Annotated in this window: 117 protein-coding genes and 1 tRNA gene (1 of these 118 only partly in view); 49 read left to right on the plus strand and 69 right to left on the minus strand. The window is 66.7% G+C overall.

Features of this window, described 5'->3' with window-relative positions; all coding sequences use genetic code 11:
• Positions 1-53: 53 nt before the first annotated feature.
• From ACSC1S_RS13910 to ACSC1S_RS13925, 4 genes are all read right to left on the minus strand, one after another.
• Complete coding sequence (locus tag ACSC1S_RS13910; protein ID WP_435364846.1) at positions 54-1,130, minus strand: aminopeptidase; 1,077 nt, start codon at positions 1,128-1,130, stop codon at positions 54-56.
• A 75-nt stretch (positions 1,131-1,205) separates the two neighbouring features.
• Positions 1,206-1,793, minus strand: a complete 588-nt coding sequence (locus tag ACSC1S_RS13915) for a COG4315 family predicted lipoprotein (protein WP_435364847.1) — start codon at positions 1,791-1,793, stop codon at positions 1,206-1,208.
• A gap of 92 nt (positions 1,794-1,885) precedes the next feature.
• Entirely contained in the window at positions 1,886-2,188 is a 303-nt protein-coding gene (locus tag ACSC1S_RS13920; protein ID WP_435319443.1) for a DUF8036 family membrane protein, read from the minus strand.
• 54 nt (positions 2,189-2,242) lie between these two features.
• A complete protein-coding gene (locus ACSC1S_RS13925) occupies positions 2,243-2,530 on the minus strand; it encodes a winged helix-turn-helix domain-containing protein (protein ID WP_261652438.1) in 288 nt (95 codons plus the stop codon).
• A 277-nt stretch (positions 2,531-2,807) separates the two neighbouring features.
• Between ACSC1S_RS13925 and ACSC1S_RS13930 the strand changes: the two genes are divergently transcribed.
• Together ACSC1S_RS13930 and ACSC1S_RS13935 are read left to right on the plus strand one after the other, a co-directional pair.
• A complete protein-coding gene (locus ACSC1S_RS13930) occupies positions 2,808-3,191 on the plus strand; it encodes a DUF7522 family protein (RefSeq protein WP_261652439.1) in 384 nt (127 codons plus the stop codon).
• A gap of 56 nt (positions 3,192-3,247) precedes the next feature.
• Complete coding sequence (locus ACSC1S_RS13935; RefSeq protein WP_435364848.1) at positions 3,248-3,778, plus strand: DUF5813 family protein; 531 nt, start codon at positions 3,248-3,250, stop codon at positions 3,776-3,778.
• 51 nt (positions 3,779-3,829) lie between these two features.
• Here ACSC1S_RS13935 and ACSC1S_RS13940 read toward each other — a convergent pair whose 3' ends face one another.
• Entirely contained in the window at positions 3,830-4,063 is a 234-nt protein-coding gene (locus tag ACSC1S_RS13940) for an Lrp/AsnC family transcriptional regulator (RefSeq protein WP_435364849.1), read from the minus strand.
• Between the two features lie 2 nt (positions 4,064-4,065).
• Positions 4,066-4,752 (minus strand): potassium channel family protein, encoded by a 687-nt coding sequence (locus tag ACSC1S_RS13945; RefSeq protein ID WP_435319446.1) that lies wholly within the window; start codon positions 4,750-4,752, stop codon positions 4,066-4,068.
• A 98-nt stretch (positions 4,753-4,850) separates the two neighbouring features.
• On the opposite strand from ACSC1S_RS13945, the gene ACSC1S_RS13950 reads away from it, so the two are divergent.
• Positions 4,851-5,081 carry an Lrp/AsnC family transcriptional regulator gene (locus ACSC1S_RS13950; protein WP_435319447.1) on the plus strand — a complete coding sequence of 77 codons (231 nt, stop codon included), beginning with the start codon at positions 4,851-4,853 and terminating at the stop codon, positions 5,079-5,081.
• A gap of 8 nt (positions 5,082-5,089) precedes the next feature.
• Here the strand turns inward: ACSC1S_RS13950 and pdhA are convergent, their stop codons facing one another.
• Positions 5,090-6,139, minus strand: a complete 1,050-nt coding sequence (pdhA, locus tag ACSC1S_RS13955) for a pyruvate dehydrogenase (acetyl-transferring) E1 component subunit alpha (protein WP_435364850.1) — start codon at positions 6,137-6,139, stop codon at positions 5,090-5,092.
• Between the two features lie 71 nt (positions 6,140-6,210).
• On the opposite strand from pdhA, the gene ACSC1S_RS13960 reads away from it, so the two are divergent.
• Together ACSC1S_RS13960 and ACSC1S_RS13965 are read left to right on the plus strand one after the other, a co-directional pair.
• Positions 6,211-6,531 carry a DUF7991 family protein gene (locus ACSC1S_RS13960; protein ID WP_435364851.1) on the plus strand — a complete coding sequence of 107 codons (321 nt, stop codon included), beginning with the start codon at positions 6,211-6,213 and terminating at the stop codon, positions 6,529-6,531.
• Positions 6,532-6,600: 69 nt separating this feature from the next.
• The gene (locus tag ACSC1S_RS13965) at positions 6,601-7,377 is read left to right on the plus strand and encodes a class I SAM-dependent methyltransferase (protein WP_435364852.1); all 777 of its coding nucleotides are present in this window, start codon (positions 6,601-6,603) and stop codon (positions 7,375-7,377) included.
• 22 nt (positions 7,378-7,399) lie between these two features.
• On the opposite strand, the gene tmk is transcribed toward ACSC1S_RS13965, so the two are convergent.
• Positions 7,400-7,987, minus strand: coding sequence for a dTMP kinase (gene tmk / locus ACSC1S_RS13970; RefSeq protein WP_435364853.1), 588 nt, complete (start codon positions 7,985-7,987; stop codon positions 7,400-7,402).
• 565 nt (positions 7,988-8,552) lie between these two features.
• Between tmk and ACSC1S_RS13975 the strand changes: the two genes are divergently transcribed.
• From ACSC1S_RS13975 to ACSC1S_RS14005, 7 genes are all read left to right on the plus strand, one after another.
• Positions 8,553-9,467 (plus strand): complex I NDUFA9 subunit family protein, encoded by a 915-nt coding sequence (locus ACSC1S_RS13975; RefSeq protein WP_435364854.1) that lies wholly within the window; start codon positions 8,553-8,555, stop codon positions 9,465-9,467.
• 172 nt (positions 9,468-9,639) lie between these two features.
• The gene (locus tag ACSC1S_RS13980; RefSeq protein WP_261652449.1) at positions 9,640-10,812 is read left to right on the plus strand and encodes a tubulin/FtsZ family protein; all 1,173 of its coding nucleotides are present in this window, start codon (positions 9,640-9,642) and stop codon (positions 10,810-10,812) included.
• On the plus strand, positions 10,790-11,605 hold the full coding sequence (locus ACSC1S_RS13985) for a hypothetical protein (RefSeq protein ID WP_435319453.1): 816 nt from the start codon (positions 10,790-10,792) through the stop codon (positions 11,603-11,605). The genes ACSC1S_RS13980 and ACSC1S_RS13985 overlap by 23 nt, the downstream gene beginning before the upstream one ends.
• Positions 11,606-11,611: 6 nt before the next feature.
• On the plus strand, positions 11,612-12,229 hold the full coding sequence (gene cofC, locus ACSC1S_RS13990; protein WP_435364855.1) for a 2-phospho-L-lactate guanylyltransferase: 618 nt from the start codon (positions 11,612-11,614) through the stop codon (positions 12,227-12,229).
• A 227-nt stretch (positions 12,230-12,456) separates the two neighbouring features.
• A complete protein-coding gene (cofG, locus tag ACSC1S_RS13995) occupies positions 12,457-13,599 on the plus strand; it encodes a 7,8-didemethyl-8-hydroxy-5-deazariboflavin synthase subunit CofG (RefSeq protein ID WP_435364856.1) in 1,143 nt (380 codons plus the stop codon).
• Between the two features lie 101 nt (positions 13,600-13,700).
• Entirely contained in the window at positions 13,701-13,970 is a 270-nt protein-coding gene (locus ACSC1S_RS14000; RefSeq protein WP_435319456.1) for a hypothetical protein, read from the plus strand.
• Positions 13,971-14,022: 52 nt separating this feature from the next.
• Entirely contained in the window at positions 14,023-14,169 is a 147-nt protein-coding gene (locus ACSC1S_RS14005) for a DUF7557 family protein (RefSeq protein WP_261652454.1), read from the plus strand.
• Between the two features lie 16 nt (positions 14,170-14,185).
• On the opposite strand, the gene ACSC1S_RS14010 is transcribed toward ACSC1S_RS14005, so the two are convergent.
• From ACSC1S_RS14010 to ACSC1S_RS14025, 4 genes are all read right to left on the minus strand, one after another.
• A complete protein-coding gene (locus ACSC1S_RS14010) occupies positions 14,186-14,581 on the minus strand; it encodes a DUF2267 domain-containing protein (RefSeq protein ID WP_435364857.1) in 396 nt (131 codons plus the stop codon).
• A gap of 63 nt (positions 14,582-14,644) precedes the next feature.
• A complete protein-coding gene (locus tag ACSC1S_RS14015) occupies positions 14,645-14,932 on the minus strand; it encodes a hypothetical protein (protein ID WP_435364858.1) in 288 nt (95 codons plus the stop codon).
• 30 nt (positions 14,933-14,962) lie between these two features.
• A complete protein-coding gene (cofH, locus tag ACSC1S_RS14020; RefSeq protein WP_435364859.1) occupies positions 14,963-16,369 on the minus strand; it encodes a 7,8-didemethyl-8-hydroxy-5-deazariboflavin synthase subunit CofH in 1,407 nt (468 codons plus the stop codon).
• A gap of 83 nt (positions 16,370-16,452) precedes the next feature.
• The gene (locus ACSC1S_RS14025) at positions 16,453-17,091 is read right to left on the minus strand and encodes a helix-turn-helix domain-containing protein (protein ID WP_435364860.1); all 639 of its coding nucleotides are present in this window, start codon (positions 17,089-17,091) and stop codon (positions 16,453-16,455) included.
• A 224-nt stretch (positions 17,092-17,315) separates the two neighbouring features.
• Between ACSC1S_RS14025 and ACSC1S_RS14030 the strand changes: the two genes are divergently transcribed.
• The 5 genes from ACSC1S_RS14030 to ACSC1S_RS14050 all read left to right on the plus strand — a co-directional run bounded on the left by ACSC1S_RS14030 (position 17,316) and on the right by ACSC1S_RS14050 (position 24,360).
• Entirely contained in the window at positions 17,316-18,335 is a 1,020-nt protein-coding gene (locus tag ACSC1S_RS14030) for a phosphoribosylaminoimidazolesuccinocarboxamide synthase (protein WP_435364861.1), read from the plus strand.
• A gap of 64 nt (positions 18,336-18,399) precedes the next feature.
• Complete coding sequence (locus ACSC1S_RS14035) at positions 18,400-20,034, plus strand: pentapeptide repeat-containing protein (RefSeq protein WP_435364862.1); 1,635 nt, start codon at positions 18,400-18,402, stop codon at positions 20,032-20,034.
• A 350-nt stretch (positions 20,035-20,384) separates the two neighbouring features.
• Complete coding sequence (locus ACSC1S_RS14040; protein WP_435364863.1) at positions 20,385-22,217, plus strand: PAS domain S-box protein; 1,833 nt, start codon at positions 20,385-20,387, stop codon at positions 22,215-22,217.
• A gap of 53 nt (positions 22,218-22,270) precedes the next feature.
• Complete coding sequence (locus ACSC1S_RS14045; protein ID WP_435364864.1) at positions 22,271-24,124, plus strand: DEAD/DEAH box helicase family protein; 1,854 nt, start codon at positions 22,271-22,273, stop codon at positions 24,122-24,124.
• Between the two features lie 50 nt (positions 24,125-24,174).
• The gene (locus ACSC1S_RS14050) at positions 24,175-24,360 is read left to right on the plus strand and encodes a DUF7576 family protein (RefSeq protein ID WP_369684426.1); all 186 of its coding nucleotides are present in this window, start codon (positions 24,175-24,177) and stop codon (positions 24,358-24,360) included.
• A gap of 38 nt (positions 24,361-24,398) precedes the next feature.
• Here ACSC1S_RS14050 and ACSC1S_RS14055 read toward each other — a convergent pair whose 3' ends face one another.
• From ACSC1S_RS14055 to ACSC1S_RS14085, 7 genes are all read right to left on the minus strand, one after another.
• A complete protein-coding gene (locus ACSC1S_RS14055) occupies positions 24,399-25,034 on the minus strand; it encodes a molybdenum cofactor guanylyltransferase (RefSeq protein ID WP_435364865.1) in 636 nt (211 codons plus the stop codon).
• Positions 25,031-25,171 carry a hypothetical protein gene (locus tag ACSC1S_RS14060; protein WP_261652465.1) on the minus strand — a complete coding sequence of 47 codons (141 nt, stop codon included), beginning with the start codon at positions 25,169-25,171 and terminating at the stop codon, positions 25,031-25,033. The genes ACSC1S_RS14055 and ACSC1S_RS14060 overlap by 4 nt, the downstream gene beginning before the upstream one ends.
• Positions 25,171-26,514 (minus strand): MFS transporter, encoded by a 1,344-nt coding sequence (locus ACSC1S_RS14065; RefSeq protein ID WP_435364866.1) that lies wholly within the window; start codon positions 26,512-26,514, stop codon positions 25,171-25,173. The genes ACSC1S_RS14060 and ACSC1S_RS14065 overlap by 1 nt, the downstream gene beginning before the upstream one ends.
• Positions 26,511-28,613: an assimilatory nitrate reductase NasA gene (nasA, locus tag ACSC1S_RS14070; protein WP_435364867.1), complete on the minus strand. Its 2,103-nt coding sequence runs from the start codon at positions 28,611-28,613 to the stop codon at positions 26,511-26,513. The genes ACSC1S_RS14065 and nasA overlap by 4 nt, the downstream gene beginning before the upstream one ends.
• Positions 28,614-28,656: 43 nt before the next feature.
• Entirely contained in the window at positions 28,657-30,429 is a 1,773-nt protein-coding gene (locus tag ACSC1S_RS14075; protein WP_435364868.1) for a nitrite/sulfite reductase, read from the minus strand.
• Positions 30,430-30,703: 274 nt separating this feature from the next.
• Positions 30,704-31,672 carry a formyltetrahydrofolate deformylase gene (locus ACSC1S_RS14080; RefSeq protein ID WP_435319469.1) on the minus strand — a complete coding sequence of 323 codons (969 nt, stop codon included), beginning with the start codon at positions 31,670-31,672 and terminating at the stop codon, positions 30,704-30,706.
• A 98-nt stretch (positions 31,673-31,770) separates the two neighbouring features.
• Positions 31,771-32,388 carry an SOUL family heme-binding protein gene (locus tag ACSC1S_RS14085; RefSeq protein WP_435364869.1) on the minus strand — a complete coding sequence of 206 codons (618 nt, stop codon included), beginning with the start codon at positions 32,386-32,388 and terminating at the stop codon, positions 31,771-31,773.
• 132 nt (positions 32,389-32,520) lie between these two features.
• On the opposite strand from ACSC1S_RS14085, the gene purS reads away from it, so the two are divergent.
• The 3 genes from purS to ACSC1S_RS14100 all read left to right on the plus strand — a co-directional run bounded on the left by purS (position 32,521) and on the right by ACSC1S_RS14100 (position 36,732).
• Positions 32,521-32,775, plus strand: a complete 255-nt coding sequence (purS, locus tag ACSC1S_RS14090; protein WP_435319472.1) for a phosphoribosylformylglycinamidine synthase subunit PurS — start codon at positions 32,521-32,523, stop codon at positions 32,773-32,775.
• Positions 32,772-33,461, plus strand: a complete 690-nt coding sequence (gene purQ, locus ACSC1S_RS14095) for a phosphoribosylformylglycinamidine synthase I (RefSeq protein WP_435364870.1) — start codon at positions 32,772-32,774, stop codon at positions 33,459-33,461. Before purS ends, purQ begins: the two co-directional genes overlap by 4 nt.
• 151 nt (positions 33,462-33,612) lie before the next feature.
• Positions 33,613-36,732 carry a PAS domain S-box protein gene (locus ACSC1S_RS14100; RefSeq protein ID WP_435364871.1) on the plus strand — a complete coding sequence of 1,040 codons (3,120 nt, stop codon included), beginning with the start codon at positions 33,613-33,615 and terminating at the stop codon, positions 36,730-36,732.
• Between the two features lie 24 nt (positions 36,733-36,756).
• Here ACSC1S_RS14100 and ACSC1S_RS14105 read toward each other — a convergent pair whose 3' ends face one another.
• Both ACSC1S_RS14105 and ACSC1S_RS14110 read right to left on the minus strand, forming a co-directional pair.
• Positions 36,757-37,833, minus strand: coding sequence for an archaeosine biosynthesis radical SAM protein RaSEA (locus tag ACSC1S_RS14105; protein WP_435319475.1), 1,077 nt, complete (start codon positions 37,831-37,833; stop codon positions 36,757-36,759).
• A gap of 64 nt (positions 37,834-37,897) precedes the next feature.
• A complete protein-coding gene (locus ACSC1S_RS14110; protein ID WP_435319476.1) occupies positions 37,898-38,125 on the minus strand; it encodes a hypothetical protein in 228 nt (75 codons plus the stop codon).
• A gap of 123 nt (positions 38,126-38,248) precedes the next feature.
• Between ACSC1S_RS14110 and ACSC1S_RS14115 the strand changes: the two genes are divergently transcribed.
• Positions 38,249-40,198: a hypothetical protein gene (locus ACSC1S_RS14115; RefSeq protein WP_435364872.1), complete on the plus strand. Its 1,950-nt coding sequence runs from the start codon at positions 38,249-38,251 to the stop codon at positions 40,196-40,198.
• Positions 40,199-40,259: 61 nt separating this feature from the next.
• Positions 40,260-42,041: a sensor histidine kinase gene (locus ACSC1S_RS14120; RefSeq protein ID WP_435364873.1), complete on the plus strand. Its 1,782-nt coding sequence runs from the start codon at positions 40,260-40,262 to the stop codon at positions 42,039-42,041.
• Here the strand turns inward: ACSC1S_RS14120 and ACSC1S_RS14125 are convergent.
• Both ACSC1S_RS14125 and ACSC1S_RS14130 read right to left on the minus strand, forming a co-directional pair.
• Positions 42,038-42,313, minus strand: a complete 276-nt coding sequence (locus tag ACSC1S_RS14125; protein ID WP_435319479.1) for a DUF7521 family protein — start codon at positions 42,311-42,313, stop codon at positions 42,038-42,040. The two genes, ACSC1S_RS14120 and ACSC1S_RS14125, sit on opposite strands and share 4 nt — an antisense overlap.
• On the minus strand, positions 42,310-42,681 hold the full coding sequence (locus tag ACSC1S_RS14130; RefSeq protein WP_435320266.1) for a helix-turn-helix domain-containing protein: 372 nt from the start codon (positions 42,679-42,681) through the stop codon (positions 42,310-42,312). The genes ACSC1S_RS14125 and ACSC1S_RS14130 overlap by 4 nt, the downstream gene beginning before the upstream one ends.
• A gap of 101 nt (positions 42,682-42,782) precedes the next feature.
• Here ACSC1S_RS14130 and ACSC1S_RS14135 point away from each other — a divergent pair, with 101 nt between their 5' ends.
• Positions 42,783-43,304, plus strand: coding sequence for a GNAT family N-acetyltransferase (locus ACSC1S_RS14135; protein WP_435364874.1), 522 nt, complete (start codon positions 42,783-42,785; stop codon positions 43,302-43,304).
• 1 nt (position 43,305) lies between these two features.
• On the opposite strand, the gene ACSC1S_RS14140 is transcribed toward ACSC1S_RS14135, so the two are convergent.
• Positions 43,306-43,692, minus strand: coding sequence for a VanZ family protein (locus tag ACSC1S_RS14140; RefSeq protein ID WP_435364875.1), 387 nt, complete (start codon positions 43,690-43,692; stop codon positions 43,306-43,308).
• Between the two features lie 85 nt (positions 43,693-43,777).
• Between ACSC1S_RS14140 and ACSC1S_RS14145 the strand changes: the two genes are divergently transcribed.
• The 5 genes from ACSC1S_RS14145 (at position 43,778) to ACSC1S_RS14165 (ending at position 50,538) form a co-directional block, all read left to right on the plus strand.
• Positions 43,778-44,176 (plus strand): hypothetical protein, encoded by a 399-nt coding sequence (locus ACSC1S_RS14145; RefSeq protein ID WP_435364876.1) that lies wholly within the window; start codon positions 43,778-43,780, stop codon positions 44,174-44,176.
• Between the two features lie 71 nt (positions 44,177-44,247).
• On the plus strand, positions 44,248-46,179 hold the full coding sequence (locus ACSC1S_RS14150; RefSeq protein ID WP_435364877.1) for an aldehyde ferredoxin oxidoreductase family protein: 1,932 nt from the start codon (positions 44,248-44,250) through the stop codon (positions 46,177-46,179).
• A gap of 248 nt (positions 46,180-46,427) precedes the next feature.
• On the plus strand, positions 46,428-48,083 hold the full coding sequence (locus ACSC1S_RS14155) for a vanadium-dependent haloperoxidase (protein WP_435364878.1): 1,656 nt from the start codon (positions 46,428-46,430) through the stop codon (positions 48,081-48,083).
• A gap of 165 nt (positions 48,084-48,248) precedes the next feature.
• Positions 48,249-50,051, plus strand: a complete 1,803-nt coding sequence (locus ACSC1S_RS14160; RefSeq protein ID WP_435364879.1) for a vanadium-dependent haloperoxidase — start codon at positions 48,249-48,251, stop codon at positions 50,049-50,051.
• 79 nt (positions 50,052-50,130) lie between these two features.
• Positions 50,131-50,538: a GIY-YIG nuclease family protein gene (locus tag ACSC1S_RS14165; RefSeq protein ID WP_435364880.1), complete on the plus strand. Its 408-nt coding sequence runs from the start codon at positions 50,131-50,133 to the stop codon at positions 50,536-50,538.
• On the opposite strand, the gene ACSC1S_RS14170 is transcribed toward ACSC1S_RS14165, so the two are convergent.
• The 3 genes from ACSC1S_RS14170 to ACSC1S_RS14180 are packed head-to-tail and all read right to left on the minus strand — an operon-like array spanning position 50,520 to position 51,485.
• On the minus strand, positions 50,520-50,948 hold the full coding sequence (locus ACSC1S_RS14170; protein WP_435319487.1) for a DUF8048 family protein: 429 nt from the start codon (positions 50,946-50,948) through the stop codon (positions 50,520-50,522). The genes ACSC1S_RS14165 and ACSC1S_RS14170 overlap by 19 nt on opposite strands.
• Position 50,949: 1 nt before the next feature.
• Positions 50,950-51,207: a MoaD-like domain-containing protein gene (locus ACSC1S_RS14175; protein ID WP_435319488.1), complete on the minus strand. Its 258-nt coding sequence runs from the start codon at positions 51,205-51,207 to the stop codon at positions 50,950-50,952.
• Positions 51,204-51,485: a ubiquitin-like small modifier protein 1 gene (locus ACSC1S_RS14180; RefSeq protein WP_435319489.1), complete on the minus strand. Its 282-nt coding sequence runs from the start codon at positions 51,483-51,485 to the stop codon at positions 51,204-51,206. Before ACSC1S_RS14180 ends, ACSC1S_RS14175 begins: the two co-directional genes overlap by 4 nt.
• A gap of 123 nt (positions 51,486-51,608) precedes the next feature.
• Here ACSC1S_RS14180 and ACSC1S_RS14185 point away from each other — a divergent pair, with 123 nt between their 5' ends.
• Positions 51,609-51,785: a riboflavin synthase family protein gene (locus ACSC1S_RS14185; protein WP_435364881.1), complete on the plus strand. Its 177-nt coding sequence runs from the start codon at positions 51,609-51,611 to the stop codon at positions 51,783-51,785.
• A gap of 1 nt (position 51,786) precedes the next feature.
• The gene (locus ACSC1S_RS14190) at positions 51,787-52,518 is read left to right on the plus strand and encodes a GTP cyclohydrolase IIa (RefSeq protein WP_435364882.1); all 732 of its coding nucleotides are present in this window, start codon (positions 51,787-51,789) and stop codon (positions 52,516-52,518) included.
• Positions 52,519-52,525: 7 nt separating this feature from the next.
• On the opposite strand, the gene ACSC1S_RS14195 is transcribed toward ACSC1S_RS14190, so the two are convergent.
• Genes ACSC1S_RS14195 through arcS form a run of 3 tightly spaced genes read right to left on the minus strand, consistent with a single transcriptional unit; the run spans position 52,526 to position 55,537 of the window.
• The gene (locus ACSC1S_RS14195; RefSeq protein ID WP_435364883.1) at positions 52,526-52,912 is read right to left on the minus strand and encodes a DUF7971 family protein; all 387 of its coding nucleotides are present in this window, start codon (positions 52,910-52,912) and stop codon (positions 52,526-52,528) included.
• 40 nt (positions 52,913-52,952) lie between these two features.
• Entirely contained in the window at positions 52,953-53,741 is a 789-nt protein-coding gene (locus tag ACSC1S_RS14200) for a hypothetical protein (RefSeq protein ID WP_435364884.1), read from the minus strand.
• A gap of 44 nt (positions 53,742-53,785) precedes the next feature.
• The gene (arcS, locus tag ACSC1S_RS14205; protein WP_435364885.1) at positions 53,786-55,537 is read right to left on the minus strand and encodes an archaeosine synthase subunit alpha; all 1,752 of its coding nucleotides are present in this window, start codon (positions 55,535-55,537) and stop codon (positions 53,786-53,788) included.
• A 308-nt stretch (positions 55,538-55,845) separates the two neighbouring features.
• Between arcS and ACSC1S_RS14210 the strand changes: the two genes are divergently transcribed.
• Positions 55,846-56,325, plus strand: coding sequence for a hypothetical protein (locus ACSC1S_RS14210; RefSeq protein WP_435364886.1), 480 nt, complete (start codon positions 55,846-55,848; stop codon positions 56,323-56,325).
• Positions 56,326-56,332: 7 nt separating this feature from the next.
• Here ACSC1S_RS14210 and tgtA read toward each other — a convergent pair whose 3' ends face one another.
• The 5 genes from tgtA to ACSC1S_RS14235 form a co-directional block, all read right to left on the minus strand.
• Complete coding sequence (gene tgtA, locus ACSC1S_RS14215; protein WP_435364887.1) at positions 56,333-57,817, minus strand: tRNA guanosine(15) transglycosylase TgtA; 1,485 nt, start codon at positions 57,815-57,817, stop codon at positions 56,333-56,335.
• Between the two features lie 76 nt (positions 57,818-57,893).
• Positions 57,894-58,085: a hypothetical protein gene (locus ACSC1S_RS14220; RefSeq protein WP_435364888.1), complete on the minus strand. Its 192-nt coding sequence runs from the start codon at positions 58,083-58,085 to the stop codon at positions 57,894-57,896.
• Between the two features lie 204 nt (positions 58,086-58,289).
• The gene (locus ACSC1S_RS14225; protein ID WP_435364889.1) at positions 58,290-58,877 is read right to left on the minus strand and encodes an NUDIX hydrolase; all 588 of its coding nucleotides are present in this window, start codon (positions 58,875-58,877) and stop codon (positions 58,290-58,292) included.
• A gap of 36 nt (positions 58,878-58,913) precedes the next feature.
• Positions 58,914-59,069 (minus strand): C2H2-type zinc finger protein, encoded by a 156-nt coding sequence (locus ACSC1S_RS14230; RefSeq protein WP_435364890.1) that lies wholly within the window; start codon positions 59,067-59,069, stop codon positions 58,914-58,916.
• Positions 59,070-59,093: 24 nt separating this feature from the next.
• Positions 59,094-59,987: an alpha/beta fold hydrolase gene (locus tag ACSC1S_RS14235; protein ID WP_435364891.1), complete on the minus strand. Its 894-nt coding sequence runs from the start codon at positions 59,985-59,987 to the stop codon at positions 59,094-59,096.
• A 113-nt stretch (positions 59,988-60,100) separates the two neighbouring features.
• Between ACSC1S_RS14235 and ACSC1S_RS14240 the strand changes: the two genes are divergently transcribed.
• A complete protein-coding gene (locus ACSC1S_RS14240; RefSeq protein WP_435364892.1) occupies positions 60,101-60,412 on the plus strand; it encodes a hypothetical protein in 312 nt (103 codons plus the stop codon).
• Between the two features lie 25 nt (positions 60,413-60,437).
• On the opposite strand, the gene ACSC1S_RS14245 is transcribed toward ACSC1S_RS14240, so the two are convergent.
• The gene (locus ACSC1S_RS14245; RefSeq protein ID WP_435319502.1) at positions 60,438-61,235 is read right to left on the minus strand and encodes an ABC transporter permease; all 798 of its coding nucleotides are present in this window, start codon (positions 61,233-61,235) and stop codon (positions 60,438-60,440) included.
• The gene (locus tag ACSC1S_RS14250) at positions 61,232-62,158 is read right to left on the minus strand and encodes an ABC transporter ATP-binding protein (RefSeq protein WP_435319503.1); all 927 of its coding nucleotides are present in this window, start codon (positions 62,156-62,158) and stop codon (positions 61,232-61,234) included. The genes ACSC1S_RS14245 and ACSC1S_RS14250 overlap by 4 nt, the downstream gene beginning before the upstream one ends.
• A gap of 206 nt (positions 62,159-62,364) precedes the next feature.
• On the opposite strand from ACSC1S_RS14250, the gene ACSC1S_RS14255 reads away from it, so the two are divergent.
• The gene (locus ACSC1S_RS14255) at positions 62,365-64,167 is read left to right on the plus strand and encodes a histidine kinase N-terminal 7TM domain-containing protein (RefSeq protein WP_435364893.1); all 1,803 of its coding nucleotides are present in this window, start codon (positions 62,365-62,367) and stop codon (positions 64,165-64,167) included.
• Here the strand turns inward: ACSC1S_RS14255 and ACSC1S_RS14260 are convergent.
• Complete coding sequence (locus ACSC1S_RS14260; RefSeq protein ID WP_435364894.1) at positions 64,160-64,297, minus strand: hypothetical protein; 138 nt, start codon at positions 64,295-64,297, stop codon at positions 64,160-64,162. The two genes, ACSC1S_RS14255 and ACSC1S_RS14260, sit on opposite strands and share 8 nt — an antisense overlap.
• 265 nt (positions 64,298-64,562) lie before the next feature.
• Between ACSC1S_RS14260 and ACSC1S_RS14265 the strand changes: the two genes are divergently transcribed.
• Positions 64,563-65,225, plus strand: a complete 663-nt coding sequence (locus tag ACSC1S_RS14265) for a hypothetical protein (RefSeq protein ID WP_435364895.1) — start codon at positions 64,563-64,565, stop codon at positions 65,223-65,225.
• 134 nt (positions 65,226-65,359) lie between these two features.
• The gene (locus ACSC1S_RS14270; RefSeq protein ID WP_435364896.1) at positions 65,360-66,064 is read left to right on the plus strand and encodes a hypothetical protein; all 705 of its coding nucleotides are present in this window, start codon (positions 65,360-65,362) and stop codon (positions 66,062-66,064) included.
• A gap of 212 nt (positions 66,065-66,276) precedes the next feature.
• On the opposite strand, the gene ACSC1S_RS14275 is transcribed toward ACSC1S_RS14270, so the two are convergent.
• From ACSC1S_RS14275 to ACSC1S_RS14285, 3 genes are all read right to left on the minus strand, one after another.
• On the minus strand, positions 66,277-66,792 hold the full coding sequence (locus ACSC1S_RS14275; protein ID WP_435364897.1) for a P-loop nucleotide/nucleoside kinase family protein: 516 nt from the start codon (positions 66,790-66,792) through the stop codon (positions 66,277-66,279).
• A gap of 126 nt (positions 66,793-66,918) precedes the next feature.
• Positions 66,919-67,863 carry a CPBP family intramembrane glutamic endopeptidase gene (locus ACSC1S_RS14280; RefSeq protein WP_435364898.1) on the minus strand — a complete coding sequence of 315 codons (945 nt, stop codon included), beginning with the start codon at positions 67,861-67,863 and terminating at the stop codon, positions 66,919-66,921.
• Positions 67,864-67,923: 60 nt separating this feature from the next.
• Positions 67,924-68,655, minus strand: coding sequence for a profilin-fold protein (locus ACSC1S_RS14285; RefSeq protein ID WP_435364899.1), 732 nt, complete (start codon positions 68,653-68,655; stop codon positions 67,924-67,926).
• 297 nt (positions 68,656-68,952) lie between these two features.
• Here ACSC1S_RS14285 and ACSC1S_RS14290 point away from each other — a divergent pair, with 297 nt between their 5' ends.
• The gene (locus ACSC1S_RS14290) at positions 68,953-69,759 is read left to right on the plus strand and encodes a hypothetical protein (protein ID WP_435364900.1); all 807 of its coding nucleotides are present in this window, start codon (positions 68,953-68,955) and stop codon (positions 69,757-69,759) included.
• Positions 69,760-69,833: 74 nt separating this feature from the next.
• Here ACSC1S_RS14290 and ACSC1S_RS14295 read toward each other — a convergent pair.
• The 4 genes from ACSC1S_RS14295 to ACSC1S_RS14310 form a co-directional block, all read right to left on the minus strand.
• Positions 69,834-69,906: transfer RNA gene (locus ACSC1S_RS14295), tRNA-Pro, on the minus strand.
• Positions 69,907-69,972: 66 nt separating this feature from the next.
• Positions 69,973-70,866, minus strand: a complete 894-nt coding sequence (locus ACSC1S_RS14300; RefSeq protein WP_435364901.1) for a hypothetical protein — start codon at positions 70,864-70,866, stop codon at positions 69,973-69,975.
• Between the two features lie 50 nt (positions 70,867-70,916).
• A complete protein-coding gene (gene trmY / locus ACSC1S_RS14305; protein WP_435364902.1) occupies positions 70,917-71,513 on the minus strand; it encodes a tRNA (pseudouridine(54)-N(1))-methyltransferase TrmY in 597 nt (198 codons plus the stop codon).
• Positions 71,514-71,588: 75 nt separating this feature from the next.
• Positions 71,589-72,350 carry a hypothetical protein gene (locus tag ACSC1S_RS14310; protein ID WP_435364903.1) on the minus strand — a complete coding sequence of 254 codons (762 nt, stop codon included), beginning with the start codon at positions 72,348-72,350 and terminating at the stop codon, positions 71,589-71,591.
• Positions 72,351-72,557: 207 nt separating this feature from the next.
• Here ACSC1S_RS14310 and ACSC1S_RS14315 point away from each other — a divergent pair, with 207 nt between their 5' ends.
• From ACSC1S_RS14315 to rnhB, 3 genes are all read left to right on the plus strand, one after another.
• Positions 72,558-73,322 carry a hypothetical protein gene (locus tag ACSC1S_RS14315; protein WP_435364904.1) on the plus strand — a complete coding sequence of 255 codons (765 nt, stop codon included), beginning with the start codon at positions 72,558-72,560 and terminating at the stop codon, positions 73,320-73,322.
• A complete protein-coding gene (locus ACSC1S_RS14320) occupies positions 73,322-74,638 on the plus strand; it encodes a tRNA pseudouridine(54/55) synthase Pus10 (protein ID WP_435364905.1) in 1,317 nt (438 codons plus the stop codon). Before ACSC1S_RS14315 ends, ACSC1S_RS14320 begins: the two co-directional genes overlap by 1 nt.
• Before the next feature lie 297 nt (positions 74,639-74,935).
• On the plus strand, positions 74,936-75,577 hold the full coding sequence (rnhB, locus tag ACSC1S_RS14325) for a ribonuclease HII (protein WP_435319516.1): 642 nt from the start codon (positions 74,936-74,938) through the stop codon (positions 75,575-75,577).
• A gap of 176 nt (positions 75,578-75,753) precedes the next feature.
• Here rnhB and ACSC1S_RS14330 read toward each other — a convergent pair whose 3' ends face one another.
• Both ACSC1S_RS14330 and secF read right to left on the minus strand, forming a co-directional pair.
• Positions 75,754-77,307, minus strand: coding sequence for a preprotein translocase subunit SecD (locus ACSC1S_RS14330; RefSeq protein WP_435364906.1), 1,554 nt, complete (start codon positions 77,305-77,307; stop codon positions 75,754-75,756).
• Positions 77,304-78,209, minus strand: coding sequence for a protein translocase subunit SecF (gene secF, locus ACSC1S_RS14335; protein WP_435364907.1), 906 nt, complete (start codon positions 78,207-78,209; stop codon positions 77,304-77,306). Before secF ends, ACSC1S_RS14330 begins: the two co-directional genes overlap by 4 nt.
• A 112-nt stretch (positions 78,210-78,321) precedes the next feature.
• On the opposite strand from secF, the gene ACSC1S_RS14340 reads away from it, so the two are divergent.
• Complete coding sequence (locus ACSC1S_RS14340) at positions 78,322-78,639, plus strand: DUF7968 family protein (RefSeq protein ID WP_435364908.1); 318 nt, start codon at positions 78,322-78,324, stop codon at positions 78,637-78,639.
• 18 nt (positions 78,640-78,657) lie between these two features.
• On the opposite strand, the gene ACSC1S_RS14345 is transcribed toward ACSC1S_RS14340, so the two are convergent.
• Both ACSC1S_RS14345 and ACSC1S_RS14350 read right to left on the minus strand, forming a co-directional pair.
• A complete protein-coding gene (locus tag ACSC1S_RS14345; protein WP_435364909.1) occupies positions 78,658-79,131 on the minus strand; it encodes a DUF5812 family protein in 474 nt (157 codons plus the stop codon).
• A 16-nt stretch (positions 79,132-79,147) separates the two neighbouring features.
• Positions 79,148-79,702, minus strand: a complete 555-nt coding sequence (locus tag ACSC1S_RS14350) for a DUF8056 family protein (protein WP_435319522.1) — start codon at positions 79,700-79,702, stop codon at positions 79,148-79,150.
• 119 nt (positions 79,703-79,821) lie between these two features.
• On the opposite strand from ACSC1S_RS14350, the gene ACSC1S_RS14355 reads away from it, so the two are divergent.
• From ACSC1S_RS14355 to ACSC1S_RS14365, 3 genes are all read left to right on the plus strand, one after another.
• Positions 79,822-81,114 carry a phosphoglucose isomerase-related protein gene (locus tag ACSC1S_RS14355; RefSeq protein ID WP_435364910.1) on the plus strand — a complete coding sequence of 431 codons (1,293 nt, stop codon included), beginning with the start codon at positions 79,822-79,824 and terminating at the stop codon, positions 81,112-81,114.
• Positions 81,115-81,202: 88 nt separating this feature from the next.
• Positions 81,203-82,033 carry a CPBP family intramembrane glutamic endopeptidase gene (locus tag ACSC1S_RS14360; RefSeq protein WP_435364911.1) on the plus strand — a complete coding sequence of 277 codons (831 nt, stop codon included), beginning with the start codon at positions 81,203-81,205 and terminating at the stop codon, positions 82,031-82,033.
• Between the two features lie 66 nt (positions 82,034-82,099).
• The gene (locus ACSC1S_RS14365; RefSeq protein WP_435364912.1) at positions 82,100-82,237 is read left to right on the plus strand and encodes a CopG family transcriptional regulator; all 138 of its coding nucleotides are present in this window, start codon (positions 82,100-82,102) and stop codon (positions 82,235-82,237) included.
• A gap of 12 nt (positions 82,238-82,249) precedes the next feature.
• Here ACSC1S_RS14365 and ACSC1S_RS14370 read toward each other — a convergent pair whose 3' ends face one another.
• Both ACSC1S_RS14370 and ACSC1S_RS14375 read right to left on the minus strand, forming a co-directional pair.
• A complete protein-coding gene (locus ACSC1S_RS14370) occupies positions 82,250-82,711 on the minus strand; it encodes an NOB1 family endonuclease (RefSeq protein WP_435319526.1) in 462 nt (153 codons plus the stop codon).
• Positions 82,712-82,957: a PRC-barrel domain-containing protein gene (locus ACSC1S_RS14375; protein ID WP_435319527.1), complete on the minus strand. Its 246-nt coding sequence runs from the start codon at positions 82,955-82,957 to the stop codon at positions 82,712-82,714.
• Between the two features lie 186 nt (positions 82,958-83,143).
• Between ACSC1S_RS14375 and infB the strand changes: the two genes are divergently transcribed.
• Positions 83,144-84,955 carry a translation initiation factor IF-2 gene (gene infB / locus ACSC1S_RS14380; RefSeq protein ID WP_435364913.1) on the plus strand — a complete coding sequence of 604 codons (1,812 nt, stop codon included), beginning with the start codon at positions 83,144-83,146 and terminating at the stop codon, positions 84,953-84,955.
• Positions 84,956-85,248: 293 nt separating this feature from the next.
• Here infB and ACSC1S_RS14385 read toward each other — a convergent pair whose 3' ends face one another.
• The 9 genes from ACSC1S_RS14385 to ACSC1S_RS14425 all read right to left on the minus strand — a co-directional run bounded on the left by ACSC1S_RS14385 (position 85,249) and on the right by ACSC1S_RS14425 (position 96,946).
• Positions 85,249-87,588, minus strand: coding sequence for a CPBP family intramembrane glutamic endopeptidase (locus ACSC1S_RS14385; protein WP_435364914.1), 2,340 nt, complete (start codon positions 87,586-87,588; stop codon positions 85,249-85,251).
• Positions 87,589-87,631: 43 nt separating this feature from the next.
• Positions 87,632-88,393 carry an ABC transporter ATP-binding protein gene (locus ACSC1S_RS14390; protein ID WP_435319530.1) on the minus strand — a complete coding sequence of 254 codons (762 nt, stop codon included), beginning with the start codon at positions 88,391-88,393 and terminating at the stop codon, positions 87,632-87,634.
• A 138-nt stretch (positions 88,394-88,531) separates the two neighbouring features.
• Complete coding sequence (locus ACSC1S_RS14395) at positions 88,532-88,927, minus strand: DUF5811 family protein (protein WP_435364915.1); 396 nt, start codon at positions 88,925-88,927, stop codon at positions 88,532-88,534.
• Between the two features lie 64 nt (positions 88,928-88,991).
• Positions 88,992-89,465: a pyruvoyl-dependent arginine decarboxylase gene (locus tag ACSC1S_RS14400; protein ID WP_435364916.1), complete on the minus strand. Its 474-nt coding sequence runs from the start codon at positions 89,463-89,465 to the stop codon at positions 88,992-88,994.
• 75 nt (positions 89,466-89,540) lie between these two features.
• Entirely contained in the window at positions 89,541-90,782 is a 1,242-nt protein-coding gene (pan2, locus tag ACSC1S_RS14405; protein WP_435364917.1) for a proteasome-activating nucleotidase Pan2, read from the minus strand.
• Between the two features lie 1,248 nt (positions 90,783-92,030).
• A complete protein-coding gene (locus tag ACSC1S_RS14410; protein WP_435364918.1) occupies positions 92,031-92,678 on the minus strand; it encodes a hypothetical protein in 648 nt (215 codons plus the stop codon).
• A gap of 704 nt (positions 92,679-93,382) precedes the next feature.
• The gene (locus ACSC1S_RS14415; protein ID WP_435364919.1) at positions 93,383-94,540 is read right to left on the minus strand and encodes a hypothetical protein; all 1,158 of its coding nucleotides are present in this window, start codon (positions 94,538-94,540) and stop codon (positions 93,383-93,385) included.
• Between the two features lie 143 nt (positions 94,541-94,683).
• Positions 94,684-96,477 carry an oligoendopeptidase F gene (gene pepF / locus ACSC1S_RS14420; RefSeq protein ID WP_435364920.1) on the minus strand — a complete coding sequence of 598 codons (1,794 nt, stop codon included), beginning with the start codon at positions 96,475-96,477 and terminating at the stop codon, positions 94,684-94,686.
• A gap of 283 nt (positions 96,478-96,760) precedes the next feature.
• Positions 96,761-96,946: an FmdB family zinc ribbon protein gene (locus ACSC1S_RS14425; protein WP_435319536.1), complete on the minus strand. Its 186-nt coding sequence runs from the start codon at positions 96,944-96,946 to the stop codon at positions 96,761-96,763.
• Between the two features lie 233 nt (positions 96,947-97,179).
• Here ACSC1S_RS14425 and ACSC1S_RS14430 point away from each other — a divergent pair, with 233 nt between their 5' ends.
• Together ACSC1S_RS14430 and ACSC1S_RS14435 are read left to right on the plus strand one after the other, a co-directional pair.
• On the plus strand, positions 97,180-98,484 hold the full coding sequence (locus tag ACSC1S_RS14430) for a M28 family peptidase (RefSeq protein ID WP_435364921.1): 1,305 nt from the start codon (positions 97,180-97,182) through the stop codon (positions 98,482-98,484).
• A 252-nt stretch (positions 98,485-98,736) separates the two neighbouring features.
• Positions 98,737-99,834 (plus strand): spondin domain-containing protein, encoded by a 1,098-nt coding sequence (locus ACSC1S_RS14435; RefSeq protein ID WP_435364922.1) that lies wholly within the window; start codon positions 98,737-98,739, stop codon positions 99,832-99,834.
• A gap of 168 nt (positions 99,835-100,002) precedes the next feature.
• On the opposite strand, the gene truA is transcribed toward ACSC1S_RS14435, so the two are convergent.
• From truA to ACSC1S_RS14450, 3 genes are all read right to left on the minus strand, one after another.
• Positions 100,003-100,830 (minus strand): tRNA pseudouridine(38-40) synthase TruA, encoded by an 828-nt coding sequence (gene truA, locus ACSC1S_RS14440; RefSeq protein ID WP_435364923.1) that lies wholly within the window; start codon positions 100,828-100,830, stop codon positions 100,003-100,005.
• Between the two features lie 65 nt (positions 100,831-100,895).
• Positions 100,896-101,402 (minus strand): DUF7965 family protein, encoded by a 507-nt coding sequence (locus tag ACSC1S_RS14445; protein ID WP_435364924.1) that lies wholly within the window; start codon positions 101,400-101,402, stop codon positions 100,896-100,898.
• Positions 101,395-101,841: a hypothetical protein gene (locus ACSC1S_RS14450; protein WP_435364925.1), complete on the minus strand. Its 447-nt coding sequence runs from the start codon at positions 101,839-101,841 to the stop codon at positions 101,395-101,397. Before ACSC1S_RS14450 ends, ACSC1S_RS14445 begins: the two co-directional genes overlap by 8 nt.
• 93 nt (positions 101,842-101,934) lie before the next feature.
• Between ACSC1S_RS14450 and ACSC1S_RS14455 the strand changes: the two genes are divergently transcribed.
• Positions 101,935-102,357 (plus strand): hypothetical protein, encoded by a 423-nt coding sequence (locus ACSC1S_RS14455; protein ID WP_435364926.1) that lies wholly within the window; start codon positions 101,935-101,937, stop codon positions 102,355-102,357.
• 281 nt (positions 102,358-102,638) lie between these two features.
• On the opposite strand, the gene hisS is transcribed toward ACSC1S_RS14455, so the two are convergent.
• Entirely contained in the window at positions 102,639-103,955 is a 1,317-nt protein-coding gene (gene hisS, locus ACSC1S_RS14460) for a histidine--tRNA ligase (protein ID WP_435364927.1), read from the minus strand.
• Between the two features lie 103 nt (positions 103,956-104,058).
• Here hisS and ACSC1S_RS14465 point away from each other — a divergent pair, with 103 nt between their 5' ends.
• Complete coding sequence (locus ACSC1S_RS14465; protein ID WP_435364928.1) at positions 104,059-105,108, plus strand: sensor histidine kinase; 1,050 nt, start codon at positions 104,059-104,061, stop codon at positions 105,106-105,108.
• A 324-nt stretch (positions 105,109-105,432) separates the two neighbouring features.
• Here ACSC1S_RS14465 and ACSC1S_RS14470 read toward each other — a convergent pair whose 3' ends face one another.
• From ACSC1S_RS14470 to ACSC1S_RS14485, 4 genes are all read right to left on the minus strand, one after another.
• Entirely contained in the window at positions 105,433-106,023 is a 591-nt protein-coding gene (locus ACSC1S_RS14470) for a DUF7411 family protein (RefSeq protein WP_435364929.1), read from the minus strand.
• Positions 106,023-106,379 (minus strand): DNA-binding protein, encoded by a 357-nt coding sequence (locus ACSC1S_RS14475; RefSeq protein WP_435364930.1) that lies wholly within the window; start codon positions 106,377-106,379, stop codon positions 106,023-106,025. Before ACSC1S_RS14475 ends, ACSC1S_RS14470 begins: the two co-directional genes overlap by 1 nt.
• 90 nt (positions 106,380-106,469) lie before the next feature.
• Entirely contained in the window at positions 106,470-106,925 is a 456-nt protein-coding gene (locus ACSC1S_RS14480) for a 30S ribosomal protein S19e (RefSeq protein ID WP_435364931.1), read from the minus strand.
• A gap of 40 nt (positions 106,926-106,965) precedes the next feature.
• Positions 106,966-107,997: a lysylphosphatidylglycerol synthase transmembrane domain-containing protein gene (locus ACSC1S_RS14485; RefSeq protein WP_435364932.1), complete on the minus strand. Its 1,032-nt coding sequence runs from the start codon at positions 107,995-107,997 to the stop codon at positions 106,966-106,968.
• A gap of 114 nt (positions 107,998-108,111) precedes the next feature.
• Between ACSC1S_RS14485 and thiL the strand changes: the two genes are divergently transcribed.
• Positions 108,112-108,993 carry a thiamine-phosphate kinase gene (thiL, locus tag ACSC1S_RS14490; RefSeq protein ID WP_435364933.1) on the plus strand — a complete coding sequence of 294 codons (882 nt, stop codon included), beginning with the start codon at positions 108,112-108,114 and terminating at the stop codon, positions 108,991-108,993.
• Positions 108,994-109,318: 325 nt separating this feature from the next.
• On the opposite strand, the gene ACSC1S_RS14495 is transcribed toward thiL, so the two are convergent.
• Positions 109,319-110,311, minus strand: partial view of a site-2 protease family protein gene (locus tag ACSC1S_RS14495; protein WP_261648504.1) — the 3' portion only. Its footprint extends 138 nt past the window's final position; the window shows 993 of its 1,131 coding nt (coding positions 139-1,131); its start codon lies off the right edge, out of view; it ends in the stop codon at positions 109,319-109,321.

Here is a 110,311-nt window from a genome sequence, read left to right on the forward strand (position 1 = left end):
CTCCGAACCTCGCTACTGCTCGCGGCTACGCCGCTCGCAATCGGAGACGCTCCCTACTCCTCGAACACGAACGTCCCGTCCCGCTGTACCACCTGACCATCCACCTCGATGGTGGCGTCCTCGCTCACGTCGACGAGCATGTCCTGGTGGATGGCAGATTCGTTGCGCTCGCCGTCCTCGCTCACCGTGTCTGCGTAGGCGTTCCCGAGCGCGAGGTGGATGGTGTCGCCCATCTTCTCGTCGAACAGCATGTTGGCCGTGAAGCGGTCGATACCGCGGTTCATGCCGATGCCGAGTTCGCCGACCCGGCGGGCGCCCTCGTCGGTGTCGAGTAGTTCACCGAGCCGGGTCTCGTGTTTCTTCGCCTCGAAATTGACGACTTCGCCGTCCTCGAACGTCAGCCGGGTGCCGGTTACCTCTCGCCCCCGCACGATGACAGGCTTGTCGAAGACGACCGTGCCTTCGACGGAGTCCGGGACGGGGGCGGTGTACACCTCGCCTCCGGGAAGGTTGACTTCGCCCGCGTCGTTCTTGACGGGGTTGTCGTCGATGTGCATGCGGACGTCGGTGTCACCGGCGCGGATACATACCTCCTCGCCAGCCTCGAGAATCCGGACCAGTTGCTGTTGGTGCTCGCGCTGGGCGGCCCAGTCACGGTTGATAGCGTTCCAGACGAAGTCCTCGTAGGCTGCCGTACTCATCTCGGCCTGTTGGGCGTTAGCCGGCGTGGGGAACTGCGTGAAGACCCAGCGCGTCTCCGACTGGGCCTCCTGAATGGGCTGGTGTGCCTTGCCGAAAGCGGTGCCTGTCTCAGCCGGGACATCACTGGTCCGGTAGGCGTTGTGGGTCGCCTTGATGTCGATGATGACATCGGCGGCCTCGACGAAGGCGAGGACGTGTTCCGGGGTGTCGAGGGCGTCGGGGTCAACCGCCCGCAGGTACGCCCGGTGTGCTCGCCCGTCGAGCCAGGTCGTTGCCGGACGCGCTCCGCGCTCGCCGAGTACCTCGTGGAGCGCGACGACGAGGTCACGGCCGGCCTGCTGGCTCCGGATGATGACGTGGTCGCCGGCCTCGATTCCGGTCGAGTGCTCGGCGATTATCTCGGCGTGTTGCCGGATGCGGGGGTCCATAGCCGTGGTTCGAGGGAATGTGAGAAAAAAGTACGTGGGGGCTGGAACCCACGTCTCGGGGAGTCGCCAGCGGACTCAGTAGTACGGGTCGGTCGTCGTTTCCTCGCCGCCGCCCTCGGTTGGCGTCGCCGTGTCGGTATCGGACCCACGAACCACCGTCCCATCCGGCCGGAGCACCCACCACACGTCGTTTGCGCCCTGGCCGTTCGCGTCACCGGGGGAGCTGTCGCTGGCGAAGTAGTACAGTGGCCAGCCGGCGGCGGCGACCTGCGTGGCCCCGTCTTCACGCTCGAACGTGGTGAGTTCGGCGGTCACGCCATCGCCAGCCGAGGCCATTCCATCGACGGTCAGGGGTGGCCAGGCGCTGGCGCAGCCGTCGCTGCAGGTACTGGAACCGCTGCCCTGCGTGTCCGAGTCGAACATGTAGAGCGTCCTCCCGTCGGGACCGACGAGGATGTCGCCGAGGTCGGGGTGGGTGGCGACCTGGACCGTCGGGCCCATCGACTGGGTCTCTGTCGCGGTATCGGTCGGCGTCGCGGTGTCGGTCGCGGTCGGCGTGTCGGTGTCCGTCGCGTCGCCGGCATCGCCACCGTCGCCGAGACAGCCGGCGAGCGCCAGGGTGGTTCCGGTGGCGGCGAGCAGGGACCGTCGTGTGTAAGCCATACCTGTTGTGTGGTGCAGTACGGAAAAGAGGTTTTCCGAACTGCGTCCAAAATTCGTCCCCAATCGCCGGACGTCAACGGGACGATTTTGGGTCAACGAAGCGTGAGGTGTGCCATGAACGCGAGCGCGACGAGTTCGAGCCCACAGAGCAGGGTCACGCCGACCTGCACGTCGGTGCCGGCAGCCTCGAACCACCCGATGAAGGCGGGGTGGAGCAGATAGAAGTAGAGCCAGAGCGCGTTCTCGACGAGGAGGAACGCAGCGAACACGAGCAGGCCGAGCGTGTGGCGCGCACCGTGGCTGCGGTAGTTGCCCAGCCAGACCCACCCCAGGGCCAGCAAGAGCACAGCGTTCACGCCCGCGGCGATGCGGGCAGCCTCAAGCCACAGGGTCATCGTCCCTCCGTTGCATCGCGTCGAGTATAGGTGCTGTCCAAAATTCGTCCACAATCATGGGTCCTCCGTGTCCACGACCGCGAGTATCTCTTCGACCACGTCCCAGTTCGACCGGAGCTGGTCGGTGAGCAGGTACACCGCCGCGTAGTCGTCGTCGGTGCGCCGGAGCACGTTGTTCTCCAGCAGTATCTCCGTGTGGTGGCGGATGGTGGTGTAGTCGAGGTCGAGTTCGGTCGCGAGTTCGTTGGCGTTCCGTGGGCGCTGCTCGATGGCGCGGAGTATCCGGACCCGCGTCGCGGCTCCCCGCGAACTCGCCAGCAGGTGCCAGAGAACGCCTTCCATTCGACTCACCTACCCGGAGGGTGGTGAAAAAACTACGCGATACCGCCCACAGAAAGCGACTACCCGGGCATGGCAGCACGGTAGTCGCCGGTGACCAACACGATCAGATGTCATGACAGACAGTCGTCCTGGTCGATGGCCCCCGCGTACGCAGGAACCATTCGGGTTTTATACATGTATCTGCTGTAAGTATGCTGGTTCGTGACAAATCTTGATAACAATCGACGTCCCTGACACACAACATCGCTCTTATGAGCATGGATGGAGGAATAGGACCATGGCGACCCTGTTGACCGAACGTGACGAGGACAGACTGGTAAGCGCGTGTCGAACGACCGTAGGCGACAGCCTCCGTTCCATCACGTACTTCACCCGTGACGACTTCGAGCAGCTCTACCTGCGAAGCGACCTGGAGCGAGACGCCGACCTCTCGACGTTCGTCGGCCACGAGTGGCGGGAGTTCAAGACCACACAGGCCGCCTACGAGACATCCGAGCTGGGCGAGTACGAGTACACGATCCGGAAGTTCGAGAACGGCTTCCTCGTCCGGACCACCACCGACAGTGGTGGCGTGTTCGTCACGACCGACGGCCTGACCCTGTCGAACTTCGATGAACTGGCGATGGCCGTCAAGGGCGTCCTCGCGGACCGCGAGAACTGAGGTCACGAGGGGCGAGAGCGCAACGCCCTTGCCAGCTGGCACCCTAGCGGCGGCGCATGAGCGAGATACCCGCCCCAGTCGACCAGGCGTTCGCGCGCCACGACGCGTTCACCCCCACGGAGTCGGGCTACATCCTCGATACGACCGTGTTCGAGGCTGTCGTGACGGCCAGTAGCGCCGAGGGCAAGCGCGACGGCGAGTTCGCCGTCACCGTGCGCCTCCCGACACTCGACGCCGCAGTCACTGGCGAGACAGTCCACGAGGTCGTCGAAGACGGCTGGTTCGAGACACTCGAACTTCGCCTCGAAGACACGTTCGACGTCGCCACCACGAACACCCACGAGCCCCCGAGCGTCACGCGAACCGACGACGAAGTCGTCGTGGAACTCTCCTATATCGCATGGACCGCCAGCGAGGGCGTCGAAGACGCGAAGACGCTCGTCGAGTTCGTCGAGGGGACCTACGCCCAGGGTATCGTCCCGGGCTACGAGTACGGTGGTGCGGCCGCTGAACTGATGCAGTCGGCCGTGCAGAACAGTGAAGACGCCGTAAACGGCGGCGGGTCGAGCGGCGGACCACCGCTGTAGGGTGGTGACCGTCGCGACGCGGATCGCCAGCCGACGAGCCGAGCCCGCCGGTCAGTCCATCGCGATGTACGTCTGTGTGTCCTCGACGCCGCGGATGCCCTGTATCTGCGAGGCGGCGATGTCCTTGACCTCGCCGGGCGTCTCGACGTGGACCTTCGCGATGACGTCGACGTCGCCGGCGACGATGTACGCGGACTCGACGCCGTCGATGTCTTCGATGCTGTCTCTGAGCCGGTCCGCCTCGCCCGTGTTCGCCTTTATCATGATGTATGCTGTGACTGCCATGGTTAGACTCCTCCTGCGGGTGCCGCACGACTCGTGTCACCCACGATGAGCTGCCGGACGTCGCCGAGCACGTCGAAATCCGCGAGGACGACGACGCGGTCCCCGAGTTCGAGCGACTCGTCCGGGTCGGGGATGGTCATCGAGTGGCCCTGCTTGCCGAAGGCGATCATGGTCGCCGTCTTCGGGAGTTCCACCTCGGCGATGGAGTACCCCTTCATCGGGGATTCCTCCGTGACGCTGAGTTCGACCAGCTGGAGGTGCTGGGCGATGTCCGCGATGGCACGGATGTCACCCCCCAGAAGGGCGTTCTTCGCCCCGATTGCCCCCAGCCGCTCGGGGTAGACGACCTCGTCCACCGCGTCTGCGTACTTCCGGTAGATGTCCTCGCGGTAGTCCTCGTCGATGCGCATGACCGTCCGAGCCCCGTGGTGGTCGGCGATCATGCACGCCGCGAAGTTCGTGTTGAGGTCCCCTGTGAGTGCGCCGACCGCGTCGGCGTCTGCGACCCCCGCCTCGTTGAGGATGTCCTCACGTGACCCGTCGCCCTCGACGACCGTGAAGTCCTGGTCGCGAGCACGCTTGACCTTCCGCTCGTCGGTCTCGATGAGCGTCACCTCGTGTCCCTCGTCCCGAAGAACACGAGCCGTGCGGAGTCCGACTCGACCTGCGCCAATGATAACGAACCGCATATCACTGTGTACGCTCACCCCCCTTGAATAACTTACCCCGGTGCCCTCCCCCGAACAGGGCAAAGGTTTTTGCTATGACAGAGACTACCACAGCACGAATGGTTCACGCGTTCATCATGGTCAAGACGGCGGCAGGAAAGTCCGAAGAACTCCTCGACTCGATCCGTGGCCTCGACCCGGTCAGCGAGGCCCACATCGTCGCCGGGAACTACGACATCATCACCGAGGTCGAGACCGAAGAGGTGTACGACGTCTTGCACACTGTTGTCGGCAAGTTACAGAAGTTAGACGGTATCGCCGACACCAAGACGTACATCTGCCTGCAGTAGCGGGCCAGCTAATGTTCTAGTTCCTGCACGTCGTGTTCGGCTGCGAACGACCGTAACCAGTCGCGCTGTTTCTCCAGTTTCTTCGGCATCTCGGCGTACACCGAATCGAACACCTCGTCCGGGTCCGCGGGCTCGCCAGATTCGGCACGCTCGACCGCGTCGGTCAGTTCCTCGTCGGCCTCCTCGTGGATGGTCTCGACGTAGTCGTCGGTGATGATGCCCTGCTCGCGGAGGTACTCCTCGTAGCGCTCCAGCGGGTCACGGGTCCGCCACTCGGGCAAGTCTTCGTCCTCGTCCTCGCGGTAGCGCGAGGGGTCGTCACTCGTGGTGTGCGCGCCCTGCCGGTAGGTCATGCTCTCGACGAGCACCGGCTTCCCGTCTCGTGCTGACTCGAGCGCACTCTGGACGAACTCTCGGACCGCCAGCGGGTCGTTCCCGTCGACCTGGCCGCCCTTGAAGCCGTACGCCTCGGCACGGTCGGCGATGGACGCCGCGGCGGTCTGCTTGCGACGGGGCAGCGAGATGGCCCAGTTGTTGTTCTCACAGAAGAATACCGTCGGCGTCTCGAACACGCCGGCGAAGTTGAGCCCCTCGTGGAAGTCGCCCTCGGACGTCGCGCCGTCGCCGAAGTAACAGAGGACCGCGCCGTCGTCGTCTTCGTAGTTCATCGCCATGCCCGCCCCGGTCGCGTGGGGAATCTGGGTGGCGATGGGGACCGCCTGCGGGAAGTTCGGGACGTCGTGGTCAGAGGTGTACTCGGGCTGGCCACGACGGAACCGCAGGATGTCGCTCATGGGGACGCCGCGGGCGATCTGCATCCCGTTCGACCGGTACGTCGGGAACAGCCAGTCCTCGGCCGCCATCGCGTGGGCGGCACCGACCTGTGAGGCCTCCTGGCCCTTGTACGGCGGGTAGCCACTCATCCACCCGCGGCGCTGGAGCGCCAGTGCTCGCTCGTCGAAGCGGCGGGCACGAACCATGTCGCGGTAGAGCGCGCGGGCCTCGTCGGGCGAGAATGGTGTGTCCGAGAGGTCGCGTTCTCCGATGACTCGATGCATGTGCTGTGCAAAACTTGCCCACTTGAAAGCCGTTCCGATACGTCAAAGGCCGTCCGTTTCCTAGGGACGGTATGGTCTCACTCGTGGGCATCATCGGCCTCGCGGTGCTCGTGGTCGTCAACACGGCCATCGCGGCCGTCTCGACGCGGTTCTTCCGCCAGCGACTCGACACCGACTGGGGTCCAATCGTCTACGTCGCCCTCATCACGCCCGTCCTGCTGTTCGCCACCACGCTGCTCATCTCCGGCGTGTTGCAACTCGGCGCGAACCTCGGCTCGCCACAGCTCGCCCTGCTCGTGGCGATTGCACTTCCACTCGTCCTCGGCGTCACTGTAGACTTCTTCTGGATGCCGGCCCCGGACGAGATGGAGTTGCCCGAGACGATGCGCTAGGTGGGACGGATAGCGGCCAGTATTCCCGACAGCAGACCTGTTTATACACCGACCTGTGAACGGTCGAACATGGAGGACGTCAACCCCCGCATCGCGGGGCATTACGACGAACTCGCGGAGCTGTGGGACGACATCGTCTCGTCACCGTCCAGAGAACGGCTGCTGTGGGAGACCTTCGAGGGACTCCTCCCCGACCTCGAGGGCAAGCGCGTGCTCGACGCTGGCTGTGGCTCCGGGTTCTACGCCGCCCGGTACGTCGAACGGGGTGCCGAGGTGACCGGCATCGACGTCAGCGCGGACATGCTCGAACGGGCGCGGGAGCAGGTCCCAGACGCCGAGTTCGTGCAGGCGGACCTCACGCAGCCCCTCGACTTCCTCGACGACGACAGCATCGACGTGATCTGCTGCCAGCACGCGTTCTCACACCTCGAAGACCTGTCTGTTCCCCTCTCGGAGTTCGCCCGGGTGCTCGTCGACGGTGGTGTCCTCGTGGTCTCGACGCACAACCCGGTCCACGACTACGTGGTCGTGCGCGAGGGCGAGTACCCGACTGAGACGATGCCCGGCGACATGGAGGCGACCGTCGAGACCGAATCGGCGACACCCGTCTACGACGAGACCGAGCGCTACGACATCGTCTGGAATTCAGGGCCGGATAGCAACCGGGCCACGTACTACCGGCGGTCCATCGAAGGGCTGTTCTCGCCAGTTCTCGACGCTGGCTTCGAGATTCGAGACGTGGTCGAACCGACGCCCGACGAGGCGTTCACTCGTGAGTATCCCGAGATAGCGGCCGGATTCAAGCAGGACGCGGCGAAGTCGGTCTGTCTGAAGGCGGTTCGGTAGCAGGGCACCGGTGAAGGCGGCGCTACTCTTCTTCTAGAATCGCTTCGAAGACCTCTTCGACCGATTCCAGCACCTCCTCGGGCGAGCGCGTCGCGTCGATCTGCACGAACCGCTCGGGCTGGAACTCCATGAGCCGCTCGTAGTTCTGCTGGACCTTCGTCAGGTACTTCGACTGCTCGAACTTGTTGGTCGCGCCGGAGCGCTGCATGGCGGTGTGGGGGTCGACGTCGAGGTAGATGGTCACGTCGGGTTCGATGGTGAACGGCTGGTGGACGCCGCGGATGTACTCCATCGGGCGCTTGATCTCCCCGTCGAGGGTCGCGCCCTGGTAGGCGTAGCGTGAATCGGAGTAGCGGTCGGAGATGACGAGGTCGCCGTCGGCGAGTGCGGGCCGGACGACCCGCGAGAGGTGGTCGGCGTGGTCGGCGATGAACAGGAAGAGTTCGGCGAGCGGGTCGGCGTCGTCGTCCTGGATGGCGCGGTTGACCGACTCGCCGTACCACGAGTTGGTCGGTTCGCGCGTGAACGTGGCGTCGGGGTAGGTGTCGTGGAGCGCCTCCCAGACGGTCGTCTTGCCGCTCCCGTCGAGTCCCTCCAGCGTGACGAGCATACCCACGGCTTTCGACGGAGGGGGTTTCTGTCTGTCGTCTCTGTGTCGGGAGAGAGTCGGGACTGCAGGACCGTCCGAGGCGGGTGTGAATAGTGAGCAGACAGGAGTGAATGGCGAGCAGACGGAACTGGCGCGGAGCCGACGCGAGGCTGTCCCGTGCAACCGCTGGACCTCGCGTGGTGGGTCGTCAGGGCATGGCGACTGTGGCCGCCCGCTGGTATTTGAATGCTCGTGGCTGTGAGAGTCGTCTCGGCCGTCGGTCCTGTCTGACTGTCGATTACCGTGGTCCTCGACTTCGACAGGCAGTTCACTCGCGCTGGTGGCTGTGACCGCACCCGCCCCGCACAACACCGCACCACGCCCTCCCCAGCCGACTCCCTCCGTTTCGTTCCGTTTCACTTCACTCCACTTCGGTCGTCCCTCGCACGGCTTCGGTTCGCGGCTTCGCTGGCGCGAAGCACACTCACCAGCGCGCGCCCGGTGATTGGTTCGATTCCGTCGCTTACCTCACTCCCCACCCCCGTTTGGGGATGCCTTTATCCGAATCCCGAACTATCTATCAAATATGAAAGTAATCGTCGCTGGTGGGACCGGCTTCATCGGGCAACGCCTCTGCGAAGAACTCCTCGACCGCGGCCACGAGGTGACAGCACTGGCCCGGCACCCCGACAGCGCCGACCTGCCGAACACGGTGAACACGGTCATGGGCGACGTGAGCGCCTACGAGTCCATGGTAGACGCTTTCGAGGGCCAGGACGTGGCAGTCAACCTGGTCGCGCTGTCACCGCTGTTCAAGCCGAAGGGGAACGCGAGTCACGACTCGGTCCACCGACAGGGAACTGAGAACGTCGTGCGCGCCTGCGAGGAGCACGACGTCGGGAAGCTCGTCCAGATGTCGGCGCTCGGTGCGGACCCGAACGGGACGACCGCGTACATCCGCGCGAAGGGGCAGGCCGAGGAGATCGTCACGGCCTCGGACCTCGACTACGTCATCTTCCGGCCGTCGGTCGTCTTCGGCGAGGGTGGCGAGTTCGTCTCGTTCACCAAGAAGCTCTCGACCCCGGTCGTCACGGGGCTCCCTGGCGGCGGGAAGACGCGCTTCCAGCCCATCTGGGTGGGTGACCTCGTGCCGCTGCTGGCCGACGCTGTCGAGGACGAGAAACACGTCGGGCAGACCTACGAAATCGGTGGGCCCGAGGTGGTGACGCTGGCCGAGGTGACCGAGTTCGCCTACGAGGCCGCGGGGAAGTCCATCACCATCCTCCCCATCCCGATGGCGTTGGCGAAGCTCGGCCTGACCGTCGCGGGACCGATCCCGTTCATCCCCTTCGGTCCCGACCAGGCTCGTTCTCTGAAGATGGACAACACTGTGACGGACAACGATGTGACCGCGTTCGGTGTCGACCCAGCCGAGTTGACAACCCTGCAGTCGTACCTCGGACTGACACAGACCGCCGATGCACCGACCTCACACGCTTAAATAGAGTGACGAAATGTCACTGAAGAAAGGATTACGTTTCACCGACCATTTTCGGCGATAGAAGCGACCTCTCCCGTTTTTTCAGGCAGTCCTGACACCTGTTAGAGAATCAGACCATCCAAAGGCTTATATCGATAATCCCATTCTTCACATCCAACGGAGACCCCCTTCCATGAAACTGGCGATGATAGGATTCGGTCAGGCCGGTGGGAAAATAGTCGACAGGTTCGTCGAGTACGACGAACGGACCCAGAGTGGCATCATCCGTGCTGCTATCGCTGTCAACACAGCGAGAGCCGACCTGATGGGCCTTGACAACATCCCGGACGAGAATCGTGTGCTCATCGGTCAGTCCCGCGTCAAAGGGCACGGCGTGGGCGCTGACAACGAACTCGGCGCGGAAGTCGCCGAGGAGGACATCGACGAGGTACAGGGAGCAATCGACTCCATCCCGACCCACGAGGTCGACGCGTTCCTCGTCGTCTCAGGCATGGGTGGTGGCACCGGCAGTGGTGGCGCACCCGTCCTCGCAAAGCATCTCAAACGCATCTACACCATCCCCGTCTACGGGCTGGGCGTCCTGCCCGGCTCCGACGAGGGTGGGATCTACACCCTCAACGCGGCACGGTCCTTCCAGACCTTCGTCCGCGAGGTGGACAACCTGCTCGTCTTCGACAACGACGCCTGGCGCAAGGCCGGGGAGTCCGTCGAGGGCGGCTACGACGAGATCAACGAGGAGATCGTCCGCCGCTTCGGCGTCCTCTTCGGTGCCGGTGAGATCGGCGCTGGCGACGAGGTCGGTGAGAGCGTCGTCGACTCCTCCGAGATCATCAACACCCTCGCGGGTGGTGGCGTCTCGACCGTCGGCTACGCGACCGAGGAGGTCGAGATGGAGGACGACGGCGGCCTCCTCTCGCGCTTCACCGGCGGCGACGACGACCAGGTCGACACCGCACACACGACCAACCGCATCACGTCGCTCGTGCGCAAGGCTGCGCTCGGCCGACTCACGCTCCCCTGCGAGATCGAGGGCGCGGAACGTGCACTCCTCGTGATGGCAGGCCCGACGAAGCACCTCAACCGCAAAGGCATAGAGCGCGGGCGGAAGTGGCTCGAGGAGCAGACCGGGTCGATGGAGGTTCGCGGTGGGGACTACCCGCTCAACGAACCCCAGGTCGCGGCCTGCATACTCCTGTCAGGCGTGAACAACGTCCCGCGTATCAAGGAGCTGCAGCAGGTCGCAATCGAGGCACAGGACAACATCGACTCCATCCGTGAGGAAAGCGAAGAGAACTTACAGAACCTAGTCGAAGATGACGAGGATGAACTCGAGCCACTCTTCTAAGTGGGCAACGCTTGCGGTCGTGGCCATCCTCGCGCTCGCCGCGGTCGGGACAGCCACGGCTGTCCAGGTCACGAGCGACGACGTGTCCTCGGAAGCGCAGGTCGGCGAGGACTACACCGCGACGGTGACACTCGGGGAGCTGTACCAGAACCCCGACTACACGTCGTGGACGCTCCGCGGTGAGACCGAGTTGACCGACGTCACGTGGACGGTGACGACCACGGACACCGACACCGGGAACCAGATCGACCGACAGTCCTTCGACGGGCAGTCGTTCAACTACTCGAACATCGACGCCGAGGCGAACGACGCCAACCAGATCACCATCGAGGTGACCGGGACCGTCCCCGAGGTCGAGAACTTCACCTACGCCGAAGAGGAGACCTTCGTCGTGGCATCGCTCACCCAGGTCCGCGACGGTGGTACCTCGAACGACATCGCGACGCGTGAGGCACACCACTACACCGAGGACAGCCGGGCCGCACGCCAGGCCATCGCCGATGCCGAGGCTGCCATCGACGAGGCAGCGGCGGCCGGTGGCGACACCTCGACCGCCGAATCCTCGGTCGAGTCGGCCATCTCGGCGTACGAGGGCGAGAACTTCGAGAACGCACAGACGCTCGCCGAGCGCGCACAGAACGAGGCAGATAGCGCCGAGCAGTCGGCCGCGTCAGCCCAGCAGCGCAACCAGCTGCTCCTCTACGGTGGTGCCGCCATCCTGGTGCTCCTCCTCGTCGGCGGGGGCATCTACTGGTACCGGCAGCAACAGGACGACTACAGCCGCCTGGGCTGAGTCACCATGCGACTTCTCGTTCCGTTCGCGCCCGACCAGCCGAAGACTCGTCTCTCGCCAGTGCTCACTCCCGAGGAGCGCGCCGACTTCGCACAGGTGATGTGCGAGGACGTCCTCGCGGCTGTCCGCGCGGTCGGCCACGAACCGGAGTTGCTGTCGACGGAACCGCTCGACATCGACGCGCCCGTTACCGTCGACGACCGGCCGCTCACCGACGCGGTCAACGCAGTTCTCGCCGCGACCAGGGAACCGGTCGCGGTCGTGATGGCCGACCTCGCGCTTGCCACGCCCGAGAGCCTCGACCGACTTCTCACCATGGAGGGCGACGTGGTGCTCGCGCCGGGGCGCGGTGGTGGCACGAACGCGTTCGTCGCCAGACACCCCGAGTTCCGGGTCGACTACCACGGCGCGTCCTACCTCGACCATCGGGCGGCCGCCACGTCGGTCGGTGCCGACGTTGCTGTCGTCGACTCGCATCGCCTCGCGACCGACGTGGACGAACCCGCGGACCTCGTCGAGGTACTGATTCACGACGACGGCCGCTGTCGGCCCTGGCTCCGCGAGCACGGGTTTCGAATCGAGCGTGGGAACGGCCGGGTGAACGTGACCCGAGTCGACGGCTGAAACCGAGCGAACCCCTTTACGTGGGCTGGTCGTCGGGTGTAGTACACGAGGCCTCGTGTAGGGATAATCCACCAATCCTCCCTTTTGGCTTTCTCTCCCCGCGGTGCGGGAGGGATTGCTGTCGGTCAGTTCCGTATCGGCCGAACACATCGGTCGGTCATCGCTGCCCACGCTGACAGGAATCCCTATGAGACACGCTTTTCTCGGTCGAACACGCACGCCCAGTCGTGATACAGGGCGCTGACGAGTACGACATCGACATCACCTTCGACGACGCCGACGTAACGGAGCTGCTCTCGGTCACGCCCGACGACGTCGAGCCCGCAGAGGAACTCACCTTCGCTCGCAACGTCTTCTTGCCCCTGACGACCGCCTGCCGGTACACCTGTACCTACTGCACGTTCTTCGACCCGCCCGGGCAGGCGACGCTCATGGACGACGACGACGTGAACGCGACACTCGAGACGGGTGCCGACGCCGGTTGCACCGAGGCGCTGTTCACCTTCGGCGACGACCCGGACGACCGCTACGAGGAGATTCACGCGCAACTGGACGCCTGGGGATACGACTCCATCCACGACTACCTTCGAGCCGTCTGCAAGCACACGCTGGAGCGAGGCGTGTTACCCCACTCGAACCCCGGCGACCAGACCCGCGAGCAGATGGCGCTCGTCGCGCCCTACAACGCGAGCATGGGCGTGATGCTGGAGACGACCGCCGACGTGTCGGCGCACGCAGGCCCGCGGGTGAAGTCGCCGGGCCAGCGCATCAACACGCTCCGGAACGCGGGCGAACTGCAGGTCCCGTTCACCACGGGCATCCTCGTCGGCATCGGCGAGGACTGGCAGGACCGGGCGGAGAGCTTGCTCGCCATCCGCGACCTGCACGAGCGCTACGGCCACATCCAGGAGGTCATCGTCCAGAACGTCGTCCCGAACGAGCGCTCGCGGTTCGAGCAACCCGACGTCGAGACCATGCGCCGGGTGGTCGCGATGGCCCGGTACGCCCTGCCCGAGGAGGTGTCGGTGCAGGTGCCGCCGAACCTCTCGCCCACCCGCGAGCTACTGGACTGCGGCGTCGACGACCTCGGCGGGGTCTCGCCCGTGACGGACGACTACATCAACCCGGACTACGAGTGGCCGGCACTGCGCGAACTGCGCGACATCGCCGACGAGGCCGGGGTTCCCCTGCGCGAGCGCCTGCCGGTGTACGAACGGTACCTGCCGGCCGAGCTTCGGTCTCCGGACTTCGACGGCGAGCCTGCGCCCGGCGACGGCTGGCTCTCCGAGCCCATCCGCGAGGCGCTGACCGGTGACACGCCCGCGGGCCGACGCTACCGACGCGTGTTGCGCGGCGAGACGACGGTCTGACGGCGACGTCGCGCAGTGGGGCGGTGGGCTGGCAGTCTATCGAGTGGTCAGTAGTACTCCTAGTCGGATTCATGTCTGATGGTCCCGTATGTCGAGGTGGGATGGGAGAGAGTATCACGACGAACGTCCCGAGCGAGAAAGCGATTCTGAGCGCGCTGGACGCCGTCTCGTCGATGCACGTCGCAGAACTGCGATACGCACTCGGTGGCGACCCCGGTCCAGTCGGCTACCAGTGCACACACCTCGAACGCGCCGGGTACATCCGGTCGCGGGACGGGGAGACCTACAGCATCACGAGCACCGGCGAACAGCGCTTGCGCGTCCTGCTCCGGGAACGGGAACCGATGCAGGTACACGACACCGGTCGCTGATAATCATCCCGTCGTTTCTTGCGTGCTGCCGACGTAGCTGTGCATGGGTATCATGCCACACGATATAACCATCTCCGACGACCTGAAGGCACGCCTCGACACGCACCTCGAAGAGGACGAGACCCACGAGGAACTCATCGAGGAACTGCTCAACATCTACGAGAGCACACGGTTCGTGCAGGAAGGGTATTCGGAGTAAGCGCGGCCACCCGGGTTCAGGCGCTCGGCGGCTCCGGTTCGACGAACTCGAACAGCGTGTCGTAGTCGTCGGGGAGCTGCCCGCGAACCTGGTCGAGTTCGCCCGGTGCGACGGTCTCGGCGACCAGAGCGATTATCTGCTGGGCGTGGTAGATCGCGTCCGGCCGGTCGGTGTGGCTCCGCCGGGCCACACGGTCGGCGAACTCGTCGAAGTCGAAGCGCTGGCCCGACTCCGCGGTCGTGAGGAACCGGTCTATCTCCATCGGGAGCGACGCCGCGAGGTCCTTGGCCTCGCCAGCTTGCAGTCGCTCACCGAGGGTGCTGAGGGTCGCACGACTCGCCCGGAGTGCTTCCCCTTCGTCCGGGAGACTGAGACGATGCTGGACCTGACCGACGAACTCGCTGAAGTTCATACTCACGTCGAGATTGCCCGGCTGACCGTAAGAGGGAATCCTTGATTTCGCCCGCGAGACGCCTCAGCTGTCGGAGACCGGCCTGACGACCCAGTGGTTCCCGCCCTGTTTCGCGAGCACCGACGGCTCGCGCATCCGCACGACGTAGCCCGTCGGGTTCTGCTGGACCTCGTGGGCGGCGCGGACGCTCCCGAGGTCGCCGAGCAACTGGGCAGAGGGCGGCTTCTGGGCCGCGGCGCAGTCGTAGATGGTGAGCAGCCCGCGCCCGCCCTCGCGCTCGTAGACGACGATGTGGGCGTGCTGTGGCAGTCGCCACTGGTCGTCGGCGTCGGCCGGCGCGAGCGTGTTCATGCATCCGGGTACGGCGACCCGCGGCAAAAGTCAGTCGTCTGCGCTCGCCACGTCGCCCGTCGTCTCGGGCACCTCGCCGGGGTCGAGCAGCGGCGTCCCGTCCGCCTTCGGCCCGAGTTCGGGACCGAACGGGCCGTCACCCTCGATTATGCGCCGGTGCTCGTAGTCGGTCGAGCGCTCGACCGGGACGCGCCCGATGGCCCGGACCATCTCGACGTACTGGTCGAACGTCCGGAACTCGCCGTACTGGCCGCCAGCGCGCTTGGTTATCTCCTCGGAGAGGATGGTACCCATGAAGTCGTCGGCACCGCAGTTGAGCATCTTCATGCCGTGCTCGTCGCCGTACTTCACCCACGAGGACTGGACGTGCTCGATGTTGTCGAGGAAGAGCCGACCGACCGCGATCATGAGTTCGTCCTCGGCCCGGCTCGCGCCCTCGGTCACCACGCCGTGTTCGAACAGTGGCGTGTTCTCGTGGACGAACGAGAGCGGGACGAACTCCGTGATGGCCCCGTCGACGCGCTCCTGGAGGTCACGGAGTTCCTTCAGGTGCATGACGCGGTGGGCCGCGTTGTCGACGTGCCCGTACATGATGGTCGCGGTGAGGCCGAGGCCGACGTTGGCGGCGGCCTCCATCGCCTCGAGCCAGTCGTCGGTGCCGATCTTGCCCGGGCAGATGACCTCGCGCACCTCGTCGACGAGTATCTCGGCGGCGGTGCCCGGAACCGAGTCCAGCCCGGCGTCCTTGAGTTTCTGATACACGTCCTCGTAGCTCCAGTCGGTGCCGCGCTTTGCGTGGTACGCCTCCTCCGGGGTAATCGAGTGCAGGTGCACGTCGTCGACGGACATGGCCTGTATCTGCTCGACGTAGGTCCCGGGGTCGGTGGCGTAGCGCTCGGGCGGCTTGTAGTTCGTCTCCTTCCAATCCGAGTCCCGCAGAATCTCGTGGTGTTCGTCGTCGAGTGCGAACCCCGGATGGAGACCCGAGACGGAGGTTATCTCGTAGACACCGCGTTCGACCGCGTCCGCGACGATACGCCGGGATTCCTCGGGGGTCTTCGTGAACCCGTCGTGCTCGCCGTCGTAGTCCTCCTCGAAGGTGTGCGCCGTGTTCTTGAAATTACAGAAGAGGCAGCCCGTGTTACACGCCGTGGTGACGTTGTTGTTCAGGTTCGCGACGAAGGTGACCTCGTCACCGACGACGTCCTGGCGGCGCTCGTCGGCCGCCTGCAGCACCTTCTCCTTGCGGACGAGGTCGAAACCGTCGACGTCGGTCCCGGTCGTGATGAGTTCGATACCGTCTGCGACAGTGAGCCGCTCGCCGTCACGGGCCTTCGCGAGCGCGTTCTCGAACGACTGATCGGTCTCGGGAACGTGTGCGAAGTCGAACCCGTCCGACGGCAGGTCGGCCGCAGCGGTGTCGAACGTATCGGTCATTATCTCTTACCGTCCCGTTCAAAGCGTAAAAACGTCGCGGGAGCGACGGCATCTCGCCGGTATCACTACCGACTCGACGAGCCTCAGAGGTCCAGGCCGGTATCCTTGACCAGCGTTTTGACACCGCGCCGGAGCCGCTGGGAGGCGGCCGAATCACTGATTCCCACCTGTTCACCCAGTTCACCCAGTGTGGTGTGCCGTGGCACGTCCCAGTACCCTTCCCTGAACGCCAGGGCGATCATCTCGCGTTGCTCGTCTGTGAGCAGTGGTTCCCCCGTCGCCGACGCGGGGTTGAAGATTCGCCGAAGTTCGATCTGGACACCACGCGCCTCGCAGTCCTCTCGGAACTGTGTGAGGTTCTCGCGCTCGGCGAACAGCAGTCGGAACGTCCACTCGTCGGCGTTTCCGACCGCCCGCAACACGTCGCCCTCGTTCTTCATGAGCGGCTGGATTACGCCGTTGACATCCGGGCTCCAGACGATTTCGAACAACGACCGGTCGTCGGTCTCGGTGAGGGACCGAACCGATTTGGTCAGGGTGTCGTCTGCGAGCGCCTGCTGGAGCCTCGCCTCGTCCGCCCCCGACATCCAGAACAACGGCATGATGCCCGTCTCCATCGGGACCAGTCGTTCGAGTTCGACCTCGATGTCGGGGAACGCGTCGAACAGCCGCCCGAGGGCGAACTGGGTTGCAGGAATCGAGATGTCGACGATGATTGTCATGGTTCCCTCGTGTCGCGCGGAATCGCCGGCCACAGGCCGTTCCCCGCTCTATACCTCCAGATACGTCACCGGACGAGATATAGGTAATCGTCGCGATATGTATTCGCGCCGGACCGCTTTGCGGTGGCACCGGCCGGGGCCGCCTCACGAGCACGGAATGAAACCTTCTTGGTGGCGCACTTCGCGCGTTCCCACATGAGCACTCGCGAGCGGGGGTGTCCCCCGTGACGTCCGTCAAGGAGTTCCGCATCGAGGAACCGGCGTCGGCCGACGAACTCGGACTCGGCGCGTTCGTCTTCACCGACGACTACTCCGTGTTCGACTGGGGCAAGATGCCCGACCAGATTCCCAGCAAGGGTGCGTCGCTCTGTTCGATGGGCGCGTACAACTTCGAACTGCTGGAAGACGAGGGCGTCCCCACCCACTACCGCGGCGTCGTCGAGGACGGCGAGGTCGTCCCGCTCCGGGAGGCCTCGCATCCGCCGTGGGAGATGGCCATCGACCTCACGCAGGTCCCCGACCTCCCCCACGAGGGTCGGGACTACGACTACGACGCGTTCCACGCCGAGGCCGGCCAGAACTACCTCGTCCCCCTCGAGATCGTCTTCCGGAACCGCGTCCCCGTCGGCTCCAGCCTGCGCAGCCGGACCGACCCGGCCGACCACGGCCTCGACTTCGAGTCCTGGCCCGACGAAGTCGTCGACCTCGACGAGCCCATCGTCGAGTTCTCCACCAAGTACGAGGAGTCCGACCGCTATCTCAGCCGGGAAGAAGCCGACGACATCGCGGGCATCGCCCACATCGACGACCTCGAAGCTGTCGCGCGCGAGGTGAACCGTATCGTCACCGAGCAGGCTGCCGCGGGCGGGCTGACCCACGAGGACGGCAAGATAGAGTGCCTCTACTTCGACGGCGAGATTCGCGTCGCCGACGTGGTCGGCACCTTCGACGAGAACCGCTTCAGCTACGAGGGCACCCAGATATCCAAGGAGGTCATCCGGCAGTACCACAAGCGCACCCAGCCCGAATGGGTCGAGGCTGTGGGTGCAGCGAAGGAGCAGGCCAAGGCCGAGAACATCGCGGACTGGCGGGAACTGTGTGAGGTCCAGCCCGACCACCTCGACGAGGACGTGCTGCAGGTCGCCAGCGACATGTACACCGCCGGGGCGAACGCCTACACTGGGCTGGAACTGTTCGACGCGCCGCCCATCGACTCGGCCATCGGGGCCGTTCGGCGGCTCTGAGCGCGGCGCTGGACCGGTAACTCGTCCAACCAGTTTGAATACGTTCTCCTTCGTTGGTCGAGCCATGTCCCCCACTGGCGGCAGTTGTGAGTTCGTCATCGATTCCTCAGACAGCGACATGTGGAACGCAGAGACGAAGCAAGACTGCTACATCGGGGATGCACTCCTCGCAGACGACGGCCGATGGCACTGCCCACACGACGCTGCCGACGGCGAATACCTGTGTCTCTTTCACCTCCCGGTCGACCGGAAGGACGACGACGCCGTGGTCGATGCGTTCGTTCGCTCTATCGAAAACGGTCCGACTCCCCGCGAGACGGCCGACGACGGAACCCGGGTGCATCAGTTCGCCGGGGCGATTTTCGGGACGTTCGAGTTGTGCGACCACGCGGGCGAACTCGAATCGGACGCAGAGATACTGCTCTCGCACGCCGAGTTCCACGGGCCGGTCGACCTCTCGGGACGCTCGCTCTCCGTCCCGTTCCTGTCGTTTCGTGGGGCGACCTTTCGGGGCGCGTGTTCGTTCGAGCGCAGTACGTTCGACACATCCACGAACTTTTCAGACGCCGTGTTCGAGGTGGCGGCCGGCTTCGAAGGGGCCCGGTTCGAGGACGACGTGTACTTCACCGACGCCGACTTTCGGGACGAAGCCACCTTCGACGCAGCCACGTTCGAGGGAGAGACGCACTTCGCCGAGACGAGCGTCGAAGCCGCGGCCACGTTCAGGAACGCGACGTTTCGGGGCCGGGCGAAGTGTAGCTGGGCGGAGTTCGGAGGGCCCGCCCGGTTCTCCAGCACCGTGTTCGAGGGAGAGAACACCTTCATGGGTGTGACGTTCGGAGCGAAGGCCGACTTCAAGCGAGCTACGTTCCGCGACGGTGCTCACTTCAGGCAGGCGACGTTCGCCGAGACGGGTGATTTCAGCCTCGCAACACTGGCGAGCGACTCCTTCTTCTACGCCGCGACGTTCGACGGTGTGGCCCGGTTTCAGGTGACGCGATTCGAGGGACGGGCCGTGTTTCGAGACGCGACGTTCGCCGACGAAGCCGATTTCGAGAAAGCCCGGTTCGGACTACGGCCCGAGTTCGACGACGCCGGCTTCCAGGGAGTCGCCTCTTTCACCAGCGCGTCCCTCCCCGAGGGGTCGTTCACCGACGCGCAGGCTGGCGGTGTGTGCTTCGAACAGGCGAATCTGCAGGCAGCGGACTTCGATGGGGCAGACCTCACGTATGCGAACTTCGAACGGGCCAGACTGTCGAGCGCGAACCTGTCCGGTGCGAACCTGAGCGGGTCCGCACTCGCCGGAACCCGAATCGACGGTGTCGTCGTCGATACCGAGACCGTATTCGACAGACACCAGACGAACCGCTGTCTCTACGACCCGGACTCGGAGTACCGGTACGAGCGAGACGGTGAAACAGACGCAGAGCGCCTCAGGAAAGCGATGGACGCGTACGAGGCGTTGGGCCGAATCGCTGGAGAGAACGCCCTCCCGTCGAAACAGGCCGCGTTCCACAGCCAGCGACGGCGAATGCACCGGGTACGGCTCCGACGCGAAGAGTCGTTTCCCCGCCTCGGGTTCCGGCGTGCGCAGCTTGCACACCTGATTCCCGGCACCGAGACGGACGTGACGCGTGTCCTGTTCCTGCTCGCGGGGACGACTGCCTGGGTCGTGCTTCTCCATCTGTTGGTCGGGTGAGCAGCTGCTGGGCCGTCCAGCAAGCGGCCCGCTACCCATATCCGAACTCGGGAGACGCTCACGCGCTGGCCAGCCCGATGATGAGCGCGAGCACGACCAAGCCGACGAACAGGAAGACGAGCGCGACGAACAGCAGGCGGCCGACTCGCGGGAAGCCATCGAGGTCGAAGGCCATGGGAGGCTTTTTCGAGTCCAAATACCCCCTCTGTACTGATAGGTAAACGATTGCTGCGTCGTCGACCCCTCTCCTTCACACCGGGTTCGACCACAGGTGCGACGGCTGCCAGTTGTCACTTGAACAAGACCAACCGCGCGACTTACCCGCGAAGGTGCCGTACATCCCACCTGAGATGAGTATCGAAGGCAGGACAGACCGGGAGGACGGCGAGACCATCGACGTCCTGCTCGTCGCAGTCGAGTCCAGCACTCGTAGCCTGCTCACCGAGTCCCTCGAACGCGGCTGTGAGTCGGCGGTCGTCCAGTCGGTCGCCACCCACGAGGCCGCGTTCGACGCACTGGAAACTGACGGGGCAGGTGTGGACTGTATCGTCACGGCGTTCTCCGCGCCGGACGCAGGGGACCTCTCGTTCCTCCGCGAGTTCCGCCGGCGGGAGTTGCCCACCCCGTTCATCGTGTTCTCCGACGACGGGATCGACCAACACGTCGCCGACGCCTTCGCCTCGGGCGTCACGCACTACGTCCAGTGGAACGGGAGCGAATCCCTCGTACTGCTGGCGAAGCAGATAGAGCGGGCCGTCGAGGAGAACAGTCAGCACAGACTGGTCGCTCGCCAGCTGGACGCACTCGACAACGTCAACACGGGCATCAGCATCGTCGACGCCGGGGGGCACTACATCTACGTCAACCACTACTACGCGGAGATGTACGGCTACGAACCGTCGGAACTCCTTGGCACCGCCTGGACCGTCCTCGAACGAGACGGAACGGACCCCGAGTACGCGGACATCCTGTCTGCGGTCCCCCGCGAGGGCGAGTGGACGGGCGAACTCACCCAGCGGCGCAAGGACGGGAGCGACATCCGGGCGGCCCACGCGATCTGGGACGCCGATTCGAGCGCGATGGTCGTCGTCGCCCGCGACCTCACCGACGCGGACAGGAACGAACTCGACCTGTTCGAGGAGCGCGAACGCTTCGACCTGCTGATAGAGGTCATCGAGAACTACGGCATCGTGGGTCTCGACCCCGACGGGAACGTCACCAGCTGGAACACCAGCTCCGAGCGCATCAACGGCTATCCCCGGGAGGAGATCATCGACGCCCACATCTCCATCCTGTACACCGACGACGACATCGCGGCCGGGCTCCCCGAGGAACACCTCCGACGGGCACGCGAGGACGGGCCTGTCCACGAGGAGGGGTGGCGCGTCGAGCGGGGCGGCGACCGCTACTGGGTGGATTTCACCCTCTCGGGGGTCAACGACCGCTCGGGCGAGCACCGCGGATTCGTCTGCGTGCTTCACGACAGGACCGAACAGGCGAAACGCGAACGACAGCTCCAGCGCAGCGTCGAACAACTCGGGCAGTTCGCGAGCGTCCTGAGTCACGACCTGCGGAACCCGCTCACCACGGCGTCGCTGCACCTCGAACTCGCCCGCGGGGACCCGGAAGATGCGGGAGAGCACATCGAGAAGGCCGACCGCGCGCTCTGTCGCATCGAGACCCTCGTCGATTCGCTGCTGCGGCTCGCGAAGGAGGGCGAAATCGTCCAGGAGTTCGACGCCGTCTCGCTCACGGACACAGCCAAGCGCGCCTGGGACGTCGTCGATGCGCCGGACGCCTCGCTCGTCGTCGAGGAGGAACTCCCGTCCGTCCAGGGCGACCCCGAACGACTGCGTGCCCTGTTCGAGAACCTGTTCCGCAACAGTCTGGAACACGGTAAACCCGACGTGACGGTGCGCTTCGGCAGGGTCAACGGCGGGTTCTTCGTCGCTGACGACGGTCCCGGCATCCCGGAGAAGGAGCGAGAGAAGGTGTTCGAGTACGGGTACAGCACCGACGAGAACGGGACCGGCTTCGGGCTCAGCATCGTCGAGAGCATCGCCGTCGCCCACGGCTGGAACGTGACGGCGACCGAGAGCGAGTCGGGCGGGGCCCGGTTCGAGTTCTCGTCCATCCTGAACGAGCCCGTCCTGGAATCCACGCAGGACACCACCGAAGGGTAACGCGCGCCCCGACGACGAAACCACCTTCTCCCTCCGGCGACAACCACGGTGTAGTGACAGCCGACGAGTCCGAGTCTCCGCCCGACGAACCGACCGACGAGTCGGACGAGGTACCAGTAAACCGCTTCTACGACGCCCTCGAAGCCCACGGGCAGCCGGTCATCACGGCGACCCAGCTCGCCCGCAAGCTCGACACCACCCAGGAGCGCGCCCTTCGCGCCCTCGAACAGCTGGAGCGTCGCGGTGACGTCCAGCACCAGACGGTCGAGACCGACCCGACGGTGTGGTACGCGACCGACTGGGCCGAGATGGTCGACCGCGAGCGCGTCGTCTTCTTCCCGAGCCGTCGCCGGCTCGTCGTGGACCAGCCGACGCAGTTCACCCGGGCGCAGTGCTCGCAGTTCGCCCACCTGGTCGACACCACCCGTTCCGGGGGGTATCTCTACGAGATACGCCAGGAGGACATCTGGCAGGCCCCCTACGACGACTTCGAGAAGCTGATGCGGACCATCCGGCAGGTCATTCCGGAGCGCTCGCCGCACTTCGAGGAGTGGGTCGAGGACCAGTGGAAGCGCGCGAACCAGTTCGTCCTCTCGACCCACGAGGAGGGCTACACTGTCCTCGAAGCCGCCAGCGAGAACCTGATGGGCAACGTCGCCCGCCAGAAGCTCGACGACACCCACCTCAGAGCGTCCATCGACGACACGACAAGCTGGGTCGCCGACGAGAAGATCGCCGAAATCAAGCGGATTCTGTACGAATCCGGCTATCCCGTCAGGGACGAGCGCGACCTCGAATCGGGCGACGAGTTGCCCATCGAGTTGCTCCTCAATCTGCGCGACTACCAGCAGACCTGGGTCGACCGCTTCACCGAGCAGAAGTCGGGCATCATGGTCGGCCCGCCAGGTTCTGGAAAGACGGTCGCCGCGATGGGGACGATGGCCGCGGTGCAGGGAGAGACGCTCATCCTGGTCCCGTCGCGCGAACTCGCCAGCCAGTGGCGCGAGGAGCTACTGGCACACACGTCGCTCACGGCCGACCAGATCGGCGAGTACCACGGCGGCGAGAAGCAGATTCGGCCCGTGACCATCGCGACCTACCAGACGGCGGGGATGGACCGCCATCGACAACTGTTCGACTCGCGCCGGTGGGGGCTCATCATCTACGACGAGGTCCACCACGTGCCCTCGCGGGTGTTCCGACGCTCCACCGACCTGCAGTCCCGGCATCGCCTCGGTCTCACGGCGACCCCGGTTCGCGAGGACGACAAGGAAGAGGACATCTTCACCCTCATCGGCCCACCCATCGGGACCGACTGGGACGCCCTGTTCCAGGCGGGCTACGTGCAAGAGCCCGAAGTCTACATCCACTACGTCCCGTGGGCCGACGACGACGACCAGAACGAGCACGCGAGCGCCGACCCGGGCCACGAGAAGCGGCTGCTGGCAGCGATGAACCCCGCGAAGATTCGAGAGACGCGCCACCTCCTCGAGAAGCACCCCGAGAAGAAGGCGCTCGTCTTCGTGGAGTACCTCGACCAGGGAGACATGCTCGCCGATGCCCTCGACGCCCCCTTCATCTCCGGGGAGATGCGCCACTCCGAGCGCCGGAAACTGCTCGACGAGTTCCGCCGGGGCGAGCGTCACGTGCTCGTCATCTCCCGCGTCGGCGACGAGGGTATCGACCTGCCCGACGCCGAGTTGGCCATCGTCGCCTCCGGACTCGGTGGCTCGCGCCGCCAGGGGGCCCAGCGCGCCGGCCGGACCATGCGCCCCGAAGGGAACGCGCTGATGTACGTGCTGGCGACGCGGGGCACCAGCGAGGAGGATTTCGCGAACCGACAGCTCCGTCACCTGGCATCGAAAGGTGTGAAGGTCCGGGACGGCCCGGCCGAGGCCGTCGAATAATTGCCAGCGTCGTCGGGCTTGAAGCCCTGCGGGTCGTTCAGGAGAGTAGTATGGTTGACCCGACTTCAGATCTGGGCGACGTCGATCCCGACGAAGCGCCCGCCTGTGCGGTCTGCGGCGCGGCGGTGACGGGGCAGGAACATCGCGTGCGCTCGTGGGTCGAGGATGGCAACGTCGAACACCGACACTTCTGCGACGACGACTGTCTGGACGAGTGGGACGGCGCAGGCGAGTGACGGCGCTGCACCGACACCCGGCGTAACAGACCGCTTCCTCAGTCCGCGACGACGCGTCCCTCGACGACCGTGAGGTCCGCCTGCGAGTTCACGTTCTCGAAGGTCGCTGCGTCCGTCCGTGCACGAACGGTCTCCTCGTCGACGACCGTCGGGTCCAGTCGCGCCACGACATCGCGGAGACACTGCACTCCCGCCCCGAGCGCCCGCAGGCACACCGCGCTGGCGACCGTGGTTCGATAGACGGCACACAGGGGCTGGCGACGCCCGCCGAACTCCGGCACGACGCCCGCCTCACCCGCCATCTCGGCGAACAGCGACGCCACGAAGTCGGGGTCCAGCCGCGGCATGTCACAGCCGGTGACGGCGACGACCGGGGCGTCGCTCGCCCGGAGGCCGGTCAGGAGGCCACCAGCGGGCCCCCGCTCTGGGATATCGTCGGCCACGACGCTCGTCTCGACGGCAGCGCCCGCGAGCGCCCGCCGAATCCCGGCGACCTGTGGCTCGCGGCAGGGGACGACGACCTCGTCGACCGTTGGTGCGAGCCGGTCCACCACGTGGCGAACCAGCGCGACGCCATCGAGTTCGGCCAGCGCCTTGTCGGGCGCGCCGAAGCGCGTCGAGTGGCCGCCCGCGAGGACGATGGCACCGCGAGCCGCCTCGGGCGCGCCAGTCACGCCAGGAACCCCGTCTGGCCACTGAACGCGAGGTACAGCGAGAACACCGTCACGAGCACCGCGATGCCCATCTCGGCGTACAGGGCGACCTTGCCCCACCTGTACCACGAGTCGTACTCCGGCTCGGTTTCGGCCATCAGTCATCACCCCCTGGCGTGGCCGTCGTGCTGCCCGACCCGTCGTCGAGCCAGCGGTCGCGCGTCCCGATGCCGTGGGCCTCGATGCCGCTCCCGCTCCGCATCGCCCACAGGTAGAACAGGATGATGGGCACGAAGAACACGAGCGCGGCGAGCGCGTAGCCCATGTGGATGTTCGGGACGTAGCCGAACACCAGCGGGTAGACGATACCGCCGGTCGTGGAGATGCCACCGATGAAGCCCGAGGCGGTCCCCGGCCGGTCCGGGAACATGAGCGGGACGATGGCGAAGACGCCGCCGGTCCCGAAGCTCACCGCGATGCCGAACATCGCGAGGACGATGACGGAGGCCGGGAGCAGCCCTGCGAGGCCGACGACCGTCAGCAGGACCATCATCAGCGTGACCAGCAGCAGCGCCGTCAGCAGCCAGTGCACGCGGGGTGCGTACGCCTGCTCGGTCGAGAGGATGGGATAGGGCGTCCAGCCCTTGCGCTGCCACAGGTCCGACATGTAGCCCGAGAACGGGCGGAACAGCGACGCGTTGAACGACTGGACGGCCGCGAACGTCCCCGCGGCGGTCTGGATGGCCGCAACGTCGGTGAAGCCGAGGTCACGGATGGAGGCCGCAAAGCCCTCCGTGTAGTAGCTCGGGAGCCAGGAGTTCATCGCGATCTCCAGCCCGAACGTCATCGCGTACGCCAGCATCAGCGCGATGGCGGCGTAGCGCGTCCAGACGTACAGCGTGTCGCCGAGCGACGTGTTCTGCTTGGCGACTTCGGCGGTCGCGGCGTCGCGTGCGGGCTCGCCGCGCCACTTGTACAGCACCGCGACGCCGAGTGCGAGGACGCCGATGTGCAGGAACGCGTCGGTGTAGTTCGTCCCGTAGATGCGCGGGAGCATGAGCGCGCCCACGCCGGCCCCGACGTTCCCGGTCCCGGCGTACAGGCCCTCGGCCGTCCCGATCTCGTGCTCGTCGAACCACTGGGCGACGTGCTGGATACCGACGACGAAGCTGATGCCGGCGGAGGCGACGACCAGCCGCTCGAAGAACAGTATCTCGTAGCTGGTCGCGAACGCCGACATGATGCTCACGATGCCGGAGTAGCCGAGGATGATGGCGAACACGTTGTGCGCGCCGAGGCGGTCGGCCGCCCAGCCGGCAGCGACCCTCCCTGGCGGTGCGAGCCAGATCGCCGAACTCGCCAGCAGGCCCAGTTCGGCAAGGCTGAGCGAGAACGTCTGCCCGATTGAAGGGCTGAACGCGGCCGTCGAGAACCACAGCAAGAACGCGGTGAAGAAGCCGAGCGTCGCGATGAGCAGCTGCTCGACCTTGCGAGATATCATACGCGCTCACCTCCCACGACCACGATTTCGGGCTGTGGCGCCACGAGCCGGACCGCACACTGTTTGAGATTCGGTTCGGCAGACCGCGGGTCGGTCGCGGGGCTCGTGAGCGCGTTCGTCGCCGGGTGGTGGATGGGCAACCAGACCAGCCCCTCGGGGACGGCGTCGTCCGCGTCGACCCGGGCCGTGACGCTGGCGCGTCTCGTCTCCAGGGTGACCTGCTCGTCGATTCCATCAGCCGGTTCGAGCCGGTCGCTGTGCGCCTCGAGCGTATCGGGGTGGACCCGCGCCCGCACCGGTGGGGCGTCCCCCGTGGCCCCTCGCGAGCGAATCCCGGTGTTGTACCCGTCGGCCTCGCGGCCGGTCGTGAGCGTCAGGGGGTACTCCTCGTCCACCGGTTCGGGGAGGTCTCTCCCCGTGCCGCCAGCGAACCGCGCCCTGCCGGACGGCGTCGGGAACGACCACTCCTCCGTCTCCTCGTCGAAGTACCGGTAGCCGCCGCTGTCTTTCGGACCCGGCGCGGGCCACCGGACCGCGTACTCGGCCTCGAGGCGCTCGTAACTGATTCCCGAACAGTCGGCGAGGGTGCCCGCGGTGAGGTCGGCGAACTCCCGAAAGAGGGTCTTCGGGTCGGTCGCCTCGCCGAACAGGCCGTCCGCGAGCGCGTTCCCGATGCTCGTGATGATGTCGAGGTCGGTCCGCACCCCGCTGGGCACGTCGGTCGCGGGCCGCACCCGCGACACCGTCCGCTCCATGTTGATGGCGGTTCCATCCGATTCGCCCCACGTCGCAGCGGGCAAGATCACGTCGGCGAATTCGGTCGTCTCGGTCTCGAACGCGTCCTGGACGACCAGGAACGCATCGTCGAGTTTCTCGGCGACCGCGGAGGCGTCGGGCATCCCAGCCACGGGGTTGGTCGCGACGGCGTACACCGCCTCGACCGGCCCGTCGGCGATGGCGTCCATGGTCCCGACCGGCCCCGGGCCGGTGTCGTCGGGGAGCCGGTCGACCGGGACGTCCCACTCGGTCGCGACGAGGTCCCGCTCGTCCGGGTCGGCGAAGTCGCGCTGGCCGGGCCACGAGCCCTTCGAGGAACAGACGCGGGTGCCCATCGAGTTGGCCTGGCCGGTCAGCGAGAACGGGCCGTTGCCGGGACCCATCGACCCCGTCGCGAGACAGATGTCGATGAGCGCGCCGGAGGTCTCGGTCCCCTGGACGCTCTGGTTGACGCCCATCCCCCAGTAGACGAGGGCGTCGTGGTCGAACGCGGCCGCGAGGGCTTCGACGTCCTCGATGGGGACGCCGGCGCGCTCGGCGGCGACTTCCGGGTCGGGCAGGTTCTGCTTCAGGTCGTCGTAGCCGGTCGTCGACGCCTCGACGAACTCCGTGTCGACACGGTCGGTGGCACACACCTGCGCGAGCACCGCCCGCGCGAGGTCGAGGTCCCCACCGGGGTCCGGGCTGACGTGGCGGTCCGCGGCCTCGGCGGACTCGGTCCGCACCGGGTCGACCACGACGAGTTCGCCGTCGTCCTCGTCCGCGCTGTCGGTGATCCACCGGAACATCACGGGGTGGGCGACGGCCGGGTTCGCGCCCCAGACGACGTGGTTGTCCGCGTCCGGGATGTCGTCGTAGGTCGGCGGCGGTGCGTCGCTGCCGAAGGCGTCGTAGTACGCCGTCACCGCGCTGGCCATGCACAGCGTGGTGTTGGCGTCGTAGAATCGGGTGCCGATGCCGCCCCGGGCGAGCTTGCCGAGGGCGTAGGCCGCCTCGTTGGTCTGCTGGCCGCTCCCGAGGACCGCGATGCTATCGCGGTCGCGCTCCATCGCCTCGCGGAACTCGGTGACGACCCGGCCGAGCGCCACGTCCCACGTGGTCTTGCGGAGCTCGCCGTCGCTCCGGACCATGGGCTGGGTGAGCCACTCGCCCGCGGGGTCGGCCGTCTCGCTGACGCCGCGCTGGCACGCGAGCCCGCGGTTCACGGGGTGCATCGCGTCGCCCCGGACGGTGTCGAGGCCGTAGCCGATGTCGACCCCGCGCTGGACGTGGCCACAGCCGACGGCACACCGCATGCAGGTGGTCGAGACCCAGTCGGTCACGAGTCGACCACCTCCCTCGTGCTGTCGAACGGGGTCGCCCCGGTCATTCTCCCTCCTCCGTCACCGCGGCCGGTTCCGTCGGGACCTCCGGGGCCGGCGTGTCGTCGTCCACGAACGGGTACCACGACTGCTTCGCGTCGGTGAGACACGGGTCCTCGTACCCCTCGACCTCCTCGGGCTCGGCGAGTTCGATGAGGGTCTCCTGCCCGGTCGCGTCGACCCACTCGCGGAAGGTCTGGCCGTCCTGGCGCAGGGCGGCGTACGCCTCCACGAGGTTCTTGAGGAGGCCAGGGACCTCGTCGGCGGGCACGCGCTGGCGGACCCACTCGATGAAGGTGGGCTCCTCCCCGATGCCGCCGCCGACACCGACGTCCATCGCCTCGACCATCTCGCCGTTCTTGCGGGCCCGCATGCCCTGGAGGCCGATGTCGGCGGTCATCGCCTGCCCACAGTCGGCGGTACAGCCCGAGAAGTGTATCTTGATGCGCTCGACGTCGTCGGGCAGTTCGACGTTGGCCCGGAGCCACCGGAGCATGATGGCCATGCGGGCCTTCGTCTCGGTGAGCGCGAGCGAGCAGAACTCGGTGCCCGTACAGGCCATCGCGCCGCGGACGAACGGGTTCGGTTCGGGTTTGTGCGTCTCTAGCAGGGGTTCAGCGAGCAGCCCATCGAGTGCCGCATCCGGGACGTCCACGACGACCGGGTTCTGCCGGCGGGTGAGTCGAATCTCCCCGGAGCCGTACTCGTCGGCCAGGTCCGCGAGTTCGATGGTCTCCTCGGCGGTCATCCGACCGACCGGGACGTTCAGTCCGACGTAGTTCCGCCCGTCGCGCTGGTCGTACACGCCGACGTGGTCGTGCGCGCCGCGCTCGGTGGGCTTCCCGGCGTTGTAGGTGTACTCGCCGCGGAAGTCGGTCCCTGCGCGCTCCAGGTCGAAATCCAGACGTTCGTCCAGTTCTTCGCGGATGGCGTCGGTGCCCCAGTCGTCGACGAAGAACCGCGCCCGGTTCTTCGCGCGGTTCTGCCGGTTCCCCTCCTCGTGGTACAGTTCGACGAACGTCCGGACCGTCTCGACGGCCTGTTCCGGCCGAACGAACAGGTCCAGTGGGCGGGCGGGTCGGGGTTCACGACCCCCCAGGCCGCCGCCGACCCGGACGTTGAACCCCGGGGTCTCCTCCCCGTCGATGAACTTGTGTGCCGGTTCGAGCCCCACGTCGTTGATGGAGTCCTGCGCACAGCCCTGGCGGCAGCCCGTCACCGAGATGTTGAACTTCCGGGGCATGTTGCTGAGCGCGTCGTCGTTCCGGATGGTCTCCTGGATCTCGTCGAGGATTCCCCGCGAATCGACGTACTCCTCGGCCTTCCCGGCGACGGGACAGCCCGAGATGTTCCGCATCGTGTCACCGCCGGCAGACCGGGAGGAGACACCTGCCGCCTCCAGCTTCTCCCAGACCTCGGGGATGTCCTTCAACTCGAGCCAGTGCAACTGGATGGACTGTCTGGTCGTGAAGTCGACCCAGCCGTTCCCGAACTCGGGGTTCTCTGCGGGGCCGGTCGCGTAGTCGCGGGCGACCTCGCCGATGGCCCGGAGCTGGCCCGGCTCCAGGATGCCCCCGCAGTTCGTCAGCCGCATCATGAAGTACGACTCCTGTCCCGAGCGCTGGTGGAACACGCCCCAGAACTTGAAGCGCGTGAACCACTCGTCGCGTTCGTCCTCCGGGATGGAGGCGAAGCCGCGCTCTGCGAACTCCTCTATCTTCTCCCGGACCGCATCACCGTACAGCTCGCCTTTCACGTCCTCTTTCTTGTGTGCCATGCTCAGGCACACACCTCATCCGCGCGCTGGACTTCTCCAAGCATTTTCGTTTTTTCAGTCCAAACGACCACATATATCGGTTATCGTTAATCAAGTGTTTACAGTTACGAGATTGCACAGGTCATCTGGTAACCCCGGGTATGGGGGAGGAACTGGAAGGTGTTTAGACAGTTAATATGATATGAACGTCCGTGTGAAATCCTGCCACGGGCCGGTGCGCCGGTAGCAGTGTCGCCACTGGCAGGCCGAGCACAGAGAAGTTCGTCGGGACCGCCTAGTCGTCGGAGTCGCCGCCGTCACCGGCGACGATGTCACCGAGACCGTCGACCGGCCGGTCCGGGTTCGCGTCGCGGGCCGCCGTCGACAGGCCCAGCTGGTAGGAGTTCTCGTGCGCCTCGCGGAGCCGGGTGCGGCCGCGGTGGACCGACACGTCCCCGTTGAGGTGCAGCCGAACCGCCTCGAGGAGCGCCTCGGCTTCGAGGGGCTGGCCGCGCTCCTTGAGGTCGCCGATGGTCGCGTCGTCGGGCACGTCGAAGGCGCGCTGGGTGATGATGGGCCCCTGGTCGAGGTCCGTCGTCACGTAGTGCGCGGTGACGCCCGCGATGCGGACGCCCTCCTCCAGCGCCTGCCGGTAGGCCTTCGCGCCCGGGAACGCCGGGAGCAGGCTCGGGTGGATGTTGATGATGCGGTCCTCGTACCGGAAGACGACGTCCGGGCTGAGGATGCGCATATAGCGTGCGAGGACGATGAGGTCCGCGTCGTACTCCGCGAGCAGGTCCAGTATCTCGTCCTCGTCGGGCGTCCCTTTCTCGTCGCCGACGTCGTGGAACGGAATCTCGTACTTCTGGGCGAGGGGCTCGAGGTCGTCGTGGTTGGCGATGACGACCGAGATGTCCGCGCCGAGGTCGCCGCTGGCCCACGCCTGGAACAGGCGTTCGAGACAGTGGCTCTCCTGCGTGGCGAGGACGGCGATCTGCTGGGTCTCCCGGTCGCTCGGGAACCGGACCTGCACGTCCACGCCGAGGTCGTCGCCCAGGTCGTGGAGGTCGTCGCGCAGGGTCTCGGGCTTGCAGACCATGTCCGTCGTATCGACGTGCATGGTCATCCGGAAGATATCGTCCCGGACCGCCTGGTCGAGGTCCTCGATGTTGATTCCGCGCTCGAACAGCAACGAGGTGACGCGTGCGATGAGTCCAGTCTTGTCTCCTCCGATGACCGTAATTTCGGTCAAGTCAGTCGTCATCGACACCACCTCCTGATGCTGCTCGAAAGAGACATCACGATAGGCTCAGGCGACTGGGGGCAAAAGACTTCGTATCCGTGCGAAGGTTACGGCCGGTCTCAGGAGATGGCGACCGCGACCTCGTTCTCCCGCATGAACGGCGGCGTCCACGGGTCGTCGTAGCCCATGAAGAACGGCTCGCCGGTCGGTTCGATGCCGTGGGCCTCCAGGGTCCGGAGCAGTTCGTCCTCCTTCGCGTCGACCGTCCCGGAACTCGCCCAGCCCGAGAACGAGAGCACCGCGAGGTTGCGCGGGCCGACGAGTTCGAGCGAGACGAGGTCGTCCAGCGGCTCCGGGGCGTCCTCGTAGTCGTAGTCCGCGGGCAGGTAGAACGACATGGTGACGCCCTCGGGGACCTGGCTCGACGTGACGGGCGCGGTCATCGGGATGGTCTCGCCCTCCATCGCGACGGGGGTGGTCATCGACACCTTCTCGCCCAGCGTGTTGTTCCCCGAGATGTACCGGAACAGCCGGCGGAACGCCTCGTCGCCGGAACTCGCGGTCGTACTGACCGCGATGGTCGCCGGGTACCGGCGCAGCTCGATACCGTCGAAGTGGGCGACGCGGTCGTACTGGACTCGCTCCGTCGTGTAGTCGACGTAGAGGCCCCAGGCCGTCCACAGGCCCAGAACACCCGCGAGGAACCCGAATCCGGCGTAGAGTATGCGACGCTTCATACCGTATAGTGGCACCGAGAGAGCATAACCCACGTGCCGAACACGCCATGCCCCCGCAGAGCGGTATCCACGTTCGTGTCTATCCGGGCACTTCCAAAACCCCTATCATGCATGACCACGCACCATCGACCGATGACTGGCTACACCGCCACGGTGACCGTCCGACTCAAGCAGGGGGTGCTCGACCCCGAGGCCGAGACGACCAAGCGCGCGCTCGAACGCCTCGGCTTCGACCTGCAGGACCTCCGGTCGGCCGACCGCTTCGAGGTGGACCTGGACGCCGAAACCGACGAGGACGCCCGCGAACGCGCCTCGGAGATGGCCGAGCGACTGCTCGCCAACCCGACCATCCACGACTACGACGTGGAGGTCACCGAACAGGGATGACCGTCGCCATCATCCGCTTCGGCGGCTCGAACTGCGACCGCGACGCCCTGGGCGCGCTCACCGACCTCGGTATCGACGCCGAGATCGTCTGGCACGAGGACGGCCTCCCCGAGGACACGACGGGCATCATGCTCCCCGGTGGCTTCTCCTACGGGGACTACCTCCGTGCCGGCGCGATGGCAGCCCGCTCCCCCGTGATGAACGAGGTCCGCGAACTCGCCAGCGATGGCGTGCCCGTCCTCGGCGTCTGCAACGGCGCGCAGGTGGGCTGCGAGTCCGGCCTCACCGAGGGCGCGTTCACCACGAACGCGAGCGCCCGCTTCCAGTGCGAACACGTCTATCTCCGCGTCGAGCGCGCGGACACCCCCTGGACCGAGGGGTACGAGGAAGGCGAGGTCATCCAGTTACCCATCGCCCACGGTGAGGGCCGCTACGAGGTCGACGAGGACCGTCTCACCCAGCTGGAGACCGAGGACCGCATCCTCTTCCGCTACTGCGACGAGACCGGCGAACTGACCGAGGACGCCAATCCGAACGGGTCGAAGCACAACGTCGCCGGTATCCTCGGCGAGCACGACTCGGTCGCCGTCCTGATGCCCCACCCCGAGCGCGCGGCGCTGGAAGACATCGGCGGTATCGACGGTCGCCCCCTCCTTCGGGGGTTCGCCAGGGCCGTCGCGGAGTAGCGCAGAACCGTCCGTAGCACCCCTATTCTTCGCGAACTTTCGACGGTTCCCATCCGAACTCAGCAGCCGTAACGGCTCAAAGATATAAGAGTGTGCAGGGAAAGGGTTGAGGTGAAACAGGGGTGTGGGGCTACCCCGACAGAACCAGAGAATGACGGATGGTGGAACACGTGTCCTCGTCGTCGGCTTCACGTCGGACGAGGCGACCCAGATGCTGCCCACGCCCCCGGAACGCGTCGTGACCGTGGCGGACACCGCAACCGCACTCGACGCTGTCACGAGCGATGGCGCAATCGACTGCGTCGTCAGCGACTACAAGCTCCCCGACGGCGACGCCTTCGACCTCTACGAGTCACTGTCTGAACACGCCGCCGACGTCCCCTTCCTCCTCTACACGGCCGACGGCGACGAATCGGTCGCCGGCCGCGCCCTCGCCGCCGGGATGGACGCCTACGTGCCTGCCAGCGACGGCGTCGAGACCCTCCAGTCGCGACTCGATGCGGCACTCGACGCCGAGGCGTCGGTGGTCGGCCACGACCGGCTCGAACTCGTCTACCAGCAGGCCCCACTCGCCATCGTCGAGTGCGACCTCGACGGGGACATCGCCGCCTGGAACGACGGCGCGGTCGACCTGTTCGGCTACAGTTGCACCGAGGCCGTCGGCGAGGACCTCGTCGACCTGGTCGTCCCGCCGGCGGAACAACCCGCCGTGCGGGAGGTGTGCGAGCGGAACCTCTCGCAGGTGACCGTCGACGTCAACGTGAACGGAAACCTGACCAAGGGCGGCGACTACCTCACCTGCGAGTGGTACCACACCTCCCTGACCGACGAGGACGGGAACCTGGTCGGGTCGCTCTCGTTCGTCCAGAACGTGACCGACCGCGTCGACCGCCGGGAGACGGTCGAAGACCTGCAGGCGATGTCCCGCGAACTCATCCGGGTCGAAGAGCGCGACCGCGTCGCCGAGTTCGCGGTCGAGGCCGCACAGAGCGTCCTCGACCAGACGTGCACCGCCGTCATGCTGTACGACGAGGAGGCCGACTCGCTCGTCCCTACCGCGGCGACCGACGAGGCCGCAACCATGCTGGAACAGACCGACGAACTCACCGGTGAGCAGAGTCTGACGTGGCAGGTGTTCCAGTCGGGCGAGGCGGCCATGATCGACGAGGGAGCCACGTCCCGGACGCTCCTGCCCGCGGACTCGGGCCTGGAGAGTACGCTGGTCGTCCCGCTCGGCGACCACGGCGTGCTCGCGTTCGCCGACGAGGACCCCGGCGGGTTCGACCAGACCGAGGCCCACCTGGCCGGCATCCTCGCGTCGACCACGACGGCGGCCCTCGACCGGAGCGCCCAGGGCGAGGAACTCCGCCGCCAGCAAGCCATCGTCGAGGCCGCCGGCGACGCCGTCTTCGCGCTCGACGAGGACGCCCACTTCCGGACGGTCAACGACGCGATGACCGAGCTGACCGGCTACGACCGCGAGTCGTTACTCGACATGCCCGCCTCGGAGATACTCGACGCCGAGTACCTCGAACGGGGGCGGACCGAACTCCTCGACCTCATCGACGACGACGACCGCGATTCGACCACCTTCGAGGTCGAAGTGCAGACCGCGGACGGGGACCGCGTCCCCTGCGAGGCCACCCTCGCCCTCTTGCCCGACGAGTCGAGCTTCGACGGCACCGCCGTCGTGGTCCGGGACATCACCGAACGAAAGCGCATGGCGGACGAACTCGTCGAGCAGAAACGCAAGATAGAGAACCTCCACGGCGTCGCCTCGGACCTCGACGACTGCGAGACGGAGGCCGAGATATGGACCCTGACGGTCGAGGCGGCCGAGGGCATCCTCGATTTCGACATCTGTGGCGTCGACCGCGTCGAGGGCGAGTACCTCGTCTCGGCCGGCATCTCCTCCGAGATAGAGCCACAGGGCTACAAGGAGCGCTCGCACATCTCCGACGGCATCGCGGGCAAGACCCACCGCACCGGCCGGTCGTTCCTCATCGACGATATCCAGGGCGAGAACGAGGCCACGCCCGAGCACCGGACCTACCGGTCGCTGCTGTCGGTCCCCATCGACGACAAGGGCGTCTTCCAGGCCGTCTCGGACGAGGTCGCCGGGTTCGACGAGTCCGACCTCGAACTCGCCGAGCTTCTGGCGAGCCACGTCGCCGACGCCATCGAACAGCTACGGTTCGAGGCGCAACTGCTGAACGAGCGCGACCTGTTCGCGGCCCTGTTCGAGAACGTCCCCGACCCGGTCGTCTACGCCCACCACGAGGACGACGAGCCCGTCATCCAGGAGGTGAACACGGCGTTCGAACGCGTCTTCGGGTACGAGCAAGCAGAGATCGCGGGCGAGTATCTCGACGACCTCATCGTGCCGCCGGACCGCCACGCCGAGTCGGACTACATCAACGAGCGCTCGCAGTCCGGTGAACTGGTCGAACAGGAGGTGAAACGTCGGACGACGGACGGTCTTCGTGACTTCCTGATGACCGTCGTCCCGGTCGAGTTCGACGCGAAGAACCCCCGCACGTTCGGCGTCTACACCGACATCACCGAGCGCAAGGAGCGCCAGAAGCGCGTCGAGATACTGAATCGCGTCTTGCGACACGACCTGCGCAACGGGATGAACATCATCCGTGGCTCGGCCGAGATGCTCGCGGACGTGGTCGAGGGGACGACCGCCGTCGGCTACGCCGAGACCATCCTCAGCCGGGCGGACGAGCTCGTCAGCCTCGCCGAGAAGACCCGGGCGGTCGAGCGCACGCTGGACCGTGACCACGCCGCCACCGGCCCGGTCGACCTCGACGAGAGCGTCCAGACCGCCATCTCGCGGCTCAACCAGGAGTACCCGGGGGCGACCATCACCACCGACCTCCCCGAGGACGCCGCGGTCCGCGCCGACGACCTGCTCCGGACCGCCATCTTCCACGTCATCGAGAACGCGCTCCAGCACAACGACACCGACGACCCGCACGTCTACGTCACGGCGCTCCAGGACGAGGGGTCTGACCAGTTCCTGCGACTCTCCGTCGCCGACAACGGCCCCGGCATCCCGGAGGAAGAGCGCGCACTCATCGCGGAAGAACAGGAGATAACGCAGCTCAGACATGCCAGCGGGCTCGGCCTCTGGCTGGTCAACTGGGTGGTCACGCAGTGTGGCGGCTGGCTGTCGTTCGATGACAACGACCCGCGCGGGACCGTCGTCACCATGACGGTCCCGCTCGCGGTCTCCGATGAGACCGTGCAACCGGCCGACGACTGACCCGTCTCGGCCGGCCGTCCTCGCCTATTCGACCAGCGGCATGTTGAACGTCGTCTCGTTCTCGAGCACGTGCTCCCACGTCGCCTCGCACTCGCAGGAGACCTGCTCGAAGACGCTCGGGTCCTGTCGGAGGTCGAAGTCCTTGATCGCTTTCTGTACCCGGTCGTCGCACTCGCCGCAGTTGTGCGGGCCGCGCTCGGAGCCGTGGCCGACCGGGTCCGAGACGACGATGACGTCCTCGTCGGCGGTCGATTCGAGGACCTCGGCGACCGACCAGAGCCACGGCGGCCGGTAGCCACCGCGGAAGAACAGGTCGTCGACCATGGTGTAGCGCTGGACGTTACACGGGTTCATCGAGACGGTGTGACAGCCCTCGACGGCGGCACAGCGCCGGACCGAGGATTGCATGTCTTCGAGGGCTTCCGGCTCCGAGAGGAACGGCGGCTTCATCAGGAGATAGGCCTTCACGCCGGCGTCAGCGGCGACGGCCTCGGCGCAGGCGTCCTCGAAGTCCGCGAAGTCGAAGTACTTGTTCACGCAGTCGTGACGGACGCGGTCGGTGGCGGTCTCGAGGCCGACGGCCACGTCGGTGTCGAGACCCTGTTCGACGAACTCGTCGAGTTTCGCCTCGGTCACGAAATCCGGGAGCGACTCGACGACGATGCGCTCGCGGTCGCCGAAGGTCTCCGCGATGGCCTGGCGGGTCTCGGCCGGGACCTCGCGCTCGTCGAGGAACGACCCGGAGGTGTATATCTTGATGAGGCCGGACTTCTCGTCGGCCTCCGCTTCCTCGTGGTCGAGACAGACCTGTATCTGGTCCATCAGCGCCTCGTGGGAGACGGAGCCGCCCTCGACCGATTCCGCGACGTAGCCACACATCGTGCAGCCACCGGCGCGGGCCCAGCGACAGCCGCCCGTGTTGAGGATGATGGTCAGCGACTGGTAGACGCCACTGGGCGTGTTGTCCTCGTCCAGCCAGACCCGCGTCGGCTCGTGCGGGTCGTACGTCTTGTCCTTCTTGGCGCGGATGTCGCGCATCACCTTGTTGTGCGCGTCCATCCCCTTGCCCTTCTCGTAGACCTCGGGCGTGGGCTTGCTCATTGCCAGAAACCAGCGGGTCGGCGCGTAAATCGGCTTCGGGTCGGCTCGTCGCCCGTGGCAGCTGTCAGCGCCGGTCGCGAAGTTCGTCGACCAGCAGCCCGAACGGCAGGATCAGGGGTGCAAGCAGCCCGAGCGAGAGCGTCCCGACGTTCGTCGTGATTGGCGGGGCGTAGCCGGCCTCGGGCGTCCCACCGAGAAGGACGAACCCGGCGGCGACGACACCTGTGAGGGCGAGCGCGATGAAGACGGTCGGGAGCGGTTCCTCGGACTGTGATGCTCGTTTCGTCGACATACAGACGGTGCTAGACACGCCACGAAAAAACCGGCCTCGACGGTTCCAAGCGGATGAGAATCTAGCCGCCACGGTGGGTGGTCGCCCACAACAGTTTAGCGCACCTTCGTCGTAGCCGAGGCCATGGTCGACGTTTCCGTCGAGAACGCGACGCTCCACGCCGTCGACCGGGCGAACCGGTCGATAGAGCTCGGCGTCGTCGGATGGGACCAGCCAGCCGACGGACCGTCGATCCCCATCGAACTCGACACGACGGTGACCGGGCGCGTCCTCGAACTCGCCGTTCCCGACGTGCTCGTCGAGGTGTCGCTCGACGGGGATGGCTACGAGAAGCTCCCGGAGTACAAGACCGTCCAACAGCTCGCCGACGGCGAGTACACCGTGAAGCTCTCCGGCGAGTTGACCGCCTACATCCGGTTCGACGGCGCGGCGACCCTGCGTCGCCGGGCCGGCGGGACGGCAGAACTCACGTTCGAGCATCCGACCGCGGTCACGCTCGGCTTCTGGACCATGGTCGACTATCCGGAGCACACGGTGACGGTGCCGCCGACACCGACCGGGGTGGCGACGGCGCTCACGCATCTCTCGAGCGCCCACATACGGATGACACCGGACCGGACGCTGCCGGGCTGGCGCGAACACCCACCCCTGGTCGAACTCGGCGACGAGACCCACGTGCCCGACGCGGTCCGCGAGGCGACGCCGGAGACCGGCATCGAACTCGTCGTCCCGGACGCGCTGGCACCGCTGTTCCCGGCGACCCCGCTGGTGCACTACCTCGGGGCGACGGTCCGCGTCGACCCCGGGCGAGAGCGCCCCCTGCTGCGGGCACCCGCGGTCGATATCGCCCACGAGTTCTCGGCGCTGCCCGACTTCCAGTTCGAGGCCGCCGACCTCTTCGAGCGGGTGTTCTACCTCGACTGTATCATCCGGGCCGCGGGGCCGGATTCGCAGGGCGACCTCGTCGAGCTCGACCTGCTGGCGGCCATCGACACCGACCTCACCGCGACCTACGACGCGTCGGTCGCCGAGCGGCTGGCGCACGCCCTCGACCCGCAGGTCGCCGCCCTCGACGACCGGTTGCCGTCCCGCAACTACGTGCTGTTCGCGGAGCCGGCGGCCGAACACGTTCCGGTGCTCCCGTTCGCGATGTCCTACCTCGGGCGGGTGTACCTCCCGTCGGCGGCCGACACGCTCGACCTGACCCGAGAGCGCCGCCGGGGAATCGTCGGCTGGCTCGGGGAGGGGAGCCACCCGGACGCCTTCGAGGCCCGCCCCCGGGCGTACCAGCATCGCCTCGAACACCTCGCCGCGGGCGACAGCGACACGTCGATACTCGTGGTCGGCTCGGCCGACCGTGCCGCCGCAGTCCAGGCCGTCGCCGACCGTTACGAGGCGACCGTCGACGAGACGGCCGCGACCGTTTCCCGAATCGTCGGGCCGACCCGGGTCGCGCTCAGGGACGCCCTCGAAACCCGGACCGACCTCGTCCACTTCCTCGGCGACGCCAGCGACGGGTTCCACTGTGCCGATGGCACCCTCGCCGTCGGGGACCTCTTCGTCTCGAAGGCACGAACCGTCGTCCTCGACGGGCCGACCGACGCGGGACTCGCGGCCGACCTCGTCGAACGCGGAAGCGTCGCTGGCGTGGTCCGGACGGACGAGAGGACGGCGGTTCCGACGACCCTCGTCGAGTTGCTCTCGAAGGGGTACGGCGTCGACCTCGCCACTCGAATCGCCCACGAATTCGGCGACGGCGAGACGTTCCGCGTCGTCGGCGACGGCACCAACGCGCTGCCCGAAGACGACAACGTGAGTTCGATTCCGCTTACCGTCACCGCCAACGGTGACGCGACCTTCGAGGTCGTGGGCGAACCCGGCGGTGCCATCGCCGGCCTCGTGTGGCACCCCGACGTGGAGGGCGTCTCCCAGCGGCTGTTGAGCGGGCGACGCCCGTTCACCGTCTCCGCGATGGACCTCACGGCCATCCTCCGGGACCCCGACTACCTCGTCATCAGCGACGGCGAGCCGTCGTGGTCCGGCGACCTCGCACCGTTCTACCCCGTCGTCTGAGTTCACGCGGTCGCTGACTCGCCGTAATCCTCAAGCACTCGCGGAATCATCTGAGAGCGTAGTGGCAGATTCGACGAAGGTTCTGACCAGCAGCGGCCGGGTCGACGACGCGCTCGCGGCGACGTTCGACGTCGTCCGCACCGCCGACCCGACGACGGCCGACCTCGACGCCGTCGACGGCGCGGTGGTGGACGCGACCGCCGTCGACGAGATCCGGGCACGGACGGCGACGCTGCCGGTCGTTGCAGTCGTCCCCGAGTCGGGCGACGCCAGTCTGGCCATCGAGGCCGGCGCGACCGACGTCGTTCGAGCGGACGCGCCGGACGCAGTCGTCGTCGCTCGCGTCAAGGCCGTCCTCGGCGGTGCGACCGGCGGCGAAGACCCGGTGACCTCGACCGAACAGCGTCTCGACGTGCTCCTCGAACGGACGACCGTCTTCGACGCGCTCGACGCCGAGAGCGAGATATACGAACACGCCATCTCGGTGGCCCAGACCGTCCTCGACCTCGACGCCTGTTCCATCTGCCGGGCGGAGGACGGCGAACTCCGCCCGGTCGCGACCGTGGCCCGCCGACTCCACCCCGCCAGCTTCCACGCGACCGGGGAGGGCATCGCCGGCCGGACCATCGAGACGGGGACGACACAGCTGGTCGACGACCTGCGGGCCGACGCGGACGCGAAACCGACCGCCGAGGACTACCGGGCGGTCCTCTCGGTCCCGCTTGGCGACGACGGCGTCTTCCAGGCCATCTCGACGACCGTCGGGGCGTTCTCCGCGGCCGACCGCGAGCTGGCGGAGCTCCTCGTGGCGAGCGTCGAACACGCACTGGAACGGGTTCGCTACGAGGACGTGGTAACCCGCGAACGCGACCGGTTCGCCGCGCTGTTCCAGAACGTGCCCGACGCGGCGCTCCAGTACACCTTCGTGGACGGCGAACCGTACATCGACCGGGTGAACTCCGCGTTCGTCCGCCTGTTCGGCTACGACCCCGACACGGCCGTCGGGCAGTCCGTCGCGGACCTCATCGTCCCGGAGTCGGACGGGGCGGAGACGCTGTATGCGGCCGTCGACGGTGGGAAGCGACTCGACCAGGAGGTCGTCCGCCTCACCGAGGACGGGGAACGCCCGTTCCTCCTCCGGAGCGTCCCCATCTCGACCGAGGACGACGAGCCGACCGGCTACTTCATCTACACCGACATCGCCGAGATGAAGGCACGCGAGCGCCGGCTCACCCGCCAGAACGAGCGCCTGGACGCGTTCGCCTCGGTGGTGAGCCACGACCTTCGCAACCCCCTCAGCGTCGCCAGGGGTTACACCGAGACCGCATACGACGGCGAGGACCCGTCCCTCCTGCCCGACGTGCTGGTCGAACTCGACCGGATGGACCAGATGATACACGAACTCCTCACGCTCGCCCGCGAGGGCGACATCGTCGGCGAGACCGAACCGGTCTCGCTCGGCGACGCGTCCAGAGAGGCCTGGTCACACGTCGAGACGGCCGACGCGACCCTCTCGGTGGGCGACGACGTGACGCTGGAGGCGGACGCCGACCGGCTGGAAGAACTGTTCGAGAACCTCTTTCGCAATACGATCGAACACGCGGGCGACGCCGCAACGGTCATCGTCGGGAAGACGCCGGACGGCTTCTACGTCGAGGACGACGGCCCCGGTATCCCCGACGAGCAGAAAGAAGCGGTGCTGGAGATGGGCTACACGACCGCCACGGGCGGGACCGGGTTCGGGCTCGGTATCGTCTCCGAGATCGCGACCGCCCACGGCTGGACGGTCTCCGTGACCGACGGCGAAAACGGCGGGTGTCGCTTCGAGTTCCGGACCGACTAGTCGGCGTACAGCGAGTAGAGGATGACGCTGAAGCCGATGGTGGTGAGCGCACTCTCGATGGCCAGCGCGGTTGACTGGTCACCGGCGAACAGCTGGTCCAGTGCGCCAGCGATGGCCGCACCGGTCGTGACGATACCGAACCCGAGCGCGAGCGCCCGGAGCGCGGGGGAGCCGGTCCGGCGGTACGCTTTCGCGGCGAGGTAGGTGATGAGCCCGCCCATCACGAGCGTGAGCGTCTTGAACGCGACGACGAGTGGGGTGATGTGACTCATGTCTCCTTGCGCACCTCCTTCCACATCGAGGCGAGGCGTTCTTCCGGTTTTTCGGGCGGCCGTTCGATTCGCAAGTCGAGTGTGTGTTCGTCCGTGAGCATGATAGCAACGTTCTCGAAGTCGACCCGGTACATCGAGGTGTGGCGACCGTCCGAACGGAGCTGCGTCTCCTCCTTGAGGAGCGACGCCTCCGTGAGGAGGTCGAGCTTCCGGTAGGTCGTCGACAGGGGGATGTCACACGACTCGGAGATCTCGCTCGCAGTCATCGCCTCGGTGAGCGACTCGATGATGTCGTGACAGTCCTGGTCGTCGAGGGCGTCGACGACCGCCTGGAACTCAGGCTCGTCGGCCCCGGACGGGTCGCGCATCTTCACAGGGTGGAGTGTACGCTCTGACGTAAAATCGATTCGGGTTTTCGTGTCGGCCGAGCAGAGAAGGCCTATCTCCCCCTATCCCCTCCAGACTCCCGATGACACCCGATGTCAGGGGCGTTGAGTCGGTCGACGACGTCTGGGCCGCCGAGGACGTGAACCGCGCGGCGTGGACGAGCGCCTTCGCGGACGTGTTCTCGCCCCGCGTGCTCGCGACCGGCGGTGCGGCCGCCAGCGAGCCCTACATCCGCGCCCGGTACGAGGTGGTGCGGGACCACCCCGGCTTCGTCGTGGCAAGCGATGGGGCGGACGTGGTCGGCTACGCCTACGCCGACTGGACCGATACCGCCTCGTTCGTCGGGGACGACGAGGCCGAACTCGTCGAGCTGTACGTCCACCCCGACCACTGGGGGCGGGGTATCGGGACCAGACTGCTCGACGCCATCGGCGGGGCTCTGCCCGCCGACCGGACCGCGCTGGTGCTCACGACGCCCGAAGCGAACGACATCGGCTGTGCGTTCTACGAGGCACGCGGGTTCTGCCTCCGGGAGCATCGAACCGGCATGGTCGGCGGCGAGCGCGTCCCGACCGTGGTGTACGCCCGCTACCTCCCGTGGTGACTCAGCGAGACGCCCCCTTTTTGACCCGGCTGTAGCTAGCCCACACCGCGACACCGACCATCGCTCCCAGCCCATTGACCGCGGCATCGGCGAGACTGAACGTCCGGAACGGGAGTGGCCACTGGACGACCTCGACACCGAAGCCGAACAGGGCGACACCGGCGACGACGAGGAGGCCAGAACGAAGGACACGGGGACGAACCGCCCGTGCCGCGAGGACGGCCAGCGTCGCGTATCCCAGCGCGTGCAGCACCTTGTCGAACGCGAGGAGGCCGCCTGTCCCCCCACCACTCCCCGGCGGGTCGACCACCGACGCGACCAGGACGACACCCGCCCACGCCAGAACCGGAATCCAGGGGCGGCTGACTGCCGGCGAACGGCGATTCATGCCGGTACTCGCGGCCCCGAGACTAAAAACTCGCCGTCGCGGAAGAAAGAGAGACGGTATGTCTGTCTGTCACGTATCTCGAGTCGTGCCGACGGCTGCAGGGTCGCGGGGGGAGTCCGTCACCGTGGTGGCGAGCCGCCGGTTCGTCCGGGTCTCCCCGGACGAGGTCTGGGACGCCATCGCCGACCCGACAGCCATCGAACGGGCGCTGACGCTCGTCGACGCGACCGCGACCGTCAGCGAGCAGGCATACCCGCGCATCACGTTCGACGTCGACGGCGACGGGGACTACGGTAGCCTCACCGGGACGGTCGAACTGACGGTCGACAGTAACGAGTTCGCTGCCGTGCTTCGCTGGGAGAGCCGACTCCGTCCCTCTGGCGACCTCGGAACCATGCGCCCGCGGAACTTCCGACCGACCGTGACCCGCTTCGTGGACCGGTACGCCGATGCGCTTGCGGACCGCCTGCCTGCGGAGAGGTAACCGAAACCAGTTACACCCGCTTTGCCAACGACTAACAGAGTCCCGTCCGTACCTAATGATTAGGGATTACAATGACAGACATCGGTGGCTTCCAGGACCACGTCGCACGGGTCGACCTGTCCTCGGGAGATGTGAACTACGAGGGTATCGACGACGAAGACGCCAAGAAGTACATCGGGGCCCGCGGCCTCGGTGTGAAGTACGTGTTCGAGCAGGGGGCAGACGTGGACCCGCTCGGGCCGGACAACCTTCTCGCGTTCATGAACGGCCCACTCACGGGCACACAGACGGTGATGAGCGGGCGAATCGCGGTCTGTACGAAATCACCACTGACGAACACGGTCACGGACAGCCACCACGGCGGCTGGTCCGGCGCCCGCCTCAAGTGGGCCGGCTTCGACGGCCTCCTGTTCGAGGGCCAGGCCGACGACCCGGTGTACGCCGTCATCGAGGACGGCGAACTCGAACTCCACGACGCCAGCGACCTCTGGGGTAAGTCCGTCCACGAGACGCGTGACACACTCGAAGAGCGCCACGAGGGCAGCTACGGCAAGAACATGTCCATGATGGCCATCGGGGCCGGTGGCGAGAACGAGGTCCGCTACGCCTGTATCGTCAACGAGGACGACCGTGCCTCGGGCCGCGGCGGCACCGGCTGCGTGATGGGCAACAAGAAGCTCAAGGCCATCGTCATCAAGTCGGGCACGAAGATGCCCAAGCCGAAGGACCCCGAGACCTTCAAGAAGGGCCACCAGCAGGCCATGCAGGCCATCCAGGAGTCCGACGTGACCGCCCCGAACGAGGGCGGCCTCTCGCTGTACGGGACGAACGTCCTGATGAACATCACCGAGGAGATGGACGGGCTGCCGACCCGCAACGGCCGGTACACCTCGACGAGTTCCGAGGCCGAGGCGGACCCGAGCGAGCCCAACATCGACTCCGAGAAGGTCTCCGGCGAGAACGTCCGCGAGAACATCCTCGTGGACGAACCGACGTGTCACTCCTGCCCGGTCGCCTGTAAGAAGGAGGTCGAGGTCACCTACACGCACAAGGGTCAGGACATGAACGTCCGCGGCGAGTCCTACGAGTACGAGTCGGCGTTCGCGCTCGGCCCGAACTCGATGAACGACGACCGCGACTCCATCGCCGTGATGATCGACCTCTGCAACCAGCACGGCATCGACACCATCGAGACCGGGAACATGATCGCGATGGCGATGGAGATGACCGAAGAGGGCAAGCTCGACGACCTCGGTGAGGGCGTCGAGTGGGGCGACAAGGAAGCGATGATCGACCTCATCACCGACATCGCGAACCGCGACGGCGACCTCGCGGACCTGCTCGCCGGCGGCGCGAACCACGTCGCCGAGGAGATGGACGCCCACGACAACTCGCTGGCGGTCAAGGGCGAGACCATCCCGGCCTACGACCCGCGCTGCATGAAGGGCATGGGTATCGGCTACGCCACCTCGAACCGTGGGGCCTGCCACCTGCGTGGCTACACGCCCTCGGCCGAGATTCTGGGCGTCCCCGAGAAGGTCGACCCCTACGAGTGGGAGGGCAAGGGCCAGCTCACCGCGACCTTCCAGGACCTGCACTGCATCTCGGACTCCTTCGACATCTGCAAGTTCAACGCCTTCGCGGAAGGCATCGAGGAGTACGTCCTGCAGTGGAACGGCATCACCGGCCTCGAGTGGAGCGAGGACGACCTCCTCGAAGCCGGCGAGCGCATCTACAACCTCGAACGCTACTACAACAACCTCGTCGGCTTCGACGGCGACGACGACTCGCTGCCGGAGCGCTTCCTCGAGGACGGCGTCCGCGGCCAGGGAGCCAGCGAGGGCGAGTACTGTGAGCTCGAGGAGATGAAGGCCGAGTACTACGAGCACCGTGGCTGGGTCGACGGCGTCGTCCCGGACGACAAGCTCGACGACCTCGGCATCGACATCGGCCCGGGCACCGGCGTCAGCTCCGGCGACTCGGCCGCACCCGCAGACGACTGAGCAGGCGACGACGACCACACGACACCGATTCGTCTTTTTTCGGCGGTCCCCATCGAGGAGCCCCCGGTAAGGGGAGCTTACCGATTGGTTACCGCCTTCGACGGCCGTTTCGACGGGAATCGTGGATTCGGCCGAGAGGCGGGATAATCTGCCGTTCGGCAGGGACGATGCAGGTCATAAGTAACCTCACGTATCGAGTATGTCTGGGTAGACGTGGACCCACACGGCGTCCACGGGATCGGGGGACTATGACCACAGCAGACGATTCACACGGCATACTCCGGCGGACGGTTCTGGCCGGACTGGGGGCAGCGGGCGTACTGAGCACGGTCGGCAGCGCGGTCGCACAGCCGGGCGACGGGAAGTCGAGCGGGGGCGGACCGCCCGCCGGCTCGCCGGGCGCGATGCACGACCGGATGATGTCGACGTACCGCATCCGGTCGAACGCGGCCCGTGATCACTGCCTGGCCGGGAAGCCACCCGGGTGGCAATCGAACGACGACGAGGCGCGCTTCGGGACGGCCGCGATGTTCACGAAGGCCCTGCCCCACGACGGCCACGGTGTCGGGGACGACGAGGCCTACCTGACGCTCGTCGACGCACTGTTCGGCAACGCGTCGCTCGGGGACGTGCCACTCGCACCCGAAGCCGACCGGAAGCTCGCGAACCCGGCCGCAGCAGGGTCGTACGACATCACCGGGCCGGACTCGCACGCGCTGGCGATGCCGCCGGCCCCTGCCTTCGACAGCGACGAGATGGCCGCCGAGATGGTCGAACTCTACTGGCAGTCGCTCCTTCGGGACGTTGCCTTCACGGACTACGGGACCGACCCGGGAGCGCAGGCCGCCGCCGCGGAACTCTCGACCCTCGCCGGCTACCCCGGCCCGACCGACGGAGACGGGAACGTGACCACGGACCTGCTGTTCCGGGGCAGCCTCACCGGGAGCGAGGTCGGCCCGCACCTCTCGCAGTTCTTCTACCACGCCGTGCCGCGGGGCGACGGCATGGCCCAGCCGCAGGTGTACCGCGTCGCGAAGGAGGGCGCGGACTACATGACCGACTGGGAGTCGTGGCTGGCCATCCAGCGCGGGAGTGCCCCGGTATCGGGCGACCAGTACGAGACCGAACACCGCACCCTCCAGACGGGGCGCGACCTGACCACCTACGTCCACCGCGACTACGTGTACCAGTCGTACCAGGATGCCGCGCTCATCCTGCTCGGCCTCGGCGTCCCGCTCGGGCCGGGCTTCCCGGCCTCGCCGACGTCGGGCTACTTCGTCGACTTCGGCGTGGCCGACGTGCTCGACGCCGTCGTCGCGGTGAGCCATCCCGCCCTGCACGCGAGTTGGGTGCAGAAGTGGCTGGTGAACCGTCGCCTCCGGCCCGAGACGTACGGCGGGCGGGTCCACGACCAGCTGACTGGTGACGCGGACTACGGCCTCCCGGCTGACCTGCTCGACTCGGAGGCGCTCGAGGAATCGCACGAACGCTACGGCACCTACCTGCTCTCGCAGGCCTACCCCGAAGGGTCGCCGACGCACCCCTCGTACCCGGCCGGCCACGCCGTGCTCGCCGGGGCCTGCGTCACGGTGCTGAAGGCGTACTTCGACGAGGACGCGATGGTCCCGTACGCCGACGCGAGCCCCGAATCAGGACCCGGCCTCACGGTCCGTGGCGAACTCCACAAGCTCGCCGACAACATGGCCGTCGGTCGCAACTGGGCGGGTATCCACTACCGCTCGGACGCCGACGACGGCTACCGGCTCGGTGAGGCGGTCGCGCTCGGCTACCTCGTCGACCGCGCCAAGACGTACGACGAGCGCTACGGCTTCGACGGGTTCACGCTGACCACCTTCGACGGCGAACCCATCCGTATCACGGCCGACGGCGTCGTCCCGGCCTGAGCGATTCGGACTCCTTTGCGGGCCGGATATGACACATCTCAGAATTTCATTGAAACCAGCGCCGCCGTTCGTTTCTGCCCCGTAACCTTGTGTTTCTGTTATATCCAAACCTCGCATCTTCTGTGACAGGTAGGTGGGACATCACCCGCCTCGACAGGAGTCATCATGAGTACATCGAAACGCGAGGGGAACGAATCGACGCCGCTGCGCGTCGGGCGACGAACCGTGCTGGCAGGGCTCGGCGCGTTGACCCTCCTCGGCGGAGTCGTCGGTGCGAAACCGGGGAAATCGAACGGCAAGAAGGACCAGAGTGCGGTCGGGGCCGGCGGGGGACCCGGCGTCGCGACCGCCATCGAACAGAACACGCTGAAACAGCGGCTGACGTCGGTCTACCAGTTCCGCCAGCAGACGGCCCACGACGACGTGATGCCGCCGCAACCGCCGGCACAGCTGAACAACGGCGACCGCGAACTCGGCTCGTGGGCGGTGTACGGGAAGTGCCTGAAACACGACGTCGTCGAGGAGAACGGGGAGCCGGTGTTCGGCTATCCGAACCCGGATGCAGTGGAGCGGATGATCGGCGAGATCAAGGGCACTGACACGCTGCACCCCGACGACATCGCAGGGGACCGTGGGCTGGTGAACCCCCGGTCGGCGAAGACGTACGGGCTGGTCGGCCGCGACTGGTACGACGTCACCATCCCGCCCGCGCCCTCCGTCACCAGCGACGAGACGGGTGCGGAGCTGGTCGAACTGTACTGGCAGTCGCTCTTGCGAGACACCGCGTTCCTCGACTTCCGCGACGACGAGACGGCGAAACACGCCGCGATGGAGCTGGCCATGCTCGACGTCTTCACCGGGCCGACACCGGTCGTCTCGGACGACGGGACCGTTCCGGTCGATGCCCCTCCGGACCTGCACCTGTTCAGGGGGACACTGCCGGGCAGCACCATCGGGCCGCACGTCTCGCAGTTCCTGCTCCACAGCATCCCCCGGACCGAGGGGCTGATCCAGGACCAGAAGTACTTCCTCGCTCCCGAGGCGGACTACATGACCGACGTGGCCGACTGGCTCTCGGTCCAGCAGGGCGTGACGCCCCAGGCGTTCACCCTGAACGAGGACGACCGGCGGTTCATCCACGACGGGCGGGGGTTGACGACCGCGGTCCACTTCGACGCCATCTTCGAACTCCCGATGAACGCGGCGCTCATCCTGTTCGGTGACGGCTACGTCGACCAGGACTTCGCCCTGTCGTTCGACCTGCTGGGCAAGACCGAGATCGAGGAGGGGTTCGTCGACTTCGGTATCGGTGACGTCCTGACCGCGGTGGCGGACGTCTCGCGCCCCGCGCTCCACGCGGCCTGGGTCCAGAAGTGGGACGTCCACCTGCGGCCGCGTCCCGAAGCACTCGGCGGGGCGGTCAACGCGACCATGCAGGGCTACGTCGACTACAGCGACCACCTGTCCTCGACCATCCTCGACTCGTACGCACTCGAGGCGGCCGAGGCGGCCAACGGGAGCTACCTGCTCTCGCAGGCGTTCCCCGAGGGGTCACCGTGTCACCCGTCCTATCCTGCCGGACACTCCTCGTTCTCCGGTGCCTGCGTCACCGTGTTGAAGGCGTACTTCGACGAGGACGCAGAGATACTGAACCCGGTGTTCACCGACCCGACGGGCAGCGACCTGCTCTACTACACCGACGACCTGCCGTGGTACGACGGTCCCCTGACCGTCGGTCACGAGTTGAACAAGCTCGCGGATAACATCGCCATCGGCCGTAACTGGGCCGGTATCCACTACCGGACCGACGCGACAGCCGGCTACCGCCTCGGCGAGGCCATCGCGCTCGCCTACCTCGTCGACCGCGCCCGGACCTACGCCGACTCGTACGGGTTCGATGGGTTCTCCCTGACCACCTTCGACGGGGAGACGGTACACATCACCGCCGACGGCGTCGAGTACCTCTGAGTCGTCCGCAGGTCCGTCCATCGCGTACTCGACCATCGAACCGAGAGACACATTTTCGCGAGTCCCGAAGACGCGCCCGATGGCTGCTGGGACCTACACGCTGCTCCTCGAACTGGACCGCGACGTGACCATCGAGGTCGGCGCGCTCGGGCCGGTCGACTTCGAATCGGGGTGGTACGCCTACACCGGGAGCGCGTTCGGTCCCGGCGGGTTCTCACGGGCCGACCGGCACCACGAGCTGGCGGCGGGCGAGCGCGAGACCAGACACTGGCACGTCGACTACCTGCTCGGGCATCCCGACGTGACGCTCCGGACCGACGTTCGGACGGTCGACGCGGACGTAGAATGCGCAGTCGCTTCACGACTGGAGCCGGCGGCTCCGGGCTTCGGCTGTTCGGACTGTGACTGTGACTCACACCTCGCGACGGCCAGCGACCGCGTCGAACTCACGGCGCAAGTCCGCCAGGCTCACGACTGCGTCGAGTGACCGCGCCGGTCGGCCGCCTCCGCCGTCTCCGCCGCCTCGACCGACTCGTACGAGTCCTTCCCGATGAGGACGCACTCGCGGATGTCGAGGGCGGCGTCGAACTCCTCGCGACGGTCGGTCTCCCGTCCGAGTCGCATGAGCTGTTCCGTGTGGGCCCGCTGGACCGCCTCGTAGTCCCGCCGGTCGAAGCCGAGCCGCCTGCCGATGTCGACCCAGTGGCCGGACTCGACGAAGAACGCCGCGTACTTCTCGTCGTCGTGGATACACTCGTAGCTGACGCGGTAGTCGTCGGCGCGAAGCCGGAGGTCGGCCTGCACGAGGTCGACCAGCTCGGGGAGTCGGTTCGGCGGGACGCTCGCCTTCGCGGCGGTGACAAGTAGCACCTGCCCCTCGATCGGGAACCCGTCCATCTCAGCCACCGGCCCGCATGGCCTTCTGGGCGAACCGCTCGATGAGTGGGTCGAGCACGTCGTCGTCACCCTCGAAGCGGACGGTGACCTCGGTTATCTGGAGCGTCGGGCCGATGCCGACCTTGTCGGCCGAGAGCGTGGCTCGCCAGTCGTCGGCGACCACGGTGTCGTCGTCCGCCTGCTCACCGCCGAGGTTCGTGAGGTAGTGGATGGCGAGTCGCTTCGAGATGCCGCGCCACGCTCGTTCTCTGCCCATCATCCACCTGCGACCGGTGGGAAGACGGAGAGCGTGTCCCCGTCGTCCAGGGTGGTCGCCGTCCCCTCCATGTGGACCACGTCACGGCCGTTCTTCAGGACGCTGAGCTGGGGCCGTATCTCGCCGTCTTCGAGGAGTTCGCCCTCGAGCCCCCCGAATTCGGCTTCGAGTGCGGTCAACACGGTTCCGACCGTCGCGGCCTCCTCGTCGTACTCCCGCGTGATGGTCTTCTGGCCGACCGCCTCACGGAAGTTCGCGAAGAACCGCAACTCGAGATTCATTGTCGGAAAGATTCGTCCGGGCTGTATAAAACCACGCCGCAACCAGTTTGCCCTCGCACGACCGCCGTTCCAGAACTGAGAACCATAACAGGTTTTGGAGGCTGGCGGCGAGTCCGAGACATCGTGTACACAGGACTCGTCGCGGGCACCGGGACGGTGCTCGCTGCCGACCCCGAACAGGAGGAGTATCGACTGCGAATCGAGACGAACGGGCACGTCGCGCCAGCACCGGGCGATAGCGTCATTCTCGAGGCCGACCCAGTGGCGACGGACGTCGCCAGACAGGAGACGGTGGCCTGAGATGCAGTGGACACTGTTCCAGTTAGACGACTACGGCCCGTGGACGACGACGCCGCACCCGCGGCGCGAGATGGACCTCCAGACCCTCCAGTCCCGCGTCTACGCGACCCTCGCGACCGCCGTCGATAGCGTCGACGGCTACGTGTTCCCGACGCGCTGGGACAACCTGCTCGCGGTGACGAACGGCCTCGACCGCGAGGGCCACGAACGACTCCAGACCCGCGTCCGGAACCGGTTCCCCGTCACCCTGAGCTGTGGCGTCGGAATCGACGAGACCCCCGCGACTGCCATCGCGGACGCGACAGCCGCCCTGCAGGACGCCGGGAGCGCCCAGGGCGACCGCCGTGAGGCCCTCCGCGGTTCGTTCGGTGACGACACTGGCGACCTCACCGTCGCGCACTTCGACGTGGTGGACGCGACCGGCACCTACACCGACCGCCACGACGCCTACACCGCCCACCGGACCATCCGCCGCGGGTGTGACGCACTGGCCGACGAGATGCACGAGCGCCACGGCGCGCTCACCTTCTTCGTCGGCGGCGACAACGCCATCGCGGTCTGCCCGCCCGGAACGACCGACTTCTCGGTGACCATCGACCGGGTACAGGAACTGACCGGCACCCACTGGCGGGTCGGGGTGGGGCACGGTGCGACCGCTCGCGAGGCTGGCGGTGCCGCGAAAGTAGCCCTCGAAACGGGGCGAGAACGAGCCGAAGCCGTCGTCGAAGCCTGACCCGAGTCTACTTGTCGCTGAGTCGGATGCCGTCTTCGACCAGCCGGGCGTTGCGCTCGCGGTCGAGGTTCTCCGCCACGTCCTCGTGTTCGTACAGCTGCTGGACGAGGTCGGCGTTCAGGTTCCGCCACGCGATGGCGTAGATGGGCGACTGCCCCCACGCGCGCAGCTCGGGCACGAAGTCGTCGAAGCGCTGGACGCGCTCTTCCATCCGCTCGACCGCGTCCGCGACGAAGGCGGCCGCTTCGCGCTCGGTCTCGGCCTCGTCGATGGCGCGGTTGATGCGCTGTTCCCAGGTGGCGACCGCTCGCTGCATGTCAGAGTTAGCCGGTTCGCCGTCTTCGGGGAGCGAGTCCAGAATCTGCTGGGGGACACCGAGTGACACGTGGTCCATACCCCGGGGAAAGTGGCCGAGGGTGAAAAAGGCACGCCGGTCAGAGGACCCCGGCCGCGACCAGCAACCCGAGATAGGACGCCCCCGCGACCAGCCCGCCGAGCGTTACGCCGTCGACGACCCGCCCGCGGACCCGGTCCGGGAACCCTCCGTCAGCGACGAGCGTCGCGTGGATGCGGTCCGCCCGCTCGCGACCGAGGACGAACACCTGTTCACGCGGTCGGACGACCGCCTCCTCGAACCGATGATGCGCCTCGTCGCTCCGGTTGAATCCGATTCTGGTACAGCCCGCCTCGATGTGGTCGGGGAGTTCGTCACCCGCGGCCGTGACGGCGACCTGCCCGAACGAGCCGGGGCGAAGCGTCGCGTCACTCGGCTCGACCGGGAGGCTGCGCCCGTCCCACCGAACCTCGAACGGTGTCGCTTCGGCCCGGCGCGTGGCGAGCGACCAGTTCCGCTCGTCCTCCACCGCCGGCTCCTCGTCGACCGAGTTCTCCAGCACCCTGGCGACGTACAAGACCGCGTCCTCGGCGCTGAACGGTGTCCGGAGGGATGCCTCGGCCCGACACCAGCCGGTAGCTGCCACCCGGCCGTCGACGACCGAGGCGAGCCTGATGCGCACCAGTCGTGGCAGGTTCGCCAGCGCCACGGCGACACCCAGCAGGCCGACGCCGTAGCCGAGCATCGTGACGAGAACCAGCAGCCGGTCGGTGTCGACGTCTCCCACTATCGCAGCGCCCGCGATGCCGCCTGTGAAGAGGACGACGTACAGCACGATACCGCCGATGCCGACGCCTGCTCGTTGTTCCAGGTCGGCGACGACTGCCATCGGTGTCTCGGTCTCGGGCGGCCGGCAAAAGTCTCTCGGGCGGACTACTTCTCTTCGACGTGACGCACGGAACTCGCCTCGCCGCGCGTGCTTTCGACCATCGCCTCGCCGTGCATCTGGGCCCGACCGATACCGAACGCCCTCGGGCCCTCGATAACGACCTCGTCGCCGACGCGGATGTCCTCGTCGGCGTCGACCACGCCCGGCGCGAGGACGCTCCCGTGGGGGACGAAGCCGTCGATCTCGACGCGCTTCGTCGGGACGTCGGAGTCGTCCCAGCGCTTCGCGCCTTCGAGCGTCAGCGACAGCGTCCCGTAGTTCGGGACCTGCGTGGCGAGCTGGGTTCCATCCGGATCGCGAACCTGTATCTTCGGGTACCGGCTCGTCGTCTGGAAGTCGCCGAACACCGAGTCGCCTGCACCGTCGCCGAACTGGTAGTCCGCGATGGCCCGGACGGTGTTGTGCTCGCGCTCGCGCTTCGAGTACTTCAGTTCGCCCGAGAGCGCGTCACGCAGGTTCGAGAGGCTGGCCGACGTGGTCGGGTGGTCCTCGACGGTGTACTCGATGTCCACGTCGACGTCGTCCTCGACAGCCTCGACGATGGGGCGGTAGTCCTCGGGCAGGTGGGCGATGACCCGCGGGTAGTCGTTGCGCTTCAGGTACCGGCGAAGGACCTCCGTGACGAACTCGAGTTCGCCGGCGGTCCACGAGCCCGTCACCACGGAGTCGTAGTGCTGTGCAGGATAGGTCGTCTCCAACTCCTGTGGAACGACGCCGATGGGCGAGGTCATCGACACCATGTGGCCGCGGAAGTTCACCGCCTCCATGTACTGGCGGTGGCTCTGGGACTCGCTGTAGGGCTTGCGGGCCGAACACGGGACGAGTACCAGGGGGTGGCCGTCGAAGCGGTTGGTGTACCGGGCAGTGATTCGGTCCGCGAAGCGCTGAATCTCCACGCGCTTGAGCGTGTCCTCGGTGGTCGCGTCGAGGTCGGCCTCGCGGTACAGTGGCGTCCGCTTCTCCAGATAGCTGTACTGCTGGTCGAGTTCGCGAAAGAGCGCGGTGAGCCACTGGTCCTGGCGCGCCTGTCCCTCGATGTAGTCGCGCAGGCGGCCGTCGCGGATGCGCCGGCGGACCCGCGACAGTTCGGCCTCGAGGGCGTTCACGTTGTGCTCGGCGCAGGCAGCCCGGTCGAACTCCTCGCGGGTGACCTGACAGGCCGGGCAGGAACACGGCAGCTCGTCGAGGTCCTCGAGGAAGTACCGGTCGTCGGTGGTCAGGTACTCGCCCTCCAGGCCCTTCGCCCGGGCCTTCGACGCGTCGAACAGGTCGACGCCGGCGTAGGCGAGGACGGCGACGTTCCGGGGCGTGGCGACGCCGGAGAGATAGAGGCCGGTGTCGTCCGGGACCGCGTCCTTGACGGCGAGGATGGCGTCTTTCATCCCCTTCCCGTGGCCGACGGAGCCCTGTGCGTCGGAGAGGACGTACACGTCGGCACCGTAGTCTTCAGCCGTATCGGTCGAGACGACGACCGCGCTCGGGAAATCCACGTCGGGGTAGTCGACCTTGAAGGATTCCTGCACCTCGTCGGCCGTCCCGGCCGGCAGCCCGCGGTGTGGCAGGATGGTCAGTGTCGACTCGTCGCCCTCCGGCAGCGCTCGCTCGCCGGGCCAGAGGCTCCCGGCGTCCGCGACCACGTCGTCCACGAGCGCCGGTGTCGTCACCGGCGCTGACAGGCGGAGTTCCGCCCGTCGGGCCGCACCGTCGCGCTCGTGTACCTCGAAGTACTCGGTCATAGCCCCGTCTCGGGGACCCACGCTCAACAGTCTTGCTTTCCTCCCCCACCTAAAGCGTGGCACTGTGAACGGACAGGATGATTATCCAATCACCAGTAGGGATGAGTGGGTGCGGACGGCAGGTGGACTGGATGCGGCCAGCAGCAGGCCATCGTGGGCTGACGACTAGCGCAGGGCCCTCCCCACACGCGACCGAGTACGGGATCGACGGCAGGCGTCGGTCCCACCTCGATTCTCCCCCCTCCCCCTTCAGGACGACGACTGAGTCAGCACAAAGATGATACCGTGCTAGCAGGTACTGTCGTCGTATGGCGCGGACACGGCGCTGGATTCTCGCAGCGACGACGAGCGCGACAGCCGCGGGACTCGCAGGCTGTACGGGGCTGTTCTCCGACCCGGCCCCACCGACGACGGAGCTTCGACGAATCAGGTATCGGAACTACCTGTCAAAACACCACACACTCCGGATAGCGGTCTACAGCGACGACGAACAGGTGTTCGAGCGAACCGTCGACCTCCCACCAGCCTCGACGACCGAGAAGGGCAATCTGGCGATTACTGGCGGCACCATCACCGAGAGACTCCCGGAGGAGCGAGGACAGTTCGAGGTCGTCGGGACCCTCGTCGGCCCGAACGCCCCGGAGTCGACGGTCACCGACCGACTCGAACTCCCATGGAGGGCATCCGAAGACCAACCGTGCAGTGACTGCACAGTCGCGATTCAGGAAGGACCAGCACTCGCGTTCAAGACACGGCCGGGCTGTGGCTCCGGGACGACAGAGAAGTGAGAATGACTCAGGGCAGTCGTTCGCTGCGCTCGACGAGGTTGACCAGTTCGACGCCGTCGGGAACGAGTTCAATCGCCGTGTCGGGCCAGTCGTCGTGGGCCAGCGTGAAGTCGGTCTCGGGGTTCAGGTCCACGAGGCGGGCCACGCCGTGGGCGGCCTGCTCGTAGGCGTCGTCGTCGAGTCGGTCCGGAATCTCCGCGGTCAGCGGGTACGTGTTGCGCAGCGCCTTCGGGAACGGCCCGAACGGCGGCACGACCTTCCAGGACTCGTCGAAGGCTTTCGAGTGCTCGTCGGTTGTCAGGAGCACGTCGCCCTCGGGCGAGAGCCGGTCCAGTCGCTCCTGGTGGCGTAACACCTCGGGGCGATGCGAACTCTCGTTCGAGAGATAGAAGAACGCGCCCTTCGACACCGGGTCCGTCTCCTCGAGCTGGTCGGCGTGGTCGGTCATCGCCCGGAGGCCGTCGAGCATCGCCGGGTGCGACCGGGCGCGCTCCTCGACGAGTTCGAGCAGGTTCCCCTGCCGGATGGCCTGCTTGATGCGTCGAATCTCCTCGAAGGTGACGTGCAGGTTGTGCGCGGCGAGTTCCTCCTCCTGCTCGCGCTCGGACAGGTCGCGCAGGTCGGCGGGGGTGTACTCGGTACACACCGGACACGAGCACGGGAAGTAGTCGAGGTCGTCGAGATGTTCGGTCCCCCGGACCGTCAGGTAGCGGCCGTCCCGGGCGTACAGCGCGTACGCCGCACTGTCGAACAGGTCACAGCCCATGGCGACTGCGAGCGCGAACATCATCGGGTGGCCCGCGCCGAACAGGTGGACCGGGCAGTCCTGGTCGAGGCCGCGCTTCGCCCCGGCGACCACGTCGACCATGTCGCCGTAGCGGTAGTCGTTCATCAGTGGGACGACCGCGCCGACCGGGAACACGTCGAGGTCAGTCCGGGCGGCGTGTTTCCCCGCTTCCTCGCGGAGGTCCGGATAGGTCGAGCCCTGCACCGGCGCGTTGACGAGCATGTCGCCCACGTCGACCGTCTCGGCGAGTTCGAGGCGCTCCTGCGTGGTCGCGAGCTCCTCCTCGGCCTGCTCGCGGGAGACGTCCGGCGGCGTCGGGATGTCGACCGGCGTCCCGATGTCGCTCCCGATGTCGTGCTGGAACTGCAGGATCTCCTCGGTCGTCGTGTCTATCTTCCCGTACTCGGCGAGCTGGAAGCTGCCCGAGTCGGTCATGATGGCCCCGTCGAAGTCGAGCAACTCGTGCAGCCCCTCCTCCAGGGCCTGCTCGCGGATGTCCTCGGTCGTCTTGATGATGTAGGAGTTGGTGATGAGGATCTCCGCGCCGAACTCTTCTTCGAGTCGTTTCGGCGGGATGGTGATGATGTTCGGGTTGATGACCGGCAACAGCGCCGGTGTCTCGACGGTGACGCCCGCCCGGGGGACGGTCAGCTCCCCGATGCGGCCGCCCGCGTCGGCGTCCCGAAGCTCGAAGTGGTCTCTCATTGGCCTCGGTTATCCGGGCAGCGCCGGTAAGGGTGTCGTTTAGGCGCGGTGGCGGGGCAGTGCCGGGGCTCTCCGGTCACTGCCGCCGTCGCTCCCCGCGCCCGTACCAGAACACGCCGGGACGCCGAATCTCCAGGTAGACCGACGCCGCGGCCGCGATAGCGAACCAGAGGCCGCCACCGGCGAGGAACCCGTAGACGAGCAGGACGAGGAAGCCTAGGAACCGGATGATGGTCTGCTGGCGGAACGAGAGGAACGACTCGGGCACGGACGCCTCTAGGCGCTGGGGAGACATAACCACTGTGCCACGGGATGCCACGGGCGGCGGGGAGTGGGCTGCTGGACACGACAGGATGGCGAACAGGCGACGCGACGGGAGAACACCGGACGGGGCGTCGCACACCCGCGGACCGCCCGGTGACTGCGGTCAGTGCACGCCGGGGCTGGCCGCCCGATGGTATTTGAACTCTGGTTACTCGTCGTCGCCGAACAGTTCGTAGTACAGCAGGCCGGTCATCGCTCGGCCGTCCCGCAACTCGCCCGTGCGAGCCTCGGCCAACAGGTCGTCGTATTCGGCCGTCTCGACCCGGATGGTCTCGTTGAAATCGAGGTCCTGCCCGTCGACGTCTTCGCAGTCGTAGGCGACGAAGTAGTGAAAGAGGGAGTTCCCGATGCCGTTGGCCGGTTCGACCGTCGTGAGGTGTTCGACCCGGTCGGCGTCGTAGCCCGTCTCCTCCGTGAGTTCGCGGCGGGCGGCCACCGCGAGGTCGTCGTCGTGCTCCTCGACGCTGCCCGCCGGGAGCCCGCGGTTCACCCGCCCGACGGCGTGACGCCACTCCTCGATGACGACCACGTCGCCGTCGCGGGTGAACGGCAGGACCACCACGGCCTCGGGCTCGACGAGGTAATCGTAGTCCGTCTCGGTGCCGTCCGGAAGTCGAACCTCGTCGTGGACGATGTCGAAGCCGGGGCACTCGTACCCCACCCACGAGTCGGTGACCTCCCAGGCCAGCGGGTCGTCGCTCTCGGGCGCGTCGGCGTCGTCGTGCGCGTCGCTCATGTCCGAGTGCTCGGCCCGACGCGTAGAAAAAGTACCCTATCGGCCCTCGAACTGGAGTTCCTTCTCGGGGTTCTCCGCGACCATCCACCAGTGGACGTCCGCCTTCGGGTGGCGTCGTTCGACGTGTTCCTTGAGACTCCCGCCCTGGTCGAAGTCCTTCCCACAGATGTTGCAGCGGTTGTGTCGTGCCATGTCCTCTCTAGGAGGGCAGTGCGTTTATTCGTGTATCCGGATGAACCTGAGGAGTTCCTCGGTCACCGTCTCCGGCGCGTCGAACTGGACCCAGTGGCTCGCATCGGGGACCTGGACGACCTCGATGTCGGCCACCCACCGGTCCAGTCCTTCGGTGAGTTCGAGTTCCAGCGCGTCGTCCTTCTCGCCCCACAGCAGCAGGGTGGGCACGTCGACCTGCGTCTCGGCCGTCGCGGCCGAGACGAACGGAAGCTTGTCTTTGAGGCCCTCTCGAAAGAGCGCCCGGTAGTAGTTGATCGCCGAGGTCGCTGCGCCAGGCCGCGAGAACGCCTCCTTGTACCGGGCCACGTCGTCGTCGGTGAACGCGCCGGGGGTGACGGTCCCGTCGCGCAGCATCGAGCCGAGGGCGCGGCAGTTCAGGCCGGTGATGACCCGCTCGGGGAGCCACGGGAGCTGGAAGAAGAACATGTACCACGAACGCTTTCGCTGGCTCGAACTCGTCCGCAAGACCTCCTCGAATCGGCCGGGGTGTGGGGCGTTCATCACGATGAGTGTCTCCACGACCTCGGGCGTCCGGGCGGCCACATCCCAGACGACACCGCCGCCCCAGTCGTGCCCGACGAGGTGAACCGGGGCGTCGAACTCACGGCAGAGGTCGGCGATATCCGCCGAGAGTTCCGTGATTCGGTAGGCCGCCACGCCGTGGGGTTTCTCCGAGCGGTTGTACCCGCGCATATCGGGCGCGACGACGTGATAGCCCGCGTCCGCGAGGGTCGGAATCTGGTGGTGCCACGAGTACCAGAACTCAGGGAAGCCGTGGACGAGGACGACCGTCTCGTCATCGGGGTCGCCGGCCTCGACGTAGTGGAGGCGCACGTCGTTCACGATGGTCTGGCCGTGGGTCCAGTCCGTGGTCATACGGTGCACTGACGCAGGACGGAAGAAAAATCGGGTGGTACGCACGCCCGGTTCCGGAGCGCGACGGCACCACCACCGATAGGTTCATCTGAAGCTAGGCAGAAATTTTCCCGATGAGGGACGTGAAGACGAGCCAGCTCGAAACCGTCGCCGGAGTATGTATGGGTGTCAGTCTCCTCTTCAGCGGCCTGAACTTCCTGGTACAGGCAGACCAGACTCGTATGCTCTCCATCGGATTGCTCATCGTCGGCCTGTCGCCGGTGTTCACGGTCATCGTGTGGCGACACTGGAGAACCCGAGAACCGGCACTGAACCCCTTCGTCAGGCGAGCGAGGGCCGTCCTCGCATACGTAATGCTCGGACTGGGCGTCGGCGTACTGTGTCTCACGACGTGGGTGCTCTCTTCGTCGCTCACAGCCGGCTAACAGGCAGCGAACCTGCCTGTGGCCGCTAGTCCATCAACCCGTAGCCGCGCTTGAGCAGCAGCACGTCGACGGTGAAGATGACGGCCGTGATGGCGAGCAAGACGCCGAGCGAGAACGTCGGGTCGACCTCCGAGAAGTCGAGGAAGCCGTACCGGACCGCGTTCACCATGTACACCATCGGGTTCAGGAACGAGAGCGAGTACCAGATGCCGGTTCCCTCCAGTGCCGCGAGGGGGTAGAAGACGCCACCGAAGAACACCAGCGGGCGGATGATGAACTGGTTGAGGACGGTGAGGTAGTCGAAGTCGCGCGCCCAGAGGCCGCCAAGGATGCCGAAGCAGGCGAACAGCGCGGCGACCGTGATGAGCGAGACCAGGAGGTAGACTGGGTGGGCGACCGAGACCATCCCGTAGGCCGGGTTCGCGATGGTGAACACGACGCCGATGACGGCGATGATGACGCCGACAAGGACCCCACGAAGGGCGCTCGCGGCGACATAGGCGAACGCCAGTTGGCGATACGAGAGGGGCGAGGTGAGCACCTCGTGGATGTACTCGTTCCAGCGTCCGTGGAAGATGCTGAACGAGGCGTTCTCGAACCCGTTCGAGACAGCCCCGAGGACGACGAGGCCGGGCAGGACGAACGTGATGTAGGGGATGCCACCGGCGTACTCGCCGATGCGGCTGCCCAGGATGACCCCGAACACCGCGAAGTAGAGCACGTTGTTGATGAACGGGGGTAAGAAGGTGTTGCGGGGGCGACGGACGTATCTGAGTATCTCGCGCTTCGTGAGCGTCCAGGTGCCCGTTTCGAGGCCGATCATCGGCCATCACCCGTCATCTCCACGAATATCTCCTCCAGCGAGGTCCGCGAGATGTCGAGGTTCACGATCTCGTGGCCCATCGCCTCCAGTTCGTTCAACAGGGCAGGGGTGACCGCGCCGCCGTTGCTGGCCCGGACGAGCAGCCGGTCGCCGTCGAGTTCCACCGACTCGACCCGGTCCAGGGTTCCATTGAGTTCCGGCGCGGTCGCCGGTGCCTCGCGCAGCGTGACGGTGATGGTGTCGGTGCCGCGGCCCATGAGTTCGTCCGGCGTCGACACCTCGACCTTCGAGCCCTGGTTGACGATGGCGACACGGTCACAGAGGCGTTCTGCCTCCTCGATGTAGTGGGTCGTGAGCAGGACGGTCGTCCCGTTGTCGTTGAGTTCGGAGACCACCTCCCAGAGGTCGTGGCGCAACTGCACGTCGACCCCGGCGGTCGGTTCGTCGAGGATGAGCAGGTCCGGGTCGGTGACGAGCGCCCGGGCGAGCAGCAGGCGGCGCTTCATCCCGCCCGAGAGCCAGTCGAACCGTTCTTTCCGCTTGTCGTAGATACCGACCCGCTTCAGGGCCTCGTGTGCCCGGTCGAGCGCCTCGTCCTCGGGGATGCCGTGGTAGCCCGCCTTGTGGACCAGCACCTCCTCGATGGGGAAGAACCGGTCGACGTTGAACTCCTGCGGGGCGAGCCCGATGGCGTTCCGTGCCTGCCGGTAGTCGTCGACCACGTCGTGGCCGAACACCCTGGCCTCCCCGGAGGTCTTCCGGGCCAGACCGACGAGGATGTTGATGAACGTGGTCTTGCCGGCCCCGTTCGGCCCGAGCAGGCCGAAGAACTCGCCCTCCTCGACCTGCAGGGAGAGGCCGTCGAGGGCGCGCAACGACCCGTACTCTTTCACGAGGTCGGTGACCTCGATGGCGTGTGTCATCGGTTGAGCCTCGGAAGACTCGCCGGTTAAGGGTGTTGCATCCGGAGGCGGGACCGGTCGGACCAACGTCGAGGCCGTCCGGTGTCCTATCGGGCAGACACGTGGGAGCCAACCCGTCACCGACCCATCACGTACCGATATGGCCATGACAGCTAAAGTCCTGTATCGCAGAGGGTATCGGAAGAAGGGGGTGAGGACGACCCATCATGGTCATCGAGCTACACCCATACACGCTCGCGCTCGTCGTGGCAGTCGTCGTCTCGGCGACCGTCTCGGTTCGGGCCTGGCAGTACCGGCCAGCCGCTGGTGCGACCCCGCTTGCAGTGCTGATGGTCGGGGTGACGGAGTGGCTCGTGTTCCACGCGCTGGAGGTCACGGCGACGTCACCGGCACGCAAGCTCCTCTGGGCCGACCTCCAGTGGCTCGGTGCGGTCATCATCCCGCTGGCGTGGCTCGCGTTCGCCCTCGAGTTCACTGGCCGCGACGACGAACGAACGGAACGGCTCCTCGGGGTGCTCCTCCTCGAACCGCTGCTCGGGATGGTCCTGCTCGTGACCAACAACGCCCACACGCTGCTGTGGGGCGAAGCACGGGTAGAAACCGTCACACTCCCCGGGCTGGCCCCGATGACGGTCGCCACCGCCCACCCCCACGTCGGAGCTATCGCCCACGCGCTGTTCAGCTACGTCCTCCTGCTGGCTGGCACCGTCCTGCTCGTCCAGCTCTTGCTCCAGACCCGGTCACTGTACCGCATCCAGGGCTTCTTCGTCTTGCTCGGTATCGGTCTCCCCTGGGTCGCGAACGTCCTCGCGCTGCTCGAGGTGACGCTGCTCGACCTCACCCCGCTAGCGTTCACCGTCACCGGCGTCGCGTTCACCGTCGGCCTCTACCGGTACCGGCTGCTCGACCTCGTCCCGGTCGCCTACGACCGCGTGGTCTCGACCCTCGACGACGGTGTGCTCGTCATCGATCAGGCGGGGCGCGTCGTGGACACCAACGCCGCAGCCGACGACCTGTTCGGGACGGGAGGCACGACCCTCATCGGTCAGCACGTCCGCGAGGTGGTCGACGAGTCCGAGCGCCTGCTGCCACCGTACGACGGGGTCGACGATCGCACCGAGGAGATCTCGTTCGACGTCGACGGCGAGCGGCGGTACTTCAGCGTCCAGCAGTCACAGCTCGTCGGCGGGCACGGCCAGGTCGTCGGAATCATCGCGGTGTTCCACGACATCACCCGGCAGAAGGAGCGCGAGCAGGAACTCGAGCGCGCCAATGCCGAACTCGAACGGACGAACGACCGACTGGACGAGTTCGCGAGCGTGGTCAGTCACGACCTTCGAAACCCTCTCACCGTCGCCCAGGGCTGGCTGGAGATGGCGCGCGAGACGGGGGCTACGGAGGACTTCGAGGCCATCGTAGAGTCCCACGAGCGGATGGAGCACATCATCGACGACCTGCTCACCCTCGCCAGGGAAGGCGCGGACCCCGACGCCTTCGAGGCTGTCGCGCTCCCGGCGGTCGCGAGGGATGCCTGGGCGGTCGTCGACACCGGCGAGTCGACACTCGAGGTCGAAACGGACATCGTCGTCACGGCCGACCGGCAGCGTCTCAAGCAGCTGTTCGAGAACCTCTATCGGAATGCCGTCGAGCACAACGACGAACCGGTCGACGTCCGGGTCGGGACGCTCTCGCGGGCGCTGTCCGACGGGGATGGGCTGGCACCGTCAGCAGACCGGTCGACCGGGGACGAGTCGTCGCCCAGTGCCGCCGACCAGCCGGGCTTCTACGTCGAAGACGACGGCAAGGGAATCCCGGAGTCCGAACGGGAGACGGTGTTCGAATCGGGCTACTCGGGGAGTGCCAGCAGCACCGGCATCGGCCTCTCCATCGTCGCGAAGGTCGCCGACGCCCACGGCTGGACGGTCGCGGTCAGGGACGGGCGCGACCGGGACGACGGGACGACCGACCCGGCCCGGCCCGGCGCACGCTTCGAGTTCACGCTCAGATAGTGCCGTCACTGATGAGGTGTTCGCAGGCACGTTCCACGTAGGCGGCCACGTCGTCGATGTCCTGCTGGTGGGAGACTTGGGCGTCGTAGCCGTGGTGTCGCTCCGCGTCGGTCGTGTCGGTGTACTTCACGGCGTCGGCGTTGATGACGAGATGTCCATACAGTCGCTTCGGCCCCCGACCGACAACGTGTTACGGCGGGTAGCACCCCACCGAGAGGCGCGCAGGCAGCACTGACAGACCGGGTCCGTTCTCGCTCGCCACCCCCCATCGGCCCGAGGGGTCAGGTCGACGATGGATGCCGGGAATCAAGGGTCGCGTTATCCCGCCCACCATCGTATGTTGCGTGATAGCACCCGACAGCCCGTGAGCCAGGATGCTACACGTCGAGAGCCACATGACGCCTTCCGACGACTCCGCCAGCGAATCACCTGCCTGGAGCCGCCGCACCGTCCTCACCTGCCTCGGGGCGGTCGGTGCCAGCGTCCTCGCCGCGCCGGTCGTGCGCCCCACCCCGACGACTGGCCCGGAACCGGGAACCACGTACAGCCGGTACCGGACGGTCAACGACGGAAGCGGCTGCATCGTCGCCACGGTGCCAGCAGCGTGGCACCGGACCGCGGTGGCCGGAGACCCGGCGACCGGGGTGGCCGTGGCAGCCTCGCCCGTGGCGGTGACAGCACCGACGACGTTCACGCTCCGCGCCGCCGACACGGCCACCCGGGGCGCACTCGCCGTCTACATGCCCGACCTGCTCGGGGAGCCGAGCGAGTTCAGTACGGCAACCCGCGAGTGGCCGCTGGGCTGTACCGCGACCGACCGGCTCCCCTACACGACGACGAACGGGCTCGACGGCCTCGTCACCGTGCATGGAGCCTGCCGCGAAACCGACGCTCTCGTCCTGAAGTACCTCGCGACGACGGTCCACGGCGACGGAATCGTCCTCGCGACGGTGACCATCGCCGAGGACCGCGACGTCGCTGCGGCGCTCACGTTCCTCGACACGCTGCGGGTCGACCCGACGTGGGACGAGCGCGAGGCTCGGGTCCGCCTCTCCTGACGCTCCTCACACCACCGGAATCTCCACCGGAACGAGGGGTCAGGTCGACGACGGATGCCGGAAATCAAGGGTTCCGTTATGCCCGCGCCCGGCCTACATTTCGTGCTAGTTACTAGCACACCTGAGGGGAGTTCATGACACCTACCGCCCATTCTGAGACCGAATCGTCCGCCTACAGCCGCCGCACCGTCCTCGCTGGCGTGGCAGCCCTCGGAGCGACACTCCTGACGGCCCCGGTCGCCCGTGCCGCCCCGATAACGCAACTGGGCAAGTCACCTGCCGAAGCGGAGGAAGAACCGGCCGAGTACACCGGCTACCAGACCGTCACCGACGACACCGGCGTCATCAGCGTCCAGGTGCCCACGGAGTGGACCGAGGCGGTGACCATCGGCAGCCCGGACACCGAGTTGAACCTGCTGCTCTCACCCGAACTCGACACGTTCGCGACCTCGTTCGAGTCGGCGGAGTCGAAGATCGTCACACCCGGTGCCGTCGTCGTCTACATGCCGACCAGCACGGGCGACCCGGCCCAGCTCAGCCAGCAGACCGAGGGGTTCCCGGTGAACTGCCAGAAGTCCGGCGAGAGCATCGAGTACGCCAACCAGAACGGCCTGGAGGGTATCGTCACCATCCACGGGAACTGTGGCGGGTCGGACGACCTCGTCATCAAGTTCATCGCGGAGCCGGCGAACGCCGAGGGCATGGTCGCGGCCGCTATCGCCGTCACCGACGACCGTGATATCGCCGCAGCGGTCACCTTCCTGGAGACGCTGAACGTCTCCACCGAGATGGCCGAACCGGACCCCGAGCCGGAATCGCCACTCGGCGGGCTCCTCTGAACGACCCGTCGGTCGCGTACCCGACGGACCATTCTTTTGCCACCGGTCGCCGTACCAGTGACGTACCCGTGCCCCCCGAACTCACTCGCCGACGCGCCCTCGCAGCGGTCGTCTCGCTGCCGTCCGGGGAGAGCCGCCCGGTCAGACAGGGCCCGGACCGAGAACCCGTCGCTAGCTGTTGAATCGACCCAGAGAATCGGCAGCCGCGAGACCTACGGTTCGACCGCCGGCGCGAACCGCTCGGCGAAGACGGCGTCGACCTGTGCTTCGGTCTCGGCCAGCGTCCCCGAGTTGTCGATGCTGTCGTGGTCCATCGTGATGTCGTCGAAGATGTCGCGGAAGTGCTGGTGGACCTCGAAGTCCGCGTCGCTCTCGTCGCCCTCTCTGGCGGCGATACGCTCCCGGACGACCGACTCGTCGCAGGTCACCACGACGAGTTCGAACCCGACGCCGAGTTTCCGGGCGACGGCCGCCGCCCGGACGCGGTCGCCCCGGCGCTGGAACGTCCCGTCGAGGACCGCGGTGCCGCCGGCTTCGATGACGTCTTTCGCACGCTCGAACAGCCCCTCGTACACCATGTAGGACTCGACCTCGGTGTAGTCCGGGTCGTCGAACAGGTCCTTTCGCACCACGTCGGTCCGGAGCAGCGTCCCGTCCGTGCGGTCGGCGAGGTCTTCGGCGACGGTCGTCTTGCCCGCCCCGGGCAGGCCGCAGACGATGATTAGCATGGTTCCACCGCCGGTCGCTGTCGGGACGGTCGCGTGTCCAGACCGTCCCCTCGTGTCCGAGCCATCACTGATTGGCGTATCCGTCGTTCCTCCCCGACATGAATCTACGGAAACCAACTCGCGCGCTCACGACGCCGCACGGCGACCGGTTCGCCACAGGTGGACGCCGACCGCGAGCCCGAACACGAGCAACGAGAGCGTCGAGACGAGCTCCCACTCGGTGCCGACGAGGGCCGGGAACACCGTCTCGAACAGCTCCTCGCTGTTCTGGAAGGCGTGGAACAGCAGGGGCGGGACGAGCGACCCTCGGGCCCCGTTGAACAGCCAGGTGAACACGAAGCTCAGCGAGAAGGCGACGAGCAGGAACACCACCATCGTCACCACGCCGCGCCCGACGAGCACCGGCAGGTGCCACGACGCCCAGAATGCCCCGATGATGGCACTCGCCCGGAACGCGCTCATCCGGGCCTGCAACCGCGGGAGGGCGAAGCCACGCAGCCCGAGTTCCTCACCCATCGGCCCACGCAGGAACAGCGTGACGAGCAACCCGCCGTTCAGTGCGAACAGCGCGGCCTGGATGGCCGCCAGCGAGAGGTCGAGGCTTCCGAACACGCCCTCGGTTCCGAGGCCGAACACCAGCGCCGACAGGGCGAACAACCCGACCGGGAGCAGCGCCACGAGGTACCAGACCCGCGGGAAATCGAACCGGACCAGCCGACCGAACAGTTCCCGAAGTCCCGCCCGGCCCGCCGTCAGGGCGACGACGACCACGCCCGCGATGGAGAACGAGAAGTCGGCCAGCCGGGTGAGCAGGTAGACCACCCAGCCGGGGACGACCAGGTCCGCGCCCTCGAACTGCATCACCTCGCCCATCTCCAGCAGCCGGATCGCGCTCTCGACCCCGGACTGTTCGGCGATGACCGCGAGGATTCCGAGCGTCCCCCATGCGATGGCGAACGCCAGCGCGAAGAAGCCGACCAGCGGCCAGTCGATACCCTCCAGTGCCTCGTTCCGGGCGACGGCCGATGGCTCCTCACCGCGCTCCCCACCCGTCTCGACTGGCGCTGTCATTGCGGTGGAAACGTCACGCGAGGAGAAGAAGATATGCGAGCGTCCAGGGCACCCAGCGGTTCACTCCCCGCCCAGCGACACCTTTGACAGACTCGCCTCAAGCTCGTCGACGTGCTCGTTGTACGCCTCGACGAACCCGACGAACTCGTCGGTCAGTTCCCGCACGTCGGGTGCCGAGGGCGCCTCGTACTGCGACAGCAGGTAGATACCGCCCTCGCCGCCGACGCGGAGGTACGACGCCTGGCTCTCCTCGCGCTTCAGCTCCCAGCGCGTGCCCGAGACGGTCGTCCGGAAGGTCCCGTAGTCGGTCCCGTCGTAGCGATGCAACTCGCCACAGATGGTGTCACACACCTCGCGGATGCGCCCGAGGATGCGGTCGCGCTCCGCGACGACGGTCTCCGTCGTTTCGACCGCGGGGAAGTCGGCGTCCACGTCGTCGAGCACGCCGTCGAGCGACCGGACGTGCTCGTTATAGGACTCGACGAACTCGTCGTAGTCCCGCATCGCCGAGGCGAGGTCTTCGGGTTCGGGCGGCTGCTTGGTCGAGACGACGTATATCTCGCCGCCCGATTTCCCCTTGTACCGCAGGTACTGCAGCGCCCCGCCCTCGTACTTCAGCGTCCACTTTCCTTTCCTGGTGGAGAACGTCTCCTGGCCGTAGTCGCCGCCCTGCAGGATAGCGAGTTCGCGGGCGATCTGGCCCGCGTGGTCCTTGACTGCGGTGACGACCTCGTCCCGTCTCGTCGTGATGTCTTCGGCAGAGAGGATGTCGAAATCGAGTTCGTCTGTCATTGGTTGGGTGTGGGGTTGGGGGTGGTTAAGGGGTGGCATCCTGTGGTGGTGTGTCGGGGGAGAGGTTTGACAAAAGGACTCGAACGGAGGGACACTACTCATGAAAACTGAGACACCCGGACTCTGCTTACGTCGCTAACCGAGGTGAATATCGGAGTCTTTCGGGGTTCTGTGGGGTGCTTCTCTATGAACTACGAAGTGCTGGGATTTATTGAGACCGTGCTGATTGTAATTTCTTCACCATATTCTATTGGACACGTCGGAAAGAAACAATAAGCTGGGGGAGAGATTTGGTCTATGAAGCGACGTTCTTTCCTCTCATTAGGAACAGCCGTCCTCGCATCCCTTGCAGGGTGCACAGAAGAGGCTGCCAATCAAACAGACGGAGGTTCAAAAGCAACAGACACAACGGCGAGACGAACGACAACAGATGCGTCTACAGATACATCGAAACAGAAACAAACTAAGACTACCTCCGAGACAGAGACCCCCACAGAGACCTCTACAGAGACGGAAACTAGTACAGAAGTTCCATCGTCGGACTATCAGGTTCGGATTAAGTATGATGGAGAGTGGACCGGGTCAATTGGCGGAGACGGGTCGGTTCGGTCAGTCGATGGGTCAGGGACCGAGACTTTCGATGTAAAAGGAGACCCTTTCATCGTCTCAGCAAATGCTCAAAAGTCAGATGGAGATTCTGGAACTCTCACAGTACAGATTCTCGAGAACGGAGAGGTAATCGCTCAACGAACCACAAGCGCAGACTACGGCCTCGCCCAGGTCACGTCGGAGGACGGAATACAGACTGAGACAAGCAGCAACTCGGGCACCTCATCAGAGAGCACGTTCAAAGTGCGGATTAGGTACGATGGAGATTGGCAGGGTAGCATTGGGGAGGGCGGTTCTGTCCGATCAGTCGATGGTTCTGGCAACAAGACTTTTTCAATTGATGGGGAACCAAGCGTGATTTCTGCGAACGCTCAGAAGCAAGATGACAGCTCAAACAAATTGACTGTGCAAATCTTGAAAGATAGTAAAGTGGTGAAGGAGAGTAGTACTACAGCAGCTTACGGCCTCGCTCAGGTCACATACTCGAATTTCTAACTATCCGAGTCTGACGAGTACGGGTTCACTGTGAACAATACCTACCGCTCACGAAAACTGAAATGCGGGAGTAGTGGGCCGGCGCGAATTTGAATCGCGGTTACGGCCACCCGAAGGCCGAAGGATACCAAGCTACCCCACCGGCCCGCATGCAAAACAACGCCGGGATTACTTTTAACGCTTCCGAATCGGAAGACGACACGCCACCCAGTCTCACTCCAATCGGACGAGTGCGTCGAGGTGGCCGCGGAAGTCGAGGTCGTGGCCGTCGACCGTCGAGACGCGAACTGCTTCGGAGGAGAAGCTGGATTCGAGGCGGTACTCCTCGCCGTCGTCGCCGTGGACGTAGATGGTCGAGCCGCCGATGTAGCTCGTCTCGGCGCGGGTGACGACGCCGTCCATGGTGGAGATCTCCGAGGAGCCGTCGCGCGAATCGCGCCGGACGTCGAAGCGGATCTCGTACCCCTCCTCGACGTCGTCCAGCCCGGAGTCGAGGACGTTCTTCAGGTCGGAGGCGTCGGCGGCCGCGACCGCCTCGGCGGCCTCGTTGGCGTCGTGGAGCGCCACCGGGTCATCTTCACCTGCTGCATCGACCGCGTCGTCGAACTCGTCGTCGGCCGCGTCGTCGGAATCCCCGCCCGGTTCGTCCGGCTCGTCCGCGACCTCGATGGGGTCCACGTCGTCGCCGTGGCCGGCCGGGACCGCGGCTTCCATGTCGGCGGTCGCTTCGGGCGTCATCTCGGGGACGTTCGCGACGAACTGGTCGAACACGCCGGTGCAGTCCGCACAGAGAAGATAGCACGAATCGTCGACGGCCAGGAGTTCGAGGCTGTCGTCGTCGCCGAAGGCGTCGCCACAGAGGCTGCAGTCGTCGACCTCGCCGAGCGAGTCGGGGTCGGTCGCGTCGACGTCGTAGGCGGCCATGTCGTCGGTGAGTTCCGATATCTCGTCGAAGCAGTGCTCGCAGGCGAAGCGTTCGGTGACGGCGTCGGCCTCCGTCGAGAGGTCGACCCGCCGGTGACACAGCGAGTGCAGGTCGGGCGCGTCGTCGCTGGAGAAGGTTCGCTCACAGAAGGTACAGCTCTGGGGGGCGTCGCGTTGACTCATCGTCTCACTCCTCCCCCGCCGGCCACTTAATTTCGACCGTTGGTTTCGCGTCAGAAGTGTTGGTATCCCTGAGTGTCGAGCCAGTGGTGGGCGACCGTGATGGAGTGGTCGGCGTGGAGGGTTCGCGGGCCGAGCCGGAGGCGCAGGTCGGCAGCGTCGGCCAGCAGTGACTCCTCCTCGTCGGTGAAGTCGGTGTGGTCCGAGAGGACGAACACGGGGTTCTCGGGTATCTCGGCCTCGCTGGCGGGGTCGCCGTCCTCGTGGAGCTGGATGACGGTCCCGTCGCGGGCGCACTCCTCGAGAATCGTCTCGAACCCGAATCGCCGGATGGATACCCCCGGCGAGGCCTCGGCGGGCATGTGCCCGATGGCGTCCTCGCGGTGGTCGAGGGCGTTTCGCACGAGCGCGGCGATGGAGCGCTCGTCGGGGTGGAGGTTCCGGACCTCGCTCCCGTCGACGGTGACGGTGTACTCGTCGCCAATGACGAGGTGGACGCGGACGTCTTCGCGGATACCGTGGCTGGCGAGGAACGCAGCATTGAGACAGCGGGCGAGCAGGTCCATCCGGCCGGCCTCGCTGGCGAGCGCGTCGAGCGAGAAGTCGGCGGTCGTCGGCACCTCGTGACCCAGAACGATGAACTGGCGCATAGCGGGGAGACACGCGACGGGGCCAAAGGGGCGTCGGAATGCCGGCGACAGTGACGACGCCCGAAGACAGGGGCTTCAGCGGGCGGTGATGACGAGGTCCGAGACGTGGAACGTGGTCCAGGCGTGGTCGCCCGCATCACAGTAGTCGGAGGGCATGATGCCGAACCGGACGGACGTCTCGCCGTCGACCGAGACCGTCCTGTCGACCGACCCACTCGCGCTCCCGTAGGCCTTCATCTGCAGCTTCGGGTCGGTGTGGACGGTCATCCGGAGCACCTCCACGCCGTCCTCGAACACCTGGAAGAACGCGAGCTCCCACCATGCTTCGGCCGCGGTCTCGTAGTCGAACTCGAACTGGAGGGTCCCCGACCGGTCGCCGAGTTCCTTCGTCGCGGCGGCCCTGGAGCACTGCACCACCCGGAACTCGAGTTCGTCCTGGGCGAGGACCGTCGTGGTCGCGTCACCGCGCTCGGCGGTCGCCCAGGAGCCGGTGTCCGGGGTGGTCGCTGGCTGCGCCGTCGTGGCGGTGTCGGTTCCGGTGTCCACTGCGGTGTCGGTTCCGGTCTCCACTGCGGTGTTCCCGTCCTCCACGTCGGACTTGCGCTGGACGTCGGGATCCCGGGGAGCGTAGTCGTCCGCGTCTGGAACACCGTCGCCGTCGGAATCGCGTTCCGTCCCCGCAGTCCCCGTCCCCGCGGTCCCCGTTCTCGCAGTCCCGGCGGTCCCCCGGGTCGTGTTCGTCGCTTGCTCCCCACTCGACAGCCGGAGACAGCCCGCGAATGAAAGTCCAGAGACCGATGCACCCGCGGTTCGTAACAGTGCCCGGCGGTTTAGCATACGTCGTCGCCGTGTCATACCACCGAAGAGACAGGCACCCTACGAATACTAATCGGCCGACAGTGATACGTCGGGCGACGCCACCGAAAGACCGCCCAGGCTGTGCGGCCCCCGTCGAGTTCCCGGAACCGGCTCGTTCGCGCGATGCGCGCCCTGCTTCCCCCGCCGCCGTGGAGGAGGAGCACGGTCGGGAGGGAGTCGCTCGTGGTGCCGCGACCGAGACAGCCGAGCGAGTCCGCCGAGCGAGAGCCCACCCGCGGTGGCGAGGAGTCGACGCCTGTGTACGGGAGGGGTGAGGTGGCCAGTGTCCCCGAAACTGTCGTCAGCTTGAACGTCGCGGGGAGCCTCAGGACACACATGGTCTCGTGGCGTAGCCTGGCCGCGGGCTACCTCGTCGAACTCGTCGCGCTCCTGGTATCCATTCCCCTCGCGACGGCGGCCGACCTCCCGGGGTTCTACCAGCCGGCGAGTCCCGCCCGCCTCGCCCCAGTGCTGGGCGGGCTGGCCGCCGGCTGGTGGGGACTCCGCGAGTGGGATGGCCCCGGCAGACCCGACCCGCTCCAAGTCGGCACCAGGAACGGGGCCGCCCTCGCTGTCCTCACCGGAGCTGGGGCGATGGTCGGCCTGCTGCTCCAGAGCCCGCTCTGGGCCGTCGTGACCCTCTCCGCACTCGTGGTACTCGGCGCGGCCTGGCAAGACGGCGACTCCCGACTGGCCGCCACGGCAGCCTTCGTCGCGGTCCTGACCATCCTCCCACGCCTCCGCATCGGTCTCGGCTTCCTGCTCACGACAGTCTCACTCTGGCCCCGGATGGGTGACTACGCCTTCCTCGCGCCACAGCCCGGTCTCGACGGCTGGCTCTTGCTCGCACTCGCCCTCGGCGGCCACGTCCTCGGCGGGGCGCTCGCCGGCCTCTGGGCCAGACGTCGAGATGGCAAGGCACTAAGCCAGCGGGCGTCTGGCAACCGGTAATGGAGCTACTCGACACCGCCCGGAAGCTGGTCGCCACCGGGCCCGTCTGCGACCCCTGTCTCGGTCGCCCCTTCGCCGACCGGAGCTTCGGGTTGACCAACGCCGAGCGCGGGAAGGCCGTGCGCGTCAGCATCGCCCTCGAGGACGACGAACCGTACGAGTCCCCTGACCGCGAGGACTGCTGGGTGTGTGAGGGCCACACCGCCCGGTTCGACACCTACGCCGAACTCATCGCCGAGGGACTGGAGGGCGTCAGCTTCGAGACCTACCAGGTCGGCACCCGCGCCCCGCCGCTGGTCGAGGAGAACGAGATGCTGTTCCGCGAGGACGCCGGCATGGAGCCCGACGCGGGCGAACTCTTCAAGTCTGAGTTCAATCGCGAGGTCGGCAAGCGCGTCGGCCAGCGTACGAAGACGGACGTGGACTTCGAGCGTCCCGACGTGCTGGCGGTCATCGACCTCGAACGCGCCGGCGAGGACCCCTCGACCCACGCGGTCGACGTGCAGGTCAACCCGGCGTTCGTGTTCGGGCGCTACCGCAAGCTCGAACGCGACATCCCCCAGACCGAATGGCCCTGCCGGGAGTGCGGCGGCACCGGCGTCCAGCTCTCCCGAGAGGAGGGCGAGGAGCCGTGTGACTACTGCGGCGGGTCGGGCTATCTCTACGACGACAGCGTCGAGGGGTTCGTCGCCCCGCACGTCCTCGACGCGATGGACGGCTCGGAGGCCATCTTCCACGGGGCCGGCCGCGAGGACGTCGACGCCCTGATGCTCGGGACGGGCCGGCCGTTCGTCGTCGAAGTCAAGGACCCCAAGGTCCGCTCGCCCGACGCCGAGGCGCTCGAAGCCGAGATCAACGAGGCCGCCGCGGGTTCCGTCGAGGTCGACGGGCTGCGCCTCGCCACCCACGAGATGGTCGAGCGCGTCAAGGAACTCGACGCCTCGAAGACCTACCGTGCCGAGGTGGAGTTCGGTGACGACGTGACCGAGGAGGCGCTCGCCGACGCGGTCGCAGAACTCACGGGCACGACCGTCACCCAGCACACGCCCCAGCGCGTCGACCACCGCCGCGCCAGCCTCGACCGGACCCGCACCGTCTACGACATCTCCGCCGACCTGGAAGACGACCGCCACGCCACCGTCGACATCCACGGCGAGGGCGGCCTCTACATCAAGGAACTCATCAGCGGCGACGACGGCCGGACCGAACCCTCGCTCGCGGGCCTCCTGGGGACGGAGGCGACCGTGACCGCGCTCGACGTACTCGCCGTCGAGGGCGAGGACGAGGAGTTCGACGACCCGGACTACCTGCGCTGAGCGGGCGACAGGTCGGTGTCCTGCCAGGCGGCACGCTTTTGACCGTGTGGTACGTGAACACGCCCCGAGGGGATACCCCATGTGCCACCATGTAGCAGGAGCAACCACCACCCACGAACCCGAGGCCGAGCACGAGACGGCGGACGAGCACGACGTCGACGACGGGCCGGAACTCGCCGAGCCGCCAGCAGACGACTAGTACACCTTCGACTTTTTCGAGCGACTCCGAGCGCCGACAGCGGAGCCGGCGCGCCGAACCACGAAGGTAGAAGTCGCGGTAGCGGAAAGGACTCGACCATGCACTTCGGCGTGGACGAGGCGGGGAAGGGACCGGTGCTGGGGTCCATGTGGGCCGCGGCCGTGGTCGTCCCCGACGACGCGGTCCTCCCAGAAGACGTGGACGACTCGAAACGGGTGCAGCCAGCCCGGCGCGAGGAGATCGCCACGACGCTCCGCGCGGACGACCGGGTCCGAATCGGCCTCGCCGAGATACCACCGGAACGTATCGACGACCCGGAGACGGACATGAACACGCTCACCGTACTGGCTCACGCCGAGGCCCTCGACGCTGCGGGCGTGGACGGCCTCTCGGGCTATCTCGACGCCGGTGACACCGACGAGGCCCGGTTCGGCCGCCGCGTCACCGAGCACTGTTCCTGCGCCATCGAGGTGACCGCCGAACACGGCGCGGACGAGACCTACCCCGTCGTCGCGGCCGCCAGCATCGTCGCCAAGGTCGAACGCGACGCCCAGATGGCGGGCTTCGCCGACGAGTACGGGGCGGTCGGCTCGGGCTACCCGAGTGACCCGACGACCCGCGAGTTCCTCGCGGACTACGTCGCCGAGACGGGGGAACTCCCCCCGTTCGCCCGCGCCTCGTGGTCCACCAGCGCGGACGTGCTGGCGGCACACGAACAGACCGGCCTGGGCGACTTCTGACGGCCGACGACGCCCCGGTCAGGGAACCCGCGAGCCCGCCACCGCCAGTGGCTGCCTGTCGACGACCGTGCCACTCCCATCGGTCGCCAGAAGAGAGAGGACACTGGGCATGGCGAAATGCGACGACAGCCACACAGAAGGGAGACCGGCCTAATCGCCGGTGGACGGGTCGGTCGTCAGTGCTCGCCGGTCGTCAGCGACCGGAGGATGTCACCGTACGCCGGCCGGGTGATGAGCACCCCGATGAGCACGCCGAGGATGGTCACGATGGCGAACCCGCGCAGGTCACCGAGCGAGAGCACCGCCAGCGGCGACATCGCCACGATGGTCGTCGCCGCGGCCGCACCGATGACCCAGAACGCCTTGCGGAAGCGCGACTGGAACACCCGTGAGGAGGTCGCCCCACCCTCGGCCATCACCTCGTCGGCGATGATGATGAGGTCGTCCACCCCGGTCCCGATGACCGCGATGAACCCGGCGATGTGCGAGAGGTCGAGCGGGAGGCGCACCGCCGCGACGAAACCGAGCAACAGCACGACCTCCGCGAGCGCGGTGAGTATCATCGGCAGTGCAACCTTCGGCTCACCGTAGCGCAGGTAGACGACGCCACTGACCGCGAGCACCGCGATGATACCGGTCAGCAGCGAGTTCAGCTTGAAGCGCTGGGCGAGCGCCGGTTCGAGCGAGAACACCTGGGACTCCTCGAAGTCGAGCGGTGCACGGAGCGACCCGGCCTGGAGGTCGACGGAGACCTCGCGGGCCTCGGCACGCGAGCCCGTGGTCATGACGAACCGCGGGTCATCGGCGAAATCGCCCGACTCGATGCTGTTGGCGAGGCTCGGGGCGACCGAGAACGTACTCGTCACGTTCCCCTCGGAGACGAGCACCAGACAGTGGCCCGCGTCGTTACGGGAGTCACCGCCGCACTCGGGCGAGCCGGCACCGGACCCGGTGAACCCGTTGTCCACCATGACGCTGGTGAACCGGCCGGCGGCCTGCTGGTTCAGGACGACCGGAACCTGCCAGGTGCCACGGTCGTTCTGTTCGGGCGCGCCGACGCTCTTCAGGTCCTCGTAGGTGATGACGGGCTGTTCCTCCATCGTCCCGTTCTCGCCCGGATAGCGGGCGTAGACGGTGACGACACCACGGTCACTGATGAGATTGCGCAGCTCGTCGGGGTCCTGGTTCGGTGCCTCGATGACGATGTAGTTCGTCCCGTCGACGGTCGTCGCCGTCGTCACCGACCCGGCCGTGAGCCCGGTCGCCTCGAGCTTCCGGTTCAGGACGTCGGTGATCTGGTTGCGGGTGGACTCGGTGACGCCGTCGCGCACGTCGTCGGTGGTCACCGGCCCGCCCTCGGTGGACTGGATGCCGGCGTCGTTGAGCGCGGAGACGAACTCCGACTGGCTGACGGAGTCGGTGAACAGCTCTGCGGTACCCGCCTCGGGGCGGAGGTAGACGTCACGCAGTTCGACGCCGAGGTCGTTGGCGATCTGCTGACGAGCCTCGCTGATCTGGCTCGAATCCTCGAAGCCGCCGTAACTCACTTTCTCGGCGGTCATCCCGACCACGGGGGCGCGGATGCGCGTCCCACCGTCGAGTTCGAGGCCGTACTGGAGGTTGGTCGGCCCGGAGGCTCCGGCGATGAGGCCGGGTGTGAACAGTATCGTCCCGCTCCCGACGAGCAGGAGCGTGAGGACGACGACGCGCCAGTTCTCGCGGAGGTTCATTCCGGCGTCACCTCCCCGAGTTTGTACCAGCGAAGCAGGCTGAGATTGAGCATGTACGTGTTGACGAGGTCGGCTGCGAGACCGAGGACGAGCACCAGGCCGATAGAGGCCATCAGCTCGATGCCGAACAGCGTCGCGACGACGGTCATCACGGCCATCGCGGCGATGGACGTGATGGTCATCGTGACACCGGTCTCCATCGCGCGGTGGACGCTGTCGTAGAACTCACCGGAGCGACGGAGGACGTGGTTGTTCAGCAGGATGTCCGAGTCCACCGAGTACCCGATGAGCATCAGGAGGGCGGCGACGGTCCCCAGCGAGAGTTTGATGCCGAGGAGGTTCATCGCCGCCAGCGGGATGACGATGTCGGAGAACGCCGAGATGACGATGGCGATGGAGGGGACGAAGGAGCGGAAGAAGACGAACGCGAGGATACTCATGCCGAGGAACGCGGCGAAGAGGCCCTGTGCGGCGGTCGTCCGGGCGCTGCTCCCGAAGCTCGGCGAGGTCGTCTGGCGGGCCTGGACCAGCTCGCACTCGTCGGGGTTCGAACAGGTGGCCTGGAGGTTCGCCTGCGCCTGGTCCGCCAGTACCGTCCCGTTGGTCTCGGGGCCGAACGTCAGGATGTAGGTCGGCTCCGTGATCGACGGGCCCTGGACCCGTTGTTTCGAGACGATGTCCGCATCGAACGCGGTGTCGAGTTCGCTTCGTGGCGTGTCTGTCTGTACCGTGAGTTCGGTGCCACCGGTGAAGTCGGTGCTCAACCCGACCGGTGTCCCGAACACGACGTACCACCCGAGTATGACCACCAGCGCGACGGCGAGTAACGCGAGGGGGACCGCCGCCAGCTGGCGGTTCGAGTACGGGGTGTAGTCTATCTCCGGTACCTCGAACTTGCTCATGGACGCCGGTCCGGTATCGGCCCACCTAAGCCTTCTTATCTCCCCGTCCAGTCGTGTAGAATCGGCGCACCCGCGGGGGAGGCTTTTGCGTCGGCAGGTCGTAGGTTCCGGTATGAATCAGTACGCCAGCAGAGTCGTCCTGTCGTACCCGGCCGACCTCTCCGGCTGGAGCCGCGACCAGGTCGCCACCTCGCACTTCAAGGCGTGGCTGCGCCGGACCCGAGAGACCGCCGCCGTCGGCGACATCTGGGAGGAGTTCGTCGACGTCGGCTGCTGTGGCAGCACCTACGACGTCCCCCTCCGCGTCGAGGAAGTCGAGGGTGGCGACGAGATGGGACCGGACACCGACATCGAGTACACCGTCAGAGAACAGTGCGGCCTCGAAGGTGGCTGGAAGGTCCAGAGTCAGGCCGGGCCGGCGACCGAATAGGCTCCTGAAGACGAGAACTCAGTCCGGCAGGTACCGCACGTTCAACACGCCGTCTTCCACCGAGCGCCGGACTTCGACGCGAATCGCGTTCACCCGCGCCGCCCGGGCGACCGTCTCGGGGTCCTCCAGCACGTCTGCTGCGGCCTGTTCGGTCTGCTCCGGCGGCACAGAGAGCACGTGAATCTCGCCGGTGCCGGCGCGCTCGACGCGCTCGATGTCACCAGTCTCTAGCCCCTCGGCGATTTCCATCGCCTGCGTCGTCGGGGAGAGGTCGCTGTCGACCAGTTCGATGGTGTGGCAGTAGTCCTCCTCGACGACCTCCCAGACGACCTCCATCGGCGGGACGGGCGCGATGGTCGCGCCGAGCACCTGGTGGCGCTCGTAGCCGTCGTTCTCGCCGAGGGTGTGAATCTGGCCGGTGTCCACGTCGCGCAGGACGGCCGAGCCCTCGTCAGCTTCGGTCACGAGGAACGTCGCGGTCTTCTCGCTCATGTCCCGAGGCTAGCGGTCAGGCCTTTTCCGGGTTTCGTCGTCGGCCCAGCAGGAGCATCAGCGCCCCGACCAGTACCGGCGGGAGCGGGCTGGAGAGCGGCGGCATCGCATAGAGCAGGCTGACGACGGGCGCGAACAGGCCACCGGGCGCGGGGCGAGTGACCGTCTCGCCGTCGAGGGTGAACTCCGGCGGCATGGAGATGACGAGCGCGAGATAGAGCGAGAGCAGGAACAGGAACCCCGTCGCCGCCATCAGCAGGTCGTAGCGCGTGTCGCTCCCGACCCGGCGGTGTCGGCGGGCGACGAACAGCACCGGGGCGAGGACGGGTGCGACGACGAGCAGCCCGAAGAAGATGTAGAACGCCCGGAGGAAGGTGAACGTCCCCCCGACCGACCCGAGCGTGTTCGCCACCTGGACCGCCAGTGCCGCCCCGAAGTAGAACGTGAGGACGACGCCGAGCAGCCCGCCGACCACCGCGTACAGCTTGAACAGGCGCGACTCGCTCTGGCGGAGGGCGTACGGGAACGCGCCGAACACGCCGTCGTAGGTCTCCTCGGCCTCGTCGGTCATCGCCCTGACTTGGGTCGAGAGGGCCAAAAGCGGCGCGGTCCCGCGGCGTGCCCGGGTACGGTTCGAGCCCCGATGTGGGCATCACCAGCGTTTTGTCACTGCCACGAGCGAGTCTCGGTATGTACGTCGACATCGGTAACGCCCTGGCCGAGGAGGCCTCGCCGGGCATCTCGCGGGACGCGCTGGAGCGACTGGACACACAGGTCGCCCGGGCGCACGAACGCATCGCGGACGGTATCGCGAACCACGAACACGGTTACGCGGCGCTCGACCTGCCCCAGACGGTCGACACTGCCGCCATCGAGAACGCGGTCGCACCCTTCGACGACAGCGAGGCGGTCCTCAACGTCGGCATCGGCGGGAGCGCGCTCGGCGCGGCGACCATCGCGGACGCCCTCGACAGCGACGTCGACGCCTACTTCCTCGACAACGTCGACCCCGAGCACGTCTCGCAATTGCTCGCCGACCTGCCCCTCGAGAAGACGACCGTGAACGTCGTCTCGCGCTCCGGGACCACCGCGGAGACGCTCGCGAACTTCCTCGTCGTGCAGGACGCGATGGAATCCGCGGGTGTGGACTGGACCGACCGCACCTTCGTCACGACCGGCGAGTCCGGCCCCCTCCGGACGCTCTCGGACCGTCACGACCTCCCGTCGCTCCCGGTTCCCGACGGCGTTCCGGGCCGGTTCTCCGCGCTCTCGACCGTCGGACTGGCCTGTGCGGCCATCCAGGGCCACGACCTCGACGAACTCGTCGCCGGCGCGGCCGAGCAGCAGGCAAAGCTCTCGGGCTCGCTGTTCGACTCGCCCGCCTACGCCTACGGTGCCATCTCGTACGCCATGGACGTCCGAGGTGCCTCGGTGAACGCGATGATGCCCTACGCCGAATCCCTCGAGACCTATTCCGAGTGGTTCGCCCAGCTCTGGGCCGAAAGTCTGGGAAAGGACGGCCTCGGCCAGACGCCCGCCCGGGCACTCGGCGCGACCGACCAGCACTCCCAGCTCCAGCTCTACCGCGCCGGCCCCCGCGACAAGCTCGTGACCCTCGTCCGGCCCCGCGAGTACGACGACACCACGATTCCGGAGACGGAGTTCGACGACCTGGCCTACCTCGGCGGCAAGGGTCTTGGCACCCTGCTCGACGCCGAGTTCGAGGCCACCGAGGCCAGCCTGGCCGCGGCGGGTCGCCCGAACGTCCGGGTCGAACTCGACCGCGTCGACGAGCGCGGCGTCGGCTCGCTGCTGTACGGGATGGAGGCCGCCTGCGTCATGGCGGGCGAACTCTACGGCGTCGACACCTTCGTCCAGCCCGCGGTCGAGTGGGGCAAGAAGGCGGCTCGCGGCCTGCTCGGCGGTGGCGACTTCGAGGAGGCCGACGCGGTGGCCGAGAAGACCGAGCTGCTCGTCGAGTAACGGCGGCCCGTTTTCGCGGCCGGTTCGACCGTGCGCAGCCTATTCACCATAGCAGAGAGCCTATAGTTCTCCGTTCGCTACCTCCGGTATGGACGATTCGCTCGTCGACCACACCGGTTCGCCCTCGCCCTCCCCGCCATCGAAGGTGACGGCGGCCATGACCGCGAAGACCGTGTTGCGGTTCGCGCTGCTCGGGTTCGCCTCCCTCCCGGTCCTCGTCGTATACCAGCTGGTCCTCTACATGGGAGCAGTCCTGGTCTTCGGCCAGTTCGAGCCGACCGGGCCGAAGGGGCAGATAATCTCGGTCCTCAGCCTCGGCCTGGGGACGCTCACGCTCGCCATCGCCTACCTGAAGTACTCCGACCGGGACTGGTCGTTCGTCGACCTGCGGGTCCCGACGCTCCGTGACGTGGGCTGGGCCGTCGGTGGGTTCGTCATCCTGCTCCTGGGATTCATCGCCATCACCTCCCTCCTCAACGTCCTGGGACTCTCGACCGCCCAGCACAGCACCGCCCAGCAGGCACAGCAGGGTGACCCCGCGCTGTTGCTCCCGCTCATCCCCCTCTCGCTGCTCATCATCGGCCCGGGCGAGGAGCTGCTCTACCGCAACGTCATCCAGAAGTCGCTGTACACGCACTTCAGCAAGGTCGGTGCGGTCGCGGTCGCCAGCGCCATCTTCGCGCTGGTCCACATCCCGGCCTACGCGACCGGCAGTGGTCCCGCCGCATTGGCGTCCTCGCTCGCGGTCATCTTCGTGCTCGCGCTCGTGCTCGGCGGCGTGTACGCCCGGACCGAGAACGTCCTCGTGCCGGCGTTCATCCACGGCGCGTACAACGCGCTGGCGTTCGCCAGCAGCTACGTCGACCTGACGAACAACGCCGTCGAGAGCGCGTACGTCACCCTGTTCACGCTCGTGTGACGATTCAGACCGTCTTACGGCTGTCTGACGAACCTTTTTCGATATCCCCGTTGTAGCTTGCCTCGTATGACGAAGCGGTACTCCATCGTCTGCGGTGAGGACATGAGCGAGCGGGTCGACGCGCTCGCACAGGAGTTCGACCTCACCGAACAGGCGGTGCTCCGGCAACTCATCGAACGCGGCCTCGAACAGGTCGAAAACTAGGGGTTAGGGGTACTAGTTCGAGGGGTTCTTCCGCGAGAGCGCGCTCCCGCAGATCGGGCAGCGGTCCTTGTTCTCGTCGAACTCGCGACCACAGCCCGCACACTGGAACCGCCAGTCGCGGCGCTCGTCGATGCCGTCGCGAGCGATGACCTCGACGCCGACGTTGAGTTTCTCGGCGACGTTCTGCATGGCGTAGTCGTCGGTGACGAGCGTCCCGTCGAGTTCGAACGACGCGGCGACCAGCCGGATGTCGGTATCCGAGAGCACGTCGAGGTCGCCCGTCTCTCTGGCGGCCCGTCGGACGCGCTCGGTCGTCTCGGTGTCGGGGATGTGGACGTGCATCCCGGCCCCCTCCATGGCGTCGTACCGGTAGACGCTCTCGCCTTCGAGCTCGTCCCGGACCATGGGGATGGTGGCGGTGTCGTTGGACGTGTGGTACTCGTTGATGAACGCGGAAGAGTCGAGAACGTACATTTACCGCTGGACGACGATGTAATCCTTCACTGCCTGCACGTTGTCCACCGGGACCCGGAAGCGCCCGTTCTCGTCACGGTTGTAGTCGATCGCGCGAGTAGGCGTCTCGTCACCGGGTTCGACGACGAGGTCGTCGAGTCGGCCGCTCTTCAGGTCCATCGTGATGTTGTACAGCATCCCAAGTTCCGTCCCGTCAGAGCCCATGACGGACTTCCCCGAGAGGTTCTCCGCGAGTATGTCGGACATACCACTGTCTTCCCAACGGGTGCTAATAAACGCCACGGGGAACACCGCGGAGCGACGCCGGTGTGCCGGCCCCGGTCGACCATGGAGCCGAAACGTGTCGACGCCTCACAGGGCCTGACGACCGTGACGATGGAATTAAATGCCGTCCTGAGTACTCTCAGATAAGAACCTTCTAGGGTGTTCGCCATGTCTGATACAGATTCCTCCGAAACCGACACAGCATCCAACACGCTGAGGACACCCATCGTGGCCGTCCTCGGCCACGTGGACCACGGCAAGACCAGCCTCCTCGACAAGATCCGCGGCTCCGCCGTCATCGAGGGTGAAGCGGGGGCCATCACCCAGCACATCGGCGCGACCGCGGTCCCGCTCGAGGTCGTCTCCAAGATGGCCGGGTCGCTCGTCGACCCGGACGACTTCGACCTCCCCGGGCTCCTGTTCATCGACACGCCCGGCCACCACTCGTTCAGTACGCTTCGCTCCCGTGGTGGCGCGCTGGCCGACATCGCCGTCCTCGTCGTGGACGTGAACGACGGCTTCCAGCCCCAGACGCTGGAGGCCATCGACATCCTGCAGAACACCCAGACCCCCTTCATCGTCGCCGCGAACAAGGTCGACACCGTCCCCGGCTGGAACGCCAACGAGGACGCCCCCATCCAGCAGACCTACGAGGCCCAGTCCGACCGCGTCCGGAACGACCTCGACCAGCGGCTCTACTCCATCATCGGCGAACTCTCCGACAACGGCTTCTCCGCGGACATGTACTGGCGCGTGCAGAACTTCCAGAAGAACGTCGGGGTCGTCCCCGTCTCCGCGATGACCGGCGAGGGCATCCCGGACCTCCTCGCCGTCATGATGGGCCTCTCCCAGCGCTACATGAAGGAGGCCATGGCCATCGACGTGACCGGCCCCGGTGTCGGAACCGTCCTCGAAGTCAAGGAGGAACGCGGCTTCGGGACCACCATCGACCTCGTCCTCTACGACGGCATCATCCGCGAGGACGACACCATCGTCGTCGGCAGCAAGAACGAACCCATCGTCACCGAGGTGCGCGCCCTCCTGCAGCCGCGCCCGCTCGCCGAGATCCGGACCGAGTCCCGCTTCGAGCGTGTCGACGAGGTGAAAGCGGCCTCCGGTATCAAGGTCGCCGCACCCGACCTCGACAAGGCGATGTCCGGCGCGCCGGTCCGCGTCGTCGGCGACCGTGACCTCGACGAGGTCGTCGCCGAAGTGGAGGCCGAACTCGCCGAGTTCGCCGTCTCCACCGAAGAGGATGGCGTCGTCGTCAAGGCCGACACCCTCGGCTCGCTCGAAGCCATGGCGAACGCCCTCGAGGAGGCCGAGATTCCCATCGTCCGCGCCGAGGTCGGCGACATCGCCCCGCGGGACGTGAGCGTCGCCTCGACGGCCGACGACGACCTCCACCGGACCATCCTCGGCTTCAACGTCGACGTGCTGAAAGACGCCGAGAACCGCGCCGACATCGACAACGTGCGCATCTACACGGACGACGTCATCTACCAGCTCATCGAGGAGTACGAGGAGTTCGTCGAGAGCACGAAGCAGGAACAGCAGGACACCGTCCTGAAGAACATCGCCCGGCCGTGCCGGTTCCAGATCCTCCCCGACCACACCTTCCGCCAGAACAACCCCGCCGTCGTCGGCGTCGAGGTTCTCTCGGGGACCCTCCGCAAGAACCAGAACGTCGTGAAGTTCGAGGGGAACGACCCGAAACGCGTCGGCTCCGTCAAGGGCATCCAGGAACAGGGTGAGGACGTCGACGAGGCCCGCGCCGGCAACCGCGTCTCGGTCGCCATCGACGGTCCCACGGTGGGTCGCCAGATCGAGGAGAACGACGAGCTGTGGATCGAACTCCCCGAGAAGCACGCGAAGATTCTGGAGCAGGAACTCAAAGAGGAGATCCCGATGGACGAGCGCGAAGCGCTCTCGTTCTACCTCGAAAAACGCCGCAAGGTCGACCCGTTCTGGGGCAAGTAAGCCCGACGGGCCGACTCGATTTCCGTTCGTCTCATCCCCATCAGTGGGTACGCGACCCCGACAGGTCGACGTGAGTCAGTGCTGTCTCTCCCCCGTTCTGGCTTCCCCCCGGAAGCGATTGCGAGGTTGCGAACAATCGGGCGGTCGGCGTGCTCCCCCAAGCAATCGTCGCCGCCCCTACCGCAACCTATCCGCACCTTCCAACCGGAACCACATCGTCTACCGGCTTTCCCAGTACGGCCCTTTATATAAATACCCTCAACGTTCTGGAGAATCGACCAGTTCCACGGTGCTCACAACAACAGCAGCGCCACCGCCAGCGCGTTGCTCACGCCGTGACAGAGCATCGGGACCGCGAGGTTGTGGGTGCGGGCGTACACCGTCCCCCAGACGATGGAGATGGCGAACAGCTGGGCGAGCGCCATCCCGACCGCGGCGGGGGTCCCGGAGTACATCGGCAGGTGCGCGATGGCGAACACGGCCGAGCCGACCATCACCGCGCCCGCAGTCGTAAAGGAGCGGTCGAGGTTGCGCTGGATGACGCCGCGGAACATCAGCTCCTCGATGGGGCCGTTGACGAGCAACACGAGCGGGAGGACCGAGAGCAAGAGCCCGGCCCCGCCCAGCGCCGCGTAGGAGACGAGCGTGTGCTCGGCCACGGGGAGGTCGAAGTACCACGCCATGGCGACGACGCCCATCTCGACCGCACCGGTGGCGGCGACACCGGCGATGACGTGCGTGACGTCGGAGTCAGAGAGCCAGTACACGTCCATCCCGCGGATGCCGTCCCCGAACCCCTCGAGGATGAGCACGACGACGAGCAGGTAGCCGAAGTAGCCCGCGACGAACAGCAACACGAGGTCGGTGACGCCGTCGCCCGGGAGGACGACGAGCGCGGCCAGCCCGACCGCCGAGGAGACGAGCGTCCCGATGACCGCGACGCCGACGGCGAGGTGGACCGCGAGGCGGCGCGACCAGCGCACGCGGCCGGGGTCACGGCCGAAAGCCTCGAACGATTCGAGGGCGTAGCGGTAGGAGCCGTCGGTGACGAGGACGAGCAGCCCGAACAGGAAGCCGACGACGAGCAGCAGGTCGAACTCGGCGAGCACCAGCGCCGGTCCGGCTGCGACGAGCACGGTCGTGGCGACGAGGTGGTAGACGATGGCGGTCACCGAGGGCGCGACGCTCTCGACCCGGGCGAACAGCCTGACCGGGGTGTACCGCGGCGCGAGCGTCCCCACACCGAGGGCGAACGCCGCGCTGGCGAGCGTCAGCGCGACCCAGTACCCGCCGACCGCCAGGGCGTCGAGGGGTGCCAGTGGCCCGAGCGCGAGCAGGGTCGTCCCGACGAGCACCAGCGGGACACCGACGAGGACTCCGAGTAACATCCGGGCCCGCAACAGGACGGCCGCGGGCATCGTCGCCAGCAGGAGCTGGGCGAGCATCTCCTCTTCCTCTCCGAGTGGGTTCAGCCCGAACAGCGCGCCGGCGAGCCAGACGCCGAGCAGGACGAACGACGTGCCGACCAGCGTCAACGCGAGCGAGGGATACACCACGACGGGCACCAGCAGCGTCCCGAGCGCGAACAGGTAGTAGAAGACGTAGCCGTGGCGGTGCGGGGACCGAACGGCGCGCCACCAGAGCCGGGTCGCGACGCGGCGAGTGGGCGAGGGCGACCGGACCGACTGCGAGCCGATGTGGGTCCGGCCGTCGCTCGACAGCGGTGCGTCACCGTACCAGAAACTCGGCGAGAACACGGAGATGACGGTCAGACTACCCGGGATGGTCAACACGACGGCGACGGCCGCGACGAGGGTCGCGGTCGTCAGCGTTTCGACCGCGGGCGTGCCGACGAACAGCAGGTCGGCGTACCACGAGAGCCGCGAGAGCGGGTCACCCGCGGGCAGGGTCGCCACCGGAATCGAGACCTGCGCGAGCACCCCACCGGCTCCGGTCCCGGTGGTCGCCGTCGGTGCCGGGCCGTGGACCGCGATGCTGCCTGCGAAGGCGACCAGCCCACCCGCCATAACTGCCGCGGTCACACCCCCGAGCGCGCCCAGGACCGACCGGACCGACGTGGGCAGGGGGACCCGTCGAAGGCCGAGCCGGACCAGCAGCCCGAGTGCGTACCCGAACAGGATGGCCGCGACGAACAGGGTGGCGACGGCGAGCGTCCCGGCGACGGCGAGTATCGGCGAGCCAGCACCGATCGCCACCGCCAGCACGAGAATCGTGGCCGGCGTCAGGAAGACCACGGTCCACTCGAACAGGTCGGCGAGCAACAGGCCGCGAACGAGGGTCCGCACCGGGACCGCGGTCAGCATCATCTCTCGGGCATCCAACGACAGCACCCGCCGCCCGGCCTGGATGGCCCCAAGGACGACGACGAACACGACGACGCCCGGCAGGTAGTACCGGGCCGCGCTGACCGTGGTCGGGTCACCGGCCGCGAGCGACCGGCCGACCGCCATGGCCGCCTGCACGAACACCACGAACACCGGCGCGAGCAGGACGAGCGCGAGCACCAGCAACGCCTCGTGGTGGCGACTCCCGATGTAGCGCCGGCCGTTGCGCTGGACTTCGGCGCTCGCGATGCGCCAGGCGACGTTCGCCCGCGGCCAGCGCGCGCTCATCCCGCAGCCTCCGCCCGGCCGCCAGCGCCGCCCCCGGCCTGGCTCATACCGACACCTCCGACTGGTCGGCCGTCAGGTCGAGGAACACCCGCTCCAGCGAGCGCTCACCGTCGGCGACGCGCTGGGTCAACTCCGCGGGCGTGCCCTCGGCGACCAGCTTCCCGAGGTGGAGTACCCCGACCACGTCCGCCAGCTCCTCGACGACGGAGAGGGCGTGCGAGGAGAGGAACACCGTCGTCCCGCCGTCGGCGAGCCCGTCGATGAGGTCGAGCACCTCCCGGGCCGCCCGCGGGTCCAGCCCGCTCGTCGGCTCGTCGAGGAACAGCACGGCCGGCTCGTGCAACATCGCCTGGACCAGCCCGACCTTCTGGCGGGTCCCTCGCGAGTAGGACTCGATGCGCTCGTCGGCCACGTCCGCCAGTCCGACCTGGTCGAGCAGCGTGTCGATGCGGGTCGCCGCCGCCTCGGGCTCCAGCTGGCGCAGGTCCGCCACGAACCCCAGTTGCTCACGTGCCGTGAACTCGTCGTACAGCGGCGGCTCGTCGGGCAGATAGCCCACGTGGGGCTTGACGCCCTCCCGGTCTGCGATGGAGACCCCGACGATGGCCGCCGTCCCCGCCGTGGGCGGCACCAGCGTCGTCAGCATCCCCATCGTCGTCGTCTTCCCCGCCCCGTTCGGCCCGAGGAACCCGTAGACGGTCCCCCGTGGTACGGCGAGGTCGAGCCCCTCGACGGCGACGACCGGCCCGTACACTTTCCGCAGTCCGGACGCCGTTATCGCCAGTTGCTCCTCGCCCCGTCTCATACACAGAGAATGGTCTCCCGGGGAAATAGTCCATATGCTCCTACAGGTTGCTACGCGGGAGTTAGGATACCGAGAACGCGACCTTACCCCGAAGTGAATCGGTGCGCCGAGAGGTCGGTGGGAGCCGGGTGACCCGGCCTATCGCGCCGTAGGGGTGACGGAGTCCTGGATCGCCTGCTTGACCTGCAGGGCCGCCGAGGCGGCCAGCCCGCGGGCGACCTCCGCTTGCTCGTCCGGGTCGATGAGGTACTCGCCCTCGACGTCGTCGATATCCGGCGTGAACCCGGCACTGACGGGGTGGCCCGCCGGCGGCCGAACGGCCACCGTCGCCTGCGGCCCGCTGATGCCCTGTGTCACGTCGCCGTTGACGACGTACTCGCTCGGGAGGAACTCCCGGGTGCGTGCCGCGATGGCCGTCACGTCGCGGCGCAGGGCCCGCGTCTGGTCGGGGGAGAGTTCCGGCACGTCCGCGTCTGCGCGTTTCCCGGCCTGCGTACTGCCCGGGAGTCCGGCATACGGATTGTTTCCGTTCATAAAAACTCGCTACCGTCCGTAGTGGTAGAACGGATAAAAAGGGTTCGGCTACTGCAATCCCGACTCAGAGCAGCGGGTCGCTGCCGCCGTACACCGCCAGCACGACCGCCGTCGTGTAGGTTCCGGGCTCGACCGCGGCGCTCTCGACCCTGACGTGTGGCTCCTCGAACTCCCAGTCGCGAAGCGCCTGCCCGGCCGCCAGCCCGCGCCGGACGCGCTCGTCCACGTCCGCCTCGTCGGTGTCACCGGATGCCTCGTAGAACAGGCCACCCTCGGGCGACTGCGCCCAGCCAAGCCCCGCGCTGACGTGCCCCGGTTCCGTGGTCGTCGCCCGGGCCTGCACGACCGTCAGTCGCTCCCCGACCGGGCCGAGGTCGGGTGCGGTGCCGACGACTTCGACCTCGGCATCCTGTGGAATCACGGAGGAAACGGCGACGAGGTTGTAGTTCTCCACGCCGGCCTCGGCGAGCGCCGCGTCGTAGGACGACATCTCGGTCGGGCCGGTCGCCTGGCCCCAGACGATGCGAATCGGCTCCATACCGGGTGAGAATCGGTGCGTCGAAAAGGGGGTTGCGATTGCGCGGTCGGTGTGTCCCGGCCCCGGCAGTCCCGGTCAGTAGTGGTACGTCGCGTGCCCGGCCGACGGGACGTAGTCGCTGCCGTCGTCGCGTTCGATCTTGTCGAGCGCCTCGGTGAAGTCCATCTCGCGGACCTCGGTGCGGCCCTCGCGGATGGCGAACATCCCGGCCTCGGTGCAGACGCTCTCGATCTCGGCACCGGAGTAGCCGCCGGTGCGGTCGGCGAGCGCCCCGAAGTCGACGTCGTCGGAGACGTTCATGTTCCGGGTGTGGATCTTGAAGATCTGCTCGCGGCCCTCGCCGTTCGGCTCGGGCACCTCGATGAGACGGTCGAACCGGCCCGGGCGCAGGATGGCGCGGTCGAGCATGTCGTAGCGGTTCGTCGCCGCGATGATGCGGATGTTCCCGCGGGCCTCGAAGCCGTCCATCTCGGAGAGCAGCTGCATCATCGTCCGCTGGACCTCGGCGTCGCCGGAGGTCTTGGACTCCGTGCGCTTGCTCGCGATGGCGTCGATCTCGTCGATGAAGATGATTGCCGGTTCGCGCTCGGTCGCGAGCTCGAACAGGTCACGGACCAGCCGGGAGCCCTCGCCGATGAACTTGCGGACGAGCTCGGAGCCCGCCATCTTGATGAACGTCGCGTCGGTCTCGTTGGCGACCGCCTTCGCCAGCATCGTCTTCCCGGTGCCCGGCGGCCCGTAGAGCAGGACGCCCGACGGCGGGTCGATGCCGACCGCCTCGAACTTCTCGGGGTCGATGAGCGGCTCCTCGACGGCCTCGCGCACCTCGCGCACCTGCTCGTCGATGCCGCCGATGTCCTCGTAGGTCACATCGGGGCTGGCGTCGACCTCCATCGCCTGCGCCCGCGCGTCGGTCTCGTTGGCGAGGATGGTCTGGATGGAGAACGAATCGTTCACCGCCACGCGGTCGCCGGCCTGCAGTTCCTCGGCCATGCGACGCGAGACGTCCGTGAGGACCTCCTGATTGTTACCGTGCTGTTTCACCACCGCTTCCTGGTCCTCCTCTTCGAGCTCTTCGACGGTCGCGATATACAGCGAGGACGTCTTCAGCGCCTCGTTCTCGCGTTCCGTCTGGTCGACCTCCTCTTTGAGGTCTTCACGACGGCCGTGGGCCGATTCGAGCTGGGAGGAGAGCTGCTCGTGCACCTGCGAGACGTCGGCGAGGTGCTTCTTGAGAGCCATCAGACGCTCGTCGTCCGACATCTCCGGGTCGAGGTCGAGCCGGGGGCGGTCGGGCAACGAAGGACTCCGGGACATGAGTTATCGGTCGTATGCGTGGCGCATAAAATAGCCTTTGGGTTGGGGAGAGTGTGCTGTCCAAAAGGTTGATTTCCGTCGGTCTGCTGGGGGTGTGGGTCGACGGTCGTTGGGTCCGGTAACCGGGCAAGAAGGCGGGGGACATCCCCCTCGAACCACGACCATCCGGGTGGCGCGCGCGGTCGAGCGTGCTGAACGCCAGTGAAGCCGCGAGTCGGAAGCGTGCGAGGGACGACCGGAGTGGAATGAAATGGAACGAAGGGAGTCGGCTGGGGAGGGTGTGGTACGGAGCGGTGCTGTGCGGTGGCGGTCCCACTTCCACCGGCGTGAGCACGCCGCTTGTCGCCACCAGTCCCAGCAATCGAATCGGACGAGATTGAAACCGCGACACGCGAAAACCAAGCTCTGTCGAAGCCCTCAGCAATGGATACAATCGGTATGCAAGAGACAGAGGATGAAGCCAGCAACCGACTCTCGTTTGTTTCGGCGTCTGTTCGCTGATTGCGCCGACAGACCGAGGGTGCGAGTGAATCGCTGATGATTCTGCCCATATCAGGCAGTCTTCTCAGTACCGTACTGAATACCCCGATAACTGATAAACGGGTTATATCCGGCGGGGGGACCAATACGAAGACAGATGCTGGATTAGTGAATCTCCTATTGACTTGCTCCAAGTGCTGTCGGATTCGCTCGGGGGAAGGTTCCTTCAAGGGACGGCTCAATCACGACTGCCGTCTAGCATTCCTTTCCGACAGTGAGAAACATGACAGTATCTAATCCCGAGGTTGACGGCCCGAAGACAGTAGAAGAACTCCAATCAGCGCTCAATCGAACGGTTCGGCAAGCGTATCAGAACGGCGTTGACGTCGAAGGTGGTTTCGACTGCGTGGACAGGTCCAGTGAGGAACCGGATTGGACTATCGAGATTTCGGAGATAATGGTTTAGTAGCCATCTGAGTCGGGCAATACGGCTACCTCAATCAGTGGAGAGACTCAGTTGACAGACTCAGAATGCGAGTGAACCGCCGATGTTCCTGACAGTCTCGTTTGGTCCTCTCAGTACCGTGCTGAATAGAGGGCGCGAGTCGGTCACCGAACCTGCCTCACTCAATCGTTGCGTGCAGGTGAGACACTTGGCGTTCGGAGCTGTCTGCAGACCGTCCGCTTGGTACCCCGAACCCAGTAGCAGAAGCGGACAAACGTGTGTGGTGGTGTTTACTCGTCGGGGGCGTGTGGGCGACTTCGACTCTACTCGTTCTCTCCCTGCATTACGAGTTGTGCCGTCGCGAGATCCCGCTCTGAGGCCCCGAAGAATCCCTTCGTGAATCCTCCACCGAACATCGCGTCGACGAGAGTGTCGCCTGTCCCGGGGGCTTCCTCACGGTCCACGACGGTGGCGAAGCGGAGGGTGCTCGAGTTCCCCGTTGAGGGGTCGAACGTCAGATCCCACCGGTTCCGCTTCGTTGAGCGGTCGGTACTCAAGTAGAGATTCGAGTCGGCGTCGTCATCGGCAGCCGGAACAACATCACCAGAGTGGGAGACGAGCGAACCGGAGCGCCAGCTGTGTTCGACCGTCAATGAGGCAGTTTCCCACTCGGTCCCCGCCTCGTAGTTCGACCCTGGAATAAGATGGCACTTGGTGACGAGGGCGTAGCGACCGGTCGATTCGAGGTCAAGAACCGACGCGAACTGTCGAACGGTCCCGTACGTTTCGCTTCCCGCCGTCGTCGTATCGGTGGCCACGACGGGATTGTTCCGTTCACCCGTCGAAGCTACCGGTTCCTGTGCGTAGGTGGCCGGTGGAAGGGAGGGCTCGTCGGCGACCCTGGCTGTGGCCCCGAGCACGCCGACGGCCCCGGCGCTGATGGCCAGTCCGAGGATGGTTCGGCGCTGCATCGTTCAGAGGAAACTCCTCCGCGATAGAATACCTGTTGATACTATGCAAGGGCGAACCCCCCGTATCGAATAGGCCGGGAGAGAGGACGTGCTCGGCGCGCAATCGTGCAGTATCCGATCTGAGTCGAATGTAACGCAGTTGGTGTGCTGAACTCACCCTCTGTATGCAGTACGCAGGTTCTGGCAGCAGCTGGGAATGTTCTTGCGGCGCTGCTGAATGCAGGGCGCGAGTCGGCCAACTCCTAATCTACGTAGCGTCTACAGAGCCATCGCCATTTCCAGGGCCGGCTCCCCATAGCAGCCGCCATACAAGGTACACAATGACCCCAAGAAGGACAATTAAGATCGAGAGTAGAGTCTGTCGGAATACAACGACTCCGAGGAGTAAGACCACAAGTACGTACGCACAGGTGAGGCCAAGGGCAACCTTTCGAGTAGTTTCGATGGAGGGCACCGTATCAGTCTTGTGCTACAAAGAAGGCACTAATATATCTTCAGAAACATGTTGGCTCCGTTACTGAACTCACCCTCTGTATTCAGCACGGTACATCTGACAGGGTTGATTCAGAACACTGGGCGAAGCGACAGACAGAGAACGCTGAATCAATCATTCCCCAACTGGCCAGTGGTGGGTACTCGATTCGTGCGCTGTCTCTTGCACCGATAGCACAACCGCTTGTCGAACTGGTAAAACGCCCGGTGGCTCACAGACCCAGCCCGGTGCTGTACTCCAGCGTTCCGAAGCCGGTCCCCAGTGACTCGCTGTCGATCGGCGTCCCACCGACGCGTCCGGCAAGGCCGGTCATCCGGAACATGAACTCGTTGTAACTCCAGTGCGACGCGAGCCGACCACCGAGTCTCGGCCGGTCGAGCCAGTTCCGCGCATGGCCATAGGTCCGGGCGACGAACCGCACGTAATCGCCCGCTTCGTTCTCGACGCGCACGTCGAAGTCAGGGTGCTCGCCGCTGCCCAGCAGTGGCTCGACAGAAATCCTGTCGAACTCGACGTGCCCCTCCTTCGAGCCCCAGTTCCAGAACCCGTTCTGTCGAAGGGGGATGGTCAGGCGTTCGAGTCTGTCCGAGGAGAAGAACTTGTAGCCCCGTCGGAACAGGTGTGGCCCGATGAACGGGATCAACACGGAGAACGAGGTCCCGTCCGGGAAGATGGCCCAGACCCACTTCCAGGGCATCAGCGGCATGTCGAAACACACGCGCTGGAAGTAACACGAGCCGGACAGCGTCTCGGGGCCGTCGGGGAGGTCGAACTCCCCTTCGAACTCCATCTGCCGCCAGGCCACGACCTCGGCACCACCCAACGGTGTGTCGATATCCATCGAGTGGTGTGGTGCGGTCATCTTCGAGTCGAGGTCGCCCCATGCCTCGAACTCCGCCTCGGCGTCGTCACCGACGACGTGGGCTCGCAGCCCGAGACGGTCAGAGAGCGCTGTAATCTCGCTTCCGCGTCTGGTGCCGTCCTCGCGGTCTGCCCAGGCGTCGAGACGCTGGTCATCGCGAGAGAGCACCGCTTCGGCTGGTTGCCTGACGACGTGGTCGTGGACGACGTCCTCGTCGCCGGCCCAGCCAACCGTCGTCGCGTTGAATCTGTCCACGCCGTCGGCGACGGGGCGGTCAGCATCCATTCCCTGTGGCGGGAGGTCGTTCACGCGGGACTGGTCACCCACACAGGCCGCGACCGAGAACATGAGCTGTCTCGGACCGTACCCCTCCTCGCCTTCCGGGAACAGGATGAAGAACCACCAGGACGAGGAGGTCGCGTTCTGTCGCTCGGGGTTCTGCCACCATATCTTCTCGAAGACACGCCGGTGCTCGGCGAGGGTCCTGTCTGCGAACGCATCGGTCATTGGCGTACCTCCCACTGGGGCGCTAAAATAAGCCCTGCATCCGATGCTGGGATTGTATCGAGTATTCGGGCGTCTCGATGCAACGGTCGAAACGCGCGAACGAACCGCAAGCCCAGAGAAACCGCGACAAGAAGCGAACCCGCTTAGATCAGCTCGGCCATCTCGTCGAGGTACTCGCCGTACACGTCGAGGGCGGCCTGCACGGGTTCTTTCGTGCCCATGTCGACGCCGGCACCCTGCAGCAGTTCGAGCGGGTACTCCCGCGAGCCCTTCGAGAGGAAGTTCAGGTAGTCGTCTGCGGCCGCCTCGTCGTCGGGGTCGAGGATCTTCTGGCTGAGCGCGACGGCGGCCGAGATACCAGTTGCATACTGGTACACGTAGAACGAATAATAGAAGTGGGGAATCCGCATCCACTCCCGTTCGATGTGCTCGTCGACGTTCGCGGGCTCGTAGAACTCGCGCTTGAGGTCGCCGTACACCTGGTCGACCGCGTCGGGGGTGAGCGCCTCGCCCTCCTCGACGAGCTTGTGGGTCTGGTGCTCGAAGTCCGCGAACATGGTCTGGCGGTACAGCGTCGACCGGAAGCGCTCGAGGTACTCGTTGAGGACGTGGCGGCGGAACGTCTCGTCCTCGACGGTGTCCAGCAGGTGCTGGGTGAGCAGCGCCTCGTTGACCGTACTGGCCACCTCGGCCACGAAGATCTCGTAGCCGGAGTAGACGTAGGGCTGTTCCTGCTTGGTGTACTGGCTGTGCATGGAGTGGCCCAGTTCGTGGGCCAGCGTGAACATGCTCGAGATGTCGTCCTGCCAGTTCATCAGGATGAACGGCTGGGTGTCGTAGGTGCCGCCGGAGTACGCGCCGGACTGCTTGCCCTTGTTCTCGTAGACGTCGACCCAGCGGGAGTCGAGGCCCTCCTGAACTCGTTCCTGGTACTCCTCGCCGAGTGCGCCGAGGGCTTCGACGGTCCACTCACACGCCTGCTCGTAGGAGACGTCGGGGCTCTCGGTCTCGGTCATCGGCATGTAGAGGTCCCACATCTCGACCTCGTCCACGCCGAGGGCCTCGCCCTTGAGTTCGGTGTGACGGTGGAGCTTGTCGAGGTTCTCGCGGACCGATTCGAGGAGGTTGTCGTACACCTCGACCGGGACGTTGGGGCCGTCGAGAGCGGCCTCGCGGGCGGTGTCGTAGTAGCGGGCCTGTGCGGTCTTCACGTCGGCCTTCACCGCGTTCTTGTACGCCGCGGCGACCGTGTTTCGCACGTCCGCCCAGTCCTCGTAGAAGGACTCGTGGACGGTCTGGCGGAACTCGCGGTCCTGGTTCTTGAGCAGGGTGGTGAAGTTGTTCTGGGTGATCTGGACCGAACTCCCGTCGGGTTTCTCGACGGTGGGAAACTCCATGTCGGCGTTCGCGAGCATGTTGTAGACCTCGCTCGTGCCGCCGGTGACCTCGCTGAGGTCTGCGAGCAGCTCCTCGACCTCGGCCGAGCGCGTGTGTGCTTTCATCCGGAGCACGTCGTCGAGGTAGTGGTCGTACGTTTCGAGCCCCTCGGTCGACTCGACCATCGCCGTAATCTCCTTGCGGGTGGCGGACTGGATCTCGGGGTCGATGAACGAGGCGGCGCTGGAGGCGTCGGCGGAGAGCGACTGCGCCCGGGCGGTGAACGCCTGGTACTGCTGGTTCGTGGTGTCCTCGTCCTTGCGCATGCGGGCGTAGGAGTACACCATGGACACCTCGCGCATAATCTCGTCGCGGAGCTGGAGGACCGAATAGAGCGTCTCGCCGTCGTCGGTGACCTGCCCCTCGTACTGCTCGAGGTCGTCGAGTCGTGACTGCACCGTTTCGAACGCCTCCTCCCACTCCTCGTCTGTCGCGTAGATAGACTCGAGGTCCCACGTGTACTCGGTGTCTATCTCGGACCGTTCGGGGACTGAACTCATGGCACTGGCTTCGAATCGAAACGAGGTAAGCCTTGCCAACCAGGCGTCCACTGCGGGTCGGCGAGAACGAGAGATGTCGCAGGGGTCAGGCGATAGGTGAGGCGGGCCGGGTCCGGGAGCGCCGACGTGGCATGATGCCAGGTCGACCGCGTGAGACCCGCTCGCGACGGTGTCGGGTGGGAGCGGTCCGGGCTCGAATGGTTCGCTGTGGGGTGAGGGGGTGCCTCTGGGTGCCAGTGGGGTGGGTGTTCGGGAGTTCGACGCGCGGTGGGATGACGCTCGGTCAGGAGCTCTCGAACCAGGACCGGATTCCACATTCCGGGCAGCTGAGGGTGTCGACGGTGGGTTCGTCGGACTCGAAGCTGGTCCCGCAGACCCGACAGTCGTAGTGGTAGTGGCGCTCCTCGGACTCGGACTCGAACGCGGTCTTCAGGGACTGGAGTACTGTCATCATGCCACGTTTCTCCATGGGCGCTCGGGGAGTATGAACCCCTGAATCCGTTCGTGAAGTTCATGCTCTCTCACTGGATTGTCCGCCCCTGTTGCACTCTGTTTCATCGGATTGAACGCCCGGTAGCAACTATCTACGGGGAGAATCTCTGTCCCGACAGTTCCATACTATCCCCCGACAGTTTCGGTTTTCCCAGTCGGTTCATGGGTCTCACACCCAAGGTTTTCCCCCCGCCCCACCCACCACCAGGTATGACCGATATCGATGCGGTGCTCGGGCGGGTCTGGCGCGACGAGACCCCCTGGCAGTTCCTGACCGCACTCTGTGAGCTCGAGGACCGACTCGCGGGACATCGGGGGGAGGCCCGGGCCGCCGCCCTCGTCGTGGACGCGTTCGCGGACGCTGGCGTCGCGACTCTCACGCACGAGACCTCACCGATCACCCGCTGGTCGCGAGGCCACACCGAGTTCGCGGTCACCGACCCGGTCGAACGGACCTTCGAGGCGGTCGCGCTCCCGTACTCGCCCGCGGGCGAGACGAACGCCCGACTGGTCGACGTTGGCCACGGAACACCGGACGAGATAGCCGCGGCAGACCTCGACGGCGCGGTCGCGCTCGCGAGCACCACGACCCCCAGCGACCAGCGGTTCGTCCACCGCATGGAGAAGTACGGGCACGCAGCAGAGGCGGGTGCCGAGGCGTTCGTCTTCGCGAACCACAAGCCCGGCCAGTTGCCGCCGACCGGCTCGCTCCGGTTCGACGAGGAGGGTGCCATCCCGGGCGTCGGCGTCTCCTACGAGACGGGCGAGTGGCTCAGGGAGTACGCCGAGCGCGACGGCTTGGTCCGGCTGTCGGTCGACGCGAGCACGGACGCGGGCGAAACCCACGTCGTCCACGGGACCCTGGGCCCTGACACCGACGAGGAGATTCTGGTACTGGCGCACTTCGACGCCCACGACGTGGGGGAGGGCGCGCTCGACAACGGCTGTGGCATCGCCGTCGTCGTCGCGCTGGCCCGGGCACTCGCCGCCGTCGACCTCGACTGTCGCGTGCGTGTCGCCGGGGTCGGCGGCGAGGAGGTCGGCCTGCTCGGGAGCGAGGCGCTGGCGGAGCGCCTCGACACCGACCGCATCACGGCCGTCGTCAACGTGGACGGGGCGGGCCGCCACCGCGACCTCGTGGCCTACACCCACGCACACCCGGAACTGGAGACGGTTGCCCGGGACCTCGCCAGCGAGACCGACCACCCGGTCCACGTACGGCCCGACCCACATCCATGGAGCGACCACTGGCCGTTCTTGCGCGCTGGTGTGCCATCTCTGCAACTCCACTCCGAGAGTGGCGAGCGTGGCCGCGGCATGACGCACACGCGAGCCGACACGAGAGACAAGGTAGATTCCCGAACGTTACGGGAACACGCCATGCTCACCTGCTTACTTGTACGTTCCCTGGCGTGTAGAAACTTCAGTCGTCTGGGTGCTGAATCGCTCCGCGATGCGCTCCGAGAGCAGTCGTTCAAACCGGGGATGCGGGCCGCCGGTATCTGGCCCGAGTAAGGTGATTTCTGGTTGGTTACGTTACTGAGTTGCAGACACTAACCTACCGACCCCTCATGCACTTTCTACGAATCTCCTCAAGGTTTTTATCGATTACATAGTTGACTACTTACAATAACCACACAGGTCTGTTGAGTTATCCTTACTATCTAACCCAGCCGTAGTTACTGATGCGAAACGACAACTTGCCCATGTGCAGGGGGGATGCACGGTAATGCGTTGTCACTACACGACAGCGCGACACAACATATAATGAGCAAACACAACAACGCTGTAAACAGACGTACTGTTCTGACGACACTCGGTATCGGGGGGGCCGCACTGGTCGGTGGTGTCGGGACCGCCTCCGCGCGCGGACGCTACGGTCGCCGCGGCTTCTACGGTCCGACCGCGGACCCCTGCGGGACCTGTGCACCAGAACCCGTGTGTGAGCCGCTGTGCGAGCCCGAGCCCGTCTGTGAACCCACGGTGAAGTACATCGTGGACATCTGTAACCTGACCTGTGGCCAGGCGTGGACGCCGCCCGCGCTGGCGGTCCACAGCCGCTTCGCCAAGCTGTTCCAGGTCGGGAGCGAGGCGTGCCCCGAGCTCGCCGCGCTCGCGAAGAACGCTGACCTCGGCCCGATGATCAACACGCTGGGTGTCAGCGCCGAGGACGGCACCGACATCTTCGCCTTCAACATCGGTGACGACGTGGTCATGTCGACCACCGACCCGCTCAACACCGGGATATCGAACAGGACGACCATCGAGATCGAAGCGCCGATGCGCTACTCGGTGCTCTCGATGGCCGCGATGATGCTCGCGACCAACGACGGGTTCGCCGGCGTCGACTCCATCCGCATGCCCCGTGGGCCGGGTGAGGTCGTCACCGCACCCATCTTCGCGTACGACGCGGGTGTGGAATGCAACAGTGAGAAGGCCGCCGACCTCGTGCAGGAAGCGTTCCTGTTCACCGACGTCGTCTCCAGCGGCACCCAGGCGACCTCGGAGCAGGACCTCACCTGCAACGCCGAGGGCTTCGTCCACCACCACCAGGGCATCCTGGGCGTGTGCGACCTCGACTGCGTCAAGCACGGCTGGGACGGCCCCGTCGGGACCATCACCATCACGATGGAGGCACCCGACCCGTGCGCCGACATCGACCCGTGTGCAGACCCCTGCGCCGACGTCGATCCCTGCGCGGTCGACCCGTGCGCTGACGTCGACCCGTGTGCAGTCGACCCGTGTGCTGACGTCGACCCGTGTGCAGTCGACCCCTGCGCCGACGTCGACCCATGCGCGACTAACACCTGCCCCAGTGGCCTGAAGAAGAAGCAAACCCGCACCATGCGGCGTGGCTACTACTGAGCCACCGAGGTAACGACCGAACCGGACTCGGGCGGGCCGTCACCCGCGCGAGCCACCGACGGGCGAGGTAGCCCATCCATCCAGTCTGCCATTCGGGACACTCGACTGCTGTCCGGGTGACCCACCTCCGGGAGACCGGCCCGTCGCGTTCGCTGTCGTCTCCGTACATCATTCATCGTTTTCCGTTTTCTCCACCGCTGTTTCCACACACCCGGCAGCCCTGGCTCTGGTCGCCGCGTCGGCTCGCTTCGTCTCGAACACGTCCTGGACACTCTCGACCCCGCGAGCGTCGCGCTCGAATCGCACGTCTGGATACGTGGCATCGACCAGCACGAGCCCCATCGGCGACGCCGGCGGGACACCCTCGTGGCCGGGGAGTGGCTCCGGATCGAGGACCCGGTCGACCTTCGAGAGCGGCGCTGCCCCCGTCGTGACCGCCCGGACGAGCGACCCCAGTCGACGAACGAGTTCCCAGAGGAAGCCGTCGGCACGAACCGAGAACACGAGGAACTCGCCGTCGCACTCGACCGTGGCGGTCTCCAGCGTCCGCACCGTGTCGTCTTTCGAGGTGGCGGTCAGGTTCGCGAAGTCGTGCGTTCCCTCGAGTTTCGCCATCGCCGCGCTCGCCAGTTCGGGGTCGGCGCCCGGGGCGTACAGGTGGTACTCGTACGCCCGGCTCGTCGCGTCGTAGGTCGCGTGGAAGTCCTCGGGCACGTCGGCACTCGCCCAGGCGCGGACGTGCGCCGGAAGCTGCCCGTTGAACGCTCGCGGCGTCAGCCAGTCGGGACACTCGAAGGCGACCGTCTGGGCGACCGCCGAGACGCCCGCATCGGTCCGGCCCGCCGCCGCGTAGCCCTGGGGAACCTCGTCGGGCGCATCGAGGAGACCCAGTCCAGCCAGCGCCTCGAACAGCGTGGACTCGACCGTCGACACGTCGGGCTGGCGCTGGAAACCGTGGTAAGGGCGGCCGTCGTAGGCGATGCGGAACGCGCGCATTGGCGGAAGTTCGCCGGGCACAGGTTTGTAGCTGGCGCGTTTCGCCGCCGAGTCCGTGGGTCACCCTACTCGGCGGCCGCGGGCGCACCCGTCGGCACCAGCCACCGCGAGAGTGCGAGCAGTGCCACGTCGAGGAGCGAGAAGGCGAGGCCGACCACCGCCCCGATGGCGAGGGCGAACGCACCGCCGATGCCAGCGAACAGCAGGAGAACGAGCACCTCGCCGAGGAACGCGAACGCGAGCGTGAGCAACACCCCGAGGAAGAACAGGATGCCGGTGACGGCACCCCACTTCGCACCCGCGGCGACGACGGCGCGTGCCGAGGACCGGTCGGGACCGAACAGCTCGACCGCCCCGAGTACCCGGGTCGTCGTCCACAGCGTCACCGCCCAGAGGTACAGGAACGCCGCGAACCCGACGACCGTGTTCAGGCCGCCCAGCAGGTCGCCGACCGCGCCGGAGAGGTGCAGGCCAGTGACCCCGGCAGCGGTCAGGGTCGCGGTGTGATACGTCCCGAGACACCACGCCAGCAGCGTCGGCTGTTCTCCGGCGAGAAAGCCCGAGTCAGCCATGTGCCAGCACCTCCGCCAGCGAGAGCAACAGCACGAGCACGCCCGCGGTCAGCCCGTAGGCACGCGTGAGAGTAGCGTCCGACCCGGAGAGCCCGAACCGGCGGACCCGGACGACGGCCAGTGACCGGGCCATCGAGAACAGGACGAACCCGAGGAGCACGCCCAGTTTCAGCGCGAGGACCGCCCCCCAGCGCGTTTCGGTCGTGGGGACGGCCGGAGCCAGCGCCCCGAGGTTCCCGACGCCGGTCATCACGACCACGCCGAGGGCCCCCCAGAACAGCCACTCGTAGCTCGCGGCCGCGGGGAGGCGGTGGTCTGGCCCGACCAGACCGCGTCGGAACTGCAACCATACGACGACGGCACCACCGACCAGCACCGTCACCGCCAGCAGGTGCAGCAGGCGGACGAGGAGGGCGGTCGTCTGATGCGAGAGGACCATGTGCGAAATTGGCGGTGACGTGACAAAGAGATTACCACGACCCGGAGCACACGACCCGGTACGCTTAGACGCCCGGCCCACGACAGACGGGGTATGGACACGCTTTCGGGGGACGAGGTCGCCGAACTCATCGGCCCGAACCTCGCGGCCGCACTCGGCATCACGGACCAGGAGTTCACGGACGCCCAGATAACCGCACTGACCGAAACCTTACAGGAGAGCACGGCCCTCGCGGAATCCGTCGGGGAGGGCGACACCGACAGCCTCGCCGAACTGTTCTCCGCCGGGTTCATCGCCGCACATACCGAGTTCGACGACTTCGAGGCCCTTCAGGCAGCGAGCCCGTGGGGCGACGACATCGGCGCGGCGTTCAGTGCCCGAAAGCCGGGCGAGGCCGACAGCCCCGCGACCCAGACAAGTTCGTTCCTCTCGCGCACCACCGAGTTCACGACACCCGGCGCGATGGTCCGGGCGGCGGTCATCGACCGGACGAAGCGCGAAGTGGACGCGCTGTAACCGCGGTTTCTGTTCTGGTTGCCAGTTCTCTGTGAGAGGCTGCGTTTTCTGAATCGACTGCTCCCAGTCCCGATTCGACGACTCGCGCTGGTGGCCATGACCGCCCCGCACAGCACCGCACCACGGCCTCCCCAGCCGACTCCCTCCGTGCCACTCCGCTTCGCTCCGTTCTACACCGGTCGCCCCTCGCGCGAAACACGCGACACCGCTCACTGTCGTTCGAGGGTCGCTGTCTCGCGCGCCACGGCTGCTGATCGGGAAAAGCCGAAGAATCGAGTCGCTTACTCGAAGTCTTCGAGCGTCGGGTGCGCGCGGTCGCCGGGGAAGTCGTCGACGGGGGCGGTGGTCTGGTCGCCCGATTGCATGTCCTTGACGGTGACCTCGTCGTTCTCCAGGTCCTGTTCGCCGACGATGACGACGGTCTCGGCGTTGATGGAGTCGGCGTAGTTCATCTGGGCACCGAACGACCGGCCGGCGACGTCCGATTCGACGATGTTGCCCGATTCGCGCAGTTCCCGGGCGATGCGCGAGGCGACGGGGCGGGTGTCGCCGACCTGCAGGACGTAGTAGTCGGTCTGGATGGCCTCCTCGGGCCAGACGCCGGCGCGCTGGAGCAGCAGGGGAAGGGTGGAGTTGACGACGCCGGGGGCGACCCCGACGGCGGGCGTCGGCTGGCCGCCGAAGTCCTCGATGAGGTCGTCGTAGCGGCCGCCGCCGAAGACGGCGCGGGAGACCTCGCCGGTGGAGTCGAAGCACTCGAAGACGACGCCGGTGTAGTAGTCGAACCCGCGGGCAGTCGTCAGGGAGACCTCACAGTACTCGCGCACGCCGAAGTCCTCGGTCGCGGCGAGGACGTTCTGGAGGTTCGCGACGGCGTCGTGGACCTGCTCGCTGTCGGCCCACTCGGTCAGGGCGTCGAGGTCCTCGTCACCGGCGAGCAGCAGGTCGTCGAACTCGCGGGCCTGGTCGTAGCTCAGGCCGGCCTCGTACAGCAGGTCGAGGTACTCGTTCTCCTCGACCTTCGCGCGCTTGTCGACGGCGCGGATGGCGTTGCGAACGTCGACCGCCTCGTCGGTCTCGAACTCCCGGAGCAGCCCACCGAGGATGTCGCGGTGGGAGACCCGCAGCTCGAAGTCGTCGGCGTCGAGGCCGAAGTTGGTGAGCATGTCCGCGCCGTAGGCCAGAATCTCGGCGTCGGCTTCGGGTTCCGAGGAACCGAAGATGTCGACGTTGGTCTGGTAGAACTCGCGGAAGCGCCCCTGCTGGACCTGCTCGTAGCGCCAGAACGGGCGCGTCGAGAACCACTTGATGGGCTTGGAGAGCTCCTGTTGCTTGGCGACGACCATCCGGGCGACCGTCGGCGTCAGCTCCGGGGTGAGCGAGACCTCGCGGCCGCCCTTGTCCTCGAAGGCGTACAGTTCCTCGACGATGTCCTCGCCCGACTTGTCCACGTACATCTGGGTTCTCTCCATCGCCGGGGTGGCGATCTCGCGGAACCCGTAGCGGCGGGCCGTGTCCTCGACGGTGTCGATGACCGCCCGGTAGGCGGCCATCTCCGCCGGGTAGATATCACGGAAGCCCTTGAGTCCGTCGTACATACGCCGCGGTTGGGTCACAGCGCGCTTGAAACCTTTCATCCGGCCCCGGGAGTTTGCAGCCGCCCCCGGGAGTTATGGTCCAGCGACCGGTATCGCTGTCAAGATGAGCGGGCGTCCGCGCGACGAGGAGCGACCGTGGGTCGAGGAGCTGGCGACCAGCCTGCCGGTCTCGCCGCTCTCCGCCCTCGGGACGCTGCTCGCCGCCGTCATCCTGGTCCGGGCGGTCGTCGACCCCGACCCCCTCATCCGGGACGCCATCGAGGGGACGCTCCCGTTCGCCGCGAGCGTGGCTGTCGTCGTCATCGACCGGCAACTCATCCGCGACGGCGTGGACTCGCGCGACCGGCTCACCGTCTTCGCCTACGGCCTGTTCGGCTTCCTCGTGGCCGCGATGGTCACCTCGCTGCATCTCCTCATCCTGCTCACCGACGGCGTCTCGGTACCCGAACCGCTGTATCTCACGCTTACGTCGGGGACCGTCGGGGTCGGGGCAGGCGCGGTGGCAGGCACCGGCGAGGTCCGCGAGCGCATCGCGGCCCGCGAGGCCGAGCGCCAGCGCGCCCGCCTCGAGGAGTTCGCGAGCGTCGTCAGCCACGACCTGCGGAACCCACTCAGCGTGGCCCAGGCGCAACTCGAAGAGACATTCCGCAGTGGGGACCCGGCCCACCTCAAGGAGGTCAAGCACTCCCTGGACCGCATGGACGACCTCATCCAGGAGTCGCTCGAACTCGCCCGACAGGGCCGGGTGGTCGGCGACCGCGAATCGGTCGCCCTCGATGCCGCCGCGACCGCCGCCTGGGAGAGCGTCCAGACCGGCGATGCGACCCTTCGGGTCGACTACGGCGGCACCCTCGACGCCGACCGGTCGCGACTCGTGGAACTACTGGAGAACCTCTATCGCAACGCTGTCGAACACGGCCGCGAGGACGTGACGGTCACCGTCGAACAGACGGCAGAGGGCTTCGCCGTCGCCGACGACGGCCCCGGCATCCCCGAGGAGGAGCGCGAGCAAGTGTTCGAGCGCGGCCACACCGGCGACGACGGCTCCGGCCTCGGGCTGGCAATCGTTGCGTCCATCGCCGACGCCCACGACTGGTCGGTCCACGTCGAGGAGAGCCGCGAGGGCGGTGCCCGGTTCGTCTTCGAGACCTGACCAGTGCGGTTCCGCAACGGCCGACCCACGACGCTCTTTCCGCCGGCCGAGAAATTCGAGTATCTGGACACGTCATGGAAACTCGTGACCCAGAGCCCGGATAAACCAGAAGAAACACACAAGTGGTTTTTGCGTTTTTCCACTCGAAACAGAGGGGTTCGACGGGTGATGCGGATTTCTTCCCACCAGCGCGGCCAGCGAGGCTCGATATGATATTCTCCGAACACCTACCGGGACCTATTGCCCACACAATATCGAGTGAACGACACGCCACCCGACACACCCGTGGCTCGAACTCGCTGACTCACGGTCGAAAACCGCGGGTCACCGCGTGCCGGTGACGAACGTCTGGTCGTGCGCGGGGAACACGTCCTCGATGGCGGCGGGTCCGTGCTCGTCGGCCAGCAGCGCGCGGAGTTCCGCCTCGTAGTCGGCCCGGCGGATCTCCTCGCTCGGGCCGATGGTCACGTCGAGTTCGGCCTCGACGAGACGGTCGACCGCCCCACGACCGAAGCCCGACAGCGGGGCGATGTAGTCCACCTCGTGTCTGTCCTCCAGGCTCTGTGCCTGTGCTCGCGAGACCGTGGGCACGCGGTCGTCGCGGCGGGTCCCGTCGGCGATGGCGTCGAACTCCATCTCCGCGAGCTGTTCGAGCGCGTGCTCGTGGACGTCCTGGATGGCGTTCCGGGGGAACCCGTCGACGAGCATCCGGTCGACCGCGTCGTCGGCGACCTCGCGGTCGAGGTCGAGTCGCTCGTGGGGGAACCCGACCGCCTCGGCAGCGTCGCGGGCGTGTTCCCAGTCGTCGGTGATGCCGAAGCTCCCGGTGACCAGTGTCACGTCGTAGAACTCGGCGCACAGTAGCGCCGCCAGCGTCGAATCCTTGCCGCCGCTGTAGAGCAGGCCCAACCGCATCAGCGACGGATGTTGAAGCTCTTCGAGTCGGGCTTGAGTTCGCGCAGCAGGTCCTTCATCTTCTCCTCGTCGATCTTGCCCTGGACGCGCCCGGAGCGTGCCAGTGCGATGATCTGCTGTTCGACCTGCTCGCCGAACTGCGGCTTGGACATCTTCACCGAGTTCAGGCGCTGCCGGGCACCGTCGGTGAGGTACTGGCGAAGCAGCGCCTGCTTCTGGGCCTCGGCCTGCTCCTGCATGGCCTCCTGGGATTCAGCGTCGGCCTGACCCTGTCCCTGCTGTTGCTGCTCGCGGAGTTTCTCCATCTTCTCCTGTCGAAGCCGTTCGATCTCGTCGTCGTTGGGGCTGCCGCTCATACTCCTCTGTTGTGGATTGTGCAGGAAAATCGTTTCGACTGCGGGAGAGTGCTGTCGCTGGTGGGTGCGTGAAACGTTGAGAATCGACGCTTACGCGTACCGTTCGAGTTCGGGGCGGTCGAGGTCGGCCATGACCTGGTCCGCGGTGTTGTCGAGGAGGCTGCGGCCCTCGTCGGTAACGCTGCGGCCGGCACCCTTCTGCGTCTGGACGAGACCCTCGTCTTCGAGCTGCTGGAGCGCGGTGCGGATGACCTTCTTCGAGCCGGACGAGCGCTTCGAGGTGGCGACACGGTAGCGGTTGGAACCGCCCGTGGCACCGCCGTACTCGGTGGCGAGACGCTCGACACCGACCGGGCCGGTGTCAGCGACCTTGCGGAGGAGGGAAGCGGCACGGATCGCCCAGAAGTTCTCCTGCTCCGGCGGGAGCTCCTTGCTCACACCGGTCTTCGTGAACTGGATCCAGTCGGGCTGTTCGAGTCGACCTTCGAGGTCCTCGGCGAGCGCCTCGATGAGGGCGTCCGCCGGCACGTCGTACATCGTTGTCATTGCAAGCCAGTTCCCTCGCGCGGGTTAAAAGACCATCGTCTTATTCCTGCTCCGACGCCCCGAGTGCGGCCATCGCGCCGCCCCCGACGAACACCGGAAACCAGTAGGTTGCGAGCCGGTGCAGCAGGATTCCAGCGCTGACCGACGCCGCCTCCAGGCCCGTCACCGTCGGCAACACCATCAGCAGGACCGTCTCGATACCGCCGAGTCCGCCCGGCAGCGGGGTGATGCTGGCCACGGTCCCCAGTGGCACCGCGAGCATGGCCGCCACGAACAGTTCCGGCCCACGGAACCCGAGCGCGTACAGCGACAGCCAGAGGCACACCACGAGCATGAGCCAGCCGAGGGCCGAGTACGAGAGGGTCGCAAGTAGCGAGAAGCGGTCGCTCGCGACGCGCTCGATGGTGCTGAAGAAGCCCTCGATGCGACGCCGGATGTCGGCCGGTCCCGGCGGATCGACCCGTGGAATCACCCGCCCGACCCGGCAGACGAGCGGCGAGACGACCATGACGACGGCCTCCTCTACCCGGTACCGGTTTCGCCAGCCGAGGGTCGCCGCCACCGCGAGCAGGGCCGTCAACACGACGACCACGACCGCCGCGTCCGCGAGCCGGTCGGTCAGGGTCACCGTCGCCGCGTAGTAGCCGAGCGCGATCAGGGCGAACCCGACCGACGGGACGAAGTTGATGGCGTCGACGCTCGCGATAGCGGCCAGCCCGGTCTCGTACTCGCTGTCGGCCCGCCGGGAGATGAGGAGCGCGCTGAACGGTTCGCCGCCAGCCTGGCCGAACGGCGTCACGTTGTTCGCGAAGGTCGCGGCCGAATAGACCAGGAAGGCGTCCCAGACCGAGAACTCGATGCCGAGGATACGCAGGACGGTTCGGAGGGCGAGTCCCCAGGCGAGCAACCAGACGAGTGCGGCGAGGAGGACGAACGCGAACACCGTCGGGTCGGCCATCGAGAGCTGTGCGACGACAGCCTCGAACCCGACGAACCACAGGAGCACGGCCAGCACGACGATGGCACCGACGAAGCCGGCAACCATGGGGCGAACGTCCCAATCTCCTGCCATGCGGGTCCCGTTGACCGTCATCCGCTTGAACCCACCGACTCCAGCCGGGTGTGTTCCCACGTCCCCCGGGCAGGACCGGTCCGTTTTTTGGCACCCGTGTGAAAGAGGCACGCAATGGACGAACGGGCTGCCCTGGACCTGCTCGGCGGTGTCGTCGGTCGCGCCGGCGACGACGCAGCCGTCGTGGACGGCCAGGTCGTCACGACGGACATGCTCCACGAGCGGACCGACTTCCCGCCCGGGACCACCCGGTACACCGCCGGCTGGCGAGCCGTCGGCGCGTCGCTCTCGGACGTGGCTGCCATGGGCGCGACGGCGACCGCGGCCGTCGCGGTGTACGCCGCCCCCGAATTCGACGAGGGCGACCTCGTGGACTTCGTCACGGGCGCTCGCGAGGTCTGTGCGGCCGTCGATGCCGAGTACGTCGGTGGCGACCTCGACTCCCACACCGAGTTCACCGTCGCCACGACCGCCCTCGGCCGGACCGACGACCCGGTCCACCGAGACGGCGCGACTCCCGGCGACCTGCTCTGTGTCACCGGAACGATGGGGCGCTCTGGGGCCGCCCTCCGGCTGTTCGAGCAGGGTGACACCGAGCGCGCGAACGACCTCTTCCAGTTCGAACCCCGCGTCGCCGCCGGGCAGGTGCTCGCCGCCCACGCGACCGCGATGATGGACTCCTCCGACGGACTGGCGCGCTCGGTCCACCAGCTCTCGGAGGCCAGCGACTGCGGCTTCGCTGTCGACTTCGATGCCATCCCGGTGGCCGACGCGGTCCACGACGTGGCCGAAGACGACGAGGACACCCGCGAACTCGCCTGCTTCTTCGGCGAGGACTTCGAACTCGTGTTCACGATTCCGGAGTCCGACCTGGCGGCCGCCCGCGAGAACTCCCCGACGCCCCTCTCGGTCATCGGGCAGGTCACCGACCCCGGCGAGGGCATCACCATGGACGGCGAGGCGCTCCCCGACCGCGGGTTCACGCACGGGGAGTGAGACGCAGGGACTGGTTTTCGAGTACTGGATTCAAAGTCTGGCGCGTGCTGGCGAGCGTGGCGAGCGAGGCGACGCAGTCGCCTCGACAGCGAACGGGGAGGAACGACCCGTGAGCGAGTGAGACCGCGCGCCGGAACCACGCGAGGGACGACCGGAGTGGAACGGAACGCAGTGTAGTGGAGCGGAGGGAGTCGGCTGGGGAGGGTGTGGAGCGGGGCGGTGCTGTGCGGTGGCGGTTCCACTGCACCAGCGCGAGTTCGCTGCTCGCTGGAAGAGCCGCTTCACCTCGCACCAGACCCACCTCACAACACCAAGAACAGCCGATTCAGCCCACAATCGCGACGGGCACGGGCATGAAACAGAGCACACCCAGCAGGAACGTCAACACACCGAGCGCCATCCGGGTCGTGTCCAGTTCCTCCTCCTCGCTCACCGGCCGGGCCGAACCCGCGGCGGCCACGAACGCCGCGAGCCCGCCCCAGAAGATCCAGATGAAGACGTTGTTGAGCGAGTAGTGCTCGACGAAGTGCAGGAAGCCCGCGAGGCCGAACAGGCCCACCGGCACCAGCGTCGCCAGCGTCTCCTGGCGCTCGCCGAACATGGCGCGCATGATGTGCCCGCCGTCGAGCTGGCCCACCGGAATCAGGTTGAGCAGCGTGACGAAACAGCCCGCCCAGCCGCCGATGACCACCGGATGGACGTTCACCGTCGGGTCCTGGTAGCTGAGCGGCTGGCTCGTGAGCTCCGCGAGGATGCGGATGAGCGGCGGGAACGCCAGCTGGATGGTCACCGCGTTGGGGCCGGGGTCGAACCCCGGCGGAGCCTGGACCGGCGGGAGCTGCAGGCCGACGACGGTCACGACGACGGTGGCGACCAAGCCCGCGAGTGGGCCGGCCGCGCCGATGTCGAACAGGGCCTTTCGGTCGGGCATCCGCCCGCGCATCCGGATGACGGCCCCCATCGTCCCGATGAGGGTCGGGAACGGGATGAAATAGGGTAAGGACGCGTCGACGTCGTGGTAGCGACTCATCGCGTAGTGGCCGAGTTCGTGCGTGCCGAGGACGACGAGGATGGCCGCGGAGAACGGCCACGCGGTCGTCACCGCCTCCAGGGGGTTCGCGAACGGGTCGATGAAGAACCACTGCGCACCGACCAGCAGGGTGGAGAACACGGTCGCGACGAACAGCAGGACGTTCTTCCACGGGATGCCGTCGATGCCACCCCCGGCGGGTTCGGCGACGATGACGTACCGGCCGGCGCGGGTGGTGAGCTGTGGCTCGTAGCCGGCGTCGTGGAAGGTCTGCCAGACGTGCTGCAT

It is taken from the genome of Haloarchaeobius pelagicus (assembly GCF_051207375.1).
In the GTDB taxonomy this organism is placed as follows: domain Archaea; phylum Halobacteriota; class Halobacteria; order Halobacteriales; family Natrialbaceae; genus Haloarchaeobius.

Coding starts and splice junctions, on each gene's coding strand:
- ACSC1S_RS13980 (WP_261652449.1), top strand. CDS start 9,640: ATGAAACTGGCGATGATAGGATTCGGTCAGGCCGGTGGGAAAATAGTC.
- arcS (WP_435364885.1), bottom strand. CDS start 55,537: ATGACCGAGTACTTCGAGGTACACGAGCGCGACGGTGCGGCCCGACGG.
- ACSC1S_RS13975 (WP_435364854.1), top strand. CDS start 8,553: ATGAAAGTAATCGTCGCTGGTGGGACCGGCTTCATCGGGCAACGCCTC.
- ACSC1S_RS14050 (WP_369684426.1), top strand. CDS start 24,175: ATGGTTGACCCGACTTCAGATCTGGGCGACGTCGATCCCGACGAAGCG.
- ACSC1S_RS14285 (WP_435364899.1), bottom strand. CDS start 68,655: ATGACAGACGAACTCGATTTCGACATCCTCTCTGCCGAAGACATCACG.
- ACSC1S_RS14270 (WP_435364896.1), top strand. CDS start 65,360: ATGACACCTACCGCCCATTCTGAGACCGAATCGTCCGCCTACAGCCGC.
- ACSC1S_RS14000 (WP_435319456.1), top strand. CDS start 13,701: ATGGGAGAGAGTATCACGACGAACGTCCCGAGCGAGAAAGCGATTCTG.
- ACSC1S_RS14265 (WP_435364895.1), top strand. CDS start 64,563: ATGACGCCTTCCGACGACTCCGCCAGCGAATCACCTGCCTGGAGCCGC.
- ACSC1S_RS13915 (WP_435364847.1), bottom strand. CDS start 1,793: ATGGCTTACACACGACGGTCCCTGCTCGCCGCCACCGGAACCACCCTG.
- ACSC1S_RS14115 (WP_435364872.1), top strand. CDS start 38,249: ATGGTCGACGTTTCCGTCGAGAACGCGACGCTCCACGCCGTCGACCGG.
- ACSC1S_RS13985 (WP_435319453.1), top strand. CDS start 10,790: ATGAACTCGAGCCACTCTTCTAAGTGGGCAACGCTTGCGGTCGTGGCC.
- ACSC1S_RS14360 (WP_435364911.1), top strand. CDS start 81,203: ATGGACGATTCGCTCGTCGACCACACCGGTTCGCCCTCGCCCTCCCCG.
- ACSC1S_RS14035 (WP_435364862.1), top strand. CDS start 18,400: ATGTCCCCCACTGGCGGCAGTTGTGAGTTCGTCATCGATTCCTCAGAC.
- ACSC1S_RS14155 (WP_435364878.1), top strand. CDS start 46,428: ATGACCACAGCAGACGATTCACACGGCATACTCCGGCGGACGGTTCTG.
- ACSC1S_RS14465 (WP_435364928.1), top strand. CDS start 104,059: ATGAGCGGGCGTCCGCGCGACGAGGAGCGACCGTGGGTCGAGGAGCTG.
- ACSC1S_RS14015 (WP_435364858.1), bottom strand. CDS start 14,932: ATGAACACGCTCGCGCCGGCCGACGCCGACGACCAGTGGCGACTGCCA.
- ACSC1S_RS14135 (WP_435364874.1), top strand. CDS start 42,783: ATGACACCCGATGTCAGGGGCGTTGAGTCGGTCGACGACGTCTGGGCC.
- ACSC1S_RS14330 (WP_435364906.1), bottom strand. CDS start 77,307: ATGAACCTCCGCGAGAACTGGCGCGTCGTCGTCCTCACGCTCCTGCTC.
- ACSC1S_RS14200 (WP_435364884.1), bottom strand. CDS start 53,741: ATGGCAGTCGTCGCCGACCTGGAACAACGAGCAGGCGTCGGCATCGGC.
- ACSC1S_RS14240 (WP_435364892.1), top strand. CDS start 60,101: ATGAGGGACGTGAAGACGAGCCAGCTCGAAACCGTCGCCGGAGTATGT.
- ACSC1S_RS14245 (WP_435319502.1), bottom strand. CDS start 61,235: ATGATCGGCCTCGAAACGGGCACCTGGACGCTCACGAAGCGCGAGATA.
- ACSC1S_RS14210 (WP_435364886.1), top strand. CDS start 55,846: ATGGCGCGGACACGGCGCTGGATTCTCGCAGCGACGACGAGCGCGACA.
- ACSC1S_RS13960 (WP_435364851.1), top strand. CDS start 6,211: ATGGTCTCACTCGTGGGCATCATCGGCCTCGCGGTGCTCGTGGTCGTC.
- ACSC1S_RS14085 (WP_435364869.1), bottom strand. CDS start 32,388: ATGAAGCGTCGCATACTCTACGCCGGATTCGGGTTCCTCGCGGGTGTT.
- ACSC1S_RS14365 (WP_435364912.1), top strand. CDS start 82,100: ATGACGAAGCGGTACTCCATCGTCTGCGGTGAGGACATGAGCGAGCGG.
- ACSC1S_RS14150 (WP_435364877.1), top strand. CDS start 44,248: ATGACAGACATCGGTGGCTTCCAGGACCACGTCGCACGGGTCGACCTG.
- trmY (WP_435364902.1), bottom strand. CDS start 71,513: ATGCGCCAGTTCATCGTTCTGGGTCACGAGGTGCCGACGACCGCCGAC.
- ACSC1S_RS14480 (WP_435364931.1), bottom strand. CDS start 106,925: ATGACAACGATGTACGACGTGCCGGCGGACGCCCTCATCGAGGCGCTC.
- infB (WP_435364913.1), top strand. CDS start 83,144: ATGTCTGATACAGATTCCTCCGAAACCGACACAGCATCCAACACGCTG.
- ACSC1S_RS14175 (WP_435319488.1), bottom strand. CDS start 51,207: ATGATGGGCAGAGAACGAGCGTGGCGCGGCATCTCGAAGCGACTCGCC.
- purS (WP_435319472.1), top strand. CDS start 32,521: ATGACTGGCTACACCGCCACGGTGACCGTCCGACTCAAGCAGGGGGTG.
- hisS (WP_435364927.1), bottom strand. CDS start 103,955: ATGTACGACGGACTCAAGGGCTTCCGTGATATCTACCCGGCGGAGATG.
- ACSC1S_RS14230 (WP_435364890.1), bottom strand. CDS start 59,069: ATGGCACGACACAACCGCTGCAACATCTGTGGGAAGGACTTCGACCAG.
- ACSC1S_RS13965 (WP_435364852.1), top strand. CDS start 6,601: ATGGAGGACGTCAACCCCCGCATCGCGGGGCATTACGACGAACTCGCG.
- ACSC1S_RS14140 (WP_435364875.1), bottom strand. CDS start 43,692: ATGAATCGCCGTTCGCCGGCAGTCAGCCGCCCCTGGATTCCGGTTCTG.
- ACSC1S_RS14370 (WP_435319526.1), bottom strand. CDS start 82,711: ATGTACGTTCTCGACTCTTCCGCGTTCATCAACGAGTACCACACGTCC.
- ACSC1S_RS14290 (WP_435364900.1), top strand. CDS start 68,953: ATGAAGCGACGTTCTTTCCTCTCATTAGGAACAGCCGTCCTCGCATCC.
- ACSC1S_RS14355 (WP_435364910.1), top strand. CDS start 79,822: ATGTACGTCGACATCGGTAACGCCCTGGCCGAGGAGGCCTCGCCGGGC.
- ACSC1S_RS14300 (WP_435364901.1), bottom strand. CDS start 70,866: ATGAGTCAACGCGACGCCCCCCAGAGCTGTACCTTCTGTGAGCGAACC.
- ACSC1S_RS14340 (WP_435364908.1), top strand. CDS start 78,322: ATGAATCAGTACGCCAGCAGAGTCGTCCTGTCGTACCCGGCCGACCTC.
- ACSC1S_RS14375 (WP_435319527.1), bottom strand. CDS start 82,957: ATGTCCGACATACTCGCGGAGAACCTCTCGGGGAAGTCCGTCATGGGC.
- ACSC1S_RS14275 (WP_435364897.1), bottom strand. CDS start 66,792: ATGCTAATCATCGTCTGCGGCCTGCCCGGGGCGGGCAAGACGACCGTC.
- pepF (WP_435364920.1), bottom strand. CDS start 96,477: ATGAGTTCAGTCCCCGAACGGTCCGAGATAGACACCGAGTACACGTGG.
- ACSC1S_RS14190 (WP_435364882.1), top strand. CDS start 51,787: ATGCAGTGGACACTGTTCCAGTTAGACGACTACGGCCCGTGGACGACG.
- ACSC1S_RS14080 (WP_435319469.1), bottom strand. CDS start 31,672: ATGACGACTGACTTGACCGAAATTACGGTCATCGGAGGAGACAAGACT.
- ACSC1S_RS14125 (WP_435319479.1), bottom strand. CDS start 42,313: ATGAGTCACATCACCCCACTCGTCGTCGCGTTCAAGACGCTCACGCTC.
- ACSC1S_RS14450 (WP_435364925.1), bottom strand. CDS start 101,841: ATGGTCCTCTCGCATCAGACGACCGCCCTCCTCGTCCGCCTGCTGCAC.
- ACSC1S_RS14100 (WP_435364871.1), top strand. CDS start 33,613: ATGACGGATGGTGGAACACGTGTCCTCGTCGTCGGCTTCACGTCGGAC.
- ACSC1S_RS14180 (WP_435319489.1), bottom strand. CDS start 51,485: ATGAATCTCGAGTTGCGGTTCTTCGCGAACTTCCGTGAGGCGGTCGGC.
- pan2 (WP_435364917.1), bottom strand. CDS start 90,782: ATGTCCCGGAGTCCTTCGTTGCCCGACCGCCCCCGGCTCGACCTCGAC.
- ACSC1S_RS14425 (WP_435319536.1), bottom strand. CDS start 96,946: ATGGAGAAACGTGGCATGATGACAGTACTCCAGTCCCTGAAGACCGCG.
- ACSC1S_RS14005 (WP_261652454.1), top strand. CDS start 14,023: ATGCCACACGATATAACCATCTCCGACGACCTGAAGGCACGCCTCGAC.
- ACSC1S_RS14165 (WP_435364880.1), top strand. CDS start 50,131: ATGGCTGCTGGGACCTACACGCTGCTCCTCGAACTGGACCGCGACGTG.
- ACSC1S_RS14485 (WP_435364932.1), bottom strand. CDS start 107,997: ATGGCAGGAGATTGGGACGTTCGCCCCATGGTTGCCGGCTTCGTCGGT.
- ACSC1S_RS14235 (WP_435364891.1), bottom strand. CDS start 59,987: ATGACCACGGACTGGACCCACGGCCAGACCATCGTGAACGACGTGCGC.
- ACSC1S_RS14320 (WP_435364905.1), top strand. CDS start 73,322: ATGGAGCTACTCGACACCGCCCGGAAGCTGGTCGCCACCGGGCCCGTC.
- ACSC1S_RS14430 (WP_435364921.1), top strand. CDS start 97,180: ATGACCGATATCGATGCGGTGCTCGGGCGGGTCTGGCGCGACGAGACC.
- ACSC1S_RS14310 (WP_435364903.1), bottom strand. CDS start 72,350: ATGCTAAACCGCCGGGCACTGTTACGAACCGCGGGTGCATCGGTCTCT.
- ACSC1S_RS14345 (WP_435364909.1), bottom strand. CDS start 79,131: ATGAGCGAGAAGACCGCGACGTTCCTCGTGACCGAAGCTGACGAGGGC.
- ACSC1S_RS14250 (WP_435319503.1), bottom strand. CDS start 62,158: ATGACACACGCCATCGAGGTCACCGACCTCGTGAAAGAGTACGGGTCG.
- ACSC1S_RS14470 (WP_435364929.1), bottom strand. CDS start 106,023: ATGCGGTTGGGCCTGCTCTACAGCGGCGGCAAGGATTCGACGCTGGCG.
- ACSC1S_RS13910 (WP_435364846.1), bottom strand. CDS start 1,130: ATGGACCCCCGCATCCGGCAACACGCCGAGATAATCGCCGAGCACTCG.
- ACSC1S_RS14410 (WP_435364918.1), bottom strand. CDS start 92,678: ATGCAGCGCCGAACCATCCTCGGACTGGCCATCAGCGCCGGGGCCGTC.
- ACSC1S_RS13945 (WP_435319446.1), bottom strand. CDS start 4,752: ATGCGGTTCGTTATCATTGGCGCAGGTCGAGTCGGACTCCGCACGGCT.
- ACSC1S_RS14280 (WP_435364898.1), bottom strand. CDS start 67,863: ATGACAGCGCCAGTCGAGACGGGTGGGGAGCGCGGTGAGGAGCCATCG.
- ACSC1S_RS14475 (WP_435364930.1), bottom strand. CDS start 106,379: ATGAGCGGCAGCCCCAACGACGACGAGATCGAACGGCTTCGACAGGAG.
- ACSC1S_RS14455 (WP_435364926.1), top strand. CDS start 101,935: ATGGACACGCTTTCGGGGGACGAGGTCGCCGAACTCATCGGCCCGAAC.
- ACSC1S_RS14255 (WP_435364893.1), top strand. CDS start 62,365: ATGGTCATCGAGCTACACCCATACACGCTCGCGCTCGTCGTGGCAGTC.
- tmk (WP_435364853.1), bottom strand. CDS start 7,987: ATGCTCGTCACGCTGGAGGGACTCGACGGGAGCGGCAAGACGACCGTC.
- ACSC1S_RS13940 (WP_435364849.1), bottom strand. CDS start 4,063: ATGGCAGTCACAGCATACATCATGATAAAGGCGAACACGGGCGAGGCG.
- cofC (WP_435364855.1), top strand. CDS start 11,612: ATGCGACTTCTCGTTCCGTTCGCGCCCGACCAGCCGAAGACTCGTCTC.
- ACSC1S_RS14160 (WP_435364879.1), top strand. CDS start 48,249: ATGAGTACATCGAAACGCGAGGGGAACGAATCGACGCCGCTGCGCGTC.
- ACSC1S_RS13935 (WP_435364848.1), top strand. CDS start 3,248: ATGAGCGAGATACCCGCCCCAGTCGACCAGGCGTTCGCGCGCCACGAC.
- thiL (WP_435364933.1), top strand. CDS start 108,112: ATGGACGAACGGGCTGCCCTGGACCTGCTCGGCGGTGTCGTCGGTCGC.
- ACSC1S_RS14025 (WP_435364860.1), bottom strand. CDS start 17,091: ATGACAATCATCGTCGACATCTCGATTCCTGCAACCCAGTTCGCCCTC.
- rnhB (WP_435319516.1), top strand. CDS start 74,936: ATGCACTTCGGCGTGGACGAGGCGGGGAAGGGACCGGTGCTGGGGTCC.
- ACSC1S_RS14350 (WP_435319522.1), bottom strand. CDS start 79,702: ATGACCGACGAGGCCGAGGAGACCTACGACGGCGTGTTCGGCGCGTTC.
- ACSC1S_RS14170 (WP_435319487.1), bottom strand. CDS start 50,948: ATGGACGGGTTCCCGATCGAGGGGCAGGTGCTACTTGTCACCGCCGCG.
- ACSC1S_RS14065 (WP_435364866.1), bottom strand. CDS start 26,514: ATGATATCTCGCAAGGTCGAGCAGCTGCTCATCGCGACGCTCGGCTTC.
- pdhA (WP_435364850.1), bottom strand. CDS start 6,139: ATGCATCGAGTCATCGGAGAACGCGACCTCTCGGACACACCATTCTCG.
- truA (WP_435364923.1), bottom strand. CDS start 100,830: ATGCGCGCGTTCCGCATCGCCTACGACGGCCGCCCTTACCACGGTTTC.
- ACSC1S_RS13930 (WP_261652439.1), top strand. CDS start 2,808: ATGGCGACCCTGTTGACCGAACGTGACGAGGACAGACTGGTAAGCGCG.
- secF (WP_435364907.1), bottom strand. CDS start 78,209: ATGAGCAAGTTCGAGGTACCGGAGATAGACTACACCCCGTACTCGAAC.
- ACSC1S_RS13950 (WP_435319447.1), top strand. CDS start 4,851: ATGGTTCACGCGTTCATCATGGTCAAGACGGCGGCAGGAAAGTCCGAA.
- ACSC1S_RS14075 (WP_435364868.1), bottom strand. CDS start 30,429: ATGGCACACAAGAAAGAGGACGTGAAAGGCGAGCTGTACGGTGATGCG.
- tgtA (WP_435364887.1), bottom strand. CDS start 57,817: ATGAGAGACCACTTCGAGCTTCGGGACGCCGACGCGGGCGGCCGCATC.
- purQ (WP_435364870.1), top strand. CDS start 32,772: ATGACCGTCGCCATCATCCGCTTCGGCGGCTCGAACTGCGACCGCGAC.
- ACSC1S_RS14390 (WP_435319530.1), bottom strand. CDS start 88,393: ATGAGACGGGGCGAGGAGCAACTGGCGATAACGGCGTCCGGACTGCGG.
- ACSC1S_RS14130 (WP_435320266.1), bottom strand. CDS start 42,681: ATGCGCGACCCGTCCGGGGCCGACGAGCCTGAGTTCCAGGCGGTCGTC.
- ACSC1S_RS14385 (WP_435364914.1), bottom strand. CDS start 87,588: ATGAGCGCGCGCTGGCCGCGGGCGAACGTCGCCTGGCGCATCGCGAGC.
- ACSC1S_RS14445 (WP_435364924.1), bottom strand. CDS start 101,402: ATGGCTGACTCGGGCTTTCTCGCCGGAGAACAGCCGACGCTGCTGGCG.
- ACSC1S_RS14415 (WP_435364919.1), bottom strand. CDS start 94,540: ATGACCGATGCGTTCGCAGACAGGACCCTCGCCGAGCACCGGCGTGTC.
- ACSC1S_RS14110 (WP_435319476.1), bottom strand. CDS start 38,125: ATGTCGACGAAACGAGCATCACAGTCCGAGGAACCGCTCCCGACCGTC.
- ACSC1S_RS14435 (WP_435364922.1), top strand. CDS start 98,737: ATGAGCAAACACAACAACGCTGTAAACAGACGTACTGTTCTGACGACA.
- ACSC1S_RS14225 (WP_435364889.1), bottom strand. CDS start 58,877: ATGAGCGACGCGCACGACGACGCCGACGCGCCCGAGAGCGACGACCCG.
- ACSC1S_RS14195 (WP_435364883.1), bottom strand. CDS start 52,912: ATGGACCACGTGTCACTCGGTGTCCCCCAGCAGATTCTGGACTCGCTC.
- ACSC1S_RS13920 (WP_435319443.1), bottom strand. CDS start 2,188: ATGACCCTGTGGCTTGAGGCTGCCCGCATCGCCGCGGGCGTGAACGCT.
- ACSC1S_RS14395 (WP_435364915.1), bottom strand. CDS start 88,927: ATGAACGGAAACAATCCGTATGCCGGACTCCCGGGCAGTACGCAGGCC.
- ACSC1S_RS14105 (WP_435319475.1), bottom strand. CDS start 37,833: ATGAGCAAGCCCACGCCCGAGGTCTACGAGAAGGGCAAGGGGATGGAC.
- ACSC1S_RS13925 (WP_261652438.1), bottom strand. CDS start 2,530: ATGGAAGGCGTTCTCTGGCACCTGCTGGCGAGTTCGCGGGGAGCCGCG.
- ACSC1S_RS14060 (WP_261652465.1), bottom strand. CDS start 25,171: ATGGCCGAAACCGAGCCGGAGTACGACTCGTGGTACAGGTGGGGCAAG.
- ACSC1S_RS14010 (WP_435364857.1), bottom strand. CDS start 14,581: ATGAACTTCAGCGAGTTCGTCGGTCAGGTCCAGCATCGTCTCAGTCTC.
- ACSC1S_RS14040 (WP_435364863.1), top strand. CDS start 20,385: ATGAGTATCGAAGGCAGGACAGACCGGGAGGACGGCGAGACCATCGAC.
- ACSC1S_RS14400 (WP_435364916.1), bottom strand. CDS start 89,465: ATGGAGCCGATTCGCATCGTCTGGGGCCAGGCGACCGGCCCGACCGAG.
- cofH (WP_435364859.1), bottom strand. CDS start 16,369: ATGACCGATACGTTCGACACCGCTGCGGCCGACCTGCCGTCGGACGGG.